We start from the raw sequence: 115,343 nt of genomic DNA on the forward strand, positions 1-115,343 counted from the left end.
CGGAACCAATTTCTAATTTGGAAAATATGGTCTTTACCCTAGATTACAAACTCCCTGGCTCAGGAATGGAAAACAAAATGATCTTGGAAAATTTAGAATTTGTCCGGGATAGACGTGATAATTTGGATGAGATCAAATTCGTAATTAGAGATAGAAAGGATTTTGATAGAACTTTGGAAGTGATAGACGGTTTTAAATTAAAGGGAAATCTTTTGGCTTCTCCCGTGTTCGGAGAGCTTACCCCTGAAATCCTTGTAGATTGGATCAAAGAAAATAATAGAACGGATCTGCGTCTTTCTTTGCAGACCCATAAATATATCTGGGGAGAGAAAAGGGGAGTTTGATCTTGGACTCTACTTTGCAGCTCAGTCTAGATTTCGAATCCGATTCTTCCAGCGGGTTCAGAGGGGATTCCTGTTATCTCAAGGATGAACCTGAATTAGGAATTGGAAGGATAGAAAGTTCCGACTCCGGAAAATTCCAAATTTACTTTCCGTCTTCCGACACCAGAAAAACCGTTTCTGAAAATTCTAACAGACTGAAAATTATAGGATCTTATCCGACTGCATTTACCGAATCTTTTGCGGATCCTGAATTACTGGATCTAAGTTTGCAAGCATTCGAGTTAAAACTCACTCATGCTTACGACAAACTTTCCGCATTATCCAATTCAAGGACTAGACTTCTTCCTCACCAGATAGAATCCACTTTCGTGGTGGTGAACTCTCTTCGACCTAGATTCATTTTGGCAGATGAGGTGGGGCTGGGCAAAACGATAGAAGCAGCTCTCGTTATGAAAGAGCTGATCTTTCGAAGAGGGTACAAAAAGGTTTTGGTCGTTGCTCCTTCTCCGCTTCTTGTTCAATGGAAACAGGAATTAAAAAACAAATTTAACGAAGATTTCGAGATCGTTAAACGCAGAAACTTCTTAGCTAGCGGAGAGAAGAACTGGAAAAATTTTAAACATGTAATTACTTCCGTAGACTTTATTAAAAATCCTAAATACGCCGAAGAGATCCTGAAAACGAAATGGGATATCGTAGTCTTTGACGAGGCTCATCGTTTAAGAAGGGATTATCATAAGGTTACCAGAGCCTATTTATTTGCGGAGAAGATCGCAAAAAAATGTGAATGTTTACTTCTTCTTACCGCAACACCTTTTAGAGGAAAATTAGAAGAGTTATATTATCTGGTCCACTTGGTCGATCCGAATTTGCTCGGACCATATCATACTTTTATAAACGATTATGTTCTAGGGAATAAAAGCGGATTAAAGGAGAAGATCTCCAAGGTGCTTTTAAGACGTAGAAAAGTAGAAGTAGGCGGATTCACCAAAAGATTCGCCAAAACCGTAAAGATAGAATTATCCGATGTAGAAAGACAATTCTATAATGAGACCACGGAATACGTTCGCAGAGAGTACAATCTCGCAATGAGAACCCAAAACAGGGCAATCGGATTCGTGATGATCGTATTCCAGAAATTATTGGATTCTTCCGTATTCGCACTTCTTTCTGCATTATCCAAACGTAAGTTCATGTTGGAGAATCGCCTCCATCGTTTACAAGCGGTCGGTAATAAATTAGAAGAATGGGACTTGGACGAAACAGAAGGAGTCGAAGATTTCGTTTCCGATCTGGATGAATCCGCGCCTTCCGATCTTGCAAATCTGAGAAGAGAATTATTATCCTTAAACAGGTTGATCCTCTTAGGCAAGAAGATCAAAGAAGATCGTAAAAGCCAAAAACTGAAAGAGACGATTGCTAAGCTTAAAAAAGAAGGGCATCCTAAATTTATTATATTCACTCAATTCAGAAGTACTCAGGACTTCTTAGCTTCTACTCTATCCGAATACAAGGTCACGTTATTTCATGGATCTTTAAGTGCGGACGCAAAAGAAGAAGCAATCTCCGAATTCAGAAAAACTTCCGAGATATTGATCTGTACGGAAGCAGGTGGAGAAGGACGTAACCTTCAATTTGCAAACGTTCTATTCAACTACGATCTACCTTGGAGTCCTTTGAAGATCGAACAAAGGATCGGAAGGATCCATAGATTCGGGCAAAAGGATAATGTATTTATTTTTAACTTCGCTTCTAAAGACACAGTTGCGGAGAGAATTTTAGAAGTTCTATCCAATAAGATCAAACTTTTTGAGGAATCTATCGGAGGTTCCGACGAGTTACTTGGAGCGATAGAAGATGAATTGGATTTTCATTCCAGCTTCATGAGATTTGTTACTGGGAATAAAAAATTAAGAGAAGTAGAAGAGGAAATCGACCAAAGGATTAAGATCGCCAAAAAAGGTTTCGAAAAACTGGGCTCCTTGGTCACTCCTAAACTATTGGATTTCAATTTAGAAGATTATTATAAGACCACTCTGCAGGAGAGATCTTTTACCAACCAACATTTGGAAACTTTCTTTGTTAGATATGCTAAGAAGTATTCCGATCGACTGAACTTCAAACTCAAAACCCTAAAACCCCAGGTATATGAACTTGATGGAGTGAATTATAAAGGTAAGAAGGCTACGTTTAATTCTGAACTTGCGTTAGCAGATGATGGATTGGAATTTTTGGCATTCGGTCATCCTTTAATCGAGGAAGCAGTCCAATCTTTTTTAAAAGACAGATCCGGCTGGAAGATTGGATTTTATAGAACCTCCGGTAACTTCTTATACTTCGTATTTATAGTAGAATTCAAGTTTTCCTTAGACAGAAAAGAATTATTCGTTGTGGAAGTAAACCGACGAAGCGGGAGTTCCAAGGTATTGGAAAATCTTCCGGAAACAGTAAGAGAGAATAGATTCAGATCTTCTGAAACTGAGTTGCCTGGCGATACTGAAAAATATTTCGTGATGGCTTGTGAGACCTTAGAACTCGCATTAGAAGATAGAAAAAAAGAATTATACGAACAAACCAAAGATCTATTCCAAAAAGAAGAATATAAGATCCGAAACAGCAACCAAAATACTCTTCGCCAGTTAGAAGAAAAACTGATGAGACAAGAGGCTGCTTTCAAATGGGAAGGAAGACCCGAAAAAAAATCCGCAATGAATCGAACTAAAAACGAGATCCAAAAAGTAAAAGAGGATTTCGAAGTAGAATTGAGAAAGGTAAAGGTAGGGAAAGAAATACACCACCGTTTCGAACTTTTCCAAGCCTATTTTCCTGGCTTAGACTGATTGAAACATCGGGCCACCTTAAAGCTTCTATATCTTCGTTTTACTGCTGGACACTAGCCCCCTCTATCCGCTTTTGTTAAACTACTCCGCCAGATATTTGGCCTTAGGAGACAGTTTACGTGAAATTATCCCTGGATTGGATTAACGATTTTACCCCTATCAAGGATGTGTCCCTCGAGGATGTCCTAAAAAAAATTGCAGCTTCTATTTGCGAAGTAGATGGGGTAGAGAATTATTTTTCTCATTTGGAGAAGGTCGTTTTAGTTAAGATCGAATCTTTAGAAAAACATCCTCAAGCAGACAAACTCCAAGTCGCTCAAGTTTCCGACGGCAAAAATAAGATCCAAATCGTTTCAGGGGCTCCTAATCTAAAAGTAGGGGACTTGGTTCCATTAGCTATTCCAGGTGCAGAGTTAGGAGATAAAAAAATCCTAGAGTCTGAATTAAGAGGAGTAAAAAGCTCTGGTATGTTATGCTCCGAAAAAGAACTGGGCCTCTCCGAAGAAGATGCAGGTGTTATGGTCCTGGATGATCCGGAAGCAAAACCTGGTCTGAATTTGAGAGAGTATTTTGGATTCAGAGATACTATTTTAGATATTGATAATAAATCCATCACACATCGTCCGGACCTATGGAGTCATTTCGGGTTTGCAAGAGAACTTGCAGCTCAATTAAATTTGCCGATCAAATTTAATCCTTTCGAAACTAATTGGGATTTTTCCAAAGATATTATATCTCCAAAGGTAAAAGAAACAGAATACGCGCATTCTTATTATTCTTCTTCGATTGAAGGAATCCAGATCAAACCTTCTAATAAAACCGTTCGCTCGCGTTTGAAAAAATGTGGAGTGAGAGTGATCAATAATGTCGTGGATGTTTCCAACTATCTATTATTGGAAGCAGGACAACCTACTCACTTCTTTGATTCTGATAAATTATCCTCTCAAGGTGGAATTGAATTAGAAGTGGATTATGCGAAGAAGGACGAAAGTTTTCCTCTTCTGGACGAAACTTCTCCCAAACTTGACTCTGAGATACTGATCATTCGTAACTCTAAAAAAGGAGTTGCGATCGCAGGTGTGATGGGTGGTGCGGATACAGCGGTGGATTCTAATTCCAAAAAAGTAATTTTAGAATCTGCAGTTTTCCCAAGGGAGTTTGTTCGTAAGTCGATCCGAAAAACAGGAATTCGTTCCGAGTCTTCTGTTCGATATGAAAAAGGTTTGGAAGCAACGACCACTCTTCCTATTATCAAAAGGGCTTTACATCTTCTGAAAGAGAATGGATGTCCTGATCTGAAAGCGAGCCTTCCTGCCGGGTATATTCATACTGCGGATAAAAAAGTAGAGATCGAGGTCAGCTTAAGTTTTTTGAATAAAAAACTCGGAACAGAGATTGATCAGTCTACTTCCGATAAAATTCTAAAACAACTTTCCTTCTCCACTGAATGGAAAGGAGATACAGTCAAGGTTCTTGTTCCTAAATACAGACAAAATTATGATATTACCATTCCGGAAGATATAGTAGAAGAGATAGGCCGTACATTAGGATATGCATCTATTCCAGTTCGTCCTTTGGCTTCGGATGTAAAACCTCCTGCTCGTAATTTCTCCAGAGAACTGGAAAAACATCTAAAAAGGGCCTTCTCCCAAAACCTTGGATACAATGAAGTATTCAATTATTCTTATGCTTCTTCAAAAGATAATTCGTTCGAAGAAGAAGTAAAAGATTCCATCAAGATCCTAAATGCAATGCCGGATGAGCAGGCGTATTTAAGGACTTCCCTATATCCTTCTCTTTTGAAAAATATCAGATTCAATTCCGATCGATTCGAAAAACTGAAAATTTTCGAGTTTGGACGTACTTATAAAAAAGCGGAAGAACCTTTTAATGAATCTAAATGGTTTGTTTGGGCGGTTTCTTTTGGTAGGAAGTCCAACGAGAAGGATCTAAACGTTTTAGAGTCCGATTTTTTTGAAGTTAGAACCGGTATTGAAAAAGTATTAAGGCATTTAAATTTGAGAGATATCGAATGGAAGATAGAAGCAAAAAGCTATTTCCATCCTAAGGCATCTCTTTCCTTATTTGTTTCCGGTAAAAAAGTGGGAGAGTTAGGATATGCTCATCCTGCTGCTTTGGATACGGCTGATATTAAAAAGAGAGTCATTTTAGGAAGATTCGAATTTGTTTCTTTATTAGAAGTTTGGACTGAAGATAGGAACAAAAACTATTTTGCCGCTCCATCTCATTTCCCTCAAACAGAGATAGATCTTTCTTTGGTGATGGATCTGAATGAATCTTCTTCTAAGTTCAGCGATTTGGCTGTTCTGGAAAAATTCCCTGAGTTGCAGGATATAAAAGTTACCGTAGTATTTACCGGTGGAAATCTTCCTGAAAATAAAAAGTCAGTTTCTTATCGATTCAAACTTTTGAGTCAGGACAAGAACTTAACTCAGGAAAGGATCAAGGAGATCACGGATCGTTTGATACAGATCGCAAATTCTTCCGGTTATCCTCTTCGTTAAACTATGAAAATTCACGAGACTGCATTTATCCATCCGGCTGCGACCGCATTCGGAATGTTAGAGATGGGACCTCTATCTTCTCTCTGGCCGGGTGCTGTTGTTCGTGCGGATCTAAATGAGATTAAATTGGGTGAAGGTGTTAATATCCAGGATAATAGCACACTTCATACTGATTCTACCGGCAGTCTGTTCATAGATGATTATACATTAGTAGGTCATAATACGATGCTTCACGGTTGTAAGATCGGTAAGGGTTGTTTGATCGGAATAGGTGCGATCATTTTAGATGAGGCAGTGATCGGAGACGGTGCTATGATACTCGCCGGTTGTATGATCCGAGGCGGTAAAAAAATCCCTCCAAGAGCGATGGTAATTCCTAAGAATGGGGACATCGTCATCTACGAAAAAAAAGCGAAACCTGAGATGAGTATCGCAGGTTGTTTGGAATACATACAATTAGCGAAAAGATTCCAAGAGAACGTATTCAAACCTTTTACAAAAGAAGAAGAAAGTAGTTTTGTAGAAGAAGCAAAATTAATCATCAAAAGATACGGCATTTGATTTACTTTTTTAAGTTCTCTGATTTTTCCATTTGATATAAATCAATTCTTCCTGAATTGATTTCTGATTCGTCCTGAAACTTACTCACGAATCCTTGTAACAGTTTTCCGTAAAACAGCTATAAGGATGATCTCATGTATGACGAAAGGGTTATAGAAAAAATCAGAGGCATTTGGAAGACATTCGATCTGTCTTTAGGAATTCCTGAAATAGATAAACAACATCTTTGGTTGATCGGAATTCTTGCTGATCTTGAGGATAAACTGGAGTCGGGGACCAGAGCCGAATTAGAAACTACATTTACGAATGCACTTTCTAAAACTTTAGATTATGCAACCGAACATTTCGCTCTGGAAGAAAAACTTTTGGAGAGTATAGGTTATACAAAACTAGGCCAACATAGATTACAACATATGCGGTTCATTACCGCACTCAGGAACCGTGTACGAAAAAGTTTCGAAGGAGACTTTGAAAATGCGGTTCTGGATCTGCTGAAAAATCTAAAAAAATGGCTGTTTAGACATATACTGAGCGAAGACAGACAATATGTGGATGCAGCAATGGTCCATGTAGACGATAAACTCACGGATTGGATGCAAAGACATTTAAATGCATCAATCTACGCGGATGAGATCGAAAAATTATACCAAATGGTCTTGTTCTCGGGAAAACAAGAGGTCTCAGTAGAATTTAAAAAACTGGGAGAAGAAAATCTAAAATTGATCTCCGATCTATGGTATCGATATAAACTCAAAACTGGGATCGCGATCGTAGATATACAACATCTATGGCTTTTGCAGTTATTGGTAAAAACGGACAAACTATATAAACAAAGATTAAAACAAGAAATAGATGCCGATTCCTTAAGCGCTCAATTAAAAGAAGCGATTTACGAAACGATAGAATATATCCGCGAACATTTTAATACCGAAGAATCTATTATGCATCATTTCCATTATATCGGGGAGAAAAATCACCAGAAACAGCATGAGAGATTTAATATTCTCATCAACGATATGATAGAAAGAAGCGAAAAAGAAGAGCTAGAATCCTTGGCAATTTTGATACAGGATTTAAAGGACTGGCTGGTAAGTCATATAGCGATAGAAGATAAAAAATTATTCTATTTCTTTAGGTCCCGTCTCTCCGAAGTAAATGAATATGTTCGGAATCTAAATAAGGAAGGCCGGATCCATATCTGGAAGGACGCAGTCTCGATTTACAAACTTCTAGTAGATTACGAGGATATAACCGAGGATAAAAAGCCTAAGTCTTTAAGACGCAACTAATCGAGGATTATATCTTTTCCGTCAGAGTCTGGATCGTGTTTAGGATCTTTTTATTCTTCTCCGAAAACTCTGACTCAGGTAAAGTGCCTGTAAAAATATACACGTAACCTTCTTTGAAAAAGATCCATTGGAGAGTTCTGATCTGTTTTTTTTCTGCGGTGTTTGGAAGAATAAACTTTGATTCAAAAAAAATACATTTCTCTTTTCCAAAACTGCATTTTTGAGGAACGGAAAGTATTTCGTATTCTTTATATATATTCGAATACAATCCGCTAATGGAAGCCACGTAATCTTCTAAGGTTGCTTTGGAATATTTTGCAGGAATCGGTTCCGATACAAAATTAATATTGGTCCTGATCTCGGAACCTTTGTTTTGTTCCGGCTCAAAAAGATAAAACATTACCTTAATATGTTTATCACTTGAGAATTCTCTTTTGTTTTTGGAACGGCTGGAGTCCGAACTATCTCGATTTGGATCATATTCTTCATAGATCCAGCCTTCATAATTTAATACTAAACCTAGTTCAGGGATCTCGATTGTCTTTTTGATTTCTGGGACTTTTTCGATACAGGCAAAACATAAGATGATCCCTGGTAATAAGAAACCTAGACTGTAACGTTCTAATAGGATCATGTTCGAGTTTCCGAATATTCGATACTGAATTTAACTTTTTCTTCTTCTGAAAAGTAAACCCGACCAAACCGAATCGATTGCGCAGACTTTAACGTCTACCAATCCCGTCTTCAAGCCTATTTCTCTAATCATATCTTCTTTTAAGTCTGTTTTCACACCTGAACTCATCTTAGGCCAAGAAATCCAAACCATTCCTTTGTCTGCGAGAAAGTCCGGGAACTTGGAGAAGTTTTTAGAAAGTTCATCTTTGCTCTTACAGAAAAAATGAATATAATCGAAGCTCCCCGCTAATATCTTCTTGAATGTAATATTGGGAGGAAGTTCTTCTAATAAGCCTTTAAATTCTTTCGGCTCGTTGATGATGATCGCGTTCTGGCCTTCTTTAAATCCTAATTTTTTGGCCAAGGGTGTACCTGAATATCCTGCCATAGTTCCTCTGCTCGATTCGGATACGAAAGCTGAAAGAAAAACCTCAGGCTACAAAAAAACCGGCTGTAAAGCCGGTTCTTTTGAAATACAAAGAAAGTATTTAATTCTTCTTAGTAAGGGAAGCCAGCGAAAATTTTCGCTCTTGTATAGATGTCCGCTACGGAAAATCCAAAAAGAAGAAGTAAGAACAAGAAGCCTGATCCGAAGATCACTCTGTTCATTACGTTATCATACTTAAGGTGCATGAAGTAAGCTAATACTAAGGAAGCTTTGATGGTCGCTACAAGCATAGCGATCACAGTGTTCATTGCTCCGAAGTCTACTTGAGCTACTAATACGGTGATTACAGTTCCAACGATCAGTGCAGCAAACACAAGAGAATAAGTTTGAACAGAGATCAGATGATGTCCGCCATGACCATGCTCTTCTGCGTGAGAAGTAACTGAACCTGGTTGCAGTTTAGTCTTACCTGCTTCGACGGCTTTTAATAAAGCCTGACCGATCATAGTGGACTTATTCTTTTCGAGATAAGTCTTGAGTCTGTCCTCTTCTACGATTTGAGCCAACAAGTTAACGGCAAATCCAGCAACGGTAGCATTTACAATCGCTCCCGCTCCGATAACAAATCCAGTGAAGGGAATCAAGAACCCGATACTTACGATAATATACAGCGCGTAATTGAGAAACAGTTCCATCTCTTTTCCTGAAACCTGAGTAATATCTGCAGGCTGAGTTCCCCGAAGGGATTGGAACCAGTCTCGGAGGCAGGTAAAGAATCACAAGTACATTTCAGGGGCCAAGAGCTCGGATACCGCTTTCCGAAACGATTTTGGCCTCTTCCCAAGGATCCTGGGTTTTTCCTGCCGGGAGACGGACCCAAATTAGGTTTTTTTGGTTGGGTCTTCTGTAAGGGGAGAAGAATGCGGAAAGTGGAAAAATTTCCCAACCTGTTTCCTTCTCCCAAATTTTTAATCTAGAATAAGGATCCGAGTTTTGGACTTTAGGTAAGAAAAGAAGAAGGTCGTTTCCCTTCTTAGGAAATCTATGTCGGAGCTCCAATAATAAACAGCCCATTGTCCATCTGAAATTGACTTCCGAAATTTTACGTAAAACCTGGGTCCCCTCAGATTTATAAAAGAAAGAATCTACTGAACCATACCCTTCATAGTTAGGATGGAATTTAGAGACTTGAGAAAAACTTTCCGACATTTCGGAAAGATAGTTTTGGATTTCAGAAAATTCTCCCATCCAAGTTCCGGAGTATTTTCCTTTATGATCGTTGAGTAGAATGGTACCTTCTTCTATTTTATATTTTCCGTTTTTTGCGGAGAATAACAAACTGAAATCTTTGGTTCTATCTACCCAGGTTTCGATCAGAAAAGGTTCTCTTTTTACTTTTAAGAATAAATAGGCTAGATCTTTTAACCCGGAAACATCTCTAAACTTCTGAGCGCCAGCAAATCCAAACTCAGTTTTTAAAACGAATTTTTGATCAGGAGAGAAGCGGTCCTTTTCCTTTTGTAAAAATATCTCCCAATCTTTCGAATTACGAATTGAGTAAGAAATTAGATCAGGATTCGATTCTTGGTTCCAATCGTTTTGGTTTAATTTAGATCCGAATTTTTTTGCAGAATCTGCAAGTAGAGTATCTATCTCTAATTCGTTGTTGTTGGAATTCCAACGGGATATTTTTCCCCATTCTTCCATTTGGATCTCTTTTTCCTTTTGCAGAGATTGTTTTATATTCCTAAGAAGAATAGGTTTTGGGATCTGTACTCCCTTCTCCTGCCAATATTTGATCCAGTTTTCTTCCGGAGGAGAATGAGCTAAAACTTTTGCCGAGTCCGGAAAAGAGTTTAGAACTGAAAAAGAGGATTCTAAGACTGAATTCCTGGCCTCCAATTCCCTCGGAAATAATTTTCCAAGTCGAAGTTCCTCTTCGAAATAAGCATTCGGGCGAAAGATTCGAGGCATAATCAGGAAAGAACCCTTGAAAAAATCCTTTTTAGGATCAAGAATAGGGTATAGTCTTTTCGATATTTAGAAGGAAGGCATCTAATGAAAACCCTTATCTTTCTCATAATTTCTCTTTTGGCCGTATTCATACAAATAGATGCGGCACCTAAAATCCTCACTATGGAAGAAAGGGAAATAGAACGTCAGATCGAAGCCATTCGTAAGGCTGGGTTTTCCGATATCGAGATAGATAATTTGCACGCTTCTATCTCTCAGAATATCCATCAGATCAATAAGATCCTTCAGATGGAGACTACCAAAAAAGCATTAAGATATATCGGTGACGAGCCTCAGGAATTGCCTCAATTCTTAAAAACGGATAGGGATAATAAACCTTATCTAGAATTGGATATGGGTTCCGGAGAATCTTTCTGGGACTTCCCTAAAACTTATCTTTATAACGCGCGTATCTTTATCTACCCGGGCAGCAATCCTGAAAAACTAGAAAAGATCATTATGCAATTTAAACGTACAAACTCTAACGGAGAAATTTTCGTAAGAGAGATGCGTAGGGTGATCAATATAGATCCTAAAGGGCCTCAAATTGGAAGTGAAGGAAAAAGAACTCCGAACAATAATAAAGAGATCAAATTAGAATATTATTCCAGCTATGATACTGAATTGATCTGGCCGGATACTCCGGTCCAATCCATAGCACCTAGTGTGGAGACCAAACTACATGAGGAAACCAATCCACTACCTTATAATAAACAAAAACAGATTATTGTAACATATAAAAAATATCTGCGTAAGGTGGACAAGAATGTTCGCCATAAGCTGAGAGATCTGGAGCTCAATCAAAAGAGACTGGTTTCTAAAATGTTGGAATTCCAATAAGAGAATTTTATAACATTAGAATAAGGGAAAAGGCGGACCGATCGGTTCGCCTTTTTTGTTATTGAGATATATCACAGTATACTGTGGTTTCTGTTAGAACCAGAAAAAGGAAAATCTGTGGCAAAACAAGCAGGATCATTTGTCGTCTAAACTTCCTATACGCTTATCCTTTGGCGCATGACGTTAGTTCTTACTCGTTGGATAACGATTGTTATCTACCTTGGTAAAAGAATGTATCCCATAAACAGGGAGAAAGTCGGTAATTTAGAAATATCCAATAGATATGTAATTGGATCAAAAAAATGTTTTCTGTTTCTCGCTTGCCTTTTCTTGGCGAAAAGGATTCTATTTACCGATGGCTATCCATTCCGTGTTCGGTAAATTACAATTCAAACCTGGCGAAGGGGAGATTTGTGTTTTATCTTCTCCTTATGAATTCGAACCCGCACTTTCCAGTTTAGGGGCTCCGGTCGATCGAGCACTAAGGTCCGGAAAAAGATACAGACTCATACTTGCATTCGTCCAAACAGAAGTCGAGATCCGCAATATAGCTTCTATGGTGCCAACCACCTTAATTGACGACGGACTTTTATGGTTAGCCTATCCCAAGAAGACATCCCGTAAATATAATGTATCTATTCATAGAGATGCAGGTTGGGATCCGCTCGGAAAGATCAGTTTCGAAGGTGTAAGATTGATCTCAATCGACGATGATTGGTCCGCACTCAGATTCAGGCATACTTCTCACATTAAAAATATGGAAAGGGACCCAAGTCTCACAGTAAGTGAAGAAGGTAAAAAAAAGACAGTAGCTAAGAAAAAACCCGCTAAGAAGAAGACTGTTCCTAAAAAAGTTTCTCCCAAGAAAAAAGTTACATCCAAGTCTCCTAAGAAAAAGGCCAAAAAGAAATAAGAAGGATTTGATTTTTTCGGAATCCGGAATTTTTCTCAAATTCCGTTCCTTCTTTTTGCAAAAAGGAGTCTTTCTTGGTGTCTATCAGGATAGGTTTCCAGAGATAATCCTTTGGGAAATAAAACGGTGTACTTTCATGTCAGGGAAGTTTTTGGGCCTTCTATCCAAATTTAGTTTTTATTATATAATCGGCATATTGTCGTTACTTGCGTGTACTCCCTCCATTGATAAGACACCTTACAAAGAATTAAGAGAACTCGCATTCGAAACGGAATACGATGATATAGGTATTCAAAATCCGAAAGGTAAAACAGTCGTATATGGTATCATCATGGACTGGCCCACTCAAAGAGAAGTAGTCACTTTAGCCGCATTTCTTTCCGGAGACGCGAGCCTATTTTTAACTTCAGGAGCTTCTTTTATAGGAGGCGGTGGAAGAGAAAGTATCCAAAAAAGTTCTACACGTTTCATTCACAAATATGCGTATCTTTGGAAACAAGGGAAGAAGGTCCGTTGGACCCCGAATCCGGACTTAGATCAGGTAAGATTCTTTTTTTTAACAACGCAAGGCACATATTATCTGGAAGATACTGTGAGTGAAATAGATTCGGATACTTCTACCCTTACCCCCATCTTTGACGAGGCCCAAGCAGTAATTTCCGAAATAAGAATAGAGGCTGAAAAAGAAAAGGATGATGACGACGAGTAATTAACTCGAAGAGTCTCTTCGAACGATCAGGTCGCTGATCACTTTTTCTTCTGTGAGATATTTACGGTTTAAGTAGGAGATGGCGTAGTTTAGAAATTTAGGAATTTCTTTACCTGCATCTAAAAGATCCAATTTGGTTTGAGTCAATTCATCCATAGTCGCCAAAGCCAATTTTCTTTGGCTTTGGTGGGACTCGAACTCGTCTTCTGTATTGAACTCAGTGCCTGCCACGATTTAATTATAAACGAGTAGCTACTAATTTCAAGCAAAAGCTTGGAAGAAGGAGGACTAATGTCCTCCGTTTCTTTCCCAATCCTTCGCTTTTTCGATCCCTCTTTTTTCATTCACAAAGATATTGATGATCAAAGAGATAAAGAAGAATACGGCAACGACCAAGAATGCATTTCTTAGATCGAAAATTTTCTGTAATATACCGATCGCAAAAACTCCGATTGCGGCTGCCAGTTTTCCGGAAAGACCCCAAAGACCGAAAAATTCCCCAGACTTGGATTCAGGAGAGAAGACTGCAACAATTGCTCTACTTGCAGATTGAGTGGATCCGACTCCTGAACCTGCGAGAGTTCCAAAGATCACGAATACCCATTGTACTGAAATATCAACTCCTAGTCCGTTAACAAAGTTAGTGATCTCTCTTACAAAATAAATTCCAATCAAGCAGAAGATCCAAAATACCAAAGTGATATTGAAAGTTTTTTTGGCCCCGATCTTATCTTGAACGAATCCGAAGAATATCGCACCTATCATTGCAAAAAATTGGAGCAATACGAATAATGCAGCTTCTTGTCCGGATGTAATCTTGATCTCTTGGTTTCCGTATAAGAATGCAAATGCAATCACGATAGCAAGTGCGGCCATGGAGAAGAATAAGGAGATTAAATAGATGACTAGGTCTTTAAAATGTCTTATCGATTTAATACTCTCTGATAATTGTTTAAAACCGATAGTAAGGTAACTTTCTCCTGCCGGTATTTTAATAGCAGGTTGGTACTCCTTCAAAAGTAAGAATGTCGGAATTCCAGCAAGTAAGAAGAACAATGCCGTAAGAGGTCCTACAAATCTAAGAGATCCGTAGATCGCCGGATCGATTGAAGGCGCCACAAGAGTCTGGACCAAGAATACGGAAAGAAGTCCTCCCATATATCCGACTCCCCAAGCATATCCTGAAATTTTTCCTAATTCTTCCTTAGGACCTAAATGAGGTAGGAAGGAAGAGGCAAAGTTTTCTCCGGAAGCGAAGAAGAAGTTGGAAAGAATGATTAGAGCAAAACCTAATTCCCAAGCACCTGGAGTAGCAACTAACCAAAAAGCCGCGGTGCTAATTACACAGCTGAGATAGCTCCAGAAAAGGAATGTTTTCTTTTTAGCGGAGAAGTCGGAGATAGCTCCGAATAACGGCCCTGTTAGTACTACTAATAGATAAGAGAAAAATAAAGCTAGTCCGAATAAAAAATTCCCATCCTCGTAAGGATTTGCCGGATTTGAGGAGATTGGAACGATTACTTCGGCGAAAACTCTGCAGTAGATGACTGTTATAATTACAGTAGTATAACTAGAATTGGCGAAATCGAACATGCACCATCCGAATATTTCCCTTAAGGGAGCGCGTTTGGTCACTTGCATTCTGTAGGTTTCCTTTATGGAATTTTCCGAATGAGGATGAGCTTCAAAGTCCGGTTGTCAACGAGAAATATCCCTTCTGGAATCCGTTATAAAAGCCTGTAGGTTCCTCGGAATCAGCATGTCGGGCTTCATCGGATTGGAAAAAAATTCTCTTGATCCTGACCTTCTAATGTTTAGCTTGAGTGATGGTTTTGCTTTCGGCGTCCAATAATTAGAAGGCCTGATGAATTCTTCCGACTTTAGTCAAATAGACCTGAACGCCCTGATGCGACCTCGAAAGGTTTGCGTATGCAACCAGGTATCCGAAGAGGATATTACGAATTCTATCCGCAGAGGGAATGACACTTTGGGTAAATTGATGAGGGACACAAGTTGTTGTACCGGCTGCGGTACCTGCAGAGGAAGAGTTCTCAAATTGCTTTCCGAAACCCTAGCATCCAAACCTCAATGAACCGTCCATTTTTAGCCGTGAATATGGCAATGACCTTGGACGGAAAGGTTTGCCGCCCCGACGGAAAATGGTATGGTCTCTCTTCTCGAAATGATAAAAGAAGAATGGACCAGATCCGCTCCGAAGCGGACGCTCTCATCCTTGGAAAAAACAGCCTTCTAAACGACGACCCGGTCACTCATCTCAGATATGTTGAATCGGAGAAGGAGCCCCGCGCAATTATACTCGTTAGAACCGGGACATTACCTTCCGATCGAAAAGTATTCCAATTTTCTAAAGTAAAACCTTTGTTGTTCTGTACTTCTAAAAATGAATCCCAGGTTAGATCCGAATTATCAGAGTTTGCGGAGATACTTCCATTAAAGGGAGAAGATTTGGATCCGGAGATCATACTGAAAGAATTAGAAAAAAGAGGGCATTCCAAAATACTTTTAGAAGGCGGACCTAGATTGAATGATTCGTTTTTTAGAAAGGGACTCGTAGATAGACTCTATCTCACTATCGTTCCATTCTTTATTGGACAATCCGGTTTACCTTCTATCACCGGCGGAGAATCCGCATATTTTAATTTTGATAAAACAGATTGGAAACTTGTATCTTCCGAACAGATAGAGCAGGAAGTATTTTTGATATACGATAAACAGATCAAACCCGAAGCCCAATGAACGAAGGAAACCATTTCTTACATAGATGGTTTTTCTTTGGGATCAGAAGTATTCTGGTATTAGTATTCCTTCTTCTTATTTATTACCAAACATTTCCTGAAAAAAGGATCTTATTCAGAGAGAACAAATTAATTTATCTACCTGAAAACTTAGAGTCAGTTCCTCTCGAAAACGATTGGGTACGGATAGAAGAATTACCACCAGGAAGTTTAGAATACTTGGTAGAAGTAGAAGACTATAGGTTTTATAGACATCGAGGATATTCATTGGCTGATATACAATCTTCTATCATACAAGCTGTCTTTTTTTTCAGAAGATTAAGAGGTGCGAGCACTTTAGACCAACAGCTTGCTAGAACATTATTCTTATCCAGAGACAAAACATTAACCCGCAAGCTAAGAGAGATCCGAATTGCACAAGCTCTTGATGAAGAATTAGGTAAAAGAGGAGTTTTGGAATATTATCTGAATTTAGTGTATTGGGGCCGCGGATTAAACGGGATTTATAGATCTTCCAAATATTATTTCAATAAACATCCGGGAAAACTTCTTCCAAGAGAATTTAAGGCGCTGGTCCAAATATTAAAAAAACCGGATGCATACTCCAGAGAAGAAGTAAGATCGCTTTCTTTGGAATATTGAGGGCTCTGATCGGAGTCAATTCTCTCAGGAAATTTAGAAAATTTGGCTCTTTCTTCTTCCTAAAAACTTCTTCTTTTTCTTTGAAAAAAAGTAGACTTCCGAGGTCCGCCGGGAATACTGGTTATAGATTCTCGGTGATTATAGAGAGAGGGTCACACCCGTTCCCATCCCGAACACGGAAGTTAAGCCTCTCATCGCTAATGGTACTGCATGGTTCGCTGTGTGGGAGAGTAGGACGTTGCCGGGTTTCTACTGTAATCATATAAGGCCGGACTTAACCTCCGGCCTTTTTTATTTCTTCTTACATTTTCCCTAAAAACATAACTCCAATTCTGAACTTGGCCTTATGATACATTTCGGATCTGAAATTGGGATGTATATATCCTGTTAATTCTGTATCGATTAAAAATCTGAACGACCTGTATAAAGTTTGGAACACGGCCGATCTGCATAAAAGACCATTACAAATAGTGAATATGATATGCGTTATATTGGAAATGGAATATCGACCGTTCGAAAAAAGATATTTCCAAATGAAATTTTTTTCCAAAATTTGCATCTTATTTATTTTGTGAGCTTGACGATTCAATGACTCGATAGTAGAATGCGGACCGCTCTGAAGGTATGGACCCGGGGAGTTAATGTTAGATTAGATGGGCATTTTATATCCTGTATACGGGTTCCAGTTGATGTACTATGGCGGTTGATTCCTGACTGTGTTTGGTCGGGAGGAATTCCCCTCCCGACCCACCTTTTTAAAACGATTCTAATATAATTTTTTTGAAATATAGGAATATTTCAGATCGCAAATTCTTTTTTGATATAGAACCTTGTCGAACCATTCGATTTAGGAGTCGATAGAATGTATCGTAAGCCGATATATCTTTTAAAATTCATAACTAGTATTCTCTTTGCAGGTCTGCTTATTTTAGGTGGGACTTCTCTTTCTGCAGAATCCCAATGCCAAGGTTTATCCAAAGGCCAATGCGAGTCCGATTCGGATTGTACTTGGGTTTCAGGTTATAGCAAACAAGACGGAACTAATGTAGACGCGTATTGTAGGGCTAAACCAGGAAAGGCTTCCGATTCTGGAGATTCAGTAAAAAAATCTAAGGCAAAGAAGTCCAAAGATAAGGACGAAGACGACGATAAAGACGAGCCTAAGAAAAAGAAAAAGTCTAAGAAAGACAAGGATGAGGATGACGATAAGGAATCCAAGAAATCCAAAAAAGATAAAGATGATGACGACTCTGATTCTAAGAAGTCCAAAAAATCCAAGAAGGATAAAGATAAGGACGACGATGATGGAGATTCCAAAAAATCTAAAAAGTCAAAGAAGTCTAAAAAAGACAAAGATGACGATGATGACTCCAAGAAGTCTAAAAAATCCAAAAAGAAAAAGAAAGACGATTAATCCTTAATCTTCATTCTTCTTAAAACAAAAAGACCGGAGCAAAACCCCGGTCTTTTTGTTTGTCTTCAGACTTTTAGAAAAAATTAAAGATAAGATTCTAAAGGAAGGCAGGAACAAACTAGATTCCTATCTCCATATACGTTATCTATTCTTCCTACATAAGGCCAGAATTTATGCTCTTTAGTCCAAGGTGCAGGATAAGCGGCTTTCTCTCTGGAATAAGTATGGTCCCAATTATCAGAGATCACCATTGCAGATGTATGAGGCGCATTTTTCAAAGGATTATCTTTAGGATCCGCTTTGCCTTGCTCTATCTCTTGGATCTCTGAGTGAATGGAGATCATTGCTTCACAGAAACGATCCAATTCTTCTTGGGACTCTGATTCAGTAGGTTCAATCATCAAAGTTCCAGGAACTGGGAAAGACATTGTAGGTGCGTGGAATCCGTAGTCCATCAGGCGTTTTGCGATATCTTCCACTTCTATCCCGCTAGTCTTTTTGAAAGGTCTTACATCCAGGATACATTCGTGTGCAACGAATCCGTTTTTGCCTTTGTAAAGTACTGGGAAATAGTTCTCTAAACGTTTTGCGATATAGTTCGCGTTTAAGATTGCAGCTTTGGTCGCTTGCTCCAATCCTTCCGTTCCTAAAAGTGCAATGTACACCCAGGAGATCAGAACGATACTTGCACTTCCCCAAGGAGCAGCTGAGACTGCACCATGTTCGTTGCCCGTTCCGTTATCTACCAGAGGGTGGCCAGGTAAGAAAGGTTTTAGATGTTCTGCGACTCCGATTGGCCCAACACCTGGGCCTCCACCGCCGTGAGGAATACAGAAAGTTTTGTGTAAGTTCAGATGGCAAACATCAGCGCCGATATTTGCAGGTCTTGTGATCCCTACTTGAGCGTTCATATTCGCTCCGTCCATATAGACCTGTCCCCCATTCTCATGAATGATGGAACAGATTTCCTTGATAGGCTCTTCGTACACTCCATGTGTAGAAGGGTAGGTGATCATTAATGCAGCCAGATCTTTAGAATGTTCTTTTGCTTTCGCTTTCAGATCTTCTAAGTCTACGTTTCCTTCTGCATCGCAGGCAATCACTACCACTTTGAATCCAACCATCGCTGCAGAAGCGGGGTTGGTTCCATGTGCAGAGATCGGGATCAGACAAATATCTCTGTCCTTATCCCCTCTGCTGATATGATAATTTCGGATTGCGAGTAGTCCTGCATATTCTCCTTGAGAACCTGCGTTTGGTTGTAGAGAAATTCCTGGGAACCCGGTTACCTGAGAAAGCCAAGATTCTAATTGAGAGAATACTGTTCTATATCCTTCCGTTTGGGTTGCAGGTGCGAACGGATGAATATTGGAAAACTCAGGCCAGGTAACTGGGAACATCTCCACAGTAGCATTGAGTTTCATTGTACAAGAACCCAAAGGGATCATGGAAGTCGTTAGAGAAAGGTCCCTGGATTCCAATTTTCTAATATATCTTAACATCTTTGTTTCTGTGTGATGAGAGTTAAACACAGGATGTGTAAGATATTCGGAAGTTCTCAAAAATTCATTCGAGATAGAAATTCCTTCTAAGGAAAGGTCGATCTTAGAGATCCCGAATATGGAAAGAATATCTTCCAGATCGGAAACTTCTACAGTTTCGTCTAGGGCGATTGAAATTCCACCATTTCCTAAACTTCTGAAATTGATCTCTTTTTTAGAAGCAGCATCTATATAAGTTTGGGCCTTGGACCCTAAATCTAAAACGATCGTATCGAAGAAGGTTTTGTTTTGGATGGCAAAACCTGCCTTCTCCAAATTTTTTGCCAATGTTTCGGTAAGTCTATGAATTCTAAAAGCGATGTCTTTTAGACCTTTAGGTCCATGATACACAGCATACATGGAAGATAGAACTGCTAATAGAACCTGTGCGGTACAGATATTAGAAGTAGCCTTATCTCTTCTGATATGTTGTTCTCTAGTTTGTAGAGAAAGTCTGAGTCCAGGATTTCCTTGGCTGTCTTTGGAAACTCCTACGAGTCTTCCTGGCATATTTCTTTTGAATTCGTCTTTGGTTGCAAAATAACCCGCGTGAGGTCCGCCGAATCCATAAGGTAATCCGAATCTTTGGGTACTTCCTACCGCTACATCTGCTCCGAATTCTCCAGGAGCTTTTAGAACTGTGAGTGAAAGTAGATCAGCGGCGCAAATTGTTAGAGCTCCAATATTATGAGCCAACTGGAAGAAACTTTCGTAATTATAAATGGTTCCTTCTGTTCCCGGATACTGGACTAATACCGCAAAATAATCTTCGTTTAATTCTGCGTTTAAATGATTTCCGACTTTTACTTCGATCCCAAGAGGAAGCGCTCTTGTGCGGACTACATCAATAGTTTGAGGATGGCATAACTCGGAGATAAAAAGTAATTTAGAAGTTTCGTTTTTACGAATACCATAGGCTAAGAATACTGCTTCTGCGGCAGCGGTAGCCTCGTCCAACAAGGAAGCATTTGAGATCTCCAAACCTGTTAGATCCATGATCATGGTTTGGAAATTTAGAAGTGCCTCTAATCTTCCTTGGGAAATTTCCGCTTGGTAAGGAGTATAGGCGGTATACCAACCCGGATTTTCCAAAATGTTCCTTTGGATTACTCCAGGCATTACACTCGCTTGGTAACCGGAACCGATATAAGAACGATACAACTTGTTTTTAGAAGCGATCTTTTTGAGATCATTTAAGATCTTTCTTTCGGTAGAAGCCTTAGGAAGATCCAAGGCTTTTTCCAAACGAATTCCTTCTGGAACTGCTTTTGCCACTAACTCTTCCAACCCGGACAGTCCGAGTGTGGATAACATTTCTTTGATCTGATCTTCGTCAGGACCTATATGTCTTCTGGAAAAAGTATCCAAAGGATCGAGTGGATTCTTCATTTCAGTTTGTTTGCCGGATTCGTTCCAAGTTGCCGTACTCATTCTATTTTCCTAATCCAGTTTGCTTACTAATTCTCTGTAAGATTCGGGATCTAATAATTTCTCCAATTCGGAAGAATTGATCCCTTTGACTCGGATCATCCAAGATCCAAAAGGATCTGAATTCACTGCAGCCGGGTTTTTGGAAAGGTTTCCATTAACTTCGACTACTTCTCCGCTGATAGGAGCGTATAAATCTTCTGCTGCCTTTACGGATTCTATCGTTCCGAATGTATCCAGTTGTTTGATGGATTTCCCGACTTTTGGAAGGTCCACAAAAACGATGTCTCCGAGTGCCGCCTGAGCATAGTCAGAAATCCCGATCAATGCGGTATCTCCTTCTACCTTTACCCATTCATGTTTTTCTGTGAACTTATAGCCCGGAGGTGCGTTAGTTACTGCCATTTGAAAATCCTTAGTTTAATTTTTCCGAATGCTTCCCGGAATGAAAGATTGGGTGAATATAATTGCGGACTTTGCCTGTCCTCTGATCTCAATTTGTATGGATTCTCCATGTTGGATCTTTTCAGAATCCACGAGTGCGAGCCCTATTCCTTTTTTTAAAGAAGGGGAGAAGGTACCGGAAGTTGTGATCCCGATATTTTTGCCGTTCGAATCTAAAACAGGCATATTCTCTCTCGGGACACCAGCTTCTTGTAATTCGAATGCCACGATCTTTCTTTTAGGCCCTTCTTTTTTTTCAGAGATGATCTGTTCGTATTTTGGATAAGGAGTTTTCTTTTCTTTTACGATCCAGCCTATCCCGGATTGGTTTGGACTTCTGTTCTCGTCCAACTCATGACCATACAAAGGATATTTTGCCTCTATACGAAGTGTGTCTCTTGCGCCTAAACCTACAGGAAGAAGTCCTTCTGTTTTTCCGAATTCCAAGAGTTCTTTCCAGATTTTTACACCAGTAGAATTAGAACTATAAATTTCGAATCCGTCTTCTCCAGTATAACCGGTCCTGGAGAGAATGATCTCTTCGCCAGCGAAAGGGAATAACACGAATTTATAATATCCGATTTGGCTTAGGTCCGATTTAAAATAAGAAGAAAGAATGGAATCAGCCTTAGGACCCTGGATCGCAATCTGATGCCAGGATGCACTTTGGTTCTCTAATTTTGCAGAACTTGGCACATACTTTTTCAGATACGCATAAACTGAATCTACATTGGATGCGTTTGCGCAGATCATATATTTTTGGTCGTTAAACTTGTAGAGAGTGATATCGTCTACCAGTCCACCATTCTCATTGATGATTGCATTGTACTGCACTTGTCCGTTTGTTAATGAAGAAACCGAATTACATGTAACTGATTCGAGAAAGCCAAGTATGATATCAGCCTGGCCTTCTATAAAAATTTCTCCCATATGAGAAACGTCGAACAGGCCGGCAGCTTGTCTAGTCGCAGTATGTTCAGCGATGATTCCGGAATACTGAACAGGCATGTCCCAACCGCCGAAAGGGATCATCTTAGCGCCTAAAAGTTTATGCTCCTCATACAGAGGTGTGGTTTTCCATTGGGACATAAGCGTTTGGGGCCATCATTTCATCGCAGTTCCTAGGGAAAAACAATTTTAGGCCCCTTTAAAAAAGATTTAAAGGGCTTTCTTTAGAATGGTTCGAGAAGAAGGTCCCTGACTTGGTAGGAACTCCAACAAATCGTACACTGACGAAATTTGGGCGGTAGAGTTAATCTATCATTCTTTCAATTTTTTTCTGACATAGATGACTTTATCTACTTCCGCTACTAGTTTACCTGTTTTCACATCTACGATCTGAGCAGTGAAGGTAACGTCCATTTTTCTTTTACGATCTGTTTCTTCTTTGATCTCTTGGATTTTCTCCTTAGGGATATAGAACTCTGCTCTTACAGTACCTTCTCCTGGTTTTATAAATCGTATAGTTGCCGCCTTATCCCAGACCAAATATCCCGGGCCTAAATGTTCCATTAGGATCAACATATAAAAAGGATCACACATGGAGTAGAGAGATCCGCCGAATTGTGTTCCCACATAATTTTTATTAAAAGGTGTGAGTTTCATTGTGGTGGAGAATAAAGTTCTCTCTTTGTTCAAGGCTTTCACCTTGATCCCCGCTCCAAAATAAGGAGGATAGATATTGAAAAAATGAAATTTAAGTCTTTGTAAAAAACCCGGCTGGGACATAGAAGATTCCTGATCTGTATTTCTTATTTTATCCCAAACTAATAAGAGGCTCAAAAATCCGAGCGATTTTTGGGGAATATAATTGGTTTGTAAGACAGATCGATATGATACTTACATCCGAAAATTCTTGCTAAGAGGCTTTGTGTCTGATAGCAAGTAGAGGCTAAAAAAACCAGAGAATTCCCGGAGGGGGAATGAAACCGAAACAAATTGTGAAGAAAATTCAACCGTATCTAATCTCGATCTTTTTGATCTTAATGGCAATGTCCTGTGGAACCGTTGCTGAATACAAGATCTCTTATAAAAAACCTGAAATCGTTTCCAAAACCAAAGGACTGGTTGCTGGGATTTCCAAGGTGGATTTAACTCCTCCTCCCGGTTTACCTTTAGCAGGTTATTCCAAAATGGCTGAAACCGAAAAAGGTTTTCGCACTCGTATTTATGCTCGAATTTTCTATATTAGAAAAGATGCAAATGAACCGGTTGTGTTGATCCAAAGTGATCTTTTGTCCGGATCTCTTTTGATCCATCATTTGCTTGCAGAACGTTTGGCTTCTAAGACAGACATCTCCTTTGGTGGGATCGTATTTGCAGGAACTCATACACATTCTGCTCCTGCTAACTTCTACGATAATAATTTTTACAACGAGTTTGCTTCTAATAAGCCTGGATTTGATAAGGGTTGGACTGATTTCGTATTGGATCGTTTGACTAATGGAGTAGAAGAAGCATACAAGTCCGCAAAACCTGCTAAGATCGCTTCCGGAAAAACGGCAATTTGGGGATTGACCAGAAACAGATCCTTGGATGCGTACCGAGCTAATAAAAATTCAGGATTCGAAGAATTAAAACCTGAGATCCAATACCAAGCGATCAATCCTGATCTAGTGATGATCCGTATTGATGCACAAGACAAAGACGGAAGATACAAACCTCTTGGTGCATTCTCCACGTTCTCCGTTCACGGAACTACTGTGCCTGATTCTAACGATGTTGCAAACGCTGACGTATTTGCTTACCCAACTCGAATTTTAGAGAAGAAGATCCGCAGAGATTTTAAACCAAGCTGGGATCCAATCCATGCACTGAACAATTCTACTCATGGAGATAATTCTCCTGATTATCGTGAAGACATGCAAGGTTTCATCGAATCCAGAAGAATTGGGGAAGCAATCGGAGAAGAAGCAGCCAAACTTTTCGATTCTCTACAAAACTCCCTAAGCACAGATGCGAATCTTTCTTTTAACACAAGAGAAGTGGATCTGTATGAAAACCAAAAGATAGGAGATGCAGAAGTTTGTGATCGTCCTTATGTAGGGACTGCATTAACAGGCGGCGCAGAAGATGGACTTACTCCGGTTCTGAATTGGCTTCCATTCTTTGCGGAAGGTTGGCCTCGTTGGTTTTTAACAGGTGGTTGCCAAGGCCATAAAAGGATCGTAGGTTTTAAATATCTTCAACCTATCGTTCTGCCTAAATCAAAGTTTCCTCATAAACTTCTTTTGCAGTCTGTGAAAATTGCAGACACACTTCTTCTTCCTGTTCCTTTTGAAGTAACAAAAGAATCCGGAAAAAGATTCGTAGATGAGGCATTAAAGTCCAGTTCTCAACCGATCAAAAATGCATCAGTAATCAGTTGTGCAAACGGATATTTTGGTTATGTAACTACTCCGGAAGAATATACTCGCCAACATTATGAAGGCGGTCACACTCTTTACGGACCAGGCACACAACCATTCTTACAGGCACATCTTGCTGACCTGACTAAAAATCTTCCGCCTGCCGGAGGAAAAGAATCTTTCCCTGCATCTTGGAATTACGAATTGGATCGTTCCGATCGTTTTCCTGAAACTGAGAAATCAGAAGGTGTAAGAGAATTAGTAGATTCTCCTGAACTGATCTTAGCAGAAGAAAATTTGGAAAAACATTGGGTATTCCGTTATAAGGATGTAGGTGTTTCTGAAATTTCCCTACATGAATCTTTAGTTTCTATCGAATACAAAGAAGGAACTTCCGATTGGAAAGAATTAACTCATGAAGGTGAACCTGTAGACGACAAAGGAGTGGATATCGAAGTGAAAAAAACTTCCAACTCCGGAAAAGGAATGGCAGTTTACCAAGTTCGTTGGTACAACCCGGAACAAATCGCAAAACGCAAATATAGATTTGTGATCCGCCCTCGTGTCGGCCAAGCTAAGTTCGTTTCCCCAGAGTTCTAAGATCCTGAAAATAGGAAGGATCTCTTTTTTCTTGACAAAGAGATTCTTTCCTTCTAACCTATAGAGGTTGCCGGAGTTCTTTCGGCGGCTTCTTTATCTACAAAAGACGACTTCGTTTTTTGTCCTACCTTAGTTCGTCTTGCATTCACCGGTTCGGCCCAAGACAAAAATCCAAAACTAAAAATACGAGGCCTTCTCTTCGATGATTCGAGGCGAGGAGTTCCTACGTTTAAGGAGATTTTTTTGAAAATCAATTATTTGAATATGATACGTACTGCGATTTTGTTTTTCGCATTTTTTGGAGGGATCGGAGTGACCCAGGCTCAAACTTTAACTTACGGACAGAACATCAACTTAGAACAGGCAAAAAAGGTGATCGCTGCCGCAGAAGCCGAAGCGAGAAAGAATCAATGGAATATGGCAATCGCGGTTGTGGATACCGGAGGAAATTTAGTATTATTCCAGAGAATGGACAATACACAGATCGGTTCTATCGAGATCGCAAAAGGTAAGGCCTCGACTGCAAATAATTTTAAACGTCCTAGTCGAGCTTTGGAAGAAGCGATCGAAAAAGGTGGTATTGGTCTAAGACTTTTAGCCGTTCCGGGAGTTTTTCCTTTAGAAGGTGGAGAGCTGATCTTTCTGGACGGAAAAATTATAGGAGCGATCGGAGTTTCAGGAGCACAATCTACTCAGGACGGGCAAGTAGCAAAGGCGGGAGTGGCTGCTTTAAGTTCTAAATAGACTTTTACTTTTTCCCTTTCCTGGAGAATCGATTTTAAAAGGATATCTCTATGGATTGGAAAATTTCCAAATTTAAATCTGGCAAACCTCTTAGGTGGGAATTTTTAGTTCCACCAGGTTCTGCCAGAGAAACGGAAACTCTACTTTCTCAAATTGTTTCCGATCCATTCCTTCCTAGAAATCATACTCCTGAATTTAAGGTTTTTCCGGAAAAGTTTGTATTAGAAAAAACGAATTTTCGTCAGGCATTAGAAGTGTTAGTGAGAATTCCTTGGATCAGGGATTTTCGTTTAAACCTGGGCAAGTTTCCTTTGGACGAAAATTTTGATTTCTCAGGTTTGATAGAATCTTTAAAGCAGAACGAAATTTTACCGGAAGGCTGGGGAATAAACTTCCATCCACAGGTGAGAGGAAGAAAAGAAATTTCCAGAGAAGAATTATATTCTTTTTGGGAAGAATCTTATTTCTCATCTGGAGATCCTGATTCTAAAAACACTGAACTGAATGCACTTGCTCTGGGAGATAGTATCATTCTTTCTTTGAGTCTGGCCGGTGCTCCTATTTTCCAAAGAGGAAATTTTAAACCTCTATCTAAATCTGCTCCAGTCAGGGAAGATACAGCCACTTTTCTTTTACATTTATTAAAGAAGAATATGCCGGAACCTAACGCAGTCTTTGTACCATTTGCAGGTTCAGGAACATTTATCTGGGAGTCGGCTTCTTCACTTTTTAAACTTGGATTTCCTCATTTGGATCGGAATTATATGTTCCAGGAAATGAAGGAATTTCCCGCACCTAGTTGGGAATTTTTAAAACGTAAGATCGGTCCGGAAGAAGAAGGTAAAAAATTCACGTTCTGGTATAACGATTCCGAACCGGAAGTTTTCTCTTATCTAAACGAAAGAAAAGAAGAATATCAGAAATTTATAAAACAATTTCCCTTGAGTCTTGAAAATCGGTTTATTGGGAAAGAAGGGGACTTCTTCTCTTTATCTCCTAAAGAGGTCTGGGAATCCGCAGGCAAACCGCAAAAGATCTGGATGCCTCTTAATCCACCTTATGGTTTAAGAATCCAAAAAGGTTCCGATTTAGGATTGTACAGACGTATCGCTGAAACTCTAAAAGTTTGGTGGGAACTTCCTTGCGAAGTTTCCGGATTCATTCTTTGTCCTGATGAAGAAACCTGGTCCGCTTTTTTGAAAGGAATTAGCTCCAAATTACAAACTGTTCATATCACCCATGGAGGTTTGGATTTACGGGTAGTTTATTTCTGATCTTAAGTTTTTCGCTTTAAATTTCGAACCAGTCTAATATCAAATTTATTTTTTATACGGGAATACCCGAGGATATAAGAATGAAAAAGATCATTTGGTTCAGTATAACGTTTCTTTTAGCGACGAATGTTTTATCTGCAAAAGTTAAATCCGAATTCGTAGAATACAAACAAGGCGACACTATCTTAGAAGGTTTTGTTGCTTATCCGGAAGGAGCCAAAAAAGCTCCAGGTATCGTACTCGTCCATGATTGGATGGGCTTGGGCGAAAACACTAAAGCAAGAGCGGAACAACTCGCAGAACTAGGTTATGTTGCTTTCGCCGCGGATATTTACGGCAAAGGTGTACGTCCTAAATCCATGGAAGAAGCTTCAAAATTGGCAGCTTCTTTCAGAGAAGGGGACCGCAAATTATTAAGGGCCAGAGGACTGGCTGCGTTAGACGCATTAAAATCCCAATCTGGTGTGGATCAGAAAAGCCTTGCGATCCTAGGATATTGTTTTGGTGGGACCGCTGCCTTGGAACTCGCAAGAAGTGGAGCTCCCTTAAAAGGAACCATCAGTTTTCATGGAGGATTATCTACTCCTAAGGCGGACGACGCAAAGAATATTAAAGGTAAAGTTTTAGCTCTTCATGGAGCGGATGATCCTTTCGTAAAACCGGATGAAGTGGCAGCTTTCCAAGAAGAAATGAGAACTGCAGGAGTGGATTGGCAGTTTGTTTCTTATGGTGGCGCGGTTCATTCATTTACGATTAAGGAAGCAGGGAATGATAACTCTAAAGGGGCCGCTTATAATGAAAAAGCGGATAAACGTTCCTGGTTGGAGTTGAAAAACTTCCTAAAAGAAATTTTCCCTTCTAAGTAAATCATCCAAGAAACGGAGGAAATTTTTCCTTCGTTTCGATCTGTTTTTTCCTTTTAGGATAGGAATTAAAAGAGCAGAATGCCCACATGATTCGCTCCGTTTATCGAGTCGATACTAAGGGTTCCTTAGATTCTCTGGAAAGAAGAGAAGAGGAACTTCCTCCTCCTGGCGACAATGAAGTCACAGTAGAAATCCGTGCAATCGGTCTGAATTTTGCGGATATTTTCGCAATCCAAGGATTGTATAGCGCCACACCTAAAGGTTCTTTTATTCCAGGTTTGGAATATTCCGGTAAGGTGATTGCTGTTGGTAAAAAAGTCAAAAATTTCAAAAAGAACGATAAGGTCATGGGAGTGACTCGCTTCGGAGCATATGCTGATTATATCAACATAGACTCTAGATATATTTTCCCTCTTCCTTCAAAATGGAGTTTTGAGCAAGGAGCCGGATTTTTAGTCCAAGGACTTACTGCTTATTATGCTCTTCTTCCTTTAGGTGATTTAAGAAAGGGTCAAAATGTTCTAATACATAGCGCTGCGGGTGGAGTAGGGATCTATGCGAATCGTATCGCTAAAAAATTCGGAGCCTGGACCTTAGGTTCTGTAGGAAATCATTCTAAAATTTCTCTTTTAGAAAAAGAAGGTTATGACGCTTGGATCATTCGATCTTCTCGTTTTCCGGAAGAATTAAAAACCGCACTCGGTGGAAGAGAATTACATTTGGTTTTAGAATGTATTGGCGGTAAAATTTTCAAGGCAAGCTATGACGCTCTTTCCCCTATGGGCCGTATGGTTGTTTATGGTTCCGCTTCTTTTATGAGCCAAGGAGATAAGGTCAATTGGCTGACTTTAGCTTGGAGATATTTAACCAGACCAAAAGTGGATACATTAGAAATTGTTTCCGAGAATAAAGCGGTGATGGGATTTAATCTGATCTGGCTGTATGAAAAGATCGATGAACTGACTGTTCACCTCAAAGCACTTTTAAAATTAAATTTGGAACCACCTCATATCGGTTCCGTATATCCTTTTGTGGATCTTCCGGAAGCAGTCCGGCATTTTCAAACTGGAAATACTACCGGCAAAGTGGTGATTACCGTCGAATCGGGAAAATGACAAATCGAACGGAAACAAACGTACTTTCTCAATTATTAAAACGTTCCAAAGATCGTTTCGAAGATTATTTAGAAAACGAAGTATATCCATTCTTTAAAAAAGAATCTGCTCCTGAACTTGCAGATGCAATGGAATACAGCCTGAGAGCCGGTGGAAAAAGATTAAGGCCAATTCTCACATTTGCTTCTTTTGGAAAAATCAATGACGATTCTCTTTCGATTGGAGCTGCATTAGAATTTGTTCATACATATAGTTTGATCCATGATGATCTGCCTAGTATGGACGATGATGATTTCAGAAGAGGCAAACCTTCTCTTCATAAACAATTTTCAGAAGCAACTGCTATACTTGCGGGAGATGCTTTGCAAGCGTATGCATTCGATTGGTTGACTGGGATCGATTCTTCCGATAAGAACTTGCATAAGGATTTGGTTCGAGTTTTAGCAAAAGGTGCTGGGGCCGCGGGGATGGTTTCCGGACAAATGTATGATCTATTACTGGAGAGAAATCCTTCTTCTTTAACCGGAACAAAAGAAGAATTACTTTCTAAAACTCATAAATTGAAAACCGGAGCTTTGATCCAAGCTTCTTTTCTGATGGGAAATCGTTTGAGAGAAGATTATCAAGAGAGAGAAGAAACTATCTCTGAGTATGGTGCGAAGCTCGGTTTATTATTTCAGATCACGGATGATATTTTGGATATCGAAGGTACAAAAGAAGATCTTGGAAAAACTCCGGGCAAAGATGGAAAATCCGGAAAGATCACTTATCCTTCTTTATATGGAATGGAAACTTGTAAGCAGATGGTTTCCGATCTAGTTTCCGAGTTGGAAGAATTGGGAACGGATCTAGACACTTCTTCTAAAGCAGAAGTGTCAGAATTTCCGGAATTCTTTCAATCATTACCTTCTAACATTGGCAAAAGAAAAAATTAGGCTAGATGACTTACTCTTGAAAAAGGGTTTTGCCGAGGATATTTCCAAGGCAAGAAGTCTTATCTTATCCGGATCAGTTCTCGTGAACGATCGAATGTCCGACAAGGTCGGCACATTATTTGACGAATCCGTAGAGATCCGGATAAGAGAGATCATCCCGAAGTATGTAAGTAGGGGAGCTTATAAACTCAAGGCTGCATTCGAAAAATGGAATATTTCAGTTAAAGAAAAACTCTGCATAGATTGGGGCGCTTCAACTGGGGGATTCACTCAAGTCCTTTTGGAAGAAGGAGCAGGATTAGTTTTCGCTTTTGATGTCGGCTACGGACAAATGGCTTCTAAGGTAGCGATGAATCCAAAGGTTACCGTCAGAGATCGATTCCATATCAGGGATACTAGTTGGAAATTATTGTCTTCTTTATGGTCTGAAAAAACGAAAGAAAAGTTTCCGGATGAGATATTCCTCGTCATGGATTTAAGTTTTATTTCTCTTCGTATTGTTCTTCCTGTTCTTTCAGAACTCAAAAGTAAAAATCCATACGTTCGATGGAATATAGTTAGTCTATTCAAACCCCAATTCGAAACGGAATCTAGAAATTTGGACAAGGGAGTTTTGAGAGATCCTTGGATACGTTGGAAAACGATCCGTTCTTTTTTGCAATTTTTGAAAAATGAAATTAAAGGATCAAGGATAGGATTGGAAGATTCCCCGATTACCGGGAGAGATGGTAACCGGGAAATCTTAGTGTACTGGACTCTTTAGTCTAACCGATCCGCTTAACCAAAGGTTGCATCTAAAACCATAGAGACTCTGGAACCGATCCCAGGTTTTTTTGCCTTTCCGTCTGAACGAACAAATTCGTAATCCTTTGGACGAAGGAAGAATGTCCTGGCCTTAAATTCAAAAGTGAACCCTGGCCAAAGAGTGGTATTTCTGCCCGAACTCGTATTGTACCAGCTTACACATCCTCCGGTCAACCAAACAGATTTACCTAAGCGTCTTTGGATCTCTTGATTATAACGATCCTGAACGTCTTTGCGAACATCTATAAACTTTATGTTTTTATTAAGCAGGTAACGAATTCCCTGAAGAGCATATTGTACTTGGGATTCTATCATTAGGATCATAGAACTGTGGCCTAATCCTGTGTTTGGACCTACTATCATGAATAGATTCGGGAAACCGGAGACTGTGGTTCCTAAATATGCTTCTGCACCGTCTTCCCAAACGTCCGCTAAAAGTTTTCCACCTCTTCCTTTGATCTCAAAAGGGGAAACTGCTTCTGCGGCTTGGAAACCTGTAGCGAAAATGATCGCATCTACCTTATGTTCTACTCCGTCCTTTGTTTTAACCCCGGAAGGAGTAATCTCTTCGATGCCGTCAGTAACCAGTTCAACATTCTCTCTATTGAGTGCCGGATAATAATCGTTGGAAAGAAGTATACGTTTACATCCGATCGTATAATTCGGTGTCAGCTTTTTCTTAAGTTCTTCGTTATGAATACTTTTGTTGATAAAACTTTTAGCGAACTTTTCGAAAATTTTCATTAGTTTGGGATTGATTGCAAATGCTAATACTCCGATTTCATTCAACCAATAGATCGCTTTTCTAAACAACCATCTCAATGGGGGAATGAACTTAAAGATCCCTTTTACGGAACCTGAGATATTACTATCTGGTTTTGGGATGATCCAAGCAGGAGTTCTTTGAAAAAGTTTTAATGTTCCTACGATTGGAGCGATGGTAGGAACGATTTGGATAGCACTTGCCCCTGTTCCGATTACTGCTACTTTCTTCCCTTGCAGGTTATAACTATGATCCCATTTGGCAGAGTGGAATTTAGCTCCTTTAAAAGTATCAATTCCTTTGATATTCGGAAGAACAGGTCTGCTTAAGCCGCCTGTGCCACTTACCACAGATTTGGTTTTGTAGGACTTCCCACCTACAGTGTTGATTTCCCATAAACCTGTTTTTTCATCGAACGAGGCTCCACTCACTTCTGAGTTTGTACGAATAAAAGAACGGATCCCGAAACGGTCCGTACATTGATTCATATAATTTAGTATTTCTTCTTGAGGCCCGAAAAGTCTGGACCAATCCGATTTAGGTGCAAAGGAGAAGGAATATAAATGGGACTGGACGTCGCAGGCAGCTCCCGGATAAGTATTATCTCTCCAGGTTCCTCCGATCCCATTTCCTTTTTCTAAAATAACAAACGATTCTATTCCCGCTTGTTTCAAACGGATCCCCATACATAACCCGGCGAATCCAGTTCCTATGATGACTACATCATATACCTTTTCCGCTTGGGAGTTCTGGTTGAGGCTCGGTCTTTCTAATGTCTGAGCTACCATTCTTCTTCTCTCCTCTAAACATTTTCCGGATTCCTCCGGTGTTCTGTTGGAAATATAGAATACAGGTTTTTTGGGAAAGGATCGTCCGATCTTAGAATTCTATACGGGGAAATACTAATAAATTCCGGAATCAGTAAGGAATTTCATTCTGTTCTCGCTCTCATTTCTCTTTTGGAATCATTATTCCGGCACAGATCCATCAAATCTTACAAAAAGTGTGAACCACTTTTCCTCTCCCTGACCCGTTCCTTCTAAGCAACACGCTTGAAAATTAAATCTAGGATGAATACAGTATGATGGAACCGATCGTATTAGTTCCCAAGGCACTTAGGAACAGTTTAGGCGAAGAAGGTGCAGAGGCTCTCGTTAGTCTTTTAAATCAAGCCAATTTGGGGGGAAGAAAGTTTATGGAAGAATTCGTTTCGGAAAGATTTGAAAGAAGGCTGATGGAAGAAACCGGCAAGCTTCGTTTAGAGTTGAAGGAAGAAACTGGGAAACTATGGATTGCCATCGCAGAACTAAGAGCAGAAATGCATGCAGGTTTTGCGGGCATCCAAGAGCAATTTAAAGAAGTGTATAAAGAGATTGCAAAATTACACGAAAGAATTGCAGAGGTTCACCGATCGATCGCTTCTCAAACAAGATGGATGGTTGCGGTTATTATCGCTTCCGTGCTTCCTATTTATTTGGGATTAGCTAAACTGATCTTCCAATAATCTCTCACAATCCTTTTAGAAATAAAAAAACCCCGGGTTTATACACCGGGGTTTTTTCCTACATTGAAATGAAAAGAGAGGATTATGGGCGAACCGAAATCACTTCGTCTTTGTTGATCAAAGCAACGATGTGTTTGTATTCCGGGGAATCCTTTCCATATTTCAGCTCGGTAGCGCGGAGAAGGTGGATGTTTTTCTTGTGACGGAATTTGAACATCTGGTCTTCACTTGCTCCACCGTATTTCTTGATCATGTTTTCTTCGAAAGCGTAGCAGCTTGCAAGATACTTGTGAGCTGGGTATTCTTTCTCATTTTCATTAACCTCGATGTAGAGTTCCAATATAGGAATACACTGAGGTAAGTTTTGTAGATCGTATTCAGTAACAATCCAAGATCTGTATACATCGGAAAGAAGTCTCTTGAACTCGGCACGTTCACGTAAATCCGGGTTCTTGATCTCATCCAAATGGTTGATCGCCTTGGTGAAATAATTCAATGCTTGTTGTTTAGCTTCCAACTTTTGGCGGGAAACGACACGATCCTCGCGAGCTTTACGGTCGACCTTTTGCCAGTACCATTTCTCGTCTAGACGTTTCTTCTCCGCTTCCTCTTTACGGTACTGCTCAACAGCTTCCCTCATCTTGAGGACGGTATTAACTCCGGATTGATAGCTAGTTAGGGCCAGGCGGAACTTGTTGTTCGCGAAAGCCTTAGAAAGCTGATGGAGTTCTTGGAAGTTCTTGTCGTAACCTTTGAAGTCAGGGTTCTTCCAGATCGCTTCCTGCTCCTGGATTTCTTTTTTACGTTTCTTAGCTTCTTCCGTTAGATTCTTGTCGTCGTCTTCCGGAACGAGCTCACCTTTCAGCAGTTCGTCGATCTTATCAGCTGCCGCCTTGGCATCTGTCGTATCCTGCCCCCCTTGGTTCTGTGCGAACAAGGAGAGGTTGAGTCCGACCACGGCCAGAAGAACGAATATAGTCTTCATCACCTTCATAGTGCTCACACCTGTGCCTTCTCTTTCAAAGATAGGATTTAGAAAAAAGACAGCAAAGTCCTTTTCTTCTGTTTATCTATCGGTCAGGGACCTTTAGATATAAACCTGGATTAGAAAAAATTTCCCACTTTTCCTATACAAGGGACATAAACGAGGATCTTTTTACTCTATCCATTAGCAAAATTTTATCATTTTTCGCTAATTTTGTTCTCCGAATCCGTTCAGAGACTCCTCCAGGATCTCTCTTAAAGCAGAACTTGTCAGCAGATTTTTAGGAATTCCTAGGAAATGATTGGTCCTTAGATTTCTTTCTTTCTATTACTTTCCTTTTTTCCAGTCTGGATCTATACCATGAATTTATATAAATTAAGCCCGGTCCGGGAGGGTTCTCCTAATTGCAAATTCTGTGCGGGAGTCGGATTCTTTTTGGAGGAAAATGTAAAGAATTCCAGCTCTGGAATTCTGTTACTTTGTTCCTGTGTGGGAGAGTCCTGCCCTTGTGGTGGAAAGGCTCCTTATATGGTTTATGATGAAAGCCAAAATAGGATGTTACCCTGTGTCTGCCATAACGCTAGAATGGAACTTGGTAGGGTAGAATACTTGGTGAAGAGGGCTGGGATCCCTTCTAAATACAAATATCGTACTTTAAAAAGTATGGATACTACGCATCTTTCATTTCTCGCAGCATATGATTGGGCAGAAACATTGGTGAATAAATGGAATAATTCCGGAACTATTAGACAAGGTTTATATTTATGGGGAGCAACTGGTTCTGGGAAGACGCTTCTCGCTTGTGGTATCTTGAACGAGTTAATTCTGCGTTATGGAACTGAATGCAGATATGCAAAAATCAATCGTGATTTTCTTTCCACCATTCGAGACAGTTATCAAAAAGAAAGTGAACTTCATGGAATGGAACAAACTATTAAAAAACAATTCACCGATGTAGAAGTTTTAGTTTTAGACGACTTCGGAGCAAATAAAGAATCTGATTGGGCTAATTCTCAGTTGTATGATCTGATTGATGCAAGATATGAAGAAGAAAAAGTTACAATACTTACTTCAAATATTCAAGCCAAGGACTGGAAAGATAAAGCGGAAGGGCGTATTTATTCTAGGTTATTGGAAATGGCAGAAATAATTCATCTTGATTGTCCTGATTATCGGGAAAGTCATAACGTTCTCGGAACTCATTGATGGATAAAAATAACCATATCGCATTTCTTTGTTTGGGAACGAATTTAGGGGATCGTGAATTGTATCTTTCGGATGCGATCCAAAGGATTGGCGATCATCCTGAAATAAAAGTCCTAAAAAAGGGAACTGCTTTAAATACAGAAGCTTTAGAAGTTACGGACCAGCCTGACTTCTTAAATCAACTTTTGCAGATATCTACTCATCTTTCTCCTAGGGAACTTTTGGATTTTTTATTAGGCATTGAAAATGAAATGGGAAGAGTTCGCACAAGAGATAAAGGTCCTCGCGTGATCGACATAGATATTCTTTCCATTGATGATATGAAAATCCATGAGAAAGGTTTACATCTTCCCCATCATAGTCTGTTCACACGTCCTTTTATATTAGAACTTTTAAATGAACTCGGAGAAGGTTCCTTGATCCAAGCATTTGGGAATCCTTCGGAGGGATGACATGAGAGATGTTAGCAAATTATTTCCCAGAGGATCAAAACCCGTAGATAAAAAGATCACGGTATTGACCTGCTATGATTTTATGTTCGCTCGGATCTTAGAAGATTCCGGTGTGGATTGTCTTTTAGTAGGGGACACTCTTGGTGTGGTATACCAAGGCCAACCTACCACCTTGCCTGTGACCTTGGATGAGATGATCTATCATGCGAAGGCCGTCAGAAGAGGCGCCCCGAATACATTCGTAGTCGTTGACCTTCCATTTCTAAGTTATCAAGTTTCTTTAGAAGAAGGGATCCGTTCTGCTGGAAAGGTAATGAAAGAAAGCGGATGTGACGCAGTAAAATTCGAAGGCGGCGGTCCTGAGATACTAGAACTTATCTATAAATTAGAAAGGATAGGCATCCCGGTTATGGGACATATAGGCCTTACCCCTCAATCCGTGAACGTTTTCGGAGGACATAAAATCCAAGGAAAGGCGGAAGAAGATAAGGCAAGATTGATAAGCGAAGCAAAAGGGATCTCCGATGCCGGAGCCTTCTCCATTGTTTTTGAGCTGATACCTTCTGCTCTTGCTAAGGAAATTTCTGAATCTGTCCCGATTCCTACGATCGGGATAGGAGCAGGTGCGGCGACCGACGGACAGGTCCTGGTAATTTACGATTTTCTTGGATTGAATAAGGGCTTTAAGCCTAAGTTCTTAAAAACTTTCCTGAATGGATACGACGATGTCTCGAGCGCAGTCAAAAATTATATTCAGGAAGTGAGAAATGGAAGTTTTCCCGGGCCGGAACATTCTCATTAATTTCTTTTCTCTGCGGATTTCTTGACGTTCCGTGTGTGAAGTAAAGGCTGGAGAGAGAATCAATCCCGATTGTAAAATCGAACAAAGATAGGACGGAAGATACGTGGACATAGTCGAACTGGAGAAGGGATATCCGGAAACCGAAGCAAAAATAAAGGCTTTGGCATCCGAATGTGGGAACGCCACCGAGATTATTCGCGGAGCGGTTGTATCCGATACCATTCATTTTATCGGGGATACCCGTAAGATCTCCGACAAGGAAGGTTATGTAAAAGAACTTCCTGGTGTGACTAGAATTTGGAACGTATCATTGCCTTATAAAAATATCGCCCGTACAGCTGCCGGCAAAAACGGAGAAGTAGTCCATCGTGAAAACCGAATTGTAGAAGTTCATGGAAAAGATGGACTCGTTCGTAAGTTCGGAACAGGAAAACATATCTTCCTAGTTGGGCCGGATTCTCCTCAAACTTATGAGCAAACCGTTACTATCGCGAAACAAGCGGTAGAGATCGGTAAAAAATTCGGGATCTTAGATCGTATCATCTTTAGAGGTGGAGCATTCAAACCTAGAACTCGTCCGACTGATTGGAGAGGAATGGGTTGGGACGGTATCAAATTACTCGATAGAGTAAAAGAAGAAACCGGACTTCCGTACGTAACCGAGGTTATGGATCATACCATGGCGGAAGAAGTTTCCAAACATGCGGACATGATCCAGATCGGTACAAGAAACGCTCAAGACTTCGAACTTTTAGAAGCTGTGGGTCGCACAGGCAAACCAGTGATCTTAAAAAGAGGTTTCGGTAACGAAGCTATCGAATGGTTTTCCGCTGCAGAATATATTGCTAATCAAGGAAATTTGAATATAGTTCTTTGTGAAAGAGGAGTGAAAACTCTTTTCATTAAGGAAGGATATTGCCGTAATACTCCGGACTTGAATGTGATCACTCACGCTAAGAACCAAACAATTCTTCCTGTGATCTTTGATCCAAGCCATGTTGCCGGTGATGATAAGATTGTAGTTTCGAACTTACTGGCTTCTCTTCCGTTTAACCCGGATGGTTCCATTACTGAGACCTTACATGTAGAAGAATTCCGTAAAGAGCAAATGTGTGATGCGGCTCAAGCGCTTCTCATGTCTTTATACGAAAAAACGGTAGAAGCTATTTTAACCTATGAGGAAAAAATTAAACCTCTTACAGATAAGGTAGATTCTTATTTTTTGGAACGTAAAGGGAAAAAATAAGTCAGAGAGTTCTAACTTATTCCGGAAATTTGGGAGCTAATTCTTTTTTGGTTTGCTCCCAAAGACTCGGAAGTTCCTGACAAAGAGCTAAACAAGCTTCTAAGTTTCCTTCCTTCAATTTCAGCTCAGCCTCCGTAACATTCTTCTGAACTGCTGCGAGCCCAAAATTTGCTGCGACACCTTTTGTCTGGTGTAATTCTGCTTGGAGTTCTACGCTTTTCTTTTCTTCAGTGAAACTTTTGATATTTTCTAAACGGCTGTTCATGTTCTTGCGTAAAGAACGTACCATTTCTTCCAGCCAAATAATATCATCTTCATCATCGCCTTGTTTTAGGGAATCCAGACGAGACCAATCCACTAACATAGAATTCTCCTACCCGAACCGCGTTTGGTAAATGTATGCGGCTTCCCAAATTCGACGAAGCCCCGGACCGTTTACCGACCCCAATTATTTATAGCTTGAATAAAAAATCCACGTCGATTTTCGTATTATGGAAGATTTAAGAGGCGAAACTTAATGAAAATTCACCCAACAGCCATCGTCGATTCGAAAGCGGAACTACACGAGTCCGTCGAAGTCGGTGCGTATACAATTATAGAGAAAGATGTGGTAATCGGCGAAGGGACCGTGATCGAGACCGGAGCCCGAATTTTCGCAGGCACTAAATTTGGTAAATTTAACAAAGTCCATCATGGAGCAGTGATCGGAGTAAATCCTCAGGATTTGGGCTTCGATCCAAACACTGCTAGCAAAACGATCATCGGAGATAATAATACTTTTAAGGAATACTCCAATATTCACAGAGGAACTAAGGTAGATTCTCCTACTATTATCGGAAACAGGAACTATATGATGGGAAGTGTCCATGTAGGTCATGATTGTATTTTAGGAGATGATAATATTCTAACTCATGGTCTTGTTTTGGCAGGACATGTTACTGTAGGTAATAAGGCATTTATTTCCGGTTTAGTTGCAGTTCACCAATTTTGTTTTGTGGGCGACTATGCAATGGTTGCAGGTTGTTCTAAAGTTGTTCAGGACGTTCCTCCTTTTGCAACTGCTGACGGAAACCCTTGTACGATCATTGGTTTAAATACTGTCGGTTTGAAAAGAGGTGGATTTTCTCCTGAAACAAGAGCTGCGATCAAGAATGCATACAAAGTAATCTATCATTCAGGACTGAATTATAGAACAGCATTGGATCAATTGGAGAAGGAATCGGGTCATCCTCCTGAAGTTCTACAGATCATTAAGTTCTTCAGGAATAGTGATCGTGGTGTAATGAACCACAGATAATCGAAAGTTTAGCGTGTTGGACCTCCAACACGACTTTATCTTAATCTATCCTTGCACATTCCGGATTGATAGAAGTAACATATTCCAGGGGAAGATCTCCCAAAAAATCCGATCCCTGGAATTTTCCTTTAAAATTTAATTTTCCCTTTTTATAAGCATCCGCCCAAGCTCTTTGGAATTTATTAGAAAGAGGAGCATAAGACCAATGCCATTTCTCTTCATTATAACCTTTTCCGGCTCTTTCCGATTTGGGAGAATAAGGCTGGCAGAATCCAAATCTGTGAGCATTTTTCCTCATCCAATTATAGAATGTTTCACCTCTTCCTCCTTTTTCAAAATAGGAGTTTTCCAGAGCATTAATATCAATGTCTGTTCCCCAATGGTGGCGAGAAGTGCCTGGTGCGCTGGAAAATTCTAAAATTAAGGAAATGATCTGAGAAGGAGTTTTGTCTTTTACGGGTTCTCTCATCTTCTTTTTTCCGGAATATTTATCTTCCCAAATTGATTTTTGGTCCGCAAAAGATCTATGTGCTGAAATCAAAAAAGGCTCTTGTCTTTCTTGCGGATGGTCCTTTTTATATTCTTCTTTTAATTTTATAAATGCAGCCTTGGTTTCTTTTCTTAGAAAAAATTGTCTTGGATCTCCTGGATTTGTAAAAGAAACGAGTGCTTTCTCCTTAGGGAAATCTCCGATCAGGTAAGCAGTTTCCGAGACACCTTGGTAGGTTTCTTCTGTTGTTTGTGAAGATAAAGAGAAGATACCAAAAATCAGAACAAGTACTAAACATCGGAATAGGAACGGCATAATTCCATATTCTTCTTAGGCAACTTGGGGAAAAGGGATTTTCTAGTAGCCCTGATTTGTTTAAGACACAAATGCTACTACAGAAATTTCCGGGACTTTATGACAAACTCGGGCCTTGAAATCCGGAAATTTGTATTGCTTTACTTTCGAAATTCGGTTGAAGTTAAGCTCTAATTGGAAATTTTTTGTAAAAAACAAATTGGGAGAACCCTGGATGAAAAAAATCATCACTCTTCTTCTGCCCCTGTTCCTAACGTTTAATTGCGTTTTATTTGATGCAATTGGTCTGTCTTATCCAGACACCGTAGATGGAAAGGAAGCAAAAAGTATCATTCTGACAAGTGCAGTTATTGGATCCGCAGTGGGCGGTTTCGAAGTTCTTTCTATTCTTGCTCCTCAATTAGCAAAAGTAGAAGAAGATAAATACTATAACAAAGCTGATGTTGACGATTGTGCGAACGAAGCATTAATTATCAACTTGATCACTGTGGATTTAGGTGGTTTTACTTGCGACTTAAACCCTAGAGCAACGATCATTCCATTTATCTACTGATCCGTTCTTTAGATCATCGATTTTCGGCCGACTGAAAATTGTAAGTCGGCCGAAAACTCTTCCACTCAATTAGAAAACAATAAAGCGCCTTCCGAAAATCTAGAAACGATTTCCGATTTTTCCAGATCTCCCAAATTCCCAAATTGATTTGCATCTTCTCTAGAGATCTCGATCCATTGACTATCTTCTCTTAAGTCAGCGATCTTAAAGTCCGGTAATCCACTTTGTCTTACGCCTAAAAGTTCTCCAGGGCCTCTCAATTTCAGGTCAGCCTCGGACAAGAAGAAGCCATCATCAGAATCTACCAAGGCTTGGATGCGATATCTTGCTTCTTCCGTAATTTTGGAGTCCGAAATTAAGATACAAAAGCTCTCGTGTTTTCCCCGACCTACACGTCCTCTTAGCTGGTGAAGTTGTGAGATCCCGAATCTATCCGAATGTTCTATGACCATTACGGAGGCATTCGGGACATCTACTCCTACTTCTATCACGGTAGTACTGACTAAGATTTGGATCTCATTTTGTTGGAATAATTTCATGATCCTATCTTTTTCGGAAGTTTCCATTTTTCCGTGGAGAAGCCCTACTTTGAATTCTGGAAAAACATCTTTTCTTAATGTTTCGTATGCTTCTATACAGGATTTAAGATCCGATTTTTCGGATTCTTCTACCAATGGATAAACTATATAACATTGCCTTCCTTGGGAGACGTACTTTTGTATGGATTTATATACTCCGGATCTTTTTCCTTCAGTGAACCATAATGTTTTGATAGGGATTCTACCGGCTGGACGATTTTTTAAGGTCACTAATTCCAAGTCACCGTATAAAGTAAGACAAAGTGTTCTCGGAATTGGAGTAGCTGTCATTGCGAGAATATCAGGGTTTTTTCCTTTGGCTCTTAATGTTTCTCTTTGTTCCACTCCGAATTTATGTTGTTCGTCTATGATTGCAAGTCCCAGATCTTTGAAGACCACATCTTCCTGGAAAACACTATGAGTCCCTATGATAAATAATGATTCTCCCGTTTTGATCCTGAATATTTTTTCTGCTCTGTTTTTTTTAGGCTCTTTTCCTACTAAAAGTTCTATTCTAAGGAAAGGCATATTTCCTAAAAAATTCATTACAGTTTGATAATGTTGTCTGGCTAAAATTTCAGTAGGGGCCACCATGCAGACCTGGACCTGATTGTCTGTGTATTTTAGTGCAGTTAGGAGTGCTACCAAGGTTTTTCCGGAACCAACATCCCCTTGTAATAGGATCGCAGCTGGAGTATCCGACTTGGTCCATTCTGAAATTTTTGCGAGGCTTTCTTTTTGGTCCGGAGTTAACTCGAAAGGTAGATTTTTGATCAGATCCTTTGCGGTTTTAGATTCAGGAAGAGGCCATAAAATTCTAGGTACTTTTGCTCTTTGAGAACGTTTGTATTCTATCAGAAGATTGAAATAATATAATTCTTCGTATTTGAATCTGGTCCTTGCTCTTCCTAATTGTTCGTCTTCTGTAGGAAAATGGATCTCATTATAAGCTTGGGCACGATCCATCAGATTTCTTTTTTGAACTACTTGTGCCGGTAGAATTTCCTGAATTCTACCTTCTAAAAGTTTTAATGCAAAATGGATTAATTTACGAAGTTCTCTGGAATTGAGATGTTCATCTCTCATTGCTTCCGTTGTAGGATAAAGCGGAATGATCCGCCCTGTATGAATACTTTCCGGAAGATCATCTTCAGAAATGTCGGAATTCCCACCATAAGATAGAACCTCATAGTCAGGATGCATGAGTTGGAATCCTCTAAAATATTCCAGTTTGCCGGTCACAGCTACTAGGATTCCCGGTTGAAAAACCCTGCGGAAAAATTGGATCCCTCTGAAGAAAACTAAACTGATCGGTTCGTTGTTTTTTGTTTTTGCGGAAACTACAAGTCTGGATTTTTTTCCGTGAGCCAGATAAGAATCGATTACTTCTAAAATTAAGGTAACAGATTCTCCTTGTTTGAGAAGGATATTTTCCGTTAAGTTCCGATCTAAATATCTACGCGGAAACCATCCTAAAAGATCTTGGATAGTTTTGATCCCTACGGATTCCAAAACTTCCAACTTTTTTAGGCCGACACCTTTGACGACTCCGATGGAGCTGCTTAGGGAAATATCAGATTTTTTTTTATCAGAGACCGAGTTCTTCATCCTGGACTGGTTTCGGTTGAGGAGAATTTTGCACCATCTCCTCCGGAGCCGAACTTGAATCATCCAATCCTAGGTAACAGTAGCGGCAACCATAAATCCGCGCTTGTCGTTTTGCTCCTGGAGTTGCAGGTTCAAAAAGAACTGCGTATAAGTATTCATTCTTAGCCAAAAACCGACCACATACAGGACAAAGTCTGGGGCGGGGAACATTCGGATCCCAATTCCCACCGTAAACCTTTCTTGGATTTCCGTAATCATTGTCTTTAGGTCGTTTGGAATCCTTTTTATCCAAACGTTTTGTATCTACCGTATATAAAACATGGAAGAAGATAGCAGCGGCTGCTAAACAAGCAACTAAGGTAAGAAAGGTGATCATTGTTTTAAATAATCCTTTATTTTCTCCGCCATGGAGCCGGGCAATTTAATTCCCTTATCAGCTAATCTTCCTGCGTATTTATGAAAAGAATAGGTGTGCTGGGAAGATTTAATAATTCCTTCAAAACATTCTTCCAACGATTCTGAAATTTTTTCCCAAAGAGGAAGATTTTCAGAGATCATGTTTTCGTATTTATGGAGAAGCCTACGATTCACTCCTCTACAAATGGATCTGTAAAAACAAAAACGGATGAGCAATGCAGAGTCGGCATTCTTATCTTTTATATCTTTTTCTAATTGGTTCAGGTTGATACAATCTACGATTTCCAGTTTATAAGCTTGAGAATTATGTTCGAAGGTAACCAGGTTCAGGAACATATGTTTGAAAAGTGCAATTTTATAACAATTTTCAAGTCCACATTCTCCCATTCTACCTTCTTCACATCTGGTATACATCACTATATCCGTGTCGGAATCAGTTGTGGCCTGTCCAAAATTTAAGGAACCCAAGATATCGAATGCTACCTCGTCTCCTCCATAGTTGATAAGTTTATTAAATTTTTTGAAATCTTCTATTCTTTCCCTGGAGACTCCTGTCTCGTGAGATCTGAAAAATTTTTTTAGACCTAAAAATTTTATAATATTGGAGTTTGAACTTAGTTTGGGAAGAGTCATAACTATCGGATAAAATCTTCCGCCGGAACTTCCGAGTCGCTACTTGCATGGACAAGCTCTAACTTGTCTCCTGAGCAATCGACTTCTAAAAGATGGCGAATTGAGTGATCCGATAGTCTATTCAGTTTTACATTTTTTACAAGATTGTTTTCTATTTCTATTTCAGAGAAGAAGCCTCCAGGTTGAAATCCGAAGACTGAATCAACTGGTCCGAAATTAGAAGGATTCAAAAACACTGTTTTTCCTTTTTTTATGATCCCTTGGTCTTCGTGAACATGACCTGAGACAACTAAGGCAGGAGAATAATCATCTAAATATCTTCTGATCCCTTGGGAACCTACATTTCCAAAACTAGGGATCTTATCTAAAAATCCGTACGCAGGATTATGGATCACAACTACATCCGGATTTTCTTCTTTGAAGAAATCTTCCGGTTCGCTGTAATTTTTCCCGTTACGATTATACTCGTGGAATTTTACGGCTAACTTTTCTGGAATCCCCGAGGTGATTACAGGAGCTCCACCATAACCTGCAAATTTTAATCCTCCCATATCGAAGGTTTTTCTATGCAGGTCTCTTTCGTATAACGCGGAGTATTGAAGATCTATATCATAATTTCCCGGCAATAACCAGACAGGAGCTTTTGCGTATTTTTGGATGATGATCTCGATGAGTTCGTATTTTTCCTTCATCGTTTTTGCGGCTTGGTGGAATAACCGTCTGTAATCGTGGGATTTTTCTACCACGTTTGGTTGGTACTTCTCCGGAAAACGTACTGCTCTGGTTGCATAATCGTAAGGATTGATCTCTTCTTTGATATCATCCATGATACGATACATGTCTTCTTGGAGTGTTACAAATTCGATGATACGTTCTGGGTTAAAAAAGGCTTTGTAGATGATGTCGCCGGAGAAAAGGTACAAGTCGCATTCGGTTCCTAGAAGGACTTCTTTCAATCCTCTGAGTCCGTCGTGGATATCGGTGAGGTAAATGATCCTCATTTGGACTTATCCTAATTTTATGTTAAACGACTTGAAGCCGTTCGACCCTTTCTATACTTATTCTTGAAAAACCCACGATAATGTCCAATCTTTCTAATCCCTCCACAACATCAGCATGCTGTCTTCGTTCTCCGAAATCGGTTCTATTCTTAGATAATCCGGACCAAAAAAATCCAATAATGGTTTTAAAATCGTATTGGAGCGCACGAATAAGAATACGTTTCCTTTTTCGGGGATTACCTTTTGGACTGAAACTGCTCCAGCTACTTCCGGAATTTCCGCTAAAAAATAATTCAGATCTACTCTGATCTCGTTTCCTATATCCGTAAGGGATAGTATTTCCGGAATTTCTTCGACTATCTCTTCTAATATTAATTTTCTATGGAATTTGAAAACTTTGGAAAAAATCCGTATCGGATCTATGGACCTTGGGTTATGATCATAGAGTCTAAACGCTTCTATCCTGAACACAACTCTGTTTCCATCCACCTTTACAGGTCGTAAGGAGAGTTTGTATCTGATATGATTCGTTCTTAAAATTTTGGACCAGGCAAGTCCTTGGATGGAATAATGTCCGGAAAGGTATAAAACACCCCGACCGGAATCCATCACTAGGGACTCCAGATCTTCCGTTCCTTCTACCACTTTTTTTTGCAGAACCTTATTCAAAGAATGAAGTAGAACGGCGATCCTGTAATTGCTCTTTAAGGCTTTTTCTTCGAAGGAATTTTTTCCCGTGAGAAAATCTAAAAGATTGAATCCCGAAAGTTTCCGCAAATCGAGCATGGAAGAACAAAATTAATCCTCCGGATTTGCTCGGTAAACTTCATTTCTGTTTTATACCAAAATAAGAATGGAATGACCTTCCTTTTTCCCCGCTTTTTTTTCTTGCCGTTTAGGCTTTCCAGGTCAGGATCATCACTCCTTAGGGTTAGTCGGGGAAAGGGTATCTCATGCAAATCGGCGTTATCGGATCTGGAAGTTTTGGGTCTTCTTTAGGTGTGTTGCTTGCGGACAAAGGTTATGATGTTACCATTTGGGGAAGGAACTCCGGATTAATCCAAGAGATTAATGAGAACCATCGGAATGAAAAATATCTACCAGGCATAGATCTTCCTAAAAATTTAAAAGGAAGTACAAGTTTAGAAGAAGCCGTCCGCGACAAGGACATGATCGTTTCTGCTCCTCCTTCTCACGCAATCACAGATATTCTAAAAGAGATTAAATCTTTTCTGCCTGAAAAGGCTCCTATCGTTTCCGCAAGTAAAGGAATAGAGAACGGAAGTCTTAGATTGGTTTCCGAAATTTTTGAAGCGGAACTTCCAGGTAAATTTCATAGCAGATTGTCTTATCTTTCCGGACCTAGTTTTGCAAAAGAGTTGGTCAAACGTGTACCTACGATAGTGAGTATCGCATCTAAGAATGAAGCGACCGCAAGAAAGGTGCAGGAAATATTCAGTTTCACTTATTTTAGGACCTATTGGACTCCGGATGTGGTCGGAGTAGAGGTTGGCGGTTCTTTGAAGAATGTGATCGCAATTGCAGCAGGAGTTTCCGACGGATTAGGATTCGGTCAGAATACTAGAGCCGCTTTGATCACCAGAGGACTAACCGAAATTTCCAGACTAGGAGTCAAATTGGGGGCAGATCCTCTTACATTCTTAGGACCTTCCGGAATGGGAGATTTGATCTTAACTTGTTGCGGAGATGCTTCCAGAAACAGGACGGTCGGTTTTAGATTGGGAAAGGGAGAAAGTCTGGATTCTATTTTAGGCGGCATGGTCGAAGTTGCAGAAGGGGTAAAAACTGCCAAAAGTGGATTTGAATTATCCCAGAAATTAGGTATCGAAATGGCCATCACCACCGAGGTGTATAAAATGCTTTACGAGCATAAGAATCCGAAGGAGGTTGTTAGAGATTTAATGGGCCGGGACTTAAAAAGAGAAGGTCTATAAACCGCTCTTAAATCGCGATCGATTCCCTTGCAAAATGCAATTTTAAATATTCGTAATATAGGCTTTATTAGCCTAATTTTCAGGTATATTCCGTTTTTATTAATTTCATTCTGTTCTTTTTGTACATCTCTCTCCGCTCAGAGCCGTAATGACTACGGTTGGACAGGCTCGCCTGGTAATTTTTATCTTTTGATGGATGGCAAAAACGTCCTGACCAAAGAAACGGATTTTAATTCCTTTCCGGAAGGTCTGAATGCGGTCCAAAAATCGGAATATGCACTTTTAGCGGGAGAGTATTTACTTCTAAACAAGGATTCGGGAAAATTTTCCAATCTGATCAATTCTATCCGAAAGGAAAAAGATCTGGGCTTCGCAGAAGTTCTTCTGCTTTATTTCCAGGATATCTACTTCTCCAAAAAGACGAATGGGGAAAATTTCCTAAAAGTTTGGAATCCTCCTGCGGGGGACACATATCAAAAAGAATTGGTGGAATCCGCACGTAACGTTCTTCTTCATAAAAAGCCTGCAGATAAGATCAAATGTTCCCCTAAAAAACAATATTATTCACTTTGTAGGATGCTTCGTCTCGGAAGTTATATGGCGGATTTCAAACTTTCGGATCCGAATCATGATAGGGAATATACAAATCTACAAAGAATACTTTCTCCTTTTCCTGGAGTTACTGATCCAGAGGAGAAGGAACTAAAACATATTCCTTTTTTATCTAATTTTCTTCCTAATATTGCGGATTATCTTTCGGAGTTAGGATTTGCCAGAGATGCGATCCAATTTTCTAAAATAGGGATTGTTTCCGAAAATTTAGGCGGGAGAATGCTTTCTCATTCTTACGAAAAATTGGCGTATTACTATTTGGTAGATGGAGATCCTAATTCTGCCGAAAAAGTTTTAAAGTATATTATAGAAAGACAAGGGGAGATGGCTCCCGCTTATAAGAATTCATTATATCTAAAGTTAGGAACTCTCGCTTATCTGCAAGGTGAGCCTGCAAGAGCTTTAGAATATTATTTGAATTTGGATTTTTTACATTGGTCCACTAAGATACTTCATCCATTTTTAGGGGAACCTATCCCGATCAATAGCGCTCGTGATTTAGTGTCCGTTGCAGTTTGGAAATCTAAAAATTCTCACAAAGCAGTGGACGCTCTTCAGTCGGTTAGCACTCCTAAAAATCTGACGGAAGACGATCTATTTACTAAATTAAGAATTATTCAAATACTCTCGGAAGATGAACCGGAAGTTGCTTCCAAACTTGCGATGGACTTAAGCTTTCTTGCTCAAAGTAAAGGGTGGAGAAGAGTAGAATATTCCGCTACATTACTCCATGGATTCTTGCAATTAAAAACGAATAATCTTAGAAAAGCTATCATAGAATTCACTAAAGCAGGCGGGATCCTAAAAGAAGATCCTTCATATAAAGAAGAATGGATCCGATTGAATGGATTATTCCTTTCTCATAAAGAATCCTCTAATCTAAGAGGAGTAAAAAGTTTCTTAGACCAGGCTCTTAAAATTTCCGCATCCGGTCATACGGATGATAAAACTTTTGAGATCAAAAATTATCTTCCTCCTTCTTTCGGAAGCAAAAGTTTAGAGAATTCCGCTATCGATTTTTATACCAGACATGGTTATACAAATGATCTTCTATCTTTTATGATCCATTATGAGGAAAATTCGGAACTTCAGGAAGAGGATTCTCCTCCCGATCTCGCGATCCTTAAAACTCATAATAGAATTTCTAGATATAAAGGGTTTTATCCTCCTGGAAGAGAACCTTGGAAATCTGCTTGGTCTGAAATGAGAACCAAGGAATCTGCCCGCATTAGAGAAGAATCGGATCCTCTTAAAAATGCAAATTTCAAAAAGTTAACTCATCCATTGATCGCAGTTTTTGTGAAGGATAAGAGAGTATTTCTATTTCATAAAGACGGAGATTCTTCCGAGCTGGAATCAAGAGAGTTGAATACGGATAATCCTACCAGCTATACTGCTCAGTCAGCTTTTAGAAGTACCATGGAGTCCTTTTCTAAAAAGGATAAAGTCCAGATTTATCTGAATTCTCCCGGGGTCGAAGCAGCGGAATATCTGAGAAAAGAATTCCCTGATTCTGAAATTAAGTTATTCCTTCGTTTTGATAAAAGGGACGAGTCGGATTCCGCTAAAAAAGTATTCGGTCCTGCTTGTGAGAATCTTTTCCCTAAAAATCTTCCGGAAGGGGATGGCCATCTAGGGTGGCAATCCTTTCCATTACAATATTACGATGGATCCAAATTGCTCCAAGGTAAGTCTGCTCTGCTTGTTTGGAATATGAAGGTGACTTCTAAATCTCCTAACGGTCTTAGGGATTATGAATGGTCATGCGGGTCCGATTCTATTTCTTTCAGAAAGGCAAAACGTAGATTAGATTTCAGGAATTTGCCGGATAGGATCGCATTTACAAAGGATTCACTTAGCGGTTCAGGCTGGGGAGATAAGTCCGAGGACTTCTTGGATTGGGCAAGATTCTGGTTATCCGTAGGAACTTCTCGCCTTTATTTTGTTAAATACTGGAATCCTGAGTCTGAATCCGACATAAATTTATTAGAAAGACTTGCGAATGAAAATGGGGACCCGAACCTGAATTCCAGAGTCCTCAAAATGGTCCGAAACGCAGAATAACCTAGTTAAACTTCGCTCGGTAAAAGGGGAAATTTTCATTTTTTCACCTTCAAAACACTCGACAATGCACCGTTTTTCAGGGATGGTATCACAGATAGATGGACCCCGATAGTAGAAGCCGGATTTTTCCGGACAAAAGCCATATTTTTCCCACCTTGTTTTATTCTTTCGATCTAGCAATCCGCCTAAATCTGACATTCGAAAGATTTTGTCGTTAATGGACGTGATTGGATTTTTAGTAATACTTCTTCTTATTTTTGCGAACGGATTTTTTGTATCTGCAGAATTTGCTCTAGTCTCGATCAGGCCTTCTCGTTTGGAAGAATTGATCAGAGACGGCAGGCCTATGGCTGCACTTACAAAAAAAGCAGCCAGCATGTTGAACGATATGCTCTCGGTATGTCAGGTTGGGATCACAATCGCAAGCTTACTCTTAGGTTGGGTGGGAGAAGGTTATCTATCCAGTTGGATAGAACCTATTTTTCATTACGCAGGTTATCCTGATTCGGACTTAACTGTTCATGGTGTTGCGGTAGCGATCTCATTTGCGCTGATCACGTTTTTGCATATTCTTTTGGGAGAACTTCTTCCTAAAACGGTAGCGATCCAGAAGACGGAAACCTTGGCCTTGGTGACAAGTGCTCCTATATTCTTTTTTTATTATTTATTCTTCCCTATTACGTTTTTCTTAAATGGGCTCACATCTTTTATGCTCAAGATGATCGGGTTTAAGGAAGATTCTCATCGTATCATTCATTCTCCGGAAGAATTGATGATCTTGATCCAGGAGCAGAATAAACAGGGAAATATTGATCAGGAAGAATTTCAGATCATCCAAAATACTTTCCAGTTCTCCGAACATTTGGCGAAGGATGTGATGACTCATCGTTTGAGCATTGTGGGAATCCCTGCGGACAGCCAGATGGATGGAGTTCTTTCTATTATCGCGGAACATCATTTTTCCAGATATCCTGTGTATGACGGGACTACCGATAATATAGTAGGTATCATTCACGTTCAGGCTTTCTTAGCTTGGCTTTCCGAATCTAAACGAAATAAGAAAGCAAAAGTCACTACAATCATGCAGCCCCCTATCGTGGTTCCGGAAGGTATGTCGATAGAGAAGGTGCTTCAGAAATTGCGGGTCGCAAAACAACATATGGCGATCGTGATCGACGAGTATGGCGGAGTTTCCGGACTACTTACTATGGAAGACATAGTAGAAGAAGTTTTCGGTGAAATTCGGGACGAGACTGACGATCATGAAACGGACGCCGTTCCATCACATTCTCCGGATGCATTCGACATAGATGGAGAAACCGAGTTAGACGAATTAAAAGAGATCCTAACAGGTATCGAAGAAGAAGAGCTAAACGATATCCGCACAATTGCAGGTTTTATTTTAGAGAAGTTAGAGGATATGCCTAAGGAAGGAACTGAAGTCGCGATCCCTGTAGGTAAACTGACCGTAGAAAAAATGGACGGAAACAAGATAATGACCGTCCGTTTTACAAGGCTTTCCGCTCCTTCTTCCTTTGCGATTTAAGTTGTAAATCTAATAGATCGGTTTTGGATCTGTACTATGGATAAAAAGGATATTCTAATCGCAGTCAGCGGAAGTATCGCGGCCTTTAGGGCATGTGAACTGGTGCGTAATCTTACCAAAGAAGGTTATCCTGTTTCCGTGATCATGACCCAGAATGCCACCAAGTTTATAGGTCCGATCACATTCGAGGCTCTTACTGGCAAAAAAGTCCAGGTAGACGAATATGAGCAGGGAATGGCGCATATCGATGCGAGAAATCGTGCAGCTGTGATAGCGGTTGTTCCTGCTACGGCAAATCTTATCGCAAAAATGGCTAATGGAATTGCCGACGATCTTGTAACTTCTACCTATCTTGCTGCGAAATGTCCTGTGTTGGTCGCTCCTGCAATGAATCCGAATATGTTCACTCATCCGGCTACTCAAAGGAATCTCGCACGTTTGAAAGAAGACGGAGTAATTATTCTAGATCCTCAGGAAGGAGTAGTGGTCTGCGGTGACGAAGGTTACGGCAAACTGGCTGACGTTCCGGTAATGCAAAAAAAAATTCTGGAATTGTATCTGAAAACTTCTAAATAAGATGTTTGATCTTGGCTAAATATTCAAAAATTATAATAAGCTCAGGACCCACTAGAGAGTGGATCGATCCTGTACGTTTTATTTCTAATGCGTCTTCCGGAAAAATGGGATATTGTTTGGCAGAAGAAGCGGCACACTTAGTAAAAGATGTAGTTTATATTCGCGGGTTAACCGAGCCAAAATATTCCGATCCTAAGGGTGCAAGAGTTGTAAAGGTAGAAACCACTCTGGAAATGAGAGACGCGGTTCTGAAAGAAATGGATTCTTCTTCCATTCTAATAATGGCCGCTGCTCCCGCAGATTTTCGTCCTAAAAATGCAAACGAATCCAAGATCAAAAAAGAAGAAGGCAGCGACACCTTAGTTCTGGAGCTGATCAAAAATCCGGACATACTTGTTTCCGTTCATGAAAAGATCGAAGCAGAAAATCTGAAAGATGTGCTTCGTATAGGCTTCTCCGCAGAAACGGATCTATTGGATCAAAATGCGCTCGGTAAACTCAGGAAGAAAAATCTGGATTTTATCGTAGGGAATTACGTAGGCAAGGACTCCAAAGGTTTTGGAGATTTGGATACTAGCGTGATTATTTTCGGAAAAGAAGGTTCTAAAAAAGAGATTGGTCCCGCTTCTAAGGAGACCATTGCTAAAGGTATTTTAGAATATTTGGATATTCTTTCTAAACAAGAGAGTATTAGATAAGATTATTTAAAGACTGCTTTGGCTTCGTCCAGAGTATGATAGATCGCCACTTTTTTAGGTAATTCCATCAATCGGATCACATTCTCTAAAAAGTGATTCAATCCGCCGATCACTATCTTTCCGTTATGCTGGTCTACAGTTTTGATCAAGGTTAGAAGAGTCGCAACTCCAACACTATTGATATATTCCAAAGAAGAAAGATCTAAGATGATCTCGTAGATCCCTTCGTCGAAAACGAAATTGATCTTTCTGGAAATTTCGAAAGCGTTCGAATTCGTCACTTTTCCGTTCATGATGACGACTAAAACTTCTTTGTCTCCGACGGAGTCTCTTTTAGTTTCTATGTAAAGGCCTTCGAATTCCGTTTTTGCCATTTTATCCCGATCCGCGTTAAAACATCATTGTTCCGTCTATGATGGTGGCTGTCAATTCCGTCCATCCGGAGACTTCTTCCGGTTTAGAATCCGTTTTGGCGGATCCACGGTAAAGTATCCTAAGTCGTCCCTTCTCTTCGATTTCGCCTTCTAAGTCCAGATAGATCCTTCTGTGATCATTCTTTCTTTGAAAAGTTATTTTCGATCCACTTTGGAGCAAATCCCAATAAGAAGCGACTGTTCCGAAGGTGATTAGACGAGAATTTCCGTCAATATCCAAAAATAAATCCAAATGTGAATCCCCGAATCCTTCATGTAAGGATAATGTGCAGGGGAATTCGTTCATACTTTACAATTTGTCTTCCAAGCGGATTGCGACCGAGGGTTCTAATACCACTTCGGAAGCATCTATCCTTCCTAAAGACGCAGAAATGGAAGCTTCGACACACGGATGTGTGACCACGACTACTTCTGCAGGTTCCTTTTCAGATTCGTTTTGGCGAACAGAAGAAATAGATACTCCGTTTGTTCCCAAATCTTTTGCAATTTCCGCCAAAACCCCTGGTTGGTCCAAGGTATTAAATCTCAGATAATATCTAGCCTCTGTTTGGTTAGCTTCCGATATGGAAGCTTTTGGAAATCTGTTCTTTTCCATCGGAAGATTTTTGCCCCGTCTTGAGCTGTAATAGATCAGATCGGAAACCACTGCGGAAGCGGTAGGCAATGCGCCTGCACCTTTTCCTACGATCAGACCCGGACCGGCAAATGCAGTCTTATAATACACTGCATTTGTCTCATTCATCACGCTTGCGAATGCATGGTGTTTTGGGATCATTACAGGTTGGACCCTTGCTTCTACTTTGCCATCTAATTTTCTTACAAGGCCGAGTAACTTGATCCTATAGCCAAGATCAGAAGCGAATGCTATATCTAATCGTGTAATCTTTGTTATACCTTCTACAACTATGTTCTGTAAGGGTATTTTTTCTCCGAAGGCCAGGGATCCTAAAATGCTGATCTTATGCGCGGTATCTATACCTTCTACATCGAAGCTTGGATCCGCTTCTGCAAATCCCTTTTCCTGAGCAAGTTTGAGAGCTTCTTTATAGTCTAAACCTTCCGTTTCCATTTTGGAAAGAATGAAGTTAGTTGTTCCATTTAAGATCCCGTAAAGTCCTAAAACCTTATCGCCCGCCAAACAATTTCGTATGGCTCGGATGATCGGAATAGAACCTCCGACGGAAGCTTCGAATCCGATTTCTGTTTGGTTTTCTTCTGCAGTTCTATAAATGATCTCTCCTTTCTCGGAAAGGAGTGCTTTATTAGCGGTGATTACGGTCTGTTTGGATTGTAAGGCACCCAATACGATCTCTTCGGAGATTGTTGTACCTCCTACAAGTTCGATGATTGTATCGATTTCGGGGTTTCCCACCACTTGTTTGTAATCGTCTGTTATTTTTACTTTAGAAAATAATTTCGAAATAGGGGCGATTTTTGAGGGAGTTCTAGTACAAATAGTATGTACATTTAGGGAGATACCGTATTCTTTTTCGAATCTTGCGGATTCTTCCGAAAGAATTTTAAGAACTCCTGAGCCGACAGTGCCTGCGCCAATTAATCCGATTCGAATCGTCTGCATTCTGGGACAATCCTTTCGGCTATACTGGAAACATTCGACCTTTTTTAAGTATGTGTAGGGGCTTTCCTTTCCGCCTGGCGGTTTTTTCTTTACTAAATGAGCTAGTCTTGGTAGAGATTCTTTTACAGACGATTTTAAAATTCGTTTAGGACCTTTTAGAATAAATAGGTCCAAATCCATCGACTGAAAGGATAACCCACTTTATGGCGAACCGTCGTAAGCCTCCCCGCAAAACTTCCGGGAATAAAAAACAAGAATCTTCCCACAAACATCCAGGCGGAGGAAACCGCGGCCATCAGCAGAAAAAAAGACCGGAGCATGGTCGCCCGAATCGTCAGCAGCAACATACTGTAGCTACTAAAATTTCAGAAACGATGAAAGAACTTCCAATGAAGGCTCCTCATCAATCCGGAGGAAGTTCAGGAACTCTCGTAAAAGTGATCGGATTTCTCGCAGTCGCATTGATCGTATTTTTCGGATATTTTATAGTTCAGGAATATTTAGATAAAACTCCCGTTTATGGAAAACATGGTTGGGATGAAGAAGCTGGATCTCCTGTAGCCTGGGAAGATGCAGTTCGTTATTGTTCCTCCAGAAGAAAGAGACTTCCGGACAAGGAAGAGCTTAAGACATTCTCTAAAAGAGCGGATAAAAAGATCAAAACAATCGGATTATTTTGGTCCACAAGTGCTGCAGGAGACAAAGGGGATTATATGACCGTAAACTTAGGCAGCGGGGATTTTTCTCCAAGTCCCAGCACAAACAAATTCGCAGTTATCTGTGTGAAATGATGCTTTGATCCATCATGGTTGTTTTAACTTTTTCCAGCGTCAGTTATCTTACCGGATTTCTTCTTTCCGGGCTCTGCGCTTTTTTTCTTCTAATTAGAAAGGAAAAATATGAAACAACCTTACATTTAGGCTGGGTATTCTTATATTGCGCGTTACTCGAGCTTTCATTTTTGCTCGGGACTTCTTTTTTTCATCCTCTTTCTTTTTTGCATAGATGGCTTTCGCTTCCTTCCGCGTTTTTACTCTGCGCCCATCTATGCTTATACTTTTTCCTGCTGAATTCACAAGCCTCCGAGAAGACAGGAAGGATCCTATTAGGTGCCGGATATTTTCTGGCATTAAGTATATTGGTCTTACATATAGTGGGAACAATATTTGCCAAACCTGTTTATGATTTTGGCGGAGGAGTCTACGACGTAATCCATAGAGCGGACGAAAGAGTGATCTTTTGGTTCGGAGTTATTTATGTTTCCATAATATTGTTGTTCGGAGTTTGGAGAGGTTTTCAAGCTCATAGATCGGATATTCAACTAATGGCTCTTTCTCTTTGGGTTCCTTTTTTACTTCTTCTTGGAACTACGATACTTTTTCATCTAAAAGAGATCGCTTATCCTTTGGACAGAGCCATCGGACTTTCCTTTTGGAACCCGATTTTTCTGACTGCATTATTTTTAGCGTGGCTGATCCATTTAAGGGCCTCCGGAGAAGCTTTCAGCCTTAGATCTCCGATTTTACTCGGGATCGTATTATTAGTATTATTCGTATTCCAAGGAAGTAGCTGGTTGTTTTTACAGCCTGGATTAGAATCTTTTAATGAAACAGTTAAAGAAAGATTAAAGGCACAAGATCTATCTCCTGATTCTTATTTACTTTCCGTACAAGACAATGACGGATTTGTTCTAACAACATCAGGGGGATTGGAGACTTCTTTTTTCGCAGAATCTAAAAGGGACCTGATACTTTCTTTTGTTTGGAATAATCCTTCCGCTTTGAATAAAGAATTCCCTTCTTATGCAAAAGTTGCCGAGTCTTTGAAAGGTTCGGAGAAATATTCTGAAAATTTAATTAACTTCTCCAAATCTTTGGAGAAGGTCCGTAAAAAGATCAGGAATCTTCCTCCTAAGGATATCCGCGAAGGGATTTTGGAACAGATCTCTCCCGATGGCAAAGAGGAGAAGTTTGCATTATTTTTAAAAATACTCTCCGGCTCCGTTAAAAACTCTTCTGCAGAAGGGGAGGCTTTACGCAATTTTACATTGGACCAAATGAGGGAACTAGTTCCGGAAGGAGAGCCTCGTTTCAGAAGGATCCCTGGACTTGCGATGGGGGAATATTATTATTCCATAATCCAAAAATCTCCGGGTAAAACCCAAATGAAAGAGATTGGAATTCCTTACCAGGAGTTCTTGGCTTTCGAGACCGGATTACTGAAAAAACCGGTCCTCGCATTTTTAGTTTGCCTTCTTCTTTTTTCCATAGCGATCAATTCGTTTTTCTCATTTTTTGTGATCCATCCTTTGGATAGATTATATTCCGCGTTGGAACTTGCTACCGAAGGAGATCTACAAAGAGAATTACATCCGGAAGCTTGGGATGAGATCGGAAGTTTAGCGGATCAATTTAATAGAATGATCCAGTCTATTCGAACCGAAGAAGATTCCGGCTATTCTTTTTTTAGTCGGAATGAAACTGCGCCTAGATCTGGCGGAGGGATTTCTTCTTGGAAAGAAATTTCTGATCGGATCAAAAAGACGAGTTCAGTTTCAGAATTAAGAAAATTCCTCACAGACCTACAAGGAAGCCAAGACTCACATCCGGTTCGTTCTAAATTAATTTTAAAACTCGGGTTGAAGATTAAGGATTATCGAACCGCATATATGGCAGCTCAAGAATTGAGAGAGATGGGGATTGTGAAAGATCCTGAGATGCTTTTTATACTCTCTTATTGTGCTAAAAAAATGGGCGATATCCAAGAAGCCATCCGTCTGTCGGAGGAGCTGAGAGCAATTTCCGAGAACCATACTCAGAACAACCTACATCTTGCGGATATGTATTATCATACAAATCGCTTGGATGAGGCCAGGGATCTTGCGGTTCAAATTCGTAAGGAACAGGGACCTTCCGCTGCAGTTACGAAACTTTTGAATGCGATAGAAAAAAAAGGCGCCTGAGATAAACTGGGCTAATGGCTCCTCAAATCCGAAAAATTTCGGGAAAATTCCAAAACTCCAAAGGATCTTTTATAGGGACAGTGGAGTTGGATCCGAAAACAGGCCTTATACTTTCCATCCAGAAAGATAAAGTATTACAATCTTCTAATGAAGAAGAACTGGAATTTGACCCGGACAAATTTACGATCTTTTCAGGTTTCGGTGATATTCATGTGCATGCAAGAGAGGATGAATCCGGAAAACATAAATACAAAGAAGATTTTTTATCCGCTGGAAATGCTGCGATTAATGGAGGTGTGATCCATATTGCGGATATGCCTAATAATCCGATCCCTCCTACCGACGATATTACCTATTCCAAAAAGAGGGAACTCGCTGATCATTCTCCTGTCCGAATTACTTTATATGCAGGTATAGGTCCTCATACAAAACCTTTAAAAGCTCATGTTCCTTACAAGGCATTCATGGGTCCTTCTATTGGAGAATTATTCTTTTATTCTAATGAACAATTAGAAGAAACGATTCGTCATTACAAAGGTTGTAATATTAGTTTTCATTGCGAAGATCCTGAAATTTTAGAAAAAAGCCAGAACGAAACCTATCATGAGGATAGAAGGCCCGCTATTGCGGAAACTTTAGCTACAGACTTTGCACTCTATCTGATCGAAAAATACGAATTAGTCGGAAAGTTATGCCATTATTCTACGGAAGAAGGTCTGAAAAAAATCATAGATGCTCGTAAGAGAGGGGTCAAAGTAAAATGTGAAGTGACTCCGACTCATTTATATTTCGATAGAACCATGCTCACGGATGAAAACCGTCATTGGTTCCAAATGAATCCACCTTTAAGAGGACCTGAAGATAAACACGCCTTGCTCCAAGGTGTCAAAGAAGGTTGGATCGATTTTTTAGCAACTGATCATGCCCCACATTCTATCGAAGAAAAACTAAAAGGTACATCCGGAATTTCTCAACTAGATACGTATTCTTTGTTTGTGACTTGGTTACATAAAACGGCAGGGATCTCTTTGGAAAAAATTTCGGAGATCTGTGCGGAGAATCCCGGAGATTTTGTGGCGGAGTTTTTACCTAAAGAATACGGAAAAGGTTTTGGAAAGATCGAAGAAGGTTATTGCGGAAGTTTTACTGTTTTAGATTTTCAAACTCCGACTACATTCAAAAAAGAAGATATAAAAAGTAAAAGTGGTTGGTCCCCTTTCGAAGGTGTTACTTTTCCTGGAAGTATAACTTCTGTTATTCACCTCGGAAAAAAGGTAAGGTAGGAGAATCGGAGAACTTTTGCTCTAACTCAAGCAGGAACTTTTTTCTCCAAAGTCCGCCACCATATCCGGTTAGATCTCCACTTTTGCCAACGATCCTATGGCATGGGATCAAGATCGCGATCCGATTTTCTCCATTTGCTTTTGCCACTGCACGGACTGCGTTTTTATCTCCGATCCGGATTGCCTGGGCCTCATAAGAATTTGTTTTTCCATAAATTACCGAATGTAGTGCCTCCCAGGCTTTTTTCTGAAAGTTAGTGCCTAAGACCACAAGGGGAATATCGAAGTCCTTTCTTTTACCTTGGAAGTATTCCTGAAGTTGTTCTTCTAACTGAGGGAAAAACTTACTTTTGCCGGGTTGGATATCCTCGCCGAAAACTTTTTTGAGCCGAGTGAGTTGGAGGTCCAACCTCTCTTTTTCGGTGAATTCCAACAGGCAGATACCTTCTTCTACGGCACCCGCGAGAAGTATTCCTAAAGGGGTTTGGATTTCTTTACTGAGGATCATTCTTTGCCTAAGTATAAAAGATTTTTTGAATTTAGCACAACCCGAAAATTGCTGTAAAATATCTTACTGCAAATCCTAAGATTTAATTAGAAGCCGACCTAAGCCCAATCACGGACTGAAACCGTTTTTGCCTAGTCTTACGTTAGCTTCGTCTAAGTAATGGAAAACAATACATGGATACCCAACTCAAAGATAAAACCGCATTAGTTACAGGATCAACCGCAGGGATCGGACTTGCAATCGCCACAGGCCTGGCGGCAGAAGGAGCACAGGTCATAATAAATGGTAGGACCAAGGCAAGAGTAGAAGAGGCAATCTCTATAATTCAGAAAAAGTTCCCTAAAGCAAATCTTCTAGGTGTAGAAGCGGATTTTTCCAGTAAGGAAGAAGTAAACAAAATCGCATCAAAGTTTCCTAATGTAGATATTCTTGTGAATAATGTCGGGATTTTCGAGCCTAAAGATTTTGTAGATATCCCGGACGAAGATTGGATCCGGTTTTTCGAAGTGAATGTTCTTAGCGGAGTCAGACTTTCCAGAGCTTATTTACCTTCTATGCTTAAAAAGAATTGGGGAAGGATCTTATTTATATCCAGCGAGTCCGGGATACAGATCCCGAATGAAATGATCCATTATGGAGTTACAAAAAGTGCCCAGATCTCTTTAGGCAGGGGAATTGCGGAACTTACAAAGGGAACCAATGTGACTGTGAATTCTATTCTACCGGGGCCGACTCGTTCCGAAGGTGTAGAAGGATTTCTGGAAGATCTTGCTAAACAACAAAACGTCTCCACTTCAACCGTAGAAAAAGAATTTTTCAAAAACGCAAGACCAACTTCTCTTCTACAAAGATTCGCAACAGTGGAAGAAGTAGCAAATCTCGCTGTTTATCTTTCTTCTCCACTTTCTTCCGCAACAAATGGTGCCGCACTTCGCGTGGATGGTGGAGTGGTTAAGTCTGCATTCTAATATGATCCGATTAAGCGTTTTAGATCAGTCTCCAATTCGTAAAGGTGGGACCGCGAGCCAGGCGGTCCAGGAGACGATCGAACTTGCGAAACTTACTGATAGGCTTGGGTATCATAGGTATTGGGTTTCGGAACATCATAATATTCTGGGATTGGCAGGATCTTCTCCTGAGGTATTGATCTCGCATCTTGCCGGTGAAACAAAAGGAATTCGTATGGGTTCCGGCGGGATTATGCTTCCGAATCATAGCTCGCTTAAGGTGGCCGAAAATTTTAGGATGCTCGAGACTTTATTTCCAGGAAGAATAGATCTGGGACTCGGCAGGGCTCCCGGTGGGGATCGACTAACAGCAGCTATATTGAATCCTTCCAATAGTTTTGTTCAAAATGATTTTATCCAACAATTGATGGACCTGCGAGACTTCTTGACGGACAACGCGGAACCTGATTCTATTCAGGAGAAGGTAAAAGCGATCCCAGTTGCAGAAACCTGTCCTGAACTTTGGATTTTAACTTCCAGCGGAGAAAGCGCTTTGATTGCAGCTCATTTTGGAATGGCTCTATCTTTTGCTCAGTTCATTAATCCAACCGGAGGATATGCGAGTATCCAGGCTTACAAAGAAAGATTTCAACCTTCCGAAGCTCTTCCAATTCCTCATGCAAGCGTGGGAATATTCGTATTATGCGCGGATACAAAAGAGAAGGCAGAAGAACTGCAAGCCGTAATGGACAGACAACTTTTAAATATTGAAAAAGGAATTAGCGAGGGTATACTTTCTTACGAAGAAATTAAACCGTACGTGTATTCAGATATGGAAAGAGTCAGATTATTACATAATCGAGGGAGAATGATTGTAGGAACTCCTGATACGGTTAAAAAAAGGATTTTAGATCTGACCGGGGAATATGGGATTGATGAAGTAGTGGTTTCTACGATCACTTATGACTTTAAAGACAGGGTTCGTTCTTACGAACTTTTGGCAGAAGCATTCGAATTGGAAAATAGATTATAAAAGCGTAAACTAGGGAAGTGAGAACTGGACTAGGTCCTGCAAACCAAGCGGGACCTAGTCTTTTTTATTAAACTTCCGGGTTTTCCAGGATGAGAGCTATCCCTTGGCCACCGCCAATACATAGAGAAGCGACTCCGTATTTTGCCTTTCTTCTTCTAAGTTCGTAAGCTAATGTGATGGTCACTCTCGCGCCACTTGCTCCGAGCGGATGTCCGATTGCAACTGCTCCACCGTTTACGTTTGTAATTTCAGGATTTAAGCCCAATTCTTTTTGAACTGCGAGATACTGAGCTGCAAACGCTTCGTTCACTTCTACAAGGCTCATATCGGAAAGTTTCAAGCCTGCTTTTTTAAGAGCGATAGGAATTGCTAACGCAGGTCCGATTCCCATTTTTGCAGGATCACATCCCGCATGTCCGTATCCTCTGATGATCGCCAAAGGTTTTTTGCCGATTTTCTTAGCATAAGAAGCAGAAGTAATGATAGTTGCAGCAGCTCCGTCATTTAGGCCGGATGCGTTTCCTGCAGTAACTGTTCCACCTTCTCTAAAAGCCGGTCTTAGTCCTGCAAGTTTTTCGATAGAAGCTGCACCTTTGATAAATTCATCTTTTTCTAATGTAACCGGTTTTTTTCCACCAACAGTCACAGGAAGGATTTCTTCTTTTAGTCTACCTTCTACAGTAGCTTTTTCTGCTCTGGTTTGAGAGATACCTGCCCATTCGTCTTGTTCTGCTCTGCTGATCTTGTATTGGTCTGCAAGATTTTCCGCAGTAGCTCCCATGATGAGGCCGACATATTGGTCGGTTAATCCTTGTTCTAATGAATCTTCGAATTCTGTAGAACCGTATTTAACTCCCCATCTTGCGTTACGCACAACGTAAGGCGCATTGCTCATGGATTCGGATCCACCTGCAAGAACCGCTTCCGATTCTCCCAAGTAGATTTTTTTAGCTGCTTGGATGATAGCTTCCATTCCGGAACCGCAAAGTCTATTTAAGGTCAAAGCCGGAACTGTGATCGGTAATCCGGTTTTGAGTCCGATATGTCTCGCTAGATAGATAGCTTCTTTACCGGTAGGTACCACGTTCCCGAAAATAGACTCACCTATATCGGAAGGATTTACTCCTGTTCTTTCCAGCAAGGATTTAGAAACTAATACTCCTAAATCCACTGCGCTTACATCTTTTAATGTTCCGCCGAAATTTCCGAAAGGGGTGCGGATCCCGTCCAACAAAACTGCTTCTTCCATTTTTCCAGTCCTAAAAATATTAACATTACGCAGTCAATAACTGCAGATCAATACGGTGTACTACCATTCCAATTTACATCGTTTCCGAGTCATACTATTTTAATTCGAATTCAGGGCAATCAATGGAGAAGGGGACTTCTTTCCCTTCTTTATTAATATAGAAGGAGGAATGTTTCAGTCTATAAACTCCTGGAGGATCATTCTTATCCGTTTCCCAAACTAGTCGAATCTTATCATCAAACAAAGGTAAGAAAGATTTTTTATAATAGAATTTAGTGGCCCAGCTGGAGTCCGTATAAACGGTAATCCATTTGTCTCCTTCTTTCTTCTCCACATCGAAATAGGATTTTTGTTTCGGATAAGAGATGTTCGGATTTACGGAACTTACTTCACAAAAAACGGTTTCTCCTATCTTTGCGATATTCTCATTTGGAGTTTTGATTTTAGGTTCGAAAGAAGAGATCTTATCTCTATGAGGAACGTCAGTGCCTATAACTGTAGAACTCAGATCTTTAGGGAATGTTCCTTGGTTACTTGCCTTGTTTTGTAAAAGATCATTTGCAAGTCTGTGATATTCTTGTCTAAAAAGGTCTAAACTAAAAGGTCCGTGAAGAGTATGACCGCCTTCGTATTGCTGGGTAGAATATTCTTCCTTAGTTGTGATATATCCTGCAAAATCGTTAGTCAGTCCTGAAAGAGCTATTTCTTTGATCTTAGGTCCTAAAACTTTTTTGACTGTTTCTTTCATTCTTCTACTGGACATCGTAGTTACTTCATTAGGTGAAACGATCAAAGCAAAATCACCTATTGTGGCGAGTCCCAAAGGAAGAATTTGAGAAAGAGACGGATCGGGTTTTGTTTCTCCCATTGGAAATAGGATTGCTTTAGGTTTTTGGCAGACTCTTAATTCATCACTTGGAGCTTGGAGTAATCTTGCAGCTAACCAATCAATATAGAATTTTCTATCATCGTCCTTCATTCCTTCATGGAAAAGCCAATGCCCACCACCTTCTTCCGTAGAACCGGCCGCTAAAGCATATCCGTATGCGGACAAACAAGTTTTTTCGTCTTTTCCTGTTTCCGAAAATTCCTTACGAACGATCGAGTTCGGCATATCTATAAAAGATTGAGTATAATTGAGACCCGAAGGTAAAACTCTAAGATTGTCATCATTTAATATCTTAGAACTCGCAAGATATTGTCTTTCTCCAATGATCTTCGTACTCTCGAACATATCTTTTCCAGGACCGGTATTATTCAGATTTAGATTGGGAGTTACATCTCCCTCGTTTGCTTGAGCAAAGATCGCTATAAAATCTTTTTGTCCTCTTTTTGACGCCTCGAATTCCGAAAGATAAGAAGCATACCCTTTGTTATCGGTTGATACCAAATGATTATCGAAAGTCATACTAGTTGTATGCACACCGAACCAATTCACAATCCCGATCACACCTCTTCTGGTATTTACAGAGATTTGGATCATAGTTTTATCAGTATCGGAATTATATTTATCTCTTTCTGCTTTTGGATTTGCTTGGTAGGCCACTAAGGAACGGTTTACTCCGGCTCCTTCTACAGTGGCACTTCCTATCAATAACTGAGCTATTTCTTTTTTGGAATACGCCTCTTTGATTGCTTGGAAGATACCGTTTGTGATTACTGAATAGTATTCCGGGAAAAACTTGGTAGTATATATTGAATTTTGAATATAATGGAAGAATCCAGCCGGAGCACTATGAGTATGAGAAGCGTTTAAGAGAACATTTGCTAAATTAAAATTAGGATCTACTTCCTTTTTCAATCGAGCTACTACGTCTCTTTGGACCTCATGAGGAACTCCGCCTAATTCAGCAGTCACATAGGCCAATACATTTCCGCTCTTAGGATCTTTGATGACCAGGACTCTTGCGAACTGCCGGAGATGTATACCTTCTCCCTTTTGACCTTCTTGTGCATAACCCCAGAACATGATCCCGGTTGGAGGTCCTGTGATATCTACTTTAGACATTCCTGCCTCGAAATTAAAATCTTTAATCTGAGGTTTGGCAGTTCCGGAAAATGCAGAACCGGAAAAGAATAAAAACAAGAAAGGAAGAATAATCGCTAAACGGAATTTCTTCATAGCAGGACTCCTTGCGGATTTATATATAGTATTTTATTAAATTTGAATATTCAGCTTATTCTACATTTTCCGCAACGGGGAAGGTGAGATGAAAAGGAGAAGCTCCTATTCCTGTTTTCATTCCTCCACCTTTGATAAAGTCTGGAAAAATAGTTTCATCAGACCAAACGGATTCTATCCTTGCGAACTTTCCTTTGCCTGTGCCTATAAATGCAGTACTTAGTTTGGATCCATCTTCCGCTTTTTGTAAAAGAACGTAGGGAAGAATAGAAGTGCTTACTGGAAAATTAAAACCTAATGTTCGGATCTTAATTTTGAAAAAGGTTTTTCCGTCTCTGGAAACTTCTACCTTTGTTATTGAACCTTCTTTTTTCCAAACGAAGTCTGCTCTTTCTTTTGGGATGGCCCAGTTACGAATTCCTTCGTCTACGGAAGTTTGGCTAGATACAAAAATGCGGGTGATCCTTTTATAATTTGTATCCTTGTGTTCGAAATTTCCCGGGATATATAAAAGTTCGTAATAAGGTCCGACATCGGATCTTTCGTAGTTCACTAACATCAAAGAACCAAGTCCTCCTTTATAGGATTTACGATCTTCTTCATCCAAAAATGCCATTTCCGAATTGTAGGACTTCCTACCGAATAATGGGAACAGGAACCCTTCTCCTGTTAATGACCAAGGAGCTGGAAAATGTCTCTTAGGGGATTGGGTTTTGCTCTTAGTATTTGTGGCTTTTTTAGGGGAATGTTGTGTGGTTTTTGAGGCTTTGGTCTTTGGTTTAACCTTGGAAGAGGCGGTTGCTTTCATTCTAGGGGTCCGTTTCTATCTTTTTTGTATCCTATACTAGGAAAATCCCCAAATTTGAAAAGGAAACTCTTGAACATCCTGCCTATTTTTGGGATAACTGGACAATGGGGACGATATTCGAGCCGTTCTCGGCTTTCGATTGTCCTGAAGGCAAAAATTATGACTGCAGTAGCTGCTCCGCGTCCTAGAAGGCGCACTAGAAATAGTTTAAATAAAGAATCCATCGTCCAGGCGGCTTTGGATATATTGAACGAAGAAGGAATTGATGGGCTTTCCATGAGAAGGATCGCTGAGAAGTTGGATTGTAGTGTTGCAAGTCCATATTCTCACTTCAAAAGCCAACAAGATATTATCAAAATTATCATTTCCCAGGGAGAAGCTCAGTTAACCGAAACCCTAAGAGCTTCTAGACTGAACGGAAAAAATGCCTACGAAAAATTGACCCTGATCGCAAGGGCTTATTACGATTTTTCCGGAAATAACCAAGAACTACATAAGGTAATGTTCAATACGGTTCATGGCCATATGCATAGGAAAGCATTCCCTAAACTTCCTACCAGTTACCGGGTATTTTTGGAAACCATCCGAGCGGGCGTTAGATCGGGAGAATTCAAGATCAAAGAAGAAGATTATCCTTCTCTCGCGAGAACAATGTATTCCTGGATGTATGGGATCATCGTTTTGGATATGACTGGAATGTTGAAAAAAAGAGGGATTGGCGATCCTCTGGACGAAGGCTTTTTATTTTTCCGTAAAATTCTTTTAGATAAAGAATGAAAAAGAAATATGTCCTCTCCTTAGCGGTAATTGTACTCATCGTACTTACCGCATTACCATTCGTACGTTCTAGAGAAAAAATCGAATTAAACGAATCGATCCGTTCCGGAGTCTCCGGGCAATTTGCGGAACTCCCTTTGGGTTGGACTCATTATGAATTATCCGGACCCGAAAAAGGAAATCTTGTAGTTTTAGTTCATGGATTTTCTACTCCATATTTTATCTGGGATCCGGTTCAAAAATCACTTACGGATGCTGGTTTCCGAGTTTTACGTTTTGATCTATATGGTAGAGGTTATTCAGACAGACCTGATACAGTTTATAATCTGGACCTGTTTACCGCACAGATCTCAGATCTATTGAATTTTCTGCATATAGATGATTCTTTCGATATAATGGGGCTTTCCATGGGTGGCCCAATAGTCGCTCATTACGTTTCTAAATATCCTGATAGAATTAAAAAAGTAGTTTTAGTAGATCCTTTTACCTCAAAGACGAATACATTTCCTCTCACTGTCCCTTTGATCGGAGAATATTTAAACTCTACAGTTTATATTCCTTCTTTGCCTAAGGGGATCTCTGCCGATTTTGTGGACCCTTCTAAGGTTCCTAACGGCTGGGTGGAGAATTACGAGACTCAGCTTAGCTTTAAAGGTTTTGGAAGAGCTATTCTCTCCACAATCCGAAATATTATTTCTTTCGATCCTAAACCTGAATTTGAAAGTTTGGCCTTAACTAAAAAGCAAGTGTTGGTTTTTTGGGGAGATCAGGACCATACTACTCCTTTAGAAAAAGGAGAATATGTGAAGGAACTTTTGAAAGCCGAATTCGTTTTGGTGAAAGATGCGGGACATTTACCTCATATAGAAAAGCCGGATATAGTTCTTCCGGCCATCTCTAAGTTTTTATCTAAGTAAATGATAAATTCTTAATATTTAGCTAAAGAAGGGTCCACTTCGTCGGAATACAAAAGGATCCCGCCTTCCAAGTTAAATACTTTGGAGAATCCTGTGGATTTTAAAACTCCGCAGGCATTTGCAGATCTCGCTCCGGAACGGCAATATACTATAATTTCTTTTCCGGAAGATTTCCAAGAATCCAATTCTCCGATACGAGCGGGTAATTCAGCAACCGGGATCAAAAGGTCAGTTCCGTCAATAGTGCTAATCTCTTGTTCGTTCGGATTACGCACATCCAGAAGGTAAAAATCATCGCTTCCTGATTTTCTGGCATCTAATCTGTTTTTTAATTCTTTCGGATTCATTCAGTCTCCTTATGGATCGTTATACTACGGAAGAAAGTTCTTCCATTTCAATTTGCAGTTTTTCCCAGGTTTCGGTCAACTTAGAGATCTCTTTTTTAGTCTCGTTATAAGTGTCTAGTTCCATTTGATAACTGCGCTTTTTATAGAACTCAGGATCTGCGAGAAGTTCTTCTGAGTTGGATTTATTCTTTTCTAATAGAGCGATCTTAGCTTCGATTTGTTCTATTTCTTTTTGGATTTTTTTGACCCGATTTTTGTCAGCGTTCTTCTGGGACCGGGTCTTATTCTCGCTACCTGCGTTTTCAGTCGGAGCTTTTACCGTAAAACCGCCTTCTGCTTCTAATTCTTCCGGAGGGAATTTTAGATAATCCGAAAAGCTGGTATTTAGATCTTTTACTTTTCCGTTCGAAACAGAAACGGTCCTTGTACACAGGTCCTTTAAGAAATCAGGATCGTGAGAGATAACTAAAACTGCTCCGGGATATTCTTGGAGTGCACGTTTCAAATTGTCCCTTACTACTAAGTCCAAGTGGTTGGTAGGCTCGTCCAAAAATAAGGTATTGGAAGAGAATCTAACTAATAAAGCCAATCTTAATCTGCTCTGTTCTCCTCCTGAGAGAAGTCCCACTTTTTTAAAAACTCTATCATCACTGAAAGAAAAATAACCCAAAAGTTTTCGAGCTTCCACATCCGGAAGATCCGGATACACGGAAAGAATAGTTTCTAGAAGATTTTTTTCCGGATCCAGGTGCTCATGATGGTTTTGGGAGAAGTAGCCAATCTTTGTTTTAGGTCCAAAAGTAACCGAACCTTCGGATAATTTATGAATTCCTAATATGTTCCTTAAAAATGTGGATTTACCCGCTCCATTAGGACCGATAATGGCGATCTTGTCTCCATTAGAAACATGAAGTTCCGCGTTTGAAAAAATATTTTTCCCTGTTTTTTCGTAAGCGAAAGAAGCGTTTTCTATTCTAAAGGAAAGATTACCACAAGGAGTATAATTGAACCTGTATTCGGTTTTGGAATTCCAAAAGGAATCTTCAGGTTCATCTACCTTATCCCTTTTTTCCAATTTTTTAATAACACTTTGGACTTGTTTTGCTTTAGTCGCCTTGGAACGGAAACGTTCTATCCACTCGGTTCTTTTCTTTAAATAAGCTTCTTCTTTTTTGAATTGAAGTCTTAACTTATCCAAAAGTTCATTTTTGTGTTCGAAATAATCTTCTAAGGTTCCTTTAAATTCCAAAACACCGGAAGGATTCAATTCTGCGATCGTATCCGTAGTTGCATTCAAAAACTCAGGATCGTGAGTCACCAGAACAAAAGAACGATTTGTATCTACCAAATATTCCGCAAGCCAAGCCTTAGAAGCGTGATCCAAATGGTTGGTAGGTTCATCTAAAAGAAGAAGGTTCCCTGGGTTCAAGATTGCGATCGCAAGTCCAAGTCTGTGTTGGTAACCGGGAGAAAATTCTTTTACCTTTTTCTCCATTTGGTCATTAGAAAAGCCTAAACCACCAATGATCTTTTTGGCTTGGGCTTCTAACTCATGAACACCGTATGTAAATGCATATTCTTCTAATTGGCTTTGTTCTTCTAATAAAGAAGTAAATTCGGGAGAGTCATGATCCGTGCGATCCATTCTTGCATGAATGTCCTCGGCACGTTTTATATATTCATTATAATGTTTGTGTTTAGATAGCGCAGTATCGATTACTCTTGCTTCAAAATTGAAATCCGGGATCTGCTGGAATAAAGAAATTTCAGTGTGTTTGGAGCGACTGACTAAACCTTCTTCAGGATTTAGTTCTCCCACGGCCATTTTGAATAAAGTGGATTTGCCGGAACCATTTGGTCCGACTAAAGCGATTTTGGAGCCCGGCTTAATATGCCAGGAGAAGTTTTCGAAAAGTGTGGAGCTACCGAACCGGTGCTTGATATCGATGAATTGTAGCATGGTTCCTGGGAATATTGAGGCCCCTCCGCACGAGTCCGCGGAGGGTTTTGCGGGATTTGAAAGTAGTGCTTACTTCTTATTCGCGAGTTCTTCTTTTCTCGCTTTAAGATGCTGTACGTACTTGCTCGTTTCCCCGTTCATCTTCTCGACTGCGTCTTTCAGAGCTTGATCAAGCTCCCCGGCGCTCATCTTGTTGATTTTTTTGTTCTTCTTTTCGGCTGTCTCTTCAGACATAGGTACCTTCCGATGCGTTCGTATTGCCAAAATTTACGGAAATACCTCTTTCGACAACCTATTTTGGTCCGGAAGCCGGCTTCCGGTCCTGGCGAGAATAAATTAGAATGGAAATATGTCCTGATTTGGGTTCTATAGGATGCGGATTCGGCATGTTATATAATTTATTCCAAACTAAAGAAGGTTTAGGGCCTATATTTCTAAGACTGGGCCTCGCCATTTGTATCTTCCCACATGGAGCACAAAAAGCATTGGGTTGGTTCGAAGGTTCCGGGTTTTATACTGCTATGGACTATTTTACCGAAACCTTAGGCGCTCCTTATGTCTTAGGAGTTCTGGTGATCGGTTTTGAATTTATCGGAACAATCTGTTTTGTATTCGGATTTCTGACAAGGTTCTGGGCCTTGGGGCTTGCAATTACTTTGACAGTGGCAGGTTTCACTCATATCGAATATGGCTTCTTTATGAATTGGTTCGGAGACAAGGGTGGAGAAGGTTTCGAATACCATATTCTGGCAGTATCAGCGGCGCTCTCTCTTTTATTCAGAGGAGCTGGGTCCTTCTCCTTTGATAAAAAATTAGGCGAATGGTCAGTTTAAGGCATAAAAAAACCCGGGATCGAAACCCCCGGGTCTTAACTTAAGAAGCTATCTATTAATTTTTCTTAATAGATGATCTTTTCGACTGCGTTCTCATCCAGGATATAAGATCCTTTCAGTGTTTGAACGATCAGTTTTCCTTTCTTCTGAGAAACCACAACACCTCTAAGCTCGCGACCATCTTTCATGATGATCTGTTCGATACTTTTATCGTAAAGTTCTTCCAGCTCTTGTTCGGTCTTAGCAGTCTTTAAGTTTTGAGTAGAAGCTAAAACTTCTTTATCAAGACCGCTTAGGTTCTTGCGCATGTCGCCGTATTCAGGACCTTCTTCTTTAGCGCGTTTTTGGTCTTCGATTACGATAACTTTCTCGTTTGTGACTATGATCAATCCGCCAGTGATTAAAGCTCTTTCAGATTTATCATGGATCAAAGGAGTTACTTCGACTGCACCTTCGACTACGAAGACAGAAGATTCTTTATCAGAAGCATTTACTTCGAATGAAGTTCCTCGGACCGCAGCCACCACAGTAGGAGTATCTACGAAGTAGTTTGCGTTTTTCTTTTCCTTCTCAACTAAGTTCAGGATCTTACCTGACATTAGGGAAATCCTGATTTGAGAAGAGTCCGTTTGTCTTAAACTTTTGAGAACTAACTCGGAGTTTTCTTTTAAACGGATTACGCTGGAATCGGTTAGACCGATATCGATCGATCCACCTTTGCCGGTTACGATCTTATCGCCTTCGCTAAGTATATCACCTAAATGTAATGCGACAGGAGTCTCTTTTACATTCTTTGCTTCGCCTTTAACGAATACAACTGCCGCTTTAAGCAGTGTGCCTTCGGCTACAGGTGCGGCTTCTTTTTTGAAAATAGTGAAATAAGTTCCGGCTCCAATTCCTACGAATAGGATTGCTGCCGCAGCTAAGAACCATACTTTATTTTTGGAGCCGCTCAGTTGAACTACATTGTCCTTAGTAGGAGATTGCATGATATTTGCCTCCACAGAGAAGCGAGGAGACATGCCGACCCAGTTTGGATCGAAGTCGGGTGCCTTAGAATCCGGTAGAGACTTTTTGAGGAGCTCTGCGAATGTTTGGAATTCAGGGTTCATTCTTTCCATCCTCTTTACCGTATCCTTTAGTCCCGGGCCTGTTCACATTGTCCTGCCCGCTCAGTTGGATCAACAAACTGAAGGAAAGTACCTTGCTCATTTTTTTGAGTAGGGATGGCTTTTTTGACGAAATGAATCGATTGTTCTAAATACATTTTAGCGAAAATCCTAGGATTTCAGAAAAGAAGAAGGTTGTATGCCTCTCTTCTTTCCCTCTTGTAAAAGCTGTTTTTCGGCTCTTTCCAGAAGTCTGGAAACCCCGGATACGGATAAGTCCAGTACGGAGGCTATCTCTTCCAATTTGCAACCTTGGGAATAACGTAGCTCAATTGCGGTCTTTTGTTCTTCCGGTAAGGTGCTTAATAATTCACTTAAAATCTTTCCGAGATTTTGGGCTTCCATCTCATCCAGGACCTGGTTTTCAGGGCCTTGGCCTTTGGAGCCGAATAAAGAAGAAGTTTCCTCTCCAACGAGAGCAACGTTCTTTTGATAATAGGACTTCCCATGATTGATCATTAGATTTCTGGAAATCCTAAATAAGATCATCCTGGAAACCTGCTCATCCGGTAATTCCTTGCCCGAATAATGTTTAAAAAAGTTCAAAAAGGTGTCTTGTAATAGATCTAAGGCTGTGGATTCATCTTGGACAGAGCGCCGAATAAATGAAAACAAGTGATCCTTATTTTTATTGTATAGTTTTTCGAAAAACAAGGTTTCAGACACGGTAGAATAGAAATTTTTTTCTATTGGTCTTTTTTCAAGTAAATTCGGTTTTTTCTTGTAGAAAGCAATCAGTTTTAAAACGGTTATAGCCAGACAATTTTAGTGTCTGTAGTCCTAAACCAAAGGGATTTAAGATAACATGCCTTATCGTTGGCTTTTTGCAATTTGTTTCCTAATAGTTTCCCATTCCCTTTTTGGTTCTAGCCTAACCTTAAAAAATGGAAAGGTAATCCAAGGGAAAGTGGTAAACCAAACCCGTACGGAAGTCCAGATCGAAGTGGATGGAAAGGTTCTAACCATTCCAAAAACAGAGATTGCCGAATTGAACTTAAAAGATACCCCTAAACAGGAAGTGAAAAAGGATCCTGTTAAACCTAAAGAGGAACCTAAAAAAACCGAGGAAGAGGTAGCGGTCCAGAGATGGTACCAAAAACCTCGTTGGGATTATTCTCTCAGATCGGCAGTGGTTCCTGGTTGGGGAATTTGGAAAGCCGACAAGAAATACAGGGCTTCTGCGACATTTGTAGCAGTTATAGGGGCAGCTTACCTGGTTGTTAAGGCCCAGAATGATTTCAGTGCGGCCAAGAACGCTTACGAGGAGAATGCAAGAAATTATTTCATATTTGCATTGAACGATCCTGTCCTTTCTTTACCTGCAAATACTACCCAACGTTTGCTGGGAGCCTTTTTGGTGAACAAGGGTGCATTCAATCATTACCAAGGCCTTGCGGGAGAATCCAATAATTACCAATATTTGTTCGGGATTGCTTACGGATTGCAGCTATTCTATTCCTATTATTTAGGAGTAAAGGCAGAGCAAGGTATTGCAGAAGGACCTAGCTCAGGTTTTAGATTCAGTTTCGCTCCTTCTTATCAACCTATGACCGTTGGTGGCAATGGTTTAGGTTGGAATGGGGAACTGAAATACGAGATTCGTTATTAAGTTCTAAAGTCGTTCTCTAATAAGGAGAACGACTTCTTCTATTGAATTACAGTAACAGGAGTTTGTATACCATTTGAATCCGTAGGATAAATGGTAGAAGTTCCTTCGATATTACCGCCGAAGTCTGGATCAAACAGGTAGATCGCTTTGCTAGACTCGTCTCCCGCGCTGATAAAACAAGCAGCAGTCCTACAAGTGATTGAAGAGCCCATTGTGCTACTTGTGCCTATTTCGGAGACGGAATAGTCTGTAGGAGTTCCTGCAGCTCCGGAAGTGATCGCCCCGGAAGTGATCGTAACCGGAAGATTGGATACTTCATTATATACTCCCATATCCGCACAGAATGAGTCATAGGAAACCAATAGATTCGTGCTGTTTGCAATTGCTACGGAAGGAATCATATATTGGTCCCCACTACTATTGACCGGGTCGCAACCGTAAGGATTTGTTTCCGTTCTCATTGTTGCAGGAGTAACTTGGAAGTTATTAGAACTTTTTAAAGTAGCCGAATTTACGTTTCCGGAGCCGTCCGTATTTGTTTGGCTATAGAATAACCAAATATTAGTGCCTTGAGTAAATAAAGAAGGGTAATCCAAAGCCAGAGAATCAGTTCCACTTGTGGCAGTATAAGTTTTTACGGAAGTGGCTGCTCCGGTTGAGAAGCTGTAAGCAAGTAAAGAATTTGCTCCTCCGCTTGTTCTTTGGCGGAAAGCTGTGTAATAGGTGCTACCACTCAAAATTACATCCGCGCTAGTATAAGTATTACTAGTCGAAGAAGCGATACTCGTCGCTGTTCCAAGAAGGGCTCCTGTGGAAGCGTTGATCCTTTGGTATTTCGCAGCTCTAGTGGAAGCGGACTCCGTCCATACGACTGCAAATTCTCCGCTTGGATTATAGGCAGCGGAAACTTTTCCGATCGTAATTCCGGATCCAGTATAGATCGTAAACGTTGACCCTAGCGCAGTAAGACTTATATCGTAAAATTGCCCTTTGATAGTAGTGTCAGCCGACTTCCAAACAAGCAAATAATTGCTTCCGGTCCATACCAACTCAGGATCCACAGAACTCGGTGCGCCTCCAACCGTAACCGATAGATTTTTAGTTACTACGTATGGATTTACGGCATGATTCACTCCAAACAATTTTAAAACCGGGACTCCTGAGTTGTTTTTCCATCCAGCTGCGATTGCCAATTGTCTTTCGCATACAATCGTAGCGGTTCCAGTTGTTCCAGCCGTACCACTTGCATTTGTGCTGATACTGCAGGCCTGTCCCTGCGTATAGGAACCTAATGAGATCGAATAAGAATCTCCACTGGTAAGTTCTGTGGAGAAAGAATAAGAGCCGTTTGCAGTTAACGCTAAAGTTTGTGTCGTGCTATCAGTTGAATCCGTTAAAGTAAGATTTAGATCGTTAGAGGTTATATTTAGGTAACCGCTTAAGGAAATATTTACCGGAGAAGTAGCAGCAGGAGAAGTCCCGCCAGCATTCCCAAGATTACCAAATATACCAAAGTCACCATCCGAAAGTAGTGCGCCTATAGCAGAAGAACTGGCATCTATACTGATTGCCTTAGCATTATTACAGCCTTGCACCAATAAGAATGAGAGAAGAAAACATCCGTGAATTAATAGGTAAAATCCATTTACGGCCTTGTTTGAATTCAGAAATCTTTTCATTTTAACTCTCCATTGCGAAGAAGGGAAAATTCGGACAGTTTTCCCCATAACAAGGGTAACAATCCGCTTTAAGCTCTTTGAGCTTTTTTTTAAAAATAAATAATTTTTTTACTAAAATTTGCTGAAATAAGATTTAAATTGCAGCCTTGTTCGAAAACAAAAAAACCCCTCAGTAAGAGGGGTTTTGTCCTATTTGCATTATTCGCTTAATAAGGGAGGCTATTGGCCAACACAGACAATATTCCGTCTTTGAGAACATAGGGTTGGGATTACCACAGCAGGATCCGTATTAGTCAATTCTGCAATGGAGTTTCCGTCAACTGCAGTAAGAAGTCCCTGGGTTCCAGTTGCTACGGAAGAATACCATGAAGAATAAGGTGCTCCTGAAAGAGCTAATCCTCCGCATTGAGTTGTCGTAGGAGAACCCGCTGTCCAATCTATAGAACTGAAGCCTGTCCATATTCTGCCAGAAGTTCCGAGAGAATTAGTCCACTGAGCTGCATTTGCAAATCCGATCGTAGTACCAGTACTAAAGTTGTATGCTAATTTGGTTCCACCTTGGCTGAAATATCTCCGGTAAGAACTGAATACCCAATCGGTGGAAGTATTTCTGAGATTGCTACTAGGACTATAACTCACTACAATCAATGCCTTATAAGCTACATCTGGGTTGGCATTGCTTGGAACATTAGAGTTACAAATATCATCTGCAACTTCTCTTGGGCCGCCAAAAGTAGAATTATCTATTCCCTTTTTAGCAAAGTCTCCCGTATAACCTGCTCCGTTATTAGTAGCTACGAAGATACATTTATCACTATCGTTTACTTTAACTTTAAACGTCTGAGAGATTCCGGAAGATACGTCTACTGCGACAAGGTCATAATAGTTGTTCTGACAGTTATCATCCGGTTGAGAATTGATTTGGAATCCGTTTTTATAATCGAAGTTGGCGTTCTGAGGATTTGGTGCGAAGGCCAAGGTAAGATAATCCTGATAACCTCCTTGGTCCGGATTATAATCTGTTACAAAGGTAATATTATCGTTCTTATAAAATCTGAATTCGATAGAGCTCCCGTCACTAGGAGGGTTCTGGATTGCGAACATAATATCCGCGGCATCGTTTTCATCTACCGTAATGGTGGTTTCTCCCTCATTCAATAAAGGCTCTATCGGATACGGGGGAAGAGTAACAAATAAATTCCAGAATATAGAAGGATCTATCGTGATAGCACCCGCTAGGCTGGGTTTGCTCCCATCCAGAGCAGTGGATTGCGCATTATTACACTTGGAAACCCACAAAGTAAGACATAATAAAATGAAAGCTGTCCTTAATGATTTAGATCCTTTCATATTTGCACCCGCCCAATCTCTAAGGGAAAAATACCCCTAAAGTATGAAAACAGTCAGGCTGGAAAAAAATTGAACGATTTTTTTGGTTTAATCCGGGGAATAAACGCAAATAAACGGCAATGTCAAAGGGGAATCACAAGCATCTAAGGTTCGATATGCGGCATCTCCAGTCACTACGCTCGAAGTACCTAAGTTTCCGCTTGAAGAATTGCTCGAATTTGTCCAACTTTCGGAGCCATTGAGACAGGTATTATTATCCATTCTGCCCCAACCGGAATGCATTCCTGTCCAATAATCTCCCGAATCAATTAATGGATTATCAAAATCAGAACTTGGAGGCCAGGTCCCGCCTATGGAAAAAACTTTCACCCAAGTTCCATTCCCTTGTTTACGAACGTATCTTTTATTAGTTCTGAAGAAGGATGTAGAAGATAAAGATTCTCCCGGATTTCTATCTCCACGAGCAACAGAAAGAGCACCAACCATCGCTTTATAATGAGCCGGGTCTCTCGGAAGACCTTTTCCGCTAGCTAAACTTTTACAATGATTGTCCATCGAGCTTAGCCCACCCAATTGAGCCAGGGTCTTGGAAGAAGATTCGAAAATACAATAATCTCCGTCCTTTACAGTTACATCATATACGAAAGTAACTCCCGTCGAATCTTTTGTAATTCTGAAACTGAACTTGTCTCCGGCACGGTCCAAACAGTTATCGTCGTCTGCGTTTAAGGCAAAACCGACCGAATGAGTTCCCGTGTTTGCAGTAAGAGTAAATGTATTATAACCCACAAAACTAGGCGAGGAGACTGTAGAGTAATTTTCGATTTGCATCGTAAAGTTTTCATCTACAGCGTTTTGTTCTGAAAATGTAAGATCTATATAGGTATTCCCTGCATCATACATTACATTAGAAGAAAGTTGCGGAAGGCCATCCGGAATTGGCTCGACTCCGATAATACCAGGTAAAACAACATTCAAAAGAACGCCGGCAGCACTGCTGCTGCCGTCCAAATTAATCGGGTTTGCCTGATTGCAAAAAGAGAATAAGGAAAATAGCGATACGATCGGGATAAGTCTGAAAAGGATCTTTGGATTCGAATTCATAGTTCCGGGTCGGGTGATTTCTTCTTAGAGATCACAAACCAAATTGCGAGTTTTTGCTCACTTTTTTAGGCAAAAATAAATTTTCGAGGGAAATTCATCCGAATTTCAAACTTTTGGGTTTTAGGAATGAACAGAGTTTGTTAGGAAAAAACTTATTCTTTAAGTTTTATCCACTTTTCTTAATTTATCAATTTCTTTCCGGAAAGATTCGTATGGATCGCCAGATTCTGCTTTTCCGTTTTGAGGAGTTGTTTTGTCTGCAGATGATTTATGTGAAGCAAACCATTCATCCACATGTTTGATTACTTTTGAGATCCTAGTTCTGCTATCTTCTTCCTCTGCGGTCCTAACTTTGTTTTGTAGGATTTCCATTTTTTCCGACAGAATACGATGTAATTCTCTGGCCTTGTTCCTAAAGGACTCGTTTGCAGGATAACAAAGGATCTGATCCATTCTTTCCTTTCCTTTTTCCCAAGGAATAAAAACGAATTTTTCACGATCCAGAATTTGGTAATATAGATCCGCTTGGAATTCTCCTACATTTCCTTGGACCTCGGATGCAGTGGGTGGAAGTGAACGTTTAAAATAGAATTCATCCATTACGGAAGAAATTTTCGTCTTCTGTTCTGCGGATCTGATCTTTTCTTCTTCTTTGATCTTCTCTTGTATTCTTGCCTGCTCTTCTTTTTTAGAAGTTTCGTGATTTCTGGCCTTGAGTTGATTTTGTTGGCCTTTGATCTTTTCTTTTGCTTGGGCAAAGAACATATCTTGGAATATTCTTCCTATTCCGATCAGATCCAGAAGGGTATAATACCAAGGGAAATAATCTAAATAACCTTTTCTTAATACTTTTCCGTAAGCTTTGACAAGATCAGGTTCTCTGAATATCGATTTGATTTGAGGTTCGTTCGATTCCACAAGCTGTCTGATACAAAGAATTTTCCAAGTTTCTACGTTTGTGGCCGCTCCTAAGCTCAAAATGATCTGTCTGACGCTATTTGCGTTTTTATGGAAGAATGCGTGGATGGTAGTAGTTTTAGTTTCCCAAGTGGAATAGCCTATTTCCAGATCGTCTATCAACATTCTTTTTAATTCTTCCGGATACGATTTGAATTCTTTATCCGGAACCAAGAGCACTTTTTTTTCCCAAGAACCTGATTCAGAAAGAAGATTCCTTTTAATATCATGGAATCTGTTCCGATCTCTTTCCGTAGATTGTTTATGAAGTTCTTTTTCTGCAAGTTCGGCAAGGCTACGAATTAAAACTACACTCAACATTCCCGGAGTTCCCGGGCTCGGGGTGCCGGATAAAGCTTTTGCGAAGGCTTCTGCTCTTTCTGTTTTGAACCTTGTGGTTTCAGGATTGGAAGTATTAGAATAATATAATTTTTCTTCCATGGCGATCTTTTGGAATTCGTCCATAAGAACATGGCGTAATTGTTTTGTTCCTTTGGATTGGATAAAATCATCCACGTAATCCATGATCTGGACTGCTTCCTTGGAATTTTTGATCCCAAATAATCCGTATCCCGGAACGTCTATGACTCTTCCTTTTTTATGAAGATCGTCCTCTAATTCGAATAAGAAATCTTTAATGAACTCCGGATTAGCCGGGATCCTGAAATGTTCGTTATGGAATGCTTGTCTTAAATATAAAAATAACTGAGGAAAAGGAGCTTCTTTTCTGGCTCCCCATTCTAGATCGGACTCCAAATTTTCCCAAAGTAAGGTTTTACTTGTTTCCGGTTTTCGATCTAGATAACTTAAAAGAGAAGAAACGGAATAATCCAGAAGTTCCAGATAGATCCTGCTCAGATCCAAAGACTCCGATTCCGGAAAAGTAGCATAACAAGGAAGTGCTTCCGGTTGTTTTTCAGCGCTGTCGCTGATCAAATATGCAAGCTGAGAAACTGTGCCATCTTCAAGAAGGCGTTTTAAGTGAAGATCAATGTCCTTAGGACCTAATTCTCCAACTTCAGGCACTTTATGATGAGGTTCGAATAATTGCCTTTTTTTTACATTTTTGAAAGATGTCGCTGCCTGAATCGCTTTGTAGACAGAGTGAGTTATTTTGTCGTTCATGTAGTAACTCACTACTTCGTTTAACTTCTTAACTTTTAAGAAGCTAGGGACGGCTACATTGCCTGTATTCGGATCTAAGGGTTTGGGACCTTTTGCGTTCATCTTTGTCTATAAATAATTAAATATTAAGAATTTAGCATGTAGTTGCGGAAAGATATCCGCTTAAAGATATGAGTATCCCTAAGGATATCCAAAACCATCATATAATGCATTCTAAACGCTTCCACCGAAAAACCTAAATCCTCCTTCTTTTTCGATAAAACCTGCATAAACCAAAGGATGTATGCCGAAGGCCTTACATGAATCCTCTTGACGAAGCATAGGCAAGGGCTTTCCTGGAATAGATGCAACTGAAGAAAAAGACTCCCTTCTCTCCCAAAAAGCTATTATTCGTAATTTTAGACGGCGTAGGTTATACTCCTAAAGGACCCGAATTCGGGAACGCAATTGCAGGCGCCAATCTTCCATTTCTCAATAAACTTTGGAAAGAATCCCCAACCATACTATTGAAAGCACATGGAACCGCAGTTGGTATGCCTTCGGACGAGGATATGGGAAACTCGGAAGTAGGTCATAATGTTCTGGGTTGCGGTCGTATTTTCGATCAGGGAGCTAAGTTAGTCAATAACTCTATCGCCGAAGGGCTGTTATTCGAAGGAAAAGCTTGGAAGGAAATTGTAGAAAATACAAAGACCCAAAATTCCACACTTCATCTAATCGGTTTGTTTTCCGACGGAAATGTTCACGCACATATAGATCACACAAAATCTTTGATAGAGGCGGCAATAAAGGAGAAGGTCCCAAGGATCAGATTGCACATTCTTTTAGATGGAAGGGATGTACCAGAAAAGTCCGCTTTAGAATATTTGAATCCTTTCGAAGAATGGCTGACTACTCTAAGATCCAAAGGTGCCGATGTAAAGATCGCTTCCGGCGGAGGAAGAATGACCATCACGATGGATCGTTATGAAGCTGACTGGTCCATGGTGGAAAGAGGCTGGAAGATCCATGTTCATGGAGAAGGTAGAACCTTCCCCGATGCAAAGACTGCAATCGAAACATTTAGAAAAGAAGATCCGGCGATAATCGATCAATATCTTCCTAGTTTTGTGGTAGAAGAATCCGGTAAACCTGTCGGAAAAATCCTAAGCGGAGACTCCGTAGTATTCACAAATTTCAGGGGCGATAGAGCGATAGAGATCTCCCAAGCGTTCACCCAGAAAAAATTCGATAAATTCGATAGAGGGGATTTCCCGGAAGTATGTTATGCTGGAATGATGCAATACGACGGGGATCTGCAATTGCCTGAACGCTTTTTGGTAACTCCACCTGCGATTGATCGCACTTTGGGTGAGTATATGGCCAAGTCCGGAGTTAGCCAATACGCGTTATCCGAAACACAAAAATACGGACATGTGACTTTTTTCTGGAATGGAAATCGTTCAGGCAAATTCGATTCCAAAAGTGAGGAATATAAAGAAATTCCTTCCGACGTAATCCCATTCGATCAAACTCCAGAAATGAAGGCACAGGCAATCACTGCGGAACTTGAAAAAGTTTTAGGGGAGAATCATTCCGACTTCTATCGGATCAATTTTCCGAACGGAGATATGGTGGGTCATACCGGAAATTATCAGGCCACAGTTAAAGCAATGGAGTTTTTGGACGGATGTATGGGTCGCCTTGCAGAAGCATGCAAAAAAAATAATGTAGTTCTATTGGTGAGTGCGGACCACGGAAATGCCGATGAGATGTATCAATTGGATAAAAAGGGAAATGTAGAAAAGGACAAGGAAGGTAAACCGGTTCCTAAAACTTCTCATACCTTAAATCCGGTTCCTTTCAGCGTTTTGGACCCTGAAAACAAGATTAAATTAAGAACAGATCTACAAAATCCCGGGCTTGCGAATGTTGCAGCTACGATCTTAGATATTATGGGGTATGAGACACCGGAAGGGTATCATCCTAGTTTGGTAGCTAAGTAAGATCAGTCACTTACGCAGTGAACTGCGTAGATTAGGCTTTTATCAAACTCGTTTGCAATTCCATACAAGAATACTACTGTTTTGGCATATTTTTCGAAAGGAGTAGTTGTATCTCCTCTAGTTGCTGCCCAGGTAGCGCTTGTAACAGGATTTGGAAATGCAGTAGTATTGATATAAGGTGCGCTACTTCCTTCTATTAATGAAGACAATTCTTGGACTGTAGGCAGCCTCCAATTCTCTCTGTCTGCGTATCCAATTCCGGGGCCATGTACAGTATTCAAATAGGCACAACCGTCTAACGCATTTGTCCAAGTCATCTCATTCTGAGTTCCTGTGCAGCTAGGTCCGGTTCTTCCTTCCCAACAAGTTTTCCAAACTAGACCAGTAGAATTATCCGTAGTTGTAATATCCGAAGTATATGTTCCGTGAGCAGTCGGGCCCGTATAAGTTTGACCTCCGGAGATAGTGGCCCCGCTTGTAGTAGTAAAGCTCGACTGATGATTAATTGCATTCCCAGCTTCGTCCTTTAATGAACTGGAAGGTATGGTCCAACGTATTTGAGAATCCGCTGGGAAATAAGTCCAGCTAACTGTGATAACCAGAGTTTGAGAGTCCTGCCAATCAAAGAACGTATTTGTGTTAGGAGCTGCTACCCATGATGTTCCATTATAAATCTCTAATGTCATGCTCATGGTAAGACCTGTGTTCATAGGCTCAGCAAAACTCAAAACAAAAGATCCAGGCGAAAGATTGATCCCAGTGCTGGCATTGCTTGGTGTCGAAGCAGAAATGGTAGGGCTTACTGTATCCACAGTGATATCTGCATTATCAACTGCGGACACATTCCCCGCTTTATCTCTTGCAACATACTTAAATGAAGTAGTGGAATTAGCTGGAACATTAATAGGAGTAGAATACTGAGTTCCTACATTTATAGTGCCAGTTGTCCCATCAATATCCGGAGTAGAACTGTCGGTAACATAAGAAATCTTATCGCAGCCTGCTCCTCCAGTGTCCGAACAAATTATAGAAACGTTTTGAGAAGAATTATAAGCTCCCCCATTCGGAGTTGTACTTGTTGTAGGATAAGTATCATCCCGAACGATCCTGAAAATTCCGGACCCAGTTATATTTTCTATAGGATCAGTGACACATACCCTAATATAACTCGCGCCTAAAGGAAGAAGGCTCGCATTGACCGAGGCTAAATTATCCGAGTTTGCAATTGCAGTTCCAGTAGTTAAACTTGATCCGCTCGTACAAGAATTGGCGTTTATCCGGACATCATAGGATCCGTCAGTATCCGATCTCCAAGTAAGATCGGAAGAGTTAATCGCCCCTGAATTATTACTTACGAAATTTGCAGTAAGGCTTCCGCTAATAGCAGGTCCTGGAAGACAAACATCTAATTCTCCCAAAATGCAGCGTACAAAGGTAGTTTCCCACCAAGCATCCGAAAATGGGATGGCCGGGTTATGCACTTCGATTGGTTTGCATAACATTCCCAATCCGACTAAAAAGACTATAAAGCGAGCCCGCATATTTGCTATCTTGACAGGGTATTTAATAATAAAAGGACGATTTTATCCTTCGTTCTATTTCTACCCGGTAAATAAGTTTTTAACACTTATTTTATTTATCCTATCGGGGATAAACCTCCGACAAAAAAAACTCATCCCATCCCGGATTTCAGACCTTTTTTATCTGCTTTTCTTTCTTTTTAGTTATTGGAGATTGCCTGACTTTTGAAAACCCTTCCCATAACATTTCGGCAGATTGCTCCAAAAGAGAAGGATCTATGTTATTTTCGTGGATCCGATGATAGCGCAAGATCCCAGTAAAAGAACCCAGAATAAGAGAAGGATAAAGCAGTCTTAGATTTTTATCATTCTGAGCAGGAGCAAAATATTCTGAAATTTTTTGCTTTAAGGCTAACGCATCTTTCGAGCTTTCTTCATCCAGTATATAAGAAGATAGATTTCGTTCTATCATGATCAACTGGTCGAATTTGCCTTGGGAGAATAATCCGAGCCCTTTCCAAAAATCAAAAAACTGTTCCTTCGGAGATAAGTTTTTGGAGATAGATCTATCTAAGAATTCTGAAAATTCTTGAACGGAGATCCGAAACGCCTCATTGAACAAGTGATCCTTATTACGGAAATGACGATACATTGTACCGACTCCAACTTTTGCATGAGCAGAAATTTCGGGGATTCTTGTTTCGAAAAATCCTCTTTCCGCAAATAACTTCAGAGCAGAGCGAATGATCCTCTCTTTGGATTCATCCTGTTTCTTATTTAGTTTTTCTTCTGGAGGCTCCTTTTCTGTTTCATATATGGGATCCTGATCGGGTGTGAGCTCTGGATCCGTGGAAATATCTAGGGTTTCTATCAGGGGACTATTTTCCATTCGGGTAACCATTTTCAAATTTTATTTTTCTTAAATTTCTTTCTATAAAGTAAGGCCGAAAGTTTCGACTAACGAGCATTATTGTCAAGGATGAAAGACTAAATTAACATAATTTATAATCTATCTAATACATTTGACTTCGATCAGTAAAAACAAAGTTAATTCGATAGACCTATTTGGATGAACTTGTTATCCATCAATACCGGAATCTGAATTCAGATTCCGTAAATCATTAGAATCTAATATATAAGCATATTAGAAAGAGATGTTATTTGAGAAATGATAAATTGAGATTTTAAGAATGTATAATTTGGAATATTGTTTCCGCTTTCGATAAGGATCTAGTTTGGAATGATTCTTATCTCTTAGGAAATATATTTCAGAGCAGATGGACGATTATTTTGCCAATGCTTTCCAAAGTGTTAAACCGGAAGCATGTAATGTTTCGGCAGAAAGTTGGATATAGCCACCTTTGGCCATCTTCACCATTCCCACAAAACTTCCATAACATAAGGAAACAAGTTCCATAGAACCAAGGTCAGATCGAATATCCCCCTTTGCTTTTGCTTGTTCTAAGAAGGTGCAAATAAACTCCATGGTTTGGGAGGTTGCTTTTTTGCTAGCTTGGTCCAGATACGGAGAATGATAGTGTAACTCTAGAAATTCAAACGCTTCCGGGTAACGGTGATAGAAGGTTGCGAGCGCTTTCCACAAATGAACGAATAAGTCCTTTGATTTTGCTTTTTCAGGATAATTTTCCGCGAGAGTTTCTCTCAGTTTGTTTTTCCAGAAACGATATAGTTCGTTTACCAGTTCTTCTTTATTTTTGTAATATCTGTATATGGTTCCGGCGCCTATTCCCGCATCCTTTGCTAGGTCAGGTATAGGGGTTCCTTCAAAACCTTTTTCGGTGAATAACCTTAAGGCAGAGGTGAGTATTCTTTCTTTTTTATCTTCCGGATCTCGAACTACTGGCATTTGGTTTTCCTGGAATTAGGGAATGGAACCGAAGTATTCCACTTCTCTTTGTAATATCACACCTGTTTCTTTTTCCACTTTTTCTTGGACAGTATTTACGAGTCCATATACATCGGAGGCTTTTGCCCCTCCGGTGTTCACTATAAAATTACAATGTTCCGGAGAGATTTGAGCTCCACCAATTTGTAAACCTCTTAGGCCTACCTTATCTATAAATTGCCAAGCTTTGATCTCTTTTCCTTGTTCGTCGAATACCTTTGGGTTTTTGAACATGGAACCTGCACTTTTTTTGTTCTGAGGCTGAGAAGAATTTCGTTTGTCCCTTTTTTCTTTGAGAGAAGTTTCAATCTCTTCTAAGTTTCCGGGTTTTAATTTGATTAGAATAGAAAGAATAATAGAATCTTTTCTTTTTAAGAACTCAGTAAATCTATATCCGTGCTCTATCTCGGAAGGTTTTCTTTTGAGAACTTCTCCGTTTCTTAAAAATTCCACTTCTTGGATAAGATCGAAAAGTTCTCCTCCATAACATCCTGCGTTTTGAATGACTGCTCCGCCTGTCCAACCTGGGATCGTGCTTAAAAACTCTGCGCCTGTATATCCTTTCTGAGAGATTTGCCGGAAGATCGGTGTAGTATTAGTTGCAGCTCCTACTTGGAAAAGACCTTCTCCCATATCCTTGTATTCCTTAAATCCTCCGGAAAGTTTTAAGATCACAAAATCATTCGGATGATCTGAGATAAGAATATTTGTGCCGCCACCTAAGATCTTCCAAGGCAGTTCCAGTTTTTTGAATACGGAAAGAGTTTCTAGGATTTGTTCCTGGGTTTCAGGTTCGACCATTATAGGAGAAGTCCCGCCGATCTTAAAGGAGCAATGAACGCTCAAATCCTGATTTTCCCGGTAGGGGAGACCGGAATTTTCTAGGGAATTCTTTAGTTCTCGGATCTGTATTTCGGAAAGAATGGCCACTTTATTCAAGTTTCCCCGTTTGGATCTAGGAGCAAGAAAAAAGTCTAAGGCTTAAAAAAGGCTTATGAGAAGAGTAAGTCGGTCCGAACATTCTTTTAGGGGCCGAAAGAATATGTTTTATTTGCTCTTGCAATCCGTGTATCAAGATTATATCACCGGAAGATCGGATAGGGAAACTTATATCAATTCTGTGATCCGATTGGCTCTGGACCAAGAAAAATTAGCCGGTCTGGTTTAAGCTACCTTCTTCAAAACCTGCGTTAAACGTAGGTTTTTTCCGTTTCCTCTTCTAATTCTTCATCTTCTTCCCAAAGTTTAGTACTAGCGAGTTTCGCCTCTGCTTGTGAGTAAATTCTATCTTCAATTCGATTTAATAAGGTATTTAATCCAAAACCTTGGATAGCTGATACGTAGATCGTATCCAGATCGGCCTCTCTTAGAAGTTCGTTTCGTGCTTCTTCGGGCAATCCGTCTACTTTGTTGAATACTAAGATCCTTGGGATATCGGATAGATTTAAATCTTCTAATATAGTTTCGACCGCTTCCATCTGTTGTCTGAATTCAGGATTGGAAACATCTACCACATGTACTAAAAGATCGGAATCTCCTAATTCTTCCAATGTTGCCTTGAATGCGTTGGATAGTTCGGGGGGAAGATCATGGATGAACCCCACAGTGTCGGAAACAATGATCTCTCTTTCTTCCGGAAAACGGATCCTTCTGGATGTAGGGTCCAAGGTTGCGAATAACTTATCTTCCGATAATACGGAGGAATTTGTCATCGCATTCAGTAAGGTGGATTTTCCTGCGTTTGTATAACCCACGATACCGCAGACAGGGATTTCGTTTTTCTTACGCCTTCTTCTTGCGATCTCTCTTCGTTTTTTCAAAGACTTAAGTTCTTGTTCTAATCTGGAAATTCTTTCTTCTACCCTACGTTTTCCGATCTCGAGTTTTGTTTCTCCAGGTCCTCTTCCTCCGATTCCCCCGGTGAGTCTGGACATATTATCATCCAACTCGGAAAGTCTACCTTTCAGATATTTTAATTGGGCAAGTTCTACTTGGAGTTTACCGTCTCTACTTGTCGCATTTCTTGCAAAAATATCCAAGATCAATTGGGTCCTATCTAAAACTTTCAGATCTGCATAATCCGAGATCTTTTTTGCCTGAGAAGGAGATAGTTCCAAATCGAATACTAATAGTTCTACCTGTTTCTGGATCGCTTTTAGAACGATCTCTTCTAGTTTACCTTTTCCTAATACAGTAGAAGGATCCAAGCGATTTTTTCTTTGGATGAATGAGTCTACAACGTGAACTCCAGCGGTCCTACAGAGTTCTTTTAATTCATCGATTGATTGTGCAGGTGGGCGTATCCTATTATTCTCCGGATACACTCCTACTAAAAAGGCTCTGTTCTCTTTTTGAGCCCCTTTTAGATTTTTGCGATATCTGGTCATTCTTCCTTCGATTTCCAGAATATCGTCCAGTATACCTTCTTCCAATTGTCCCGGGACTTTTTTAGGAAGAACTGTCCAAGGTTCGCCATCTTCGTCTTCCGGGTTTACGTGTGCGGAATAATAAGATCTTGGGAGACCCTTATCATCCATAGTGACTGCAGTTATATAATCTAAACGTAATAAAGCTAAGTCTGTAAGATCTTCTTGGTTTAGACTTTCTTCTTTGAGATGGCTATGAACTAGTCTTAAACCTCGCAACCTTGCTTCGGATGTCCTGATACGATCCAACCAAGGGATATCGATGGAACTATCCGATCCCACGATCACGTGAGTTACGTATCCGTTCCTATCAATTAGTATTCCGATTTGTCTGCTGATTTCGAAGGAAAGTTCTGTGAGTGTTCTGGAAACTTCGGGCGTGATGATCACGTTTTCCCGAATTCTACGCTCGGAGAGTTTTTTGAGTCTTTGGATCTGATTGGACTTGAGTCCGGAAAGGTTTCCGCTGAGCTTACTGATAAATTTGCCTCTTCTCTAAGAATTAGACGGTACCATTTCCCAAAAAGAGAGTCAAGCAGTTCCGATCCTAAAAAGCGTGAGAAGATCGAATTCTATAGATATAAAGGTATAGATGGCAGATCTGTATCCTGTTCTGGAAAGAAATTATTATTTTTACGGTTACATTACTTGCAATCGAGGATTCTACCCCAAAAAAAGGTAAACGGCCGATAACGGATGGTCGAAAAAAAGAATAGAGGCTGGCACAGGGAAATGTTTCTTGGACCAAAGCTTGCTTTTCGATTAAAAGAATGTTTGCCCTATTGAATTTCAGATTTTTATTTCCTGGCTTATTACTGATTGCCTCCTTTGGAGTCTGGTTCTCACCGATTTTCGCTCAAACTCCAGAAGATACTAACAATACTTCCGATGTAGGGAATAATTCCTCTGAGACCGAAGATCCTTCTAGTTCCGACGAACAAGAAACGGATAAGAAAAAACCTAAAAAGCCTGTCCTGGATCCTGAATCTAAACGTTATAATGATCTTTTAAAAGCCGGATTATTGAAGGTTTTTGAAGGGGAAGCTACATATAATTACCCTCGCTTAAAACAATATGGACTAACACATCCAATTCCAAGAGTTAGGGCTGCAGCAGCCTTGGCTTTGGGAAGATTGAAGAGCCCGACTGGTGTTGATATTTTGCATAAAATGATCGATCGTGACGGAGAATGGGTACGTCAGGCGGCATATAAAGGGCTGGCAGATATCGGTTCCAGACGTTCATTAGATTATTTTTATATAGGTGCTAAGTCTTCTGATAGGGAAATCAGAGTGGCTTCTTTCCGGGGAATGGGAAAAACATTAGATCCCGGAGCAAGAGAAGTTCTATTAAAAAAGGGTCTTAAGTCTGATGATAAGGAAATCGTAAAGGCAACTCTTTTGGGTCTTGGATATTATCAAGTTCCGGAAGATCTTCGCATATTTATTGATTATCTAAATTCGGAAGACGAAGAATTTCAAAAGGCAGCAGTGGAAGCTCTGGGAAGGCATAAGACCAGGACCTCCATGAAAATTTTGGAAGATTCTTTCAAAGATAAAACGAATCTAAGAAACCAGATCCTGGATACTTTAACGGAACAAAAGAATTCATTCGCGATCTTTGCATTATTAAGAATTTTGAATGCTAACGCTGAATCCGAAAATATAGTAAACGAGATCAGCGCCAGGTTGTATAAATTAAAAGCTGTCGGAAAATATATGACCATTGTTTCCGATAACACTCCTCTCTTAAGAGAGCCTTATGTAGGAGCTCCTAAGATCCGCGATTTAGAAGCGGGAGAAGTTGGAAAAGTAATCAACAAACATTCAGTAGCTTATATAATTCCGATTGAAGGGCAGAGAATAGAGGACTTTTATTATAAGGTTTTAGTGAACACCAAATACAAGGATGCATTTACTGAAACCGTTCAAGGTTGGGTGTTTGGAAAATATATCCAAATAAGAACTATTTCCATGCCTAAGGAAGAGAAAGAAAAGAAGAAGAAACCTAAAAAGCCTTCTATCTTAGATGATATGGAAACTTCTGAACCGGCTCCTAATCCTCAGGGCGAAAATCCGAATCCTTAATCAAGTTTCGTCTTATTGTTAAGACAATGGATCTATCGCAGCTTTATCCACTTTTTCATTATTTTTTAAGAGTCACACCTGCATTAATTTTTGCAGGGATATTTTGGTTTGCTATCAAGCCGGAACCTAAACTTAGAATCCTGATCTATATTCTTTTGTTCGTTCTATTCAGGGATGCAATGACAGGAGCAGGACTTTGGTCTTTAGGATCTGACGGAGGATTTTGGATCAGATTGTCCAATTCTTCCTTGGTCCTGGTTGTTTTGGGTGCCACTTCCTTAATATTAGTATGTACATTATGGAAATTTGATATAGAGAACCGAAAATGGGTTCTTTGGTTTCGAGGAAATCAAGTTCTCGGAATTCTATTCGGTTTATTGAGTGCAGTTGCCATCGCCTTACCGGTTTGGATCTTGAATCGGAGCCTTTCTGGCACCAGGATCCTGGGCGGAGAAGTGGATATGGGCCTTCTTCTTCCCATGCTTTGGTTTTCCTTGGCGGGAAATTTGTATGAAGAATTTTTGTTCAGAGGATATATAAGAGGGATTGCGGAAGAAAAATTCGGCTGGGTGAGAGCGTCTTTTATTTCAGGGATCAGTTTTGCATTCTTCCATATATTCTTAGCGAGTACGGTAACTTCTATCGGACTTCCATTGCTTGTATTCACTTTATGGGAAGGTACAATCTGCGGATTTTTAGCTTCTAAATGGGGGCTTTTATCTTCTACCATAGCTCATGGATTCGGGATCTGGATCTTGGCTTCCGGATTTGTATAATAGAATCATAATATTTCTTTTCCAATTTGCGAATGACTGATCTTTCTAAAATTCTTTCTATTTTTAAATTTGCATCTAAGTCTGCCGGAGTAGAGATCTTAAAATTATTCGGTAAAGAATCCACATTCGATCTGAAAGATCCTATGCAGGTTTTAACCCAAGCGGATCTGGATTCCCATCGCGCTCTGGAAGAAATTCTCAAAAAAGAATTTCCTGGGATTCCTTTGGTGATGGAAGAGCAGAATAATCATGAACCTCTGCCCGATACTTTTATCGTGTGTGATGAGCTGGACGGGACCACCTTGTTTTCCAGAGGAATTAAAGAGTTCAGCGTAATCTTGGCATATATAGAGAACGGATCTCCCAAAGTAGGGTGTATTTATTTTCCTGCTTTAGATATATATCTCACATCTCAGAGAGGAGAAGGAACTTTCATCAATGATAGAAAAATCCTTCTTAAAAAAGAAGGAAGCCTAGATCGTTCCGTTCTTTCTCTTGAGATCAATAACACTTTCCAAGACGAGGACTATCGTTGGATTGCAAACGTTAGTAAAAAAACTTTGGCGACTCGTGCCCTGGCTGCGACAGGCGCAGGATTTTTGGAATTATTAGATGGCAAGACCGATCTATTCATGAACTTAAGTGGAGCTAAGATCTGGGACTTTGCTGCTGGAGTTCTTGCATTAGAAGAAGCAGGCGGGATCGCTTTGGACAAAACAGGAAATCCTTTGGATTGGAATAAGATCCGTATGTCTGCGTTGTTAAGTAGAGATCCAGATTTTTTAAAAGAAGTTTACCGACTGAAACCTTAGATCATTCCTTGGATTATGCAGGAATTTCTAACCATTTTGGATTCTAAGACGATCGATACCATCACGGTAAGCATTCGGGTGGGATTGATCATTGTTTTTGCTGGAGCCGTAGGCTGGAATAGAGAAGGCAAAAATCATGGGGCAGGTTTCAGGACCCATATTTTGATAGGCCTTGCTTCTACAGTTTTAATGTTATTATCAATTTTTATTCCGGAATTTTATTCCGTAGTGGGAGGAGATCCTTCCAGGATAGCGGCTCAGGTAGTTTCCGGAGTTGGTTTTTTATGCGCAGGTGCGATCATGAAGTTCGGATTGACCGTTAAAGGATTAAATACCGCCGCTTCTATCTGGATTGTATCTGCAATCGGTCTGCTTGTAGGTGCAGGTTTATATTATGCAGGATTCCTAACTACTGTTGCTACCCTGATCATTTTAGTCTTATTCGATATGGTAGAAGAAAGGTATTTCGGAAAATATGAATATAAGGTTTTGATCTTAGACCTGAAACAGAAAAAGTTCCATCGAAAAGGCTTTAAAGAATTATTATTAAGAAATAAGTTAAGATTGGTTTCCGAATCCTTTATGCAGGATTACCAAACTAAAAATGCTCAGATCAAACTTACGATCGCGATGCCTAGAGATTTCGATATTCTAAAGATTGTGGATGAATTTAGAAGCCTGGCGGACGTTATAAAAATCAGTATCGAATCGACTTAAGTTCGGAGTGCGGATCTAATTTTGCGATTAAGAGACCTCTAAATATTTTCCGATCATAATTGCAGTCTCTTCTAGGATCTTATCATCCGGAATATCGAATCCTTGTAGGACCATGTATGTTATGATATCGTCCATTGCTCTTTGGGCGATTAAAAGTGAAGCAGGTTCGGATCTTAGTTTTCTATTTTTTCCGAAGTATTGTATCAGTTTGAAAACTTCCGTTCCTATTCTTTCTCTTTCTATTTTTTTTACAGCGATCGAAAGTGTTTGGTCTGCAAGGGAAAGTATCGCAAATTCTTTATGTAGTTTTTTGTTTTTTAATGCGGATTTACGCATTCTGGTCAATATTTCCAGAATGATCCTGGGCATATCTGCGTTTTCAGGAAGGGAACTGATGGTTTCCGCGGCAAGATTTCCGTAAAATTCTTCGCTGTATTTTCGGATAACTTCCAATGCGATATCGTTTTTATCCTTATAGTAGGAGTAGAATGTTCCAATAGAAACTCCTGCTTCTTCCACTATGTCGCGTATTCCAGTTTCGTCGTATCCGTTACGTTTTACGAGCTTATAGGCTGCTTCTATAAGGTTCTCTTTTCGGGCAATGGAACGATCTTGCACTGGATTTCGGACTATCTTTTTCTTTGGATCCATCTTTTAAAATGCTCCGAGTTGATCGGTCTGGCAACAAGCGTATTTTCCATTTTCTTTGGAAAATATGAACAATGTTCTAATTTTTAATTTACATTCTATTTTTAGTCGTCCTATATATGAACAAAGTTCATGTTTTTGGAGAATTCAAATGGGATATTTAATAAGTAAATTTTATCCACTATTGATTTTTGCGATATTTTCAATTTCAGTCTGGAATTGCGGTAAAATCGAAAAGGGACGCTTTTTTAATGACCAAGCATATCATTTTCAAACCCTAAGAGCCTTAAATGATGTTAGGAGTGATGGGGCAGAAACCGGAGAGGTTTTGGAGGCAGTTAAGAATATCAAGGAAGGAGATCCTCAGTCTTGGTTTTACGGTTGGGAAAATGCGGGGAATCGGGTATTAGAGAGAGCAGATAAGATACAAGATCCGATAAGTAAGGGCCAGGCGTATTTGAGGGCTCATAATTACTTACGCACTGCAGAATTCTTTTTAGATCCTGATGATGAAAAAAGACAGTCCGCCTTCGATAAATCCGTAAAAGTTTTTCACAAGGGTTTGGATAATCTTGGAGTAAAATATGAAAAGATCCAAGTTCCGTACGGTGAACACAAACTAAATGCGATTTACTATCCAGGACCTGCAGGTGCGGATAAAAAACCTTTGATCGTTTTTGTTGGAGGTTTTGATTCTACTTTAGAAGAATTATATTTTGTTATTGTTCGTGCGGCATATGAGAGAGGATTCAGTGTGCTTACGTACGAGGGGCCTGGCCAAGGTTCCGTTTTAAGAAAACAAAATTTAGGTTTTACTCCTGAATGGGAAAAACCAACGAAAGCCGTGTTAGATACTTTCTTAACTTCTCATACAAAACATCCTAAAATGATCTTGGTTGGAATGAGTTTAGGGGGATATCTTGCTCCTCGCGCTGCCGCATTTGACAAAAGATTTGATGGGGTGGTAGCCTATGACGTTCTATACAATTTTGGAGAAGTTGCAGAGCGCACAGTTCCTGGGATCATTCTTTGGTTGGAAAAGCAGAATTATAATAATCTAATCGAGTTTCTCGTTAAGATCAAATCTTCCTTTTCTCCTAGTTTTTCCTGGGGAGTGAAAAACGGAAGATGGACCATGAAAACTGCAAATTCGGTTGAGACCTTGAAAGCGTTTCGGACTTACAGTTTGGAGTCCTCTGCAGAAAAGATCACCCAAGAGGTCCTGATCCTTGCGGCGACCGAGGATCATTTTATCCCGCTTAAACAAGTCGAAGATTTTAAACGTAAATTAACGAATGCAAAAAGTGTTACTTCAGTAATTTATGATCGGGCATCCGGTGGTGCGGAACATTGCCAATTGGGCGCTCAGGCCTTATGGCAAGCGGACTTTTTTGACTGGATGAAAAGATTCGAAAAGAAATGAAAAAGTGAATTTCGCTTTTTAGATGCGACAGGGATCGCAGCGGAAATCCGGCGATGCACCATTATGGTGCTTCGCTGATTGTAGCGTAGAGCCCGGTCCGAGCGAAGCGAGGAGTCGCCCAAAATCTAATATTACAATTCTGAAATCTGTTTTATAGTCCGTTCAAAAACTTAAGTCGTCGATGAATATTTGATCTCGGGCTTCAAGAGCCTGGAACAGGCTCTTATGTCCTATTACTTTATCTCCGGAATCTATTCGAATTTCGGAATTTGCTATGCTTTTTTAAGAGCTTATAAAATGATTCTGACCTGGGAATATGGCCGAAAAAAGAACATCGATCCCTTCGGATCTCGCACAGGAACTCGTAAAAATCATCCGACTTCTTGCCATGTCCGGCAAAAAGAATTTTAAAAAATATCTATACGATCCGTTTATCTATGCGGGTTGGGAAAAGGAAAAATCACATTCTGCACTTGCTGCAAGCAAGATGATAGATAAGATCCAAGAGGATTCTAATAATCCTTCTTATCTACATACACTCCCTCACCAATGCAAACGTTTGATCAATCAGGCAATTATAGAAAGTCTTTCCGCTTTGGGTGATTCTTGTATTTTCTTTTTGGAAAAGATCCAGGAATCGGGGAGTATAGCTTCTTCTCCGGAAGCTTTGGAATTTGTAGCAGTATTAGAAAAACCTTTAAAAGAGTTCGAAAAAGTAACAAGTAGTAATAACGAAAAACTTTTCGAGGATTCCATTAAAAACTTTTCTAAAGAAGAATTAAAATCCGCTTTTGAACCTGTAAAACTGGATGGGACCAGGCAGAAGGTATATTTAGATACGGAAGTTCATACTTTGTACCAGCAAATACTATCTGCGGCAAAGGTGAATAATCTGGTTCGTTGCAAAAAACTACTTTCCAGATATATAATTAACTACAGTGATTCGGAAACTTATAGTGAACAAGAAGTGGAAAATCTTCTGGACGCATTAGGGAAACGTGAAGTAGGTTTTAAGGAAACTTTAAGAGATTCTCTTGCGATCGAACTTTACTTCTCCATAACAAAAGGTATATTGGAAGGGAATGCTAAGAAGGCGATCCAAGGTATTCGGAAATATGCTCATATTTTCGAAGGAGATCCGAATACGAAGTATTATTATGAAATAGACTCCTTAGAAAGAAAATTATACGGAATCATCCAAGCGAAGGATTTAATGAAAGAATTAAGGAAGGGTGTATAAATGGCGAACCTCACATTTAACGAAAAAGTGGACGGAAGCAAATTGATCCTCACAGTCGCAGGAGAAATCGATGCTAAAACTGCTCCGGATCTGAAAATTAAATTGGAAGCAGCGGTAGGGAACGGGATCAAAACGATCATCTGCGATTGTTCGGCTCTTACTTACATCGCATCTGCAGGGATTGGTGTTCTAAACTCCATCCAAAAATTCTTGAAAGAAAAATCCGGAGAGATCGTTTTTTGCAGTCTCAAAAAAGAAGTAAAGGATACGATGGAACTGATGTATTTCACCAAAAAGGTGAGAGTATTTCCCTCTTTAAATGACGCGTTAGGCGGAGTTTAAATCCTTACATGGATTTCTCTCCGGAAAAAATCCTATATTACTCCGTCGATCTAGACGAACTTTCCAAAATTCGTGGAGAGGTCCGCGAATTTTTGGGGACAGACTGTTCGGATATAGTCAAGGGCAGGATCGTATTCTGCCTAGATGAAGCTATGACTAACGTAATAGAACATGGATTTACGGAGCCTGACTCTTCTAAAATCGAGTTAAGAATGAAAAAGAATAAAGGAAGCTGGAAGTTCTCCATTCTGGACCAAGGTGTTCCTTTCGATCCCACCAAAGAAAAAAGCGAAACTTGGAAGGAATTATATGAAAGCGGTGCAGATGGAGGTTTCGGATTACGTTCCATTAAAAAAATAATGGTCGTACGTTACCAACGTCTCAAAAATCCCCCGCGTAATAAACTTACTCTGATCCATACGAGATAATAAGATGATTAAAAACAAATTCCTAAGAGCGGTTCTTCCCGGTATTCGGGCAAAACTTTCTTTTTTCACGGCCGCATTGGTCATCTCCATATTAGGTTTTACTTCTATAATCCATTATTCCCAGCAGACAAAGGCATTAGAAGAGAAGCTTGAGTCCGAATTAAAGGCTCCATTGGAATACGTGAACTCGGTCGTTTTGGATCTTGAAAACCTGAGTAGAAGTATGATCTTAATCGAGGAATTCAAGGTTAGGGTAAAAGAGAAAAAAAAGCAGCTCAGTAAGTTCAAAAGGACAGTTGTCCAGAAAGAAGGCGGGCTTTTCGGAGCATTAAAAGCATTCGGTCAATCCATCGGTCTGAACGTTAAAAGAGGAAATGTTTATAAATCTGTAGATACTTATTTTACAAGATATCTTTCCGAAAAAGAGATCCAAGAATTCGAATCTAAGGTGCGTAACGAATTAAGAAAAGAGAATGGAGCTCCGATCGACGGCCCGGTTTACGAAAAGATCAGAGCTATAGCGGAAAAAACGGCGCTTGCTCGTATCAGCGCGGAAACCTCTAAGACTAGAATAGAAGAAATTACGGAAGAAGTTAAATTTTTAGATACGGAGTTAGCTAAGGCAGATCTGGATCCAAAGAAGAAAAAAACTTATCTGGCTGATAAGGACAAATTGGAGAAGGAACGAAAGGCTGCAGAAAAAGCGATCCCAGACGGAGAGAAAAAGGCCGCATCAGGGGAAACTGCATTAACAAAGGCTCTCCAGAATTTTTTCAGAGGATCTTTTAAGGACCGAATTTCCTCTTTGGGACTTCTTCCGGATAAAATTAGAATTTTAGCATATGATAGTGCCGGGAAAGAGACCTTAGATACGGGTTTACTTTTTTCCCAAAGTTCGGAGACGGGAAAAAAATTACTCTCCCAAGCCGATTTTACGGAAAGTCGTAAAAGTCTTTTTGGAGATACGGATGTTTTGGAAGTTATCCAAAACAAATCTGAACCCGAAAGTTACGAAGTAGGCGGAAGGCAATACGAAGTAGTTTATCGTCCCGTTTTTAGAAATCCAAGCACCGCGGAAAGATCCAGATCTATGGCAGAAGAGATTGTGGAGAATCCCAAAGATTGGGCAAAGTATTTGGAAGAAGATCGAAAAATTTCCGCGGAGATTGCGGAAATCTCCCAAAGATTGAAAACCAGAATGTCGGAACTCCGTAAGGACGGAAAGGCCAAACCTTCTTCCGATAAGGAATTTAAAAATCTGGCTCTTGCTTATAGGCAGATGCTCAAAAAAAGAGACACTAAGTTAGAGCAACTTCAGCCTTATCAGTCGGCATTTGAGAAGAACGAGAAAAAATGGAATGATGATCATAAATCTTTAAAGGATAAGATCGCAAGTATATCCAAAGAAATTTTGGAATGGGAGAAGATGCTAAAATTCCCTCCTAAAGAAGGAGAGAATAAAACTTCTCCGGAAGAGATCCAAGAGAAGATCCGGGTTTTGGAATCTCAGGAAGAGGAATATAAGGATTCTTTAATTCGTTTGGAATCTACTAAAGGCGACTGGGGGAATTCCTACGAGCATAAAGCAGAGGATGCATTTTTCGGCTTGAGAGAAGCCGCGCTCGAAGATTTTACTTTTATTCCTTTCAAAACCGGCCCTGCAGGTATCAGAAGATATTATAAGGATGAAAATGAAAGAAAGTCGGTTCGGATCAAGTGGAGACTTTTGAGGGAATGGATACTTTCCGGAAATTCTGAAACGGAACTTCCTAAAACTCCGAGGGGAATCGCTTGGGACTCGGGAATTCTGGTCCGAAGCAGAAGTGAGGCGGAAGAAGTAATGTGGGCCTTGGATTCTACTCCTCTTGTAGCCTCCGGGGAAGAAGAGGGGAAGGGATTGGTTTATGACCTTCTTCGCAAAGACTTATTAGGGTATAATATTATTCTAATAGATAGGACTGAAGGCGTCCGCCAAATGAAGTCGAACCGAGAGGAGATGATCCGGTATACTGGTATCATAGGAACAATCGCAATTCTTTTAGCTTATGGTCTGGCTTGGTTTGTAGTTCGCAGGATCAGAGTTATCAGTAAAAATGCCGAAACGATTGGGGAAGGTAATCTGAATGTGGAATTCCCTCCTGCAGGTTATGACGAGATAGGTATCTTAAGTGAATCTTTAAACGATATGGTTCACGGATTAAAAGAAAGAGAAGAAATGAAAGGAGAACTTCTGGCAGCGGAAGAGATCCAGAAACGTCTTCTTCCGGAAAAACTTCCTTCTAGTTTAAATGATTACGTTGAGTTCGGCGCATTTTATAAGGCGATGACCGGAGTAGGCGGGGACTATTACGATTTTATTGAATTGGGAGGAGGAAAGATCGCGATCTGTATCGGTGATGTTTCCAATCACGGTGTGGGTCCTGCGATTGTGATGGCACTTTTTAGGGCTCAGATCCAAGCAATTCTTAGAAAAGGAGAAAGAGATCTGAAAAAGATCTTACTCGAGGCGAATGCTTATCAGTATGAGGATACTCCGGATCATATTTTTATCACATTCTTCTTGGCGATCTTCGACTCGAATACTTCCAGATTGGAATATATTTCCGCGGGTCATGTTAAACCTTTATTCTACGATGCTTCCGATGGAAAGATAAAAGAACTTCCTGCCGGAGGTTTACCTATCGGTATGGATGAAAATTCTTTCTTTGAAACTACGATAGAAAGAAGGGTATTAACCTTGGATTCAGGAGATATTTTCTTCGAATATACGGATGGTTTGGACGAAGCAAGAAGTCCTAACTCGGAAATGTATACTAGGGAAAGGCTTGCAAAACTTTTGCATGCAAATGGAGAAAAACGTCCGGAAGAATTGATCAAGACAATCGTTACGGATGTGGAAGCCCATACTCAGCAAGATCTAAGTGCAACAGGGTTTTCTAATCTTTCCGATGATATCGCTATGATTGCGATCCGGAAGAGATAAAAATTTTCGTACGTTTCGTTTTGGAGTGATTTTCTAAGTTTTCAATCGAATCCGTTTGTAGGAGTTCCTACAAACGGAGTTTTCAGACTAAGGTAAGATTAGATCCTTCCAATCTTCTTCCGAGTTTTTAGGGCAGAGATATACTTCACCTTCGGAGTATTTGTTTTTATTTTTTCTCCAATGGGAAAGTTTGAGATCCGCTTCTTCTAACCCTGTTTTTAGAACTTCCCTTAAGTCGGAAACAGATCCGAAGGTTCCATCCAAAACTCCGGTATTTTTTGCATCAAAATCCGCTCTCGACTTTTTAGTGAATGATTCGAAAAATTCCTTTTGGATAGATTCAATTTCTTGAATATTCCCTTCTTTTCTGAGATTGGAAACTTTTGCTCCTTGGAAAAGATCGAACGCGGAATTTCCTCCCATTACCGCAAGAGTTGCTTCTGCTAAGGAATAATACGCGATTCCCGGTCTTAAAAATCCGCTGAATGCATGTATCTGTCTTCCGCCGTAATTTTGTCTTAATACGATAGAAACTACGGGAATCTCAGAGAGAACATTTACATCCAAAGATTCTCCACCGATCTGTTGTATCCTTGCTCTTTCTTGTTTGGTGCCTGGAACAAAACCTGGAGCATCAGAAATCATTAATAAAGGAATTGAGTGTTTGTTTGCAAACTCGGTGAATACCCTGAATTTTTCTGTGCCCGGTGCGTCGGGGGAACCTCCTCCTTTCGGTTGGTCTGCAATGATCGCGACTGTTCTTCCCTGTATCCTTCCAAGTCCTGTGATCAAGCTGGAGCCTGGGTCCCATTCTCCGAATTCTAAGAAAGTATTCTCATCTAAAATTTTCTGAACAATCTCTTCCTTCATATCGTAGGAAACAGTGATTTCTTTCGGAAGTTTGATCTCAGTTTTACTCACTGTAGAATTTTCAATTTCCCTATGATTTAATAAATGGAAGAATTTTTTAATGATCTCGTAAGCTTCCGATTCATTTTTAGAAGTAAATGTCGCCCATCTTTTTTTATTGGAGAATTCTTTATGGACGGAAGCCTTACTTTTTTCATTCGGTTCTAAAAGAAGCCATACGTCCGCACTAGAGGTTAGTTCTGAAACTCTAAGTCCTTCCGGATTTTTAACAAAATGTAAGCAGGCTCCTTTAAAGTTTTGTAATGATTTTTGGAAATCTCTTCTCGGCCTTAAGGAATCATAATCATCCAAATGAGAACTTCTGAACCATTTGCTTCCATAGACTAAAAGTAAACTTGCGCCCGTTTTCTCCGCAATCCGAACGGATTCTTTTGCTTTGATAATACATGGAAGAGAATGAAATCCATCATTTGTTCTCGGTCCCATAGAAAGTACAGAAGTTTGACCCAATCGAATGAATCCTGAAACTAAAGATCCCGAACCTGAATAGTTTTCTTTGATCGGTAAGAAAAATCCGCTTTCAGAATGATGAATGAGTTCGTTTTCATCTAAAACATTCCAATTTTCTGATATAACACTTTGGCTTTTTTCTTTTTGAAGAGGATTACATCCCAACAAAGAATCCTGTATTCTTCTGATTATCCAAATGAGCTGGATTTTATCATTGGCAACAAAATCGACTGTGCCTGTGGCCTGGCCCATAATTTTAGCACCGCCGATCTCATAATTGGTAAACTTTTCGCCGGTTACTGATTCTATCACGGAAGATCCGGTTAGAACTCGATAAGACTCGTCTTCATTTAAAAGAACTTGCAAAGATGCTTGAGAAGATCCGTAAACATCTAACCCAGTAGAAGAGCCTGTCCCGACTGCGACCGTAAAACAAAGACTAGGTCTGTCTTCCGAGTTATATTTTCTGAATTCTGATCCATATTTTTTTTCGGTTTCAGAACATACTTCTTTTAAGATTGGATCCGAATGTGATTCAATTGCGGCTCTGAATTCGGAGGCTTTCAAGTTTGCGCCTAAAAGTGAATTCATGAAGAAACCTTCCGCAGCTCTGTTTAAAGAAACCATTCCTTCTTTTATATTAGCTCCCGCTCCATCGTTCCAAATATATAGAGGAAGATCCTTTCGATACGCATAGTACGCGGCAGCTATATATTTTCTTCCTTCTAAATCTCCGGTAGCTCCGCCCGCTACTCTAGAATCTTTAAAAAAGCATAAAGCAGGTTTTCCGCCTACCTTTCCTTCGAATATTTTTGCTCCCGGGATATAGATCTCTTCTTTGCCTGTTTTAGGATTTTTTCTGAGAAGTCCATCCGTTCCGGGTATTGTGATCTCTTTTGCAGACTCTGTATCAAATACTTCGGAGATCCAACATTCCAAAGGCCATTTTCCTTTTTGAAAAACGGATAGGTCTTTTGGATCCGTTCCTATGCAGTAAGGAAATCTTGGATCATTAGGGTGGGCAATATCCATTCTAAGTTTTCCATCTTTAAAGAAGAAGGAAAGTGTGACTGTCTTTTCGGTATTTTCCGGGAGAAAGTCCATTGTGAACTGGCTGTACAATCCATGTAAAAAGAATCGAAGAACGGATCCTGCCGATTCCATTATATTATTATAATTGAATACTTCTTCCTCATTGGAGCCCGGATCGAATTTTACTTTGAATCCGGAAACAAGTACTTCTAATCTGAAAATATCTAGTTTTTTGAATATTTGAGCACCTTGTAAGATACATGCTCCTACTTTTGCGGTAGTTTCCAAATCGAATCTTGAAGTTTGTTTTTCCGGTTTTGCACTTAAGGTGGAGAAGAGTATGTATTGTTTTTCTTTTTCAGTCTCCAGAAAATACAGGAAATGTCCCGAACTGGGAGAGAATAGTCTCTTGATACTTCCTTGGGTTTGCCAATATTCCAATTTTTTTCGGATTTGGGAAGTGAGGGATTCATCGAAGTTTTCGGGGATCAATGGTAAATTTTCAGAAAAAGATTTTTTGAATTTTTCCTCTAAAATTTCGGATCTATCTTCGGAAACGGAGGACCAAGGAGATTTTAGAAAGCGCATATAGTCGAATACATGTTTTCTGGAGATGGTCGCGTCTCCCCCTTTGAATTTTTGTGGGCGATTTCCTCTGGAGTTTAATATTCTTCTGACTGTTTTTTCGAGTGAACTTTCCTTCTCTCTTTCTTCTAAATACAAAATACCGTTCAAAGCAAGATCTATGGAAGGAGTAGGCGGAGCATATATGGAAAGTTTTTCCAGAAGTTTTGCTATAAGCTCTTTCCCTTCTCTTAGATTCGCATAAGCTTTTACTAAAAATATAAATGCATCTTTTTGGGATTTGGTCCTGCGGAGAGGGCTCCAGGGTTTTATTCCATAATAATGAAATGCATTAGATAAAAGTTTTTTAGTGGTTTTAGGCGGATTATATCCTTCCGTATCCCATTCGGAAAGTGCTCTTTGTATCTCTCCATAATGAGAAAACTTAGTCCCAGGATCGGAAGAGAATATTCTTCGTACTAATACATGGAATTTCAAAAGTTCTATATAGAAGTTTCCCCAAAGACGATTTTCGGAATCCGAAAGTTTAGAAAATTCGAAATTAGAAAGTATAGAATCTATCTTTTCTATCGCGTCTTGTTCCCTAAAGGTTCCTAATATCCAGGACTTCAATAAGGTTCTTAGGTCGGAGCTTGAAGTTTTTTGGACAAGTGGAAGTTTTAATTCCGTATCCGTCTCGATAGAAGGCCAGATCTCCCAGATGGATCCTTTGGAAGTATTATGATTTTCTAATTCTTTTTTGGTTTCGGACTTCTGCTCCGTTTCTATTTTTGCTAGAATTTCTCCTTCGCTTAATCCTTTTCCCAAAACCATTCCGGAGGCAGTCATTCCTCTGACTAATTTGTTTCTATCCCCATGTTCTAATAGATAGCCCAGTTTTCCGCTTGCAGGTGCGATAAGTACGGTTTCCATTTTCATTGCGGAAATGACTAAGATAGGATCTCCTTCTTGGATGATTTCCCCTTCTTTCCATACTTCATTCGTTTGAGGATTATTGCAGATCTTTACGAATGTTCCTTGGAAAGGAGAACGTAATATTCCTTCGCTGGATATGTTGCTCTTTTTGTCTTTGGATAGAATAGAAAATCTTAGGTATCTGAGTTTTCCTTGTTTATCCGGAAATCTTACTAAGTGAAAAGAAGGCCTTCGATCTACTCGGACAGGAATTGTTCTCCCTGCGAATTCTACTAAAAATTCTTCTCCTAATTCTCCTCGAGCGGAAACTCCGATTATTCCGAAATCTTTTCCATTCAGTAAAATTCTATAACTAGAAATAGAAGTTCGGAATAAACGTGTTTTATAAGTTTTCAATTCCGATTTTAATTCGAATTCATAAAGAGAATATTCGGATTCTTGTGAATGAAGTAATTTGGGAAGGTCCCTATCTCTAAAAGATCTTTTCAGATCGTTTTCCGTTATAAAAACGGATTCGGTGAGAGAACAGATAATTGCACCTTCTTCTTCCGACTCCTTCTCCACTTTTGTAAGCTCTTCATTATTAGATAAAATTAAATTATCATATTCTCCTGAGCGAAAAAGATCATGTCTTATAAGTTTTATTAACTGTTCAATATTTGTGGTGATACCGCGGATGTATAGATCGGAAAGTGCTCTTTCCATTCTGAGTAGAGCTTCTTCTCTTGTGGTTCCTGTAGTGATCAATTTTCCGATCATCGGATCATAATCACCTAAAACTCTATCACCTTTTCTGAAGCCGAAATCGCAACGTACTCCGTTGAAAGTCGGAAGTTCCAGGTCTTTTATTTTTCCCGGAGAAGGTGAGTAGTTTTGAAATGGATCTTCTGCATAGATCCTACATTGGATGGAATGATTTCTGTCAGAGAATCTTCTTTTGATCACCGAGTCGTAAGGTATCTCTTGTTCTCTTCCATCGAAGAATAAAATTTGCCATTTAGCTAGATCGATCCCGAGGGATTGATCCGTTACGGGATATTCTACCTGTAATCTGGTATTCATTTCTAAAAATCCGAAATTGCCCGTTTCACAATCTAGTAGGAATTCCACAGTTCCGGCAGCGCATCCTTCCGAGTAACCTGAGATATGTGCGATCTTTTCTGCAGATGATAATAATTGTAATAAGGTCCTATCGTCTAAAAAAGTTTCTCCACTTTCTTCCACGACCTTTTGGTTTCTTCTTTGTACTGCACATTTGCGGATACCGACCGCAGTGGAGTTGAAAATTTGTACTTCGAAGTGAGCAGGTCTCTCCACATATTTTTCAAAGAAGAAGGTCCCATTCCCGTAAGATTGGAGACCGATCCGAACTGCACTTTCTATTGCGGGAAGTAATTCTTTAGAATTTCGAACGATGACCATTCCCTTTCCGCCACCGCCACTATCTAACTTGATCATGATCGGATAGCCGATCCTTTCCGCTTCTTGGATTGCAATCTCTTCTCCGCCTGTGATCGGTCCACTTCCTAATAAAAGTGGGATACCATTCTCTAATGCTAATTTTCTGGCATCCAGTTTATTTCCCACTTTCCTCATTACGGAGGCTTTGGGCCCCATAAATATTATATTTTTTTTATATATAAGCGACGCTTCTTCTAGAGACTCTACAAATTTGAAATCCTCGGACAAAAATCCATATCCTGGATAAACTGCATTTGCGTCGGAAAGTAGAGCAGCGGCTATGATTGTCTGTGAATTCGTGTATTTGTCAGAACTTCCAATGTATAAGATCTCATCAGCGGATTCGTACCAAGATTGTTCTCTGTCCGGATCTGTTACTACTGCAACGGAACGAATCCCTTCTTCTCTTAACGCTAAAAAGAATCTTTTGGCAATCTCTCCCCTGTTTGCGATCAGTATCTTTTTTAGGACTCCTTTTCTTTCCGGTAGAATTTCCTTTTTTTCGGAACGTCCTGGATTTAGGATTTTTAATTCTCTTATAACTGAATCTATTTCAGGAATACTTAATATTCCTTGAGTAAATGAATCTGGCTCTGGTTTTCTTGTAGGTATCATTCGCTTTCTCCTAAAATATCAGGAGGACTTCGGAAAATGCATAATCCCCCGTATGACTGATGCTCAACCGAATTGAATTCGGTTTTAAGTTGTTCAGATAAGTTTCAAAATTTCCGTAAAAACGAAAATAGGGACGGCCATAATCGTCATTACGTATTTCTATTTCCGAATAGTTAACGTTTAGATCCGGTTTTTGGAATAAACGATATCCATCCAATGCCTTAATGAGAGCTTCTTTCGCTGCGTATCTTCCCGCAAAAAAACTTGCTCTTTGATTTTCAGGTTTTGTCTGTCCCTTCTTCCTTTCCCAATCCGTAAAAGTAATCTTAAAGAAGAAGGTAGCCTTATCCTGCAAACTTTCCTTGAACTCAGGAATATAAGTAAGATCCACTCCTACGGAAGCGTAAGGGTTGGCAACGGATTCAAAACTAGGAAGAGGTTGTGATTCTAATTTCATCATTTTTCTTCCTGTTTGGATCTGTAGTTTGCGTTGAGTAGAATACCGATTTCTTCTTCCTGGAAATAGGACTTAGTATGCCTTTCGTATAAAGGTTTTCCTATACCCATTCTGATCTCATGGTATCTATTCCGATTTCTGATCTCCCTTTTTTTTCTCAGCTTGAGATAAGTTTCTCTTTGTTCTTGAGTTAGAGCCGCTAAGAAGTAATCGGAATGAACAAAAAGACAAAGCGCTCCCACATGTCCGAAACCTAAGGTGGTTAACATTCCTGCCTTAATATTATGTTTACCGAATGGAATACTTTCGTCCGTAAATGTGATGAACTCATAATCATTCATGTCCGGATCTACTTCTTCAAGGTTCCGGTTCCCGGTTACGATACCTTCTTCCAAAGTTTGTAATATCCCAATGGTTTGCCATGCTGCAGCTCCACCTTTGGAATGCCCGGTAAGTGATTTTTGAGAAACTACAGGTAGTAGGTTTCCTGGAGTTCTCCCAAGCTTTGATAATAAATTATACAAAAGTTTGTTTTCATTCTTATCATTTGCTTTTGTAGAAGTATCGTGTTTGTAGGCGACACCTATATCATCCGCTGTGAGTCCGAAAGCGGATAACGCATTTCTCAACGGAGATTTTTCTTTTTCAGATTCGGCTCCTAAAGATAAAAGTCCGAGTCCAGGTGCAGGAATAGAAGCTTGGATACCATCCGTTTTAGAACCTGCATAAGCTAAAATTCCGTAAACAGGCAGTCCAGCTTCGAGAGCCAAGTCTGCTCTTGCAAGTAGAACGACTCCTCCTCCTTGTGCTTCTACGAATCCTCCTCTTCGGATATCATTCGGGCGGCACATTCCTTTAGGATCGATTCCTTGTTCCAACATTTCCACGCTGCTTGCAGTCGCTTGCATGTCTCCGAATCCGACCAAACTTTCCATTGCAAAATCATCGAAGGCACCGGCTAACATAAAGCCTGCTTTACCTTCTTTGATCAAACTCGCTGCCATCTCCAAAGAAATTCCCGCAGTGGCACAAGCGGCTACAGGAGTTTGGACAGGACCGTAACCTCCTACATAAGAGGTGAGTGCCCATGCTGTAGTAACGTTGATTAAAGATTCTTGTAACGCGTCATGCTGTCTTTCTTTTCCGAGTAAGAAGTCATGGAACATTCTTTTAAGTTTGCCCATTCCTCCCATACCTGAACCGACTGTGGAACCTACTAATCCAGGATGTAAAAACCTATACAATTCCATTGGCTCCATTCCGGAACGTAAGAATGCTTCGCATGTGCAGTATAGATTATAGACCGTGATCGGATCTACTTGAGCGGTTAGATCTTTTGTTAATCCGTATTTTGCCGGATCCCAACCTTTAGGTATCTGTCCTGCAACTTTTCTATTGAAGTCGGAAGCTTTTCTGGCTTTGATCGTACTTCCTTTTTTTCTTCTCACGAACCATTTGTCTTTTTCGGAATCATGATAAATTTCCGTGGCTTCCGGCTCTGCCTTCTTGAATTCTTCCGCTTCTTTTGAGTTAGAAACCGGAATGAAGAAGTCCTCTTCCAATACCACATCAACAAAGGAGAATAACGCGGATGGATCGAATCCTACCGACTCTTTGTCTATGATCCGGATTCCAGTATGAGCTAAGATCTTTTCTTCGTATTTGGATTTTATTTCCCATTCCGCGACTGCTTCTCCTGTTTCGGAATCAGTCCAACTTCTTCCTTTATCCGCAGCCTGATATTTGATAAAACCCATCATCCATGCGAGTTCTAATGCGGCCTCTAAAGAAAGTGTCTCCGATTTTTCCAATTCCCATCTGGTCATGGAGCTACCTGCCGGTCCTAGTTCTGCAAAACCAACGACACAAATAGTTTGAGACAGATCTAATTCTTTTAAATGCCCTATCTCATTCAGTTTCGTTTGAGAAGGGATAGAAGGATATTTATACACTTCCTTAGGTAAGTATTCCCTTGTGATAGTTTCCTGTTTTTCTAATATAATTTTACTCTTAAGAGTGAAGGTTTCCTTTTTGACTTTTGCCTCTAAAAGAATATCCGAACGGATCTTCCCTAAAGTTTTTCCTAGATCGGTTTGAGAATCCAAACCGCCAGTGAAATTTGCCTTAGTGATTTGTTCGGAAGAACGGAATGCACAGGTATGGATTAAATTTCCTAAAAGAAGTCCCATTTCTCTTCGAGAGAATGTGAGAACTCCTGATTTTTCTTCCAATGCTTGGGCAACAAGATCATTGGCTTCCATGAGACCGGTTCCTCTAACCCAGCCGATCACACAACCATGGATCCTTGTATGTTTTCCCCAATCATCTTCTTCCGAGAATTTTTTGCGGAACAAGGTCTCGAGACCTAATTTAGTTTCGGCATACATTCCATCTCTTCCAAAGATACCATGATTCGGCGAAAGAGGTAAGATCACATGAAGCGGAGAAGTTTCCGTAGGTGTGTTTTTCATTCTTCCCAGAGTACCTATCAGTTTTTCAACACCAAGCAACATGACTCTCAAAGATGTTAAAGAAGAATCATCTAATTGTGATCCGGTATTCTCTTCTCCGACTGCGCCGAAGGGAATCAAAACATCCGGTTCCCAATCTTTTTGAACCAACCATTCTGATAATAGGCGTATGTCCTCGAAAGATCCTTGGGAGAACGGAACTAAGGAAAGTGAGGAACCTTTTGCTCCGTACTTTTGGAATATTTTCTTATAAAACTTAACTTTTTCGGATGAATAGGAAGTGGTTGTTAGAATAATATCTGCTCCACCTGCAAGTAGAACAAACACTGTCTCTAATGCGATCGAGTTTGGACCTCCGCCTGTTACTAAAACTTTCAAGCCTGCAAAAGAAATTCCTTCCTTGGAAGAACTTGTAATTGAGTTTAAAATAGCTTCCGTCTCTTTTTGATTTTCCGTCCAGCCTCCTCCTTGGTCCTTACTTGTTCCGATCGATATTTTACCTTGGAAGAATTCCTTTAATTTAGTAGAATATTCGACTTCTTTAAAGTTTAGATTACCTTCTTCGGAGATATCTAATTTAGGACGTAATACAGAGTTTTCTGCTTGGAAGATCGGATTTCTATTTTGATCCCACTTCGAAGAAATTGATCTTAAATATTCACTTTTAGATTCTATGTTTTTCTTTTCTTCCGGGAAATGAGTCTGATCGTTCTGCAGAATTTGGTCCCAATATTTTAAGACCTGAGATAACAGAGGACTCGCATGATTCGCGAAATACTTTTCTTCTTCTAAACTGAAAACGTCTGAGGCTCCGGCTCTGATATTTGTGAGGTTTTGTAGCAGTTTTTTCTTTGCCCATTGTTCCGAGTTGGAAAAACGAACTATCTTCTTTTCTTCAAATAAAGAAGAAGGAGCGGATTCTGCCTGGATTTTTTGCCTTGCTTCTTGAAGAACATTCAAGTCTTTTATTAGAAATTCTGCAAATGGATCTTCGCCTAGCAGTCTGGATTGGAAATTCTTAATTGCCTTTCCGAAAATTCCTTCTGCTCCGAAATATTTTCTTTCTAATTCTTCCAAAGCGGCAGCATCCACTTTCGCGCCAGTTGCTGATCCGGAATTGTTTGCGGAAAGTTTTCCGATCCGTATTCCTTTGGATTGAGCAAATAGATCTACTGCTTTATCCAACCATTTAGAAGCGTCTTTAGAATTTCCGATCCGAGAATTTAACGCGATGGAACTCAAAGCTCCTTTTCGTAAAGAATCTCCTTCTCTAACATATAAAGGAAGGAAGATGCTGATTGCGAAAACTCCGGAAGCACTTAATCCTCTTTCTTCTTTTAAATATTTAAAAACTTCCGTTCTACCAAAATCAGGCGGGAAAAATTTCTTCAAAGTTTCTTCAAAAGAAGTTCTTAAATAAGGCCCAGGTTGTGTGTATGCAGATTGTTCTTCTAAAGATTTTATCAAATCCTTTAAGGATTTTTCATGAGCTCCATCCAAACTTGTGGTTTTGAATTCTGCTCCCAGGTCTGCCATCACCTGGTTTCTTTTAGAAGAATTTCCTCCAAATAGAATATCTATATTTTCATCTTCCGAAATCTCTTCAGGTCGAATTCCCGCTTTCAAAGAAAGTAATACGAATAATGCATCCTTCTTACTAAGATTTACAGATGCCTCTTCTCCGCCGAATTGTTGTGATTCTTGAACGGTTTCTTGGATTTGCGCGGGTGCGGTTTTGATATCCGATTTTGCAACTGGGGCTTCTGCCGCAATCGGTTCCGGAATTTCCCTAAGTTTTGAAAACTCGGCAGTTTCACAATCTTCTAATTCCGAGAAGACAATATTACGATTTTCTTCTATATGTAGAATTTCAAATGAAGAAGGATCCGAAACTTCTCTTAGAGTTTGCCTTGCCATTCCTGCAAGATCCCCTCTGGCACCAAGGTCGATCAATCTTCGAACTTTCAGATCTTGGAAGAATTGATCCTGGGTCTTGATCCATTGTACAGGCATTGCGAATTGGTAAGCAAGCAGCTCGATTAACAGAATTCTTCTGAGTTCTTTATTAGAAAGTTTTTGTTCTTCTTTTAGGATCTTTTCCAAGATCGGGCTTCCTGAAACCTCCCAAACGTATTTTATAAATTCCTTATTAATGGAGAACGGTTTTGCTACCAGATTCGGTATATATTTTCCATCTAATTCTTCGAAACCGGATATCTGCGGAACATTCGCTTCCAAAGTTTTTCTGAACTCTGCAACTCCGTTTACCAAAACTCTGGAATGGAAAGGTACATCTATTCCTTCCAAACGGATTGTGGTCTTTTTGCCTCTTACGATTTCTTTAAAACGATTCTCCATTTCAGTGAGAGCCTTAAGATCTCCCGTCACAGAATATTGTTTATCTCGGATGTTTAGGTTAACCACTTCTAAAGGAAGACCGGTTTCTTCTTTGATCTGTGCTACAACTTTCAGAATGGTTTCTTCGTCCAGGCCCACATGACGATTTCCTAATACTACGCTCATGCCGAAGGGACTTCTTCCATCTTTGTCCCTTGGAACCAGACTTTGCATAGTAAGTCCTCTTCCATACACGATGCGGATCACATTTTCTAAGCCTAAAAATCCTCTGGCAGATAGAGCAGAAAATTCGCCGAGAGAATGTCCCGCAAACGGAGCTTCATGATCTAAAAATCCTCTCTCTTTTAAGATTTCCCAATCTGCCATAGACTTTGTTACCAAAGCAACTTGGGTAAATTGAGTGAGGTGAAGAACACCTTTAGGATGATTCCAAACTTTTTTCCCAACTTTCAATTGGGTCGGATTCTCTTGTACAATTTTTAAAAGGGAGAAGCCTAACTCATCTCTTGTAGTGTTCTCAGCTCTTTGCCAAACATTTCTGGCTTCCGGAAACTCATCCCTGAGTTTCATTCCCATTCCTTGGGATTGGGAACCTTGGCCTGTAAACACGTATCCTGTTTTTTTAGCGGAAACGATTACTTTAGCGCTTAATTTCCTTTCTCCATTTCGATTCTCCAAGCTAACCGAGAGAACTTGCGATCCTTTCTTTTGAGAAACATGAATTGCTTCTAAAAGTAACTCTTCGCCTAAATATACAGGAGCTTCGAAAGTTTCCTCAAAAGAAGATAATCTGGACGGATCCCCTTGGCATACGTCCATTACGATTTGTTTAATTACTCTAGAAGAAGTCCATAACCCATGAACAATTCTATCTTTCCAACCTGCATATTTTGCAAAATCAATATCCGTATGGATCGGATTCGTATCTCCGGATGCAGCAGAATATTCGCCCATGTCGGAAGGTGCATAAAAAGTTTCCGATATAACTTTATAAGATTTTGAAAGTGGAATTTCCGAATCTGCTTCCGTTAGATTAGAAAAGAATCGATCAAAAGATGTTGGAATTCCAACGATGACTTTTTCTTCTAATTTAAATTTTCCCCATTCTTCCGAATGAGAGCCTGAAACTTTTGCAATCTTACCTTCGATTGTATGAAGTTCCTGATTTGAGCCCAGAGACAGAACAAGACGATTTTTTGAAGTAAATTTTAATTTAGATCCAATATGGTTTGTTTCTTTATCTTCATTTTTATAAATCCAAGGGATAGAATTCAGAAGATTAGATTCCGCTTCCGATCTGATCAGAATACTTTTTTCGAAAGGTAAAGAATCGAATTCTTCGAATTTGGAATAAACATCTCTGATCAAAAATCCAGTTTGGAAAGAACAGATCTTCTTTCCTTCTTTTGAGATCTCTCCCAAAATTTGGATTTCTTGTCCCGAACCTAGCTTACGAACTTTAGCAAGTCTTGCTTTGGATCTTAGTTTATCTCCTGGAACTAACTCGCTTGCTTCTTTTTCCCATTGGAAATTTTGAGAAAAGTGAAGAAGTCTAAATAGATTCTTATTTTCTAAAGTAAATAAAGGAGAAAGAAGAACCTTCCACGCAAAAGCAGTGCTCATACCAAGGGGAGGATTCGGTTCGGATTTTAAATCTGCTCTTCTTAATTCTCCGATTGCTTTCCGGAAATTTAAAATAGATTCCTTATCAATTATAATTTCGGATTCTAATTCTTGTGAAACATTCTTGGAAGAATTTAGATCTATCTTTTGATCCAATCCCCATGTTTTTAAATAGAGGTCGAGGCCAGATCTTTCTCTATATGTAAGATCTTCTTCTATAAATGTTCCTAAAGTTTTTCCTGCGCTAAACCTTCTTTGGAATGGGATCGCAGCTCCATTTTTAGGATCGTAGAAGAAAAGTTTTAACTCAGCAGAATCTTTTTCCGAAAGTTTTAACTCTACTTTTAGTTTGTTTTCTTCCAATACTTGGATCAGTAGTAATTCTTCCGAACCACTTGTTTCCCAGATAAATTTCCTGCCGATTCTTGGCTCGAAGAATAATTTTAGATCGGATGCGGTTTGTCCGATCTTGGGAGATTTTAATACGGCATTCAGGAATCCTTTTCCTAATTCTGCTATACCTAAGATCCAATCGTTCGGAGTAATATCAAGGTTTTCGAATATATAAATCGAATTATTGCGGATTTGTTCTTCCGGAAATAAATTCAGTATACTTTTTCCTTGGGAGTCCGAATCGAACAAATCTTCCCACTGGACTTTTTTAGGTTTAGAATTTTCCAAACTTATTTGCAGGAAGTTTTGGAAGATGGAAGAGACAGGTTCGTTTGCTTTATGAATCCCTTTGATAGCTTTCGGTCCGGGAATCCAAGCGCAAGAATCCGGCTCAATATTCTCACAATGAGAATACCAAAGAGAATCGGAACGGATCCATTTTACTAAGTCCTCGTCAATTACCGGTATAAAGTTTATTGGCTTGCCAGGTCTTTTGCAAACATCAAAGAAGAAGATTATATCTTCCGGTAAGATCAGGATCGTATCTGCATTTTTATATCTGGTCTTCCATTCGTTTAGAAAAACATTCTGATCAAAGTCGGAGTTTATTTTTTCCAGTATAGAACTTTGGTTTGATGGTTCTGAAATTCTAGCTTCGAATCTTTGTACTAATTCTATAAATCTGTTCCTGAAACTTTTATCTATAAAAGGATGATCCGGCCAATTCCCCTCTGGAGAAACCAATCTTTGCCCGGGACAAGTTAGCTCTAAGTATCTAGAAAGAATTTGAGTGTAATTCATCTCTTCTAGATCACCGAAGTAGGGTTTAGCAGTGGAGTTTATGAGATTGATTAATTCTTTCTTTTTGGACAGAACAGATTTTTTAGCTTCTTCCGTTTCTTTTCCTTTTGTAAGTTCTTCTGCAAGGGAAGAAAGTTTGGTCCAGGTATTTTCTGCATAATAAATATCTGCACCGAGTCCGGATCTTCCTGAGATCACTCCACCTGCGTTCTTTCCTTCTTGAGTAGTTTTCCAATTTTCGGACCCAGAGATCTCCACCAAGGCTTGTTTAATTTTTTCCGATGTAGCACATTCTTTGGCGGCCATGAGTCTGGTTCCTAAGAATATTGCGTCTACCGGCATGGGATTTTTTCCTGCCCAGGTTCCGAATAACCAAGACTTGGAGTCTTGAGGTTCCGCTATTCCTCCACCGACTGCTAGAATGATATTCTTACAATCTCTGATTTCGCCATAAGTAGAGCGGACTAATTCTTCTAGATCTTCCCAGCTATGGTGACCTCCTGCAGCTCCACCTTCTATCTGCATTAGGATTTTTGAATCCGGTATTTGTTTCGCGATAGAGATCACTTGTCGGATCTGTTTTTGGGTTCCAGGTTTGAACGAATTCAACCAAATCCCATGAGCTTCAAAATCTTTTAATATTCGAATTGCTTCTTCTGTTTCTGGAATGCCTGCCGAGATGGTGACTCCTTCGATTGGAGCGCCTTCACTTTTGAGTTTTTTGACTAACGGAACTTGAAGATTCCATAAATAAGCATCTAAGTACAGAAGGTTTATGACTATTCCTATTCCGGGAGGTAATTCTTTTTGAAATACCTCCATCCTTTTTCGGAATAATTCTTCTGTGACTTGTCCACCGCCTGCCCATTCTACTAAGTATCCTTCTTTTGCAGCTGCGATAACTATTTCAGGCTCAACTGTAGAAGGAGTCATACCTCCTCCGAAGATAGGAACTCTTCCTGTCCAAACGGAATAATTGTTTTTTAAGAAAACTTTTCCACTCGGGAGCTCCACCGTTTCCGGTTGGAATTCCTTCCATGATTTAGGAAATTCTAAATTAGTTTCCTTAGTAAAAGATCTATAGGATTCCGATTTGCTTAGATTTCGGACGAGATAGGATTTACCTTTTAAGACGGGAGAACATAGTTTTTCGGCGTCTACCCCTGGTCCGAAAGAGATCAGTAATACTTTACTTTCTTCCTTCTCTAAACTTCCTAAGCAGATTTCCCAATCTAATGTTTCTGCCACTGCCATTCTGGATAACGCCAGTGCAAGATCGGATTCGGTCCTAAGATCTCTTCCGTCTCTTGTATCGTATAAAGGAATTTTTAGATCGGATTGTTTAGGATTGAATCCGATTCTTTTGACATCCTCTTCTAATAGTACAGGTACTCTTCTTAATAGAGGACTATGAAATGGAGCCGAAATTTTCAGAAATGTCCAAGATTCCAGGTTGGGAAAACTGTTGTTCGCAAGAAAACTTCTGAACTCCAACAAAGACTCTGGAGATCCGCAGAGCACTCGAGCCTTTGGACCATTCTTTAAACCTAAATATACGGTATCTTCGGAACTTCTATTTACATTGAATTTTTCTAATTCTTGTATTAATAAAGGATCGTTTTCCGATTTTAAAGCCGCCATAGGAGAGGCGATCTCATCCGGTTTCAAAAGTTTTTTAGCAGAAACATCCAATTCTAAAATTGGAAATTCTTCTTGGACTCGAACTCCTAAACTAATAAGATTTCTAAGTATCAGAGATAAGTTTTTTAAGAATGTGGATTTGTCTGGAGAGGAAGATAATAAGAATCCTGCATATACCCCCTGAGAATGGCCGAATATCCCCGAAGTCTCGTTAAATAATGTCTCCCAATTAGATTCATCCTGGAGAACTCTATATAATGCGGAAGCTTGAGCTAAAAAGATAAGGGGGATACTATATGAACAATTTTTTAGGATAGAATGGTCCGGGGTTAACTCAGGTCGATCCAACCAATCCTTTAATTGAAAACCTAAAGGTAATGTTTCTATAAGTCTGTCTTTGTGGATTGCCTTACATTCTTCTTCGATAGAAGAGAAGACAGTTTGCCAAAATTCTGAATTAGAATGACCTTCTTCATAGAAAGAACGCAACTCAGGGATAGGATCTATACCTTGTCCACCGAAGGTTACGAATATTTTAGCAGATTGAGCGGAAAGATTTTTAAAGATAGTTGATACTTGTTCAGAAGACAAAGCTCCGCTTGAATAATTCGTTTTCATTTATTGACCCTTCCATTTTTACTTTTTTCATTTATAAAGATTTCATTTGAAATGGAAGAGTTTACGTTTTGATTTCAAGAAAAAAATTTTTTACGCTTAATAAAATCAAAATCGTAATGTTCGAACGCTGTTCTATAAGATGTAACAAGTGCTATACATTTCTATTTTCCTATTTTATAATATGAATGTATAATTATTGTGCTGATGAACATTTGTTAGTTAAATAAGTTAGTTAACAATTGTTCGTTAATTTTGTTTGATTATCGTTTAGGATCTTTTATCTTAAGACAATATAGTTTATAATAAATGAACGTTTGTTTATTTTATATTAATAAAATATAAAGTGTTTTAGGAGTAGGGAAGAGGTTGGTATGAGGAAGTATTCGTTTTACGGCATTCTATCATTGGTTTGTGCATATTTTATTTGGACTTATTCTTTTTTAGGGAATTCACCTGAGGAGAAGGCTTTTGAGATCAGCTTTTATTCTTATGGTAAGGATTCTGGCAAAGGAAATTTGATTGGAGTGGAACCTTTTATGACTCCCGGTGATTATTCGAGCCATAATAGGTTCTTGGATAAGACCGAATCTTATTTTATAAATGCAAAACAGTCGGGATGGATCTCTGATAAGACAATTTT

The 115,343-nt window shown here is 39.9% G+C and carries 96 protein-coding genes and 1 rRNA gene (2 of these 97 cut by a window edge); 53 read left to right on the forward strand and 44 right to left on the reverse strand.

Annotated elements, in window-relative coordinates:
- The 5 genes from EHO58_RS03510 to EHO58_RS03530 all read left to right on the forward strand — a co-directional run.
- Nucleotides 1-344, forward strand: the final stretch of a protein-coding gene (locus EHO58_RS03510; RefSeq protein WP_135627711.1) for a 7-carboxy-7-deazaguanine synthase QueE. 361 nt of this gene lie to the left of the window's left edge; only the last 344 of its 705 coding nucleotides appear in the window; its start codon lies beyond the left edge, outside the window; its stop codon occupies nt 342-344.
- A 2-nt stretch (nt 345-346) separates the two neighbouring features.
- Nucleotides 347-3,184 (forward strand): DEAD/DEAH box helicase, encoded by a 2,838-nt coding sequence (locus EHO58_RS03515; protein WP_135678642.1) that lies wholly within the window; start codon nt 347-349, stop codon nt 3,182-3,184.
- 119 nt (nt 3,185-3,303) lie between these two features.
- On the forward strand, nt 3,304-5,709 hold the full coding sequence (pheT, locus tag EHO58_RS03520; protein WP_135678644.1) for a phenylalanine--tRNA ligase subunit beta: 2,406 nt from the start codon (nt 3,304-3,306) through the stop codon (nt 5,707-5,709).
- A 3-nt stretch (nt 5,710-5,712) separates the two neighbouring features.
- Entirely contained in the window at nt 5,713-6,270 is a 558-nt protein-coding gene (locus tag EHO58_RS03525) for a gamma carbonic anhydrase family protein (protein ID WP_135627708.1), read from the forward strand.
- Between the two features lie 134 nt (nt 6,271-6,404).
- Nucleotides 6,405-7,559, forward strand: a complete 1,155-nt coding sequence (locus tag EHO58_RS03530; RefSeq protein WP_135627707.1) for a bacteriohemerythrin — start codon at nt 6,405-6,407, stop codon at nt 7,557-7,559.
- Nucleotides 7,560-7,566: 7 nt separating this feature from the next.
- On the opposite strand, the gene EHO58_RS03535 is transcribed toward EHO58_RS03530, so the two are convergent.
- The 4 genes from EHO58_RS03535 to EHO58_RS03550 all read right to left on the reverse strand — a co-directional run bounded on the left by EHO58_RS03535 (nt 7,567) and on the right by EHO58_RS03550 (nt 10,596).
- Nucleotides 7,567-8,193 carry an LIC_13215 family putative lipoprotein gene (locus tag EHO58_RS03535; RefSeq protein WP_135678647.1) on the reverse strand — a complete coding sequence of 209 codons (627 nt, stop codon included), beginning with the start codon at nt 8,191-8,193 and terminating at the stop codon, nt 7,567-7,569.
- A 30-nt stretch (nt 8,194-8,223) separates the two neighbouring features.
- On the reverse strand, nt 8,224-8,622 hold the full coding sequence (locus EHO58_RS03540; RefSeq protein WP_135627705.1) for a DUF3052 family protein: 399 nt from the start codon (nt 8,620-8,622) through the stop codon (nt 8,224-8,226).
- A 110-nt stretch (nt 8,623-8,732) separates the two neighbouring features.
- Complete coding sequence (locus tag EHO58_RS03545) at nt 8,733-9,317, reverse strand: cytochrome C oxidase subunit IV family protein (RefSeq protein WP_135627704.1); 585 nt, start codon at nt 9,315-9,317, stop codon at nt 8,733-8,735.
- Nucleotides 9,318-9,411: 94 nt separating this feature from the next.
- The gene (locus EHO58_RS03550; RefSeq protein ID WP_135678649.1) at nt 9,412-10,596 is read right to left on the reverse strand and encodes a hypothetical protein; all 1,185 of its coding nucleotides are present in this window, start codon (nt 10,594-10,596) and stop codon (nt 9,412-9,414) included.
- An 84-nt stretch (nt 10,597-10,680) separates the two neighbouring features.
- Between EHO58_RS03550 and EHO58_RS03555 the strand changes: the two genes are divergently transcribed.
- The 3 genes from EHO58_RS03555 to EHO58_RS03565 all read left to right on the forward strand — a co-directional run bounded on the left by EHO58_RS03555 (nt 10,681) and on the right by EHO58_RS03565 (nt 13,097).
- Nucleotides 10,681-11,475 carry an LIC13212 family protein gene (locus EHO58_RS03555; protein ID WP_135678651.1) on the forward strand — a complete coding sequence of 265 codons (795 nt, stop codon included), beginning with the start codon at nt 10,681-10,683 and terminating at the stop codon, nt 11,473-11,475.
- 355 nt (nt 11,476-11,830) lie between these two features.
- On the forward strand, nt 11,831-12,388 hold the full coding sequence (locus EHO58_RS03560; protein WP_135678653.1) for a hypothetical protein: 558 nt from the start codon (nt 11,831-11,833) through the stop codon (nt 12,386-12,388).
- Nucleotides 12,389-12,524: 136 nt separating this feature from the next.
- A complete protein-coding gene (locus EHO58_RS03565) occupies nt 12,525-13,097 on the forward strand; it encodes a hypothetical protein (RefSeq protein ID WP_135627701.1) in 573 nt (190 codons plus the stop codon).
- Here EHO58_RS03565 and EHO58_RS03570 read toward each other — a convergent pair whose 3' ends face one another.
- Together EHO58_RS03570 and EHO58_RS03575 are read right to left on the reverse strand one after the other, a co-directional pair.
- Nucleotides 13,098-13,328, reverse strand: coding sequence for a hypothetical protein (locus EHO58_RS03570; protein ID WP_135627700.1), 231 nt, complete (start codon nt 13,326-13,328; stop codon nt 13,098-13,100).
- A gap of 57 nt (nt 13,329-13,385) precedes the next feature.
- Nucleotides 13,386-14,738, reverse strand: coding sequence for an MFS transporter (locus EHO58_RS03575; RefSeq protein WP_135627699.1), 1,353 nt, complete (start codon nt 14,736-14,738; stop codon nt 13,386-13,388).
- Nucleotides 14,739-14,961: 223 nt separating this feature from the next.
- Here EHO58_RS03575 and EHO58_RS03580 point away from each other — a divergent pair, with 223 nt between their 5' ends.
- The 5 genes from EHO58_RS03580 (at nt 14,962) to EHO58_RS03600 (ending at nt 17,909) form a co-directional block, all read left to right on the forward strand.
- Complete coding sequence (locus tag EHO58_RS03580; protein ID WP_008589782.1) at nt 14,962-15,189, forward strand: (2Fe-2S)-binding protein; 228 nt, start codon at nt 14,962-14,964, stop codon at nt 15,187-15,189.
- Nucleotides 15,186-15,854, forward strand: coding sequence for a RibD family protein (locus tag EHO58_RS03585; RefSeq protein ID WP_135627698.1), 669 nt, complete (start codon nt 15,186-15,188; stop codon nt 15,852-15,854). Before EHO58_RS03580 ends, EHO58_RS03585 begins: the two co-directional genes overlap by 4 nt.
- Nucleotides 15,851-16,495, forward strand: coding sequence for a biosynthetic peptidoglycan transglycosylase (locus EHO58_RS03590; RefSeq protein WP_135678655.1), 645 nt, complete (start codon nt 15,851-15,853; stop codon nt 16,493-16,495). The genes EHO58_RS03585 and EHO58_RS03590 overlap by 4 nt, the downstream gene beginning before the upstream one ends.
- 130 nt (nt 16,496-16,625) lie before the next feature.
- Nucleotides 16,626-16,742: ribosomal RNA gene (gene rrf / locus EHO58_RS03595) — 5S ribosomal RNA — on the forward strand.
- 615 nt (nt 16,743-17,357) lie between these two features.
- A complete protein-coding gene (locus EHO58_RS03600) occupies nt 17,358-17,909 on the forward strand; it encodes a hypothetical protein (RefSeq protein WP_135678657.1) in 552 nt (183 codons plus the stop codon).
- 83 nt (nt 17,910-17,992) lie between these two features.
- Here EHO58_RS03600 and gcvP read toward each other — a convergent pair whose 3' ends face one another.
- The 4 genes from gcvP to EHO58_RS03620 all read right to left on the reverse strand — a co-directional run bounded on the left by gcvP (nt 17,993) and on the right by EHO58_RS03620 (nt 23,050).
- The gene (gene gcvP / locus EHO58_RS03605; protein ID WP_135678658.1) at nt 17,993-20,881 is read right to left on the reverse strand and encodes an aminomethyl-transferring glycine dehydrogenase; all 2,889 of its coding nucleotides are present in this window, start codon (nt 20,879-20,881) and stop codon (nt 17,993-17,995) included.
- A 9-nt stretch (nt 20,882-20,890) separates the two neighbouring features.
- A complete protein-coding gene (gene gcvH / locus EHO58_RS03610; protein WP_086447347.1) occupies nt 20,891-21,283 on the reverse strand; it encodes a glycine cleavage system protein GcvH in 393 nt (130 codons plus the stop codon).
- Between the two features lie 15 nt (nt 21,284-21,298).
- Complete coding sequence (gene gcvT, locus EHO58_RS03615) at nt 21,299-22,411, reverse strand: glycine cleavage system aminomethyltransferase GcvT (RefSeq protein ID WP_135678660.1); 1,113 nt, start codon at nt 22,409-22,411, stop codon at nt 21,299-21,301.
- 171 nt (nt 22,412-22,582) lie between these two features.
- On the reverse strand, nt 22,583-23,050 hold the full coding sequence (locus tag EHO58_RS03620; protein WP_135678662.1) for a YiiD C-terminal domain-containing protein: 468 nt from the start codon (nt 23,048-23,050) through the stop codon (nt 22,583-22,585).
- A 194-nt stretch (nt 23,051-23,244) separates the two neighbouring features.
- Here EHO58_RS03620 and EHO58_RS03625 point away from each other — a divergent pair, with 194 nt between their 5' ends.
- The 7 genes from EHO58_RS03625 to EHO58_RS03655 all read left to right on the forward strand — a co-directional run bounded on the left by EHO58_RS03625 (nt 23,245) and on the right by EHO58_RS03655 (nt 30,966).
- Nucleotides 23,245-25,269, forward strand: coding sequence for a neutral/alkaline non-lysosomal ceramidase N-terminal domain-containing protein (locus EHO58_RS03625; RefSeq protein ID WP_135678664.1), 2,025 nt, complete (start codon nt 23,245-23,247; stop codon nt 25,267-25,269).
- A 264-nt stretch (nt 25,270-25,533) separates the two neighbouring features.
- Complete coding sequence (locus EHO58_RS03630) at nt 25,534-26,013, forward strand: GlcG/HbpS family heme-binding protein (protein WP_244241075.1); 480 nt, start codon at nt 25,534-25,536, stop codon at nt 26,011-26,013.
- A gap of 50 nt (nt 26,014-26,063) precedes the next feature.
- Nucleotides 26,064-27,287, forward strand: a complete 1,224-nt coding sequence (locus tag EHO58_RS03635; protein ID WP_135678666.1) for a hypothetical protein — start codon at nt 26,064-26,066, stop codon at nt 27,285-27,287.
- Between the two features lie 80 nt (nt 27,288-27,367).
- On the forward strand, nt 27,368-28,153 hold the full coding sequence (locus EHO58_RS03640; RefSeq protein ID WP_135627689.1) for a dienelactone hydrolase family protein: 786 nt from the start codon (nt 27,368-27,370) through the stop codon (nt 28,151-28,153).
- Nucleotides 28,154-28,239: 86 nt separating this feature from the next.
- Nucleotides 28,240-29,268, forward strand: coding sequence for a synaptic vesicle VAT-1 family membrane protein (locus EHO58_RS03645; protein WP_135627688.1), 1,029 nt, complete (start codon nt 28,240-28,242; stop codon nt 29,266-29,268).
- On the forward strand, nt 29,265-30,203 hold the full coding sequence (locus EHO58_RS03650; RefSeq protein ID WP_135678668.1) for a polyprenyl synthetase family protein: 939 nt from the start codon (nt 29,265-29,267) through the stop codon (nt 30,201-30,203). The genes EHO58_RS03645 and EHO58_RS03650 overlap by 4 nt, the downstream gene beginning before the upstream one ends.
- Nucleotides 30,184-30,966 carry a TlyA family RNA methyltransferase gene (locus EHO58_RS03655; protein ID WP_135678670.1) on the forward strand — a complete coding sequence of 261 codons (783 nt, stop codon included), beginning with the start codon at nt 30,184-30,186 and terminating at the stop codon, nt 30,964-30,966. The genes EHO58_RS03650 and EHO58_RS03655 overlap by 20 nt, the downstream gene beginning before the upstream one ends.
- Nucleotides 30,967-30,980: 14 nt before the next feature.
- Here the strand turns inward: EHO58_RS03655 and EHO58_RS03660 are convergent, their stop codons facing one another.
- Nucleotides 30,981-32,558, reverse strand: coding sequence for a flavin-containing monooxygenase (locus EHO58_RS03660; RefSeq protein ID WP_135678672.1), 1,578 nt, complete (start codon nt 32,556-32,558; stop codon nt 30,981-30,983).
- A 293-nt stretch (nt 32,559-32,851) separates the two neighbouring features.
- Here EHO58_RS03660 and EHO58_RS03665 point away from each other — a divergent pair, with 293 nt between their 5' ends.
- Entirely contained in the window at nt 32,852-33,274 is a 423-nt protein-coding gene (locus tag EHO58_RS03665) for an LA_3696 family protein (RefSeq protein WP_135627684.1), read from the forward strand.
- 82 nt (nt 33,275-33,356) lie between these two features.
- Here EHO58_RS03665 and fcpA read toward each other — a convergent pair whose 3' ends face one another.
- Complete coding sequence (fcpA, locus tag EHO58_RS03670) at nt 33,357-34,268, reverse strand: flagellar coiling protein FcpA (RefSeq protein WP_008589523.1); 912 nt, start codon at nt 34,266-34,268, stop codon at nt 33,357-33,359.
- Nucleotides 34,269-34,619: 351 nt separating this feature from the next.
- Here fcpA and EHO58_RS03675 point away from each other — a divergent pair, with 351 nt between their 5' ends.
- The 4 genes from EHO58_RS03675 to EHO58_RS03690 all read left to right on the forward strand — a co-directional run bounded on the left by EHO58_RS03675 (nt 34,620) and on the right by EHO58_RS03690 (nt 37,965).
- Nucleotides 34,620-35,465, forward strand: a complete 846-nt coding sequence (locus EHO58_RS03675) for an ATP-binding protein (RefSeq protein ID WP_135627683.1) — start codon at nt 34,620-34,622, stop codon at nt 35,463-35,465.
- Entirely contained in the window at nt 35,465-35,917 is a 453-nt protein-coding gene (gene folK, locus EHO58_RS03680) for a 2-amino-4-hydroxy-6-hydroxymethyldihydropteridine diphosphokinase (RefSeq protein ID WP_135627682.1), read from the forward strand. Before EHO58_RS03675 ends, folK begins: the two co-directional genes overlap by 1 nt.
- Nucleotide 35,918: 1 nt before the next feature.
- Nucleotides 35,919-36,719, forward strand: coding sequence for a 3-methyl-2-oxobutanoate hydroxymethyltransferase (panB, locus tag EHO58_RS03685; RefSeq protein WP_135627681.1), 801 nt, complete (start codon nt 35,919-35,921; stop codon nt 36,717-36,719).
- Nucleotides 36,720-36,822: 103 nt separating this feature from the next.
- Complete coding sequence (locus EHO58_RS03690) at nt 36,823-37,965, forward strand: N-acetylneuraminate synthase family protein (RefSeq protein WP_100708092.1); 1,143 nt, start codon at nt 36,823-36,825, stop codon at nt 37,963-37,965.
- A gap of 16 nt (nt 37,966-37,981) precedes the next feature.
- Here the strand turns inward: EHO58_RS03690 and EHO58_RS03695 are convergent, their stop codons facing one another.
- A complete protein-coding gene (locus EHO58_RS03695) occupies nt 37,982-38,329 on the reverse strand; it encodes an Hpt domain-containing protein (protein WP_135627680.1) in 348 nt (115 codons plus the stop codon).
- Nucleotides 38,330-38,482: 153 nt separating this feature from the next.
- Here EHO58_RS03695 and lpxA point away from each other — a divergent pair, with 153 nt between their 5' ends.
- A complete protein-coding gene (lpxA, locus tag EHO58_RS03700) occupies nt 38,483-39,262 on the forward strand; it encodes an acyl-ACP--UDP-N-acetylglucosamine O-acyltransferase (RefSeq protein WP_135678674.1) in 780 nt (259 codons plus the stop codon).
- 40 nt (nt 39,263-39,302) lie between these two features.
- Here the strand turns inward: lpxA and EHO58_RS03705 are convergent, their stop codons facing one another.
- Nucleotides 39,303-40,067 (reverse strand): M15 family metallopeptidase, encoded by a 765-nt coding sequence (locus EHO58_RS03705; RefSeq protein WP_135678676.1) that lies wholly within the window; start codon nt 40,065-40,067, stop codon nt 39,303-39,305.
- Nucleotides 40,068-40,281: 214 nt separating this feature from the next.
- Here EHO58_RS03705 and EHO58_RS03710 point away from each other — a divergent pair, with 214 nt between their 5' ends.
- The gene (locus tag EHO58_RS03710; protein WP_135627677.1) at nt 40,282-40,620 is read left to right on the forward strand and encodes a TIGR04452 family lipoprotein; all 339 of its coding nucleotides are present in this window, start codon (nt 40,282-40,284) and stop codon (nt 40,618-40,620) included.
- A gap of 65 nt (nt 40,621-40,685) precedes the next feature.
- On the opposite strand, the gene recG is transcribed toward EHO58_RS03710, so the two are convergent.
- From recG to EHO58_RS03735, 5 genes are all read right to left on the reverse strand, one after another.
- Nucleotides 40,686-42,806 carry an ATP-dependent DNA helicase RecG gene (recG, locus tag EHO58_RS03715; protein ID WP_135627676.1) on the reverse strand — a complete coding sequence of 707 codons (2,121 nt, stop codon included), beginning with the start codon at nt 42,804-42,806 and terminating at the stop codon, nt 40,686-40,688.
- Nucleotides 42,787-43,182: a hypothetical protein gene (locus EHO58_RS03720; RefSeq protein WP_135627675.1), complete on the reverse strand. Its 396-nt coding sequence runs from the start codon at nt 43,180-43,182 to the stop codon at nt 42,787-42,789. Before EHO58_RS03720 ends, recG begins: the two co-directional genes overlap by 20 nt.
- Complete coding sequence (locus tag EHO58_RS03725; RefSeq protein WP_135627674.1) at nt 43,179-43,856, reverse strand: hypothetical protein; 678 nt, start codon at nt 43,854-43,856, stop codon at nt 43,179-43,181. Before EHO58_RS03725 ends, EHO58_RS03720 begins: the two co-directional genes overlap by 4 nt.
- 2 nt (nt 43,857-43,858) lie before the next feature.
- Nucleotides 43,859-44,857 (reverse strand): metallophosphoesterase family protein, encoded by a 999-nt coding sequence (locus tag EHO58_RS03730; RefSeq protein WP_135627673.1) that lies wholly within the window; start codon nt 44,855-44,857, stop codon nt 43,859-43,861.
- A 93-nt stretch (nt 44,858-44,950) separates the two neighbouring features.
- Entirely contained in the window at nt 44,951-45,643 is a 693-nt protein-coding gene (locus tag EHO58_RS03735; protein ID WP_135627672.1) for a hypothetical protein, read from the reverse strand.
- A 167-nt stretch (nt 45,644-45,810) separates the two neighbouring features.
- Between EHO58_RS03735 and EHO58_RS03740 the strand changes: the two genes are divergently transcribed.
- The 5 genes from EHO58_RS03740 (at nt 45,811) to EHO58_RS03760 (ending at nt 52,308) form a co-directional block, all read left to right on the forward strand.
- Entirely contained in the window at nt 45,811-46,812 is a 1,002-nt protein-coding gene (locus EHO58_RS03740) for an NAD(P)H-dependent glycerol-3-phosphate dehydrogenase (RefSeq protein WP_135614349.1), read from the forward strand.
- Nucleotides 46,813-46,839: 27 nt separating this feature from the next.
- The gene (locus EHO58_RS03745) at nt 46,840-49,488 is read left to right on the forward strand and encodes a tetratricopeptide repeat protein (protein WP_135678678.1); all 2,649 of its coding nucleotides are present in this window, start codon (nt 46,840-46,842) and stop codon (nt 49,486-49,488) included.
- Nucleotides 49,489-49,705: 217 nt separating this feature from the next.
- Nucleotides 49,706-51,034 carry a hemolysin family protein gene (locus EHO58_RS03750; RefSeq protein WP_135628460.1) on the forward strand — a complete coding sequence of 443 codons (1,329 nt, stop codon included), beginning with the start codon at nt 49,706-49,708 and terminating at the stop codon, nt 51,032-51,034.
- Between the two features lie 36 nt (nt 51,035-51,070).
- On the forward strand, nt 51,071-51,610 hold the full coding sequence (locus tag EHO58_RS03755) for a phosphopantothenoylcysteine decarboxylase (protein WP_135627670.1): 540 nt from the start codon (nt 51,071-51,073) through the stop codon (nt 51,608-51,610).
- Nucleotides 51,611-51,621: 11 nt separating this feature from the next.
- Entirely contained in the window at nt 51,622-52,308 is a 687-nt protein-coding gene (locus tag EHO58_RS03760; RefSeq protein WP_135678680.1) for a phosphopantothenoylcysteine decarboxylase domain-containing protein, read from the forward strand.
- 2 nt (nt 52,309-52,310) lie between these two features.
- Here the strand turns inward: EHO58_RS03760 and EHO58_RS03765 are convergent, their stop codons facing one another.
- Genes EHO58_RS03765 through EHO58_RS03775 form a run of 3 tightly spaced genes read right to left on the reverse strand, consistent with a single transcriptional unit; the run spans nt 52,311 to nt 54,321 of the window.
- Nucleotides 52,311-52,682: an STAS domain-containing protein gene (locus tag EHO58_RS03765; protein WP_086447319.1), complete on the reverse strand. Its 372-nt coding sequence runs from the start codon at nt 52,680-52,682 to the stop codon at nt 52,311-52,313.
- 16 nt (nt 52,683-52,698) lie between these two features.
- On the reverse strand, nt 52,699-53,028 hold the full coding sequence (locus tag EHO58_RS03770) for a hypothetical protein (RefSeq protein WP_135627668.1): 330 nt from the start codon (nt 53,026-53,028) through the stop codon (nt 52,699-52,701).
- A gap of 3 nt (nt 53,029-53,031) precedes the next feature.
- Nucleotides 53,032-54,321, reverse strand: coding sequence for a homoserine dehydrogenase (locus tag EHO58_RS03775; protein WP_100722621.1), 1,290 nt, complete (start codon nt 54,319-54,321; stop codon nt 53,032-53,034).
- A 203-nt stretch (nt 54,322-54,524) separates the two neighbouring features.
- Between EHO58_RS03775 and EHO58_RS03780 the strand changes: the two genes are divergently transcribed.
- The 3 genes from EHO58_RS03780 to EHO58_RS03790 are packed head-to-tail and all read left to right on the forward strand — an operon-like array spanning nt 54,525 to nt 58,566.
- A complete protein-coding gene (locus EHO58_RS03780) occupies nt 54,525-55,112 on the forward strand; it encodes an LIC_10572 family protein (protein ID WP_135627667.1) in 588 nt (195 codons plus the stop codon).
- A 14-nt stretch (nt 55,113-55,126) separates the two neighbouring features.
- Nucleotides 55,127-57,283 carry a tetratricopeptide repeat protein gene (locus tag EHO58_RS03785; RefSeq protein WP_135678682.1) on the forward strand — a complete coding sequence of 719 codons (2,157 nt, stop codon included), beginning with the start codon at nt 55,127-55,129 and terminating at the stop codon, nt 57,281-57,283.
- A gap of 14 nt (nt 57,284-57,297) precedes the next feature.
- Entirely contained in the window at nt 57,298-58,566 is a 1,269-nt protein-coding gene (locus EHO58_RS03790; protein WP_135678684.1) for an amidohydrolase family protein, read from the forward strand.
- Here EHO58_RS03790 and EHO58_RS03795 read toward each other — a convergent pair.
- Entirely contained in the window at nt 58,538-59,074 is a 537-nt protein-coding gene (locus tag EHO58_RS03795; protein ID WP_135678686.1) for a methylated-DNA--[protein]-cysteine S-methyltransferase, read from the reverse strand. The genes EHO58_RS03790 and EHO58_RS03795 overlap by 29 nt on opposite strands.
- Nucleotides 59,075-59,247: 173 nt before the next feature.
- On the opposite strand from EHO58_RS03795, the gene EHO58_RS03800 reads away from it, so the two are divergent.
- Together EHO58_RS03800 and EHO58_RS03805 are read left to right on the forward strand one after the other, a co-directional pair.
- Nucleotides 59,248-60,042, forward strand: a complete 795-nt coding sequence (locus EHO58_RS03800) for an SDR family NAD(P)-dependent oxidoreductase (RefSeq protein WP_135678688.1) — start codon at nt 59,248-59,250, stop codon at nt 60,040-60,042.
- A 1-nt stretch (nt 60,043) separates the two neighbouring features.
- Nucleotides 60,044-61,054, forward strand: coding sequence for an LLM class flavin-dependent oxidoreductase (locus EHO58_RS03805; RefSeq protein WP_135627662.1), 1,011 nt, complete (start codon nt 60,044-60,046; stop codon nt 61,052-61,054).
- A 67-nt stretch (nt 61,055-61,121) separates the two neighbouring features.
- On the opposite strand, the gene EHO58_RS03810 is transcribed toward EHO58_RS03805, so the two are convergent.
- The 3 genes from EHO58_RS03810 to EHO58_RS03820 all read right to left on the reverse strand — a co-directional run bounded on the left by EHO58_RS03810 (nt 61,122) and on the right by EHO58_RS03820 (nt 65,233).
- Complete coding sequence (locus tag EHO58_RS03810) at nt 61,122-62,303, reverse strand: acetyl-CoA C-acetyltransferase (RefSeq protein ID WP_135627661.1); 1,182 nt, start codon at nt 62,301-62,303, stop codon at nt 61,122-61,124.
- 94 nt (nt 62,304-62,397) lie between these two features.
- Complete coding sequence (locus EHO58_RS03815) at nt 62,398-64,425, reverse strand: neutral/alkaline non-lysosomal ceramidase N-terminal domain-containing protein (RefSeq protein WP_135678690.1); 2,028 nt, start codon at nt 64,423-64,425, stop codon at nt 62,398-62,400.
- A gap of 55 nt (nt 64,426-64,480) precedes the next feature.
- A complete protein-coding gene (locus EHO58_RS03820; protein WP_135627659.1) occupies nt 64,481-65,233 on the reverse strand; it encodes an acetoacetate decarboxylase family protein in 753 nt (250 codons plus the stop codon).
- Nucleotides 65,234-65,392: 159 nt separating this feature from the next.
- On the opposite strand from EHO58_RS03820, the gene EHO58_RS03825 reads away from it, so the two are divergent.
- Together EHO58_RS03825 and EHO58_RS03830 are read left to right on the forward strand one after the other, a co-directional pair.
- A complete protein-coding gene (locus EHO58_RS03825; protein WP_086448539.1) occupies nt 65,393-66,010 on the forward strand; it encodes a TetR/AcrR family transcriptional regulator in 618 nt (205 codons plus the stop codon).
- Nucleotides 66,007-66,927, forward strand: a complete 921-nt coding sequence (locus EHO58_RS03830) for an alpha/beta fold hydrolase (protein WP_135678692.1) — start codon at nt 66,007-66,009, stop codon at nt 66,925-66,927. Before EHO58_RS03825 ends, EHO58_RS03830 begins: the two co-directional genes overlap by 4 nt.
- Before the next feature lie 11 nt (nt 66,928-66,938).
- Here the strand turns inward: EHO58_RS03830 and EHO58_RS03835 are convergent, their stop codons facing one another.
- The 3 genes from EHO58_RS03835 to EHO58_RS19500 form a co-directional block, all read right to left on the reverse strand.
- On the reverse strand, nt 66,939-67,274 hold the full coding sequence (locus tag EHO58_RS03835; protein WP_100722632.1) for a rhodanese-like domain-containing protein: 336 nt from the start codon (nt 67,272-67,274) through the stop codon (nt 66,939-66,941).
- Between the two features lie 19 nt (nt 67,275-67,293).
- Entirely contained in the window at nt 67,294-69,234 is a 1,941-nt protein-coding gene (locus EHO58_RS03840) for an ABC-F family ATP-binding cassette domain-containing protein (protein WP_135627657.1), read from the reverse strand.
- A gap of 69 nt (nt 69,235-69,303) precedes the next feature.
- On the reverse strand, nt 69,304-69,468 hold the full coding sequence (locus tag EHO58_RS19500) for a hypothetical protein (RefSeq protein ID WP_165780203.1): 165 nt from the start codon (nt 69,466-69,468) through the stop codon (nt 69,304-69,306).
- Between the two features lie 152 nt (nt 69,469-69,620).
- Between EHO58_RS19500 and EHO58_RS03845 the strand changes: the two genes are divergently transcribed.
- Nucleotides 69,621-70,067 (forward strand): DoxX family protein, encoded by a 447-nt coding sequence (locus EHO58_RS03845; protein ID WP_135627656.1) that lies wholly within the window; start codon nt 69,621-69,623, stop codon nt 70,065-70,067.
- A 65-nt stretch (nt 70,068-70,132) separates the two neighbouring features.
- On the opposite strand, the gene EHO58_RS03850 is transcribed toward EHO58_RS03845, so the two are convergent.
- Nucleotides 70,133-71,188 carry a FecR family protein gene (locus EHO58_RS03850; protein WP_135627655.1) on the reverse strand — a complete coding sequence of 352 codons (1,056 nt, stop codon included), beginning with the start codon at nt 71,186-71,188 and terminating at the stop codon, nt 70,133-70,135.
- 159 nt (nt 71,189-71,347) lie between these two features.
- Entirely contained in the window at nt 71,348-71,902 is a 555-nt protein-coding gene (locus EHO58_RS03855; protein WP_425269424.1) for an RNA polymerase sigma factor, read from the reverse strand.
- A gap of 139 nt (nt 71,903-72,041) precedes the next feature.
- Here EHO58_RS03855 and EHO58_RS03860 point away from each other — a divergent pair, with 139 nt between their 5' ends.
- Nucleotides 72,042-72,845 carry an LA_0442/LA_0875 N-terminal domain-containing protein gene (locus tag EHO58_RS03860; RefSeq protein ID WP_135678693.1) on the forward strand — a complete coding sequence of 268 codons (804 nt, stop codon included), beginning with the start codon at nt 72,042-72,044 and terminating at the stop codon, nt 72,843-72,845.
- 38 nt (nt 72,846-72,883) lie between these two features.
- Here EHO58_RS03860 and EHO58_RS03865 read toward each other — a convergent pair whose 3' ends face one another.
- From EHO58_RS03865 to EHO58_RS03880, 4 genes are all read right to left on the reverse strand, one after another.
- Complete coding sequence (locus EHO58_RS03865; protein ID WP_135678696.1) at nt 72,884-74,524, reverse strand: hypothetical protein; 1,641 nt, start codon at nt 74,522-74,524, stop codon at nt 72,884-72,886.
- A 219-nt stretch (nt 74,525-74,743) separates the two neighbouring features.
- Nucleotides 74,744-75,874 (reverse strand): DUF1554 domain-containing protein, encoded by a 1,131-nt coding sequence (locus EHO58_RS03870; protein ID WP_135678698.1) that lies wholly within the window; start codon nt 75,872-75,874, stop codon nt 74,744-74,746.
- A gap of 87 nt (nt 75,875-75,961) precedes the next feature.
- Nucleotides 75,962-76,978 (reverse strand): DUF1554 domain-containing protein, encoded by a 1,017-nt coding sequence (locus EHO58_RS03875; protein ID WP_135678701.1) that lies wholly within the window; start codon nt 76,976-76,978, stop codon nt 75,962-75,964.
- 159 nt (nt 76,979-77,137) lie between these two features.
- The gene (locus EHO58_RS03880) at nt 77,138-79,162 is read right to left on the reverse strand and encodes a hypothetical protein (protein ID WP_135678704.1); all 2,025 of its coding nucleotides are present in this window, start codon (nt 79,160-79,162) and stop codon (nt 77,138-77,140) included.
- Nucleotides 79,163-79,404: 242 nt separating this feature from the next.
- Between EHO58_RS03880 and gpmI the strand changes: the two genes are divergently transcribed.
- On the forward strand, nt 79,405-81,045 hold the full coding sequence (gene gpmI / locus EHO58_RS03885) for a 2,3-bisphosphoglycerate-independent phosphoglycerate mutase (protein WP_135678705.1): 1,641 nt from the start codon (nt 79,405-79,407) through the stop codon (nt 81,043-81,045).
- 2 nt (nt 81,046-81,047) lie between these two features.
- Here the strand turns inward: gpmI and EHO58_RS03890 are convergent, their stop codons facing one another.
- The 4 genes from EHO58_RS03890 to murB form a co-directional block, all read right to left on the reverse strand.
- Nucleotides 81,048-82,586, reverse strand: coding sequence for an Lcl domain-containing protein (locus EHO58_RS03890; protein WP_135627648.1), 1,539 nt, complete (start codon nt 82,584-82,586; stop codon nt 81,048-81,050).
- Between the two features lie 148 nt (nt 82,587-82,734).
- A complete protein-coding gene (locus EHO58_RS03895) occupies nt 82,735-83,454 on the reverse strand; it encodes a TetR/AcrR family transcriptional regulator (RefSeq protein ID WP_244241050.1) in 720 nt (239 codons plus the stop codon).
- Nucleotides 83,455-83,850: 396 nt separating this feature from the next.
- Nucleotides 83,851-84,432, reverse strand: coding sequence for a TetR/AcrR family transcriptional regulator (locus EHO58_RS03900; RefSeq protein ID WP_100722643.1), 582 nt, complete (start codon nt 84,430-84,432; stop codon nt 83,851-83,853).
- Nucleotides 84,433-84,447: 15 nt separating this feature from the next.
- The gene (gene murB / locus EHO58_RS03905; protein ID WP_135679102.1) at nt 84,448-85,401 is read right to left on the reverse strand and encodes a UDP-N-acetylmuramate dehydrogenase; all 954 of its coding nucleotides are present in this window, start codon (nt 85,399-85,401) and stop codon (nt 84,448-84,450) included.
- A 112-nt stretch (nt 85,402-85,513) separates the two neighbouring features.
- Between murB and EHO58_RS19780 the strand changes: the two genes are divergently transcribed.
- On the forward strand, nt 85,514-85,639 hold the full coding sequence (locus EHO58_RS19780; RefSeq protein WP_020769644.1) for a hypothetical protein: 126 nt from the start codon (nt 85,514-85,516) through the stop codon (nt 85,637-85,639).
- Nucleotides 85,640-85,661: 22 nt separating this feature from the next.
- On the opposite strand, the gene hflX is transcribed toward EHO58_RS19780, so the two are convergent.
- Nucleotides 85,662-87,332, reverse strand: a complete 1,671-nt coding sequence (gene hflX, locus EHO58_RS03910) for a GTPase HflX (RefSeq protein ID WP_341867005.1) — start codon at nt 87,330-87,332, stop codon at nt 85,662-85,664.
- A 335-nt stretch (nt 87,333-87,667) separates the two neighbouring features.
- Here hflX and EHO58_RS03920 point away from each other — a divergent pair, with 335 nt between their 5' ends.
- From EHO58_RS03920 to EHO58_RS03935, 4 genes are read left to right on the forward strand one after another with little or no spacing between them, the layout of a single operon-like run.
- The gene (locus EHO58_RS03920; RefSeq protein WP_244241051.1) at nt 87,668-88,984 is read left to right on the forward strand and encodes a HEAT repeat domain-containing protein; all 1,317 of its coding nucleotides are present in this window, start codon (nt 87,668-87,670) and stop codon (nt 88,982-88,984) included.
- 26 nt (nt 88,985-89,010) lie between these two features.
- Nucleotides 89,011-89,760, forward strand: a complete 750-nt coding sequence (locus EHO58_RS03925) for a CPBP family intramembrane glutamic endopeptidase (protein WP_135678709.1) — start codon at nt 89,011-89,013, stop codon at nt 89,758-89,760.
- A 32-nt stretch (nt 89,761-89,792) separates the two neighbouring features.
- Nucleotides 89,793-90,572, forward strand: coding sequence for an inositol monophosphatase family protein (locus EHO58_RS03930; RefSeq protein ID WP_135678711.1), 780 nt, complete (start codon nt 89,793-89,795; stop codon nt 90,570-90,572).
- Between the two features lie 15 nt (nt 90,573-90,587).
- A complete protein-coding gene (locus tag EHO58_RS03935) occupies nt 90,588-91,289 on the forward strand; it encodes an MgtC/SapB family protein (RefSeq protein ID WP_135627642.1) in 702 nt (233 codons plus the stop codon).
- A 27-nt stretch (nt 91,290-91,316) separates the two neighbouring features.
- Here EHO58_RS03935 and EHO58_RS03940 read toward each other — a convergent pair whose 3' ends face one another.
- Complete coding sequence (locus EHO58_RS03940; protein ID WP_135678713.1) at nt 91,317-91,940, reverse strand: TetR/AcrR family transcriptional regulator; 624 nt, start codon at nt 91,938-91,940, stop codon at nt 91,317-91,319.
- Nucleotides 91,941-92,088: 148 nt separating this feature from the next.
- Here EHO58_RS03940 and EHO58_RS03945 point away from each other — a divergent pair, with 148 nt between their 5' ends.
- The 5 genes from EHO58_RS03945 to EHO58_RS03965 all read left to right on the forward strand — a co-directional run bounded on the left by EHO58_RS03945 (nt 92,089) and on the right by EHO58_RS03965 (nt 98,353).
- Entirely contained in the window at nt 92,089-93,360 is a 1,272-nt protein-coding gene (locus EHO58_RS03945; protein ID WP_135678715.1) for an alpha/beta hydrolase family protein, read from the forward strand.
- 316 nt (nt 93,361-93,676) lie between these two features.
- Nucleotides 93,677-94,600, forward strand: a complete 924-nt coding sequence (locus tag EHO58_RS03950; RefSeq protein WP_135627639.1) for a hypothetical protein — start codon at nt 93,677-93,679, stop codon at nt 94,598-94,600.
- Nucleotides 94,601-94,942, forward strand: coding sequence for an STAS domain-containing protein (locus EHO58_RS03955; RefSeq protein ID WP_086447289.1), 342 nt, complete (start codon nt 94,601-94,603; stop codon nt 94,940-94,942). It begins immediately after the preceding gene.
- Between the two features lie 8 nt (nt 94,943-94,950).
- Nucleotides 94,951-95,370, forward strand: coding sequence for an ATP-binding protein (locus EHO58_RS03960; RefSeq protein ID WP_100722649.1), 420 nt, complete (start codon nt 94,951-94,953; stop codon nt 95,368-95,370).
- Nucleotides 95,371-95,374: 4 nt separating this feature from the next.
- Complete coding sequence (locus EHO58_RS03965; protein WP_135627638.1) at nt 95,375-98,353, forward strand: PP2C family protein-serine/threonine phosphatase; 2,979 nt, start codon at nt 95,375-95,377, stop codon at nt 98,351-98,353.
- A gap of 87 nt (nt 98,354-98,440) precedes the next feature.
- Here the strand turns inward: EHO58_RS03965 and EHO58_RS03970 are convergent, their stop codons facing one another.
- The 3 genes from EHO58_RS03970 to EHO58_RS03980 are packed head-to-tail and all read right to left on the reverse strand — an operon-like array spanning nt 98,441 to nt 114,703.
- Nucleotides 98,441-104,341, reverse strand: coding sequence for a carboxyl transferase domain-containing protein (locus EHO58_RS03970; protein WP_135678717.1), 5,901 nt, complete (start codon nt 104,339-104,341; stop codon nt 98,441-98,443).
- A 10-nt stretch (nt 104,342-104,351) separates the two neighbouring features.
- Nucleotides 104,352-104,801: a holo-ACP synthase gene (locus tag EHO58_RS03975; protein ID WP_244241052.1), complete on the reverse strand. Its 450-nt coding sequence runs from the start codon at nt 104,799-104,801 to the stop codon at nt 104,352-104,354.
- Complete coding sequence (locus tag EHO58_RS03980; RefSeq protein ID WP_135678720.1) at nt 104,798-114,703, reverse strand: type I polyketide synthase; 9,906 nt, start codon at nt 114,701-114,703, stop codon at nt 104,798-104,800. Before EHO58_RS03980 ends, EHO58_RS03975 begins: the two co-directional genes overlap by 4 nt.
- Nucleotides 114,704-115,074: 371 nt before the next feature.
- Between EHO58_RS03980 and EHO58_RS03985 the strand changes: the two genes are divergently transcribed.
- Nucleotides 115,075-115,343, forward strand: partial view of a nitrilase-related carbon-nitrogen hydrolase gene (locus tag EHO58_RS03985; RefSeq protein ID WP_135678722.1) — the beginning only. Its footprint extends 862 nt past the window's final position; the window shows 269 of its 1,131 coding nt (coding positions 1-269); the start codon lies at nt 115,075-115,077; its stop codon lies off the right edge, out of view.

Origin of the sequence: Leptospira selangorensis (assembly GCF_004769405.1) — a bacterium.
Taxonomy (GTDB): Bacteria; Spirochaetota; Leptospiria; order Leptospirales; family Leptospiraceae; genus Leptospira_B; species Leptospira_B selangorensis.

Bases quoted from the DNA above. Each gene is read 5' to 3' on its own strand.
- EHO58_RS03980 (WP_135678720.1), bottom strand. From the start codon at position 114,703: ATGAAAACGAATTATTCAAGCGGAGCTTTGTCTTCTGAACAAGTATCA.
- EHO58_RS03795 (WP_135678686.1), bottom strand. From the start codon at position 59,074: ATGATCCTCAGTAAAGAAATCCAAACCCCTTTAGGAATACTTCTCGCG.
- EHO58_RS03720 (WP_135627675.1), bottom strand. From the start codon at position 43,182: ATGATCACCTTTCTTACCTTAGTTGCTTGTTTAGCAGCCGCTGCTATC.
- gcvP (WP_135678658.1), bottom strand. From the start codon at position 20,881: ATGAGTACGGCAACTTGGAACGAATCCGGCAAACAAACTGAAATGAAG.
- EHO58_RS03815 (WP_135678690.1), bottom strand. From the start codon at position 64,425: ATGAAGAAATTCCGTTTAGCGATTATTCTTCCTTTCTTGTTTTTATTC.
- EHO58_RS03600 (WP_135678657.1), top strand. From the start codon at position 17,358: ATGTATCGTAAGCCGATATATCTTTTAAAATTCATAACTAGTATTCTC.
- EHO58_RS03830 (WP_135678692.1), top strand. From the start codon at position 66,007: ATGAAAAAGAAATATGTCCTCTCCTTAGCGGTAATTGTACTCATCGTA.
- EHO58_RS03710 (WP_135627677.1), top strand. From the start codon at position 40,282: ATGAAAAAAATCATCACTCTTCTTCTGCCCCTGTTCCTAACGTTTAAT.
- EHO58_RS03565 (WP_135627701.1), top strand. From the start codon at position 12,525: ATGTCAGGGAAGTTTTTGGGCCTTCTATCCAAATTTAGTTTTTATTAT.
- EHO58_RS03935 (WP_135627642.1), top strand. From the start codon at position 90,588: ATGCAGGAATTTCTAACCATTTTGGATTCTAAGACGATCGATACCATC.
- EHO58_RS03530 (WP_135627707.1), top strand. From the start codon at position 6,405: ATGTATGACGAAAGGGTTATAGAAAAAATCAGAGGCATTTGGAAGACA.
- lpxA (WP_135678674.1), top strand. From the start codon at position 38,483: ATGAAAATTCACCCAACAGCCATCGTCGATTCGAAAGCGGAACTACAC.
- EHO58_RS03555 (WP_135678651.1), top strand. From the start codon at position 10,681: ATGAAAACCCTTATCTTTCTCATAATTTCTCTTTTGGCCGTATTCATA.
- recG (WP_135627676.1), bottom strand. From the start codon at position 42,806: ATGAAGAACTCGGTCTCTGATAAAAAAAAATCTGATATTTCCCTAAGC.
- EHO58_RS03660 (WP_135678672.1), bottom strand. From the start codon at position 32,558: ATGGTAGCTCAGACATTAGAAAGACCGAGCCTCAACCAGAACTCCCAA.
- EHO58_RS03845 (WP_135627656.1), top strand. From the start codon at position 69,621: ATGTTATATAATTTATTCCAAACTAAAGAAGGTTTAGGGCCTATATTT.
- EHO58_RS03725 (WP_135627674.1), bottom strand. From the start codon at position 43,856: ATGACTCTTCCCAAACTAAGTTCAAACTCCAATATTATAAAATTTTTA.
- EHO58_RS03865 (WP_135678696.1), bottom strand. From the start codon at position 74,524: ATGAAAAGATTTCTGAATTCAAACAAGGCCGTAAATGGATTTTACCTA.
- EHO58_RS03755 (WP_135627670.1), top strand. From the start codon at position 51,071: ATGGATAAAAAGGATATTCTAATCGCAGTCAGCGGAAGTATCGCGGCC.
- EHO58_RS03625 (WP_135678664.1), top strand. From the start codon at position 23,245: ATGAAACCGAAACAAATTGTGAAGAAAATTCAACCGTATCTAATCTCG.
- EHO58_RS03940 (WP_135678713.1), bottom strand. From the start codon at position 91,940: ATGGATCCAAAGAAAAAGATAGTCCGAAATCCAGTGCAAGATCGTTCC.
- EHO58_RS03970 (WP_135678717.1), bottom strand. From the start codon at position 104,341: ATGATACCTACAAGAAAACCAGAGCCAGATTCATTTACTCAAGGAATA.
- EHO58_RS03590 (WP_135678655.1), top strand. From the start codon at position 15,851: ATGAACGAAGGAAACCATTTCTTACATAGATGGTTTTTCTTTGGGATC.
- fcpA (WP_008589523.1), bottom strand. From the start codon at position 34,268: ATGAAGGTGATGAAGACTATATTCGTTCTTCTGGCCGTGGTCGGACTC.
- EHO58_RS03870 (WP_135678698.1), bottom strand. From the start codon at position 75,874: ATGAAAGGATCTAAATCATTAAGGACAGCTTTCATTTTATTATGTCTT.
- EHO58_RS03585 (WP_135627698.1), top strand. From the start codon at position 15,186: ATGAACCGTCCATTTTTAGCCGTGAATATGGCAATGACCTTGGACGGA.
- EHO58_RS03740 (WP_135614349.1), top strand. From the start codon at position 45,811: ATGCAAATCGGCGTTATCGGATCTGGAAGTTTTGGGTCTTCTTTAGGT.
- EHO58_RS03805 (WP_135627662.1), top strand. From the start codon at position 60,044: ATGATCCGATTAAGCGTTTTAGATCAGTCTCCAATTCGTAAAGGTGGG.
- EHO58_RS03920 (WP_244241051.1), top strand. From the start codon at position 87,668: ATGTTTGCCCTATTGAATTTCAGATTTTTATTTCCTGGCTTATTACTG.
- EHO58_RS03640 (WP_135627689.1), top strand. From the start codon at position 27,368: ATGAAAAAGATCATTTGGTTCAGTATAACGTTTCTTTTAGCGACGAAT.
- EHO58_RS03675 (WP_135627683.1), top strand. From the start codon at position 34,620: ATGAATTTATATAAATTAAGCCCGGTCCGGGAGGGTTCTCCTAATTGC.
- EHO58_RS03965 (WP_135627638.1), top strand. From the start codon at position 95,375: ATGATTAAAAACAAATTCCTAAGAGCGGTTCTTCCCGGTATTCGGGCA.
- EHO58_RS03785 (WP_135678682.1), top strand. From the start codon at position 55,127: ATGGTTGTTTTAACTTTTTCCAGCGTCAGTTATCTTACCGGATTTCTT.
- EHO58_RS03925 (WP_135678709.1), top strand. From the start codon at position 89,011: ATGGATCTATCGCAGCTTTATCCACTTTTTCATTATTTTTTAAGAGTC.
- EHO58_RS03945 (WP_135678715.1), top strand. From the start codon at position 92,089: ATGGGATATTTAATAAGTAAATTTTATCCACTATTGATTTTTGCGATA.
- EHO58_RS03800 (WP_135678688.1), top strand. From the start codon at position 59,248: ATGGATACCCAACTCAAAGATAAAACCGCATTAGTTACAGGATCAACC.
- EHO58_RS03540 (WP_135627705.1), bottom strand. From the start codon at position 8,622: ATGGCAGGATATTCAGGTACACCCTTGGCCAAAAAATTAGGATTTAAA.
- EHO58_RS03850 (WP_135627655.1), bottom strand. From the start codon at position 71,188: ATGGAAAGAATGAACCCTGAATTCCAAACATTCGCAGAGCTCCTCAAA.
- EHO58_RS03620 (WP_135678662.1), bottom strand. From the start codon at position 23,050: ATGTCCCAGCCGGGTTTTTTACAAAGACTTAAATTTCATTTTTTCAAT.
- EHO58_RS03950 (WP_135627639.1), top strand. From the start codon at position 93,677: ATGGCCGAAAAAAGAACATCGATCCCTTCGGATCTCGCACAGGAACTC.
- EHO58_RS03545 (WP_135627704.1), bottom strand. From the start codon at position 9,317: ATGGAACTGTTTCTCAATTACGCGCTGTATATTATCGTAAGTATCGGG.
- EHO58_RS03930 (WP_135678711.1), top strand. From the start codon at position 89,793: ATGACTGATCTTTCTAAAATTCTTTCTATTTTTAAATTTGCATCTAAG.
- EHO58_RS03960 (WP_100722649.1), top strand. From the start codon at position 94,951: ATGGATTTCTCTCCGGAAAAAATCCTATATTACTCCGTCGATCTAGAC.
- EHO58_RS03825 (WP_086448539.1), top strand. From the start codon at position 65,393: ATGACTGCAGTAGCTGCTCCGCGTCCTAGAAGGCGCACTAGAAATAGT.
- EHO58_RS03775 (WP_100722621.1), bottom strand. From the start codon at position 54,321: ATGCAGACGATTCGAATCGGATTAATTGGCGCAGGCACTGTCGGCTCA.
- EHO58_RS03860 (WP_135678693.1), top strand. From the start codon at position 72,042: ATGCCTTATCGTTGGCTTTTTGCAATTTGTTTCCTAATAGTTTCCCAT.
- EHO58_RS03550 (WP_135678649.1), bottom strand. From the start codon at position 10,596: ATGCCTCGAATCTTTCGCCCGAATGCTTATTTCGAAGAGGAACTTCGA.
- EHO58_RS03900 (WP_100722643.1), bottom strand. From the start codon at position 84,432: ATGCCAGTAGTTCGAGATCCGGAAGATAAAAAAGAAAGAATACTCACC.
- EHO58_RS03890 (WP_135627648.1), bottom strand. From the start codon at position 82,586: ATGCGGGCTCGCTTTATAGTCTTTTTAGTCGGATTGGGAATGTTATGC.
- EHO58_RS03650 (WP_135678668.1), top strand. From the start codon at position 29,265: ATGACAAATCGAACGGAAACAAACGTACTTTCTCAATTATTAAAACGT.
- EHO58_RS03840 (WP_135627657.1), bottom strand. From the start codon at position 69,234: ATGCTACAATTCATCGATATCAAGCACCGGTTCGGTAGCTCCACACTT.
- EHO58_RS03820 (WP_135627659.1), bottom strand. From the start codon at position 65,233: ATGAAAGCAACCGCCTCTTCCAAGGTTAAACCAAAGACCAAAGCCTCA.
- EHO58_RS03705 (WP_135678676.1), bottom strand. From the start codon at position 40,067: ATGCCGTTCCTATTCCGATGTTTAGTACTTGTTCTGATTTTTGGTATC.
- EHO58_RS03635 (WP_135678666.1), top strand. From the start codon at position 26,064: ATGGATTGGAAAATTTCCAAATTTAAATCTGGCAAACCTCTTAGGTGG.
- gcvT (WP_135678660.1), bottom strand. From the start codon at position 22,411: ATGTCCCAATGGAAAACCACACCTCTGTATGAGGAGCATAAACTTTTA.
- EHO58_RS03765 (WP_086447319.1), bottom strand. From the start codon at position 52,682: ATGGCAAAAACGGAATTCGAAGGCCTTTACATAGAAACTAAAAGAGAC.
- EHO58_RS03735 (WP_135627672.1), bottom strand. From the start codon at position 45,643: ATGCTCGATTTGCGGAAACTTTCGGGATTCAATCTTTTAGATTTTCTC.
- EHO58_RS03535 (WP_135678647.1), bottom strand. From the start codon at position 8,193: ATGATCCTATTAGAACGTTACAGTCTAGGTTTCTTATTACCAGGGATC.
- EHO58_RS03580 (WP_008589782.1), top strand. From the start codon at position 14,962: ATGAATTCTTCCGACTTTAGTCAAATAGACCTGAACGCCCTGATGCGA.
- EHO58_RS03695 (WP_135627680.1), bottom strand. From the start codon at position 38,329: ATGTTAGTGGATTGGTCTCGTCTGGATTCCCTAAAACAAGGCGATGAT.
- EHO58_RS03875 (WP_135678701.1), bottom strand. From the start codon at position 76,978: ATGAATTCGAATCCAAAGATCCTTTTCAGACTTATCCCGATCGTATCG.
- EHO58_RS03780 (WP_135627667.1), top strand. From the start codon at position 54,525: ATGGCGAACCGTCGTAAGCCTCCCCGCAAAACTTCCGGGAATAAAAAA.
- gcvH (WP_086447347.1), bottom strand. From the start codon at position 21,283: ATGGCAGTAACTAACGCACCTCCGGGCTATAAGTTCACAGAAAAACAT.
- gpmI (WP_135678705.1), top strand. From the start codon at position 79,405: ATGCAACTGAAGAAAAAGACTCCCTTCTCTCCCAAAAAGCTATTATTC.
- EHO58_RS03770 (WP_135627668.1), bottom strand. From the start codon at position 53,028: ATGAACGAATTCCCCTGCACATTATCCTTACATGAAGGATTCGGGGAT.
- folK (WP_135627682.1), top strand. From the start codon at position 35,465: ATGGATAAAAATAACCATATCGCATTTCTTTGTTTGGGAACGAATTTA.
- EHO58_RS03880 (WP_135678704.1), bottom strand. From the start codon at position 79,162: ATGAACGCAAAAGGTCCCAAACCCTTAGATCCGAATACAGGCAATGTA.
- EHO58_RS19500 (WP_165780203.1), bottom strand. From the start codon at position 69,468: ATGTCTGAAGAGACAGCCGAAAAGAAGAACAAAAAAATCAACAAGATG.
- EHO58_RS03790 (WP_135678684.1), top strand. From the start codon at position 57,298: ATGGCTCCTCAAATCCGAAAAATTTCGGGAAAATTCCAAAACTCCAAA.
- EHO58_RS03835 (WP_100722632.1), bottom strand. From the start codon at position 67,274: ATGAATCCGAAAGAATTAAAAAACAGATTAGATGCCAGAAAATCAGGA.
- EHO58_RS03750 (WP_135628460.1), top strand. From the start codon at position 49,706: ATGGACGTGATTGGATTTTTAGTAATACTTCTTCTTATTTTTGCGAAC.
- EHO58_RS03975 (WP_244241052.1), bottom strand. From the start codon at position 104,801: ATGATGAAATTAGAATCACAACCTCTTCCTAGTTTTGAATCCGTTGCC.
- EHO58_RS03645 (WP_135627688.1), top strand. From the start codon at position 28,240: ATGATTCGCTCCGTTTATCGAGTCGATACTAAGGGTTCCTTAGATTCT.
- EHO58_RS03575 (WP_135627699.1), bottom strand. From the start codon at position 14,738: ATGCAAGTGACCAAACGCGCTCCCTTAAGGGAAATATTCGGATGGTGC.
- EHO58_RS03525 (WP_135627708.1), top strand. From the start codon at position 5,713: ATGAAAATTCACGAGACTGCATTTATCCATCCGGCTGCGACCGCATTC.
- EHO58_RS19780 (WP_020769644.1), top strand. From the start codon at position 85,514: ATGTTTTATTTGCTCTTGCAATCCGTGTATCAAGATTATATCACCGGA.
- EHO58_RS03630 (WP_244241075.1), top strand. From the start codon at position 25,534: ATGATACGTACTGCGATTTTGTTTTTCGCATTTTTTGGAGGGATCGGA.
- EHO58_RS03895 (WP_244241050.1), bottom strand. From the start codon at position 83,454: ATGGAAAATAGTCCCCTGATAGAAACCCTAGATATTTCCACGGATCCA.
- EHO58_RS03730 (WP_135627673.1), bottom strand. From the start codon at position 44,857: ATGAGGATCATTTACCTCACCGATATCCACGACGGACTCAGAGGATTG.
- EHO58_RS03560 (WP_135678653.1), top strand. From the start codon at position 11,831: ATGGCTATCCATTCCGTGTTCGGTAAATTACAATTCAAACCTGGCGAA.
- panB (WP_135627681.1), top strand. From the start codon at position 35,919: ATGAGAGATGTTAGCAAATTATTTCCCAGAGGATCAAAACCCGTAGAT.
- EHO58_RS03955 (WP_086447289.1), top strand. From the start codon at position 94,601: ATGGCGAACCTCACATTTAACGAAAAAGTGGACGGAAGCAAATTGATC.
- EHO58_RS03665 (WP_135627684.1), top strand. From the start codon at position 32,852: ATGATGGAACCGATCGTATTAGTTCCCAAGGCACTTAGGAACAGTTTA.
- EHO58_RS03810 (WP_135627661.1), bottom strand. From the start codon at position 62,303: ATGGAAGAAGCAGTTTTGTTGGACGGGATCCGCACCCCTTTCGGAAAT.